Origin of the sequence: Nonomuraea sp. NPDC048826 (genome assembly GCF_043198225.1) — a bacterium.
Classification (GTDB): domain Bacteria; phylum Actinomycetota; class Actinomycetes; order Streptosporangiales; family Streptosporangiaceae; genus Nonomuraea.
Window position 1 is genome coordinate 974962 of sequence record NZ_JBICUQ010000001.1, and the last position, 113236, is coordinate 1088197.

The following is a 113236-nucleotide window of genomic DNA, read 5'->3' on the forward strand; positions in this document are numbered from 1 at the left end:
CGGATCGTGCTGTCGGGCACGGCGGCGCAGATCCAGGAGGACGAGCAGGTCGCCCAGTCCTATCTCGGATACCGGGTCTGACCATGACCGGATTCCTGCAACAGGTCGTCCAGGGGCTGAGCACCGGCGCCATCTACGCCAGCCTGGCCCTCGCGCTCGTGCTGATCTACCAGTTCACCGGGATCGTCAACTTCGCCCAGGGCGAGCTGGCCATGTTCTCCACCTACATCGCCTGGCAGTTCACCGCCGCCGGCCTGCCGTTCTGGCTGGCGCTGGTGCTCACGCTGATCGTGTCGTTCGCCGGCGGCATGCTCATCGAACGGGTGATCATCCGGCCGGTCGAGGGGGCGCCCGAGCTGACCCTGGTGATCGTCACCGTGGGGTTGTTCATCTTCGTCAACGCCGCCGCGGGCTGGATCTGGTCGTTCCTCATCAAGGACTTCCCCAACCCGTTCCCCGGCGGCGCGCTGGAGGTGGGCGGGCTGACCGTCGGCTTCCAGACGCTGGGCGTGTTCGCGGTCGTCGGGGCCGTCATGGGCCTGCTCTACCTGCTGTTCCAGCACACCAAGATCGGCCTCGGGATGCGCGCGGTGGCCACCAACCCGGTCTCCGCCCGGCTGGTCGGCATCCGGGTGGGGCTGACGCTGGCCCTCGGCTGGGGGCTGGCCGCCACCGTCGGCGCGGTGTCCGGCGTGCTCGTCGCGCCGCTGCTGTTCCTGGAGCCGAACATGATGGGCGGCGTCCTGATCTACGCCTTCGCCGCCGCCACGCTGGGCGGCTTCGACAGCCCGGCGGGCGCGGTCGCCGGCGGGCTGATCGTGGGCGTGGCCGAGACGCTGGCCGGCGCCTACGTCGGGGCCATCGGGTCCGACCTGAAGATCGGCGTGCCGCTGGTGATCATCCTCGGCGTGCTGTTGCTGCGGCCCCAGGGGCTGTTCGGGCGAGCGGTGGTGGAGCGGGCATGAGCGAGTCGACACAGGTCACCAGCAGAGCCGGCGCGCCTCCGCGGGGGCAGGCGCAGGAGCCGCGCCGGCGGGTGCGCAGGCAGTGGATCGTGGCCGGCGTGCTGCTGGCCGCCGCGCTCTACGCGCCGTTCCAGCTCGTGCCGTTCCACGTCTTCCAGCTCACCATGGTGCTGGTCTACGCGGTGGCGCTGCTCGGGCTGAACGTCCTGGTCGGGCACGCCGGGCAGATCTCGCTCGGGCACGGCGCCTTCTTCGCGGCGGGCGCGTACGGGGCCGCGATCATGATGTTCCACTGGGACGTGCCCTACCTGGCGACGCTGCCCGTGGCCGCCGCCGTGGCGTTCGCGCTGGGGCTGGTGCTGGGCGTGCCCGCGATGCGGCTGCGCGGCCTCTATCTGGCGCTGGTCACGCTCGCGATCGCGATCTTCCTGGTGCCGCTGCTCAAACGGTTCGAGGAGGTCACCGGCGGCTCCATGGGGCTGTCGCTGGCCAAGCCGGCGCCGCCCGCGTGGACCGGGCTGGCCGAGGACCAGTGGCTCTACTTCCTCGCCCTGGCCGTCGCGCTCGCGTCCTTCCTGCTGGCCGCCGGGCTGCTGCGGTCGCGGGTCGGGCGGGCGCTGCACGCGGTCCGGGACAACGAGATCGCGGCCGAGGTCATGGGCGTGCGGCTGTCGTTCTACAAGACGCTCGCCTTCGCCTGGAGCGCGATGTTCGCCGGGGCGGCGGGCTGCGTCTACACGTGGGTGATCGGGTTCGTCTCGCCGGACTCGTTCCCCGTCACGCTCTCGATCACGCTGCTGGCGGGCATCGTCGTCGGCGGGCTCGGCTCGCTGTCCGGACCGGTGCTCGGCGCACTGTTCGTGATGTTCGTGCCCAGCCTCTCGCAGGACATCAACGACGCCGCGCCCGGCGTGATCTTCGGCCTCCTGATCATCGCGGTGATGTACGTGGCCCCGACCGGCCTGGCCGGCCTGGCGGGACGCGCGGCCAACTCTCTCAAGAAGACCCTCCGGAAGGGGTAACAGGAATGCGTTTAACTGCGATCGGCCGTACGGCGGTGACGGCCACCCTGGTGATCGCCGCGGCGGCCTGCGGGGGTCGGGGGGAGACCGGCGGGCAGGCGACGTCCAGCGCCGCCCAGGGACAGTGCCAGGGACAGCAGACCACCGGCATGACGGACACCACGCTCAAGCTCGGCGGCATCTACCCGCTGTCGGGGCCGGCGTCCGCCTACGGTGACATCCCCAAGGGCATCAAGGCGTACTTCGACTACGTGAACGCGGAGAAGGGCGGCGTCGCCGGGCGCAAGGTCGAGTTCGTCGTGCGCGACGACGGCTACCAGCCGCCGAAGGCCGTCGAGGAGGCGCGCAGGCTGGTCGAGCAGGAGCAGGTGTTCGCGCTCTTCCAGACGCTGGGCACCCCCTCCACCACCGCCACCTGGGACTACACCAACCAGCGCAAGGTGCCGCAGGTGTTCGTCGCCACCGGCGCCTCCCAGTGGGGCACCGACACCGAGCACCCGTGGACCATCGGCTGGCAGCCCAACTACGTCTCCGAGGCGCGCGTCTACGCCCAGTACCTCAAGACGGAGAAGCCCGACGCCAAGGTCGCGGTGCTCTACCAGAACGACGACTTCGGCAAGGACCTGTTCGGCGGCTTCAAGCGCGCCATCGAAGGCTCGAAGGTCACCGTCGTGGCCGAGCAGAGCTACGAGGTCACCGACCCGAGCATCGATCCGCAGATGCGCAACCTCGCCGAGTCCGGCGCCGACGTGTTCCTGAACATCACCACCCCCAAGTTCGGCTCGCAGGCGCTGGCCGCCGACGCCAAGAACCCCAAGTGGAACCCGCTGCACATCGTCAACAACGTGGCCGCCTCCATCACCGTGCTCAAGCCCGTCGGCTTCGAGAACGTGCAGGGCGTCGTGTCCTCCTCGTACTACAAGGACCCGAACGACCCGCGGTGGGCCGACGACGCGGAGATGAAGCTCTACAAGGAGAAGATGGCCCAGTACGCGGCCGGCGCGGACCCCAACATCCCGTACCACACCTTCGGCTGGGCCGTGGCGAGCAGCTTCCACAAGGCGATGGAGGCCGCGCCCTGCAAGACCCGTGAGGGCCTGATGGAGTCGGTGCGCAACCTGCAGAACGTCCAGGTGGACATGCTCCTGCCCGGCGTGGTCCTGCAGACCTCGGCCGACGACGCCTTCCCGATCGAGTCGATGCAGCTCATGGAGTTCAAGGGCGAGCGCTGGGAGCTGTTCGGCGAGGTGATCGACACCCGTAAGGAGTTCGGTCCGCTGACCAACTGACGCGCCGTCAGGGGCCGTCCGCCTTCGTGGCGAGCACCAACAGGTACTCGTACGCGATGTCGACCGGCTCGCCGGCCGCCGCCCGGTTCTCGGTGGTGAAGAAGGCGAGCAGGTCCGCGTCGAAGGCGGCGGCCCCCTCGGCGTCCAGCGCGGCGCGGACGGCCACCACCGGGGGGAAGTGGTCCCGGTAGAGCGCGTGCAGGTCACGCGGCGAACCGCCGAACGCCACCGGGACCTCCTCGACGCGGGTCTCCACCGTCACGCCGGGGCGGGCGAGCAGGTCGCGCACGTGCTGAGGCACCCCCCAGTCCAGCGGGGAGTCGCCTGGCGGCGGGGGCGGCGCGTGCCGTCCCACCACCCGGAAGAAGTCGCCCGCCGAGCCGTCGGGGGTCCAGTTCGCCATCCCGACCACCCCGCCGGGCCGGCACACCCGCAGCAGCTCGTCCGCCACCGCCTCGTGGTCCGGCGCGAACATCGCGCCGACGCAGGAGAGCACGACGTCGAACTCCCCGTCGGCGAACGGCAGCCGCTGGGCGTCCGCCTCCCGCCACTCCAGCGCCACCCCGCGCTTTTCGGCCAGCCGCTGGCCGGTGTCCAGCAGCTCCGGCGTCACGTCGGTGGCCACCACCGAGGCGCCGCGCCCGGCCGCCGGGATCGCCGCGTTGCCGGCGCCCGCCGCGACGTCCAGCACCCGCTGCCCCGGACCGACCCGGCACGCCTCCACCAGGGTCCTGCCCTGGGCCGCAACCAGGTTCGCGATGACCGCGTAGTCGCCCAGTCGCCACAGTTCACGCCCGGTCTCCATCCCTGTCCTCCCTCGTCCCGTCGTCGTGGCTCTCTTTCAGCCTGGACCTCGGGGGACAGGGAGGAGAAGTTCGACATGCGAACCCACCGCGCGGTTCGGTTTTCGTCCTTATCGCGGAGCCCGCCGGCTGGGAGAGTGGAGGACGTGAAGGGCTACGGCCAGTACTGTCCGATCGCGCTCGGCGCGGAGGTCTTCGCCGAGCGCTGGACGCCGATCATCCTGCGCAATCTCATGGTGGGCTGCCACCGCTTCGGCGAGATCCTGGAGGGCGCGCCCGGACTGCCGCGCAGCGTGCTCACCCAGCGGCTGCGCCGGTTGGAGCGCGACGGCGTGGTGGAGCGCCGCGACGGCGGCGGCTACCACCTGACCGACGCCGGGGCCGAGCTGACGGAGGTGTGCCTGGCCCTCGGCGTCTGGGGCGCCCGCTGGCGCGAGGTGCTGCCCGAGAACCTCGACCCCTACCTCATGCTGTGGGCGCTGTCGCGGCTGATCCGGCCCGGCACCCTGCCCAAGGACCGGGTGGTGGTGCGGTTCGACGTCGAGGCGGCCCGCGGGCCCGGCCGCTACTGGCTGGTCGTGTCGGTGCGCGGCAACGAGGTGTGCGTGCGGGCGCCCGGCTTCGAGGAGGACGGCGTGGTCGTCACCGACGCCGAGTGGCTGGTGCGCTGGCACGGCGGCTCGGTCTCGCTGGGGAGCGCCCAGGCCGCCGGGGGCATCGCCGTCACGGGGCCGCCGTGGCTGGTCAGGACGCTGGCCGGCTGGGGCGAGCTGAGCCCGTTCGCCGGGATCCGCCCCGCCTCGGGACGCCGCTGACCGGTCACGGGCGTGCCTGCTCCGGCAGCGCCCGCCCGTCCTCGCCGAGGTGGTCGCGCCAGGAGCGCGACGGCCGCCAGCCGAGCATGCGCACGGCCTTCTCACAGGAGATCCCGGACGCGTCGGGCCTGGACAGCGGCCTGATCGGGATCGCCTCCCCGTAGACAGCGGTGATCAGGTCGGCCAGCCCGCGGCCGGCCGCGTTGTCGGGGGAGGCGATGCAGAACACCTCGTGACCCGTGAGCCCGGACTCGACGGCCAGCACGATCGCGTCGGCCAGGTCGTCCACGTCGATGTAGCTCCACAGCCCCGCGCTCGGCTGGTAAGGGTCGCGGAGCTGCGGGCCGAGGTTGCGCTCGTAGTTGCCGGCGTGCTGCACCCAGCTCGGCCGCAGCGAGACGCACCGGATGTCCGACCGGCGCACCGCGGCGTCCATGAGCTGCTCGCCGAAGTGCTTCGAGAGCGCGTACGGGTCTTGCGGCGCGATCGGGTGGTCCTCGTCGATCGGCGCGTACGACGGCAGGAACGGCCGATCGGGGAAGAAGAAGCCCGGCACGGTCTCGCTGGAGATGTTGACGAACCGGGGCACCCCGAGCGCCACCGCCGCCTCGATCATGTTGAACGTGGCCATCAGGTTGTTCTGGAACACCACGTGGGGCGGGTTGTGGGTGGGGTCGGGGATCGCCGCGGCGTGCACCACGGCCTCCGCCCCGCGCACCACCGCGAACGCCTGGCCCGCGTCGGTGAGGTCGGCCTGCCGGTAGCCGGGCTCGGCCGGGCCGGGCCGCTCCCAGACCGGGCGGGTGACGTCGACCGCCGTCACCTCGTGGCCCGCGGCCATCAGCGCCCGCACCGCCGCCCGGCCGACCTTGCCGTGCGCACCCGTCACCACGACTCGCATGGCACCTTCTTCCCGTGATGGCTCACGCCTCGGACTCCGGATAGGCGAAGAAGCGGGTGTGGACGAGCCGCGCGCCGGGGCCCGCCTCCTCCGCCGGTCTGTCGTACTTGTTGAGGAGCGCGATGTACTCCTCGAAGAACTCTCCGAGCTCCTCCAGCGTCACCCGGATCGTGCCCCGCGAATAGGGGAAGGCGTCACCCCACCCGCCGGGCTCGACGGCGGCCTGGGCGCGGCGGAACGCCTGCATGGCGTCGGAGATCGAGCGGACGTTCATCTCGTCGAGGATGGCCCGGGTCTCCTCGTCCTGCTCGCTGCGGAGCGGGAAGCGCAGGTCGGCGGGAACGAAGCGCCACCAGCGCTCGCGGCCGCGGGCCTTCTCTGGCAGCTCCTCGACGAAGCCGTGCTTGGCCAGCTCGCGCAGGTGGTAGCTCGTGGCGCCGGTGTTGAGGTCGAGGTCGCGGGCCAGGTCGGCGGAGGTCGCGGGGCCGCGCGCGCTGAGGTGGTTGAGGATGCGCTGGCGCCGTGGATGGGCGAGCGCGCGCAGCGCCTCAAGGTCGTCGAGCTTGCGCGGGACGTGCTCAGCCATGCGATCAACGTAGCCGTGGCGTGAGTTCTGTGCAACTTTCGCCGCTGTCACCTGGGCTTTGGTTTTTCGTTGTGCACAGAGCATCTTGCACAACTGGCTGTGCACAATCCATTATGCATCTCATGGACGCCTTTCCCCGCGGACGGCTGCCGGCCGCCGTCGCGCTCGTCGCCGTCACCCTGCTCGCGGTCGCCGCCTGGCTGGCCGAGCTGCCGCCCACGCCCGCCGGACGGGACGCGCCGCCCGGCTCCTTCAGCGCCGAACGGGCCTGGCCGGTACTCGAACGCCTGGCCGGCGAGCCCACGCCGATCGGGTCCGCAGCGGGCGACGCCGCCCGCGGCCACCTCGTGGCCGAGCTGACCCGGCTCGGGCTACGGCCCGAGGAGCAGACGGCGACCGGCGCGCACGCGTTCGGCGGCGGCGACGTGGTGGCCGGGGTCGCCGAGAACGTCATCGCCGTCATCCCCGGACGGGACTCCACCGGCCGCGTCGTGCTGGCCGCCCACTACGACTCCACCCCCACCACGCCCGGAGCCAGCGACGACAAGGCGTCCGTGGCCACCATCCTGGAGATCGCCCGCGCCCTGCGCACCGGGCCGCCGCTCCGCAACGACGTGGTGATCCTGCTCAGCGACGGCGAGGAACCCGGGCTCATCGGGGCCGAGGCGTTCGCCCGCCACCCGCTGGCCCGGGACGGCGGCGTCGTCGTCAACCTGGAAGGGCCCGGCAACGCCGCCCCGTCGGCCGTCTACAACGTGACCCCCGGCGGCGGCGCCCTGGTGGGGGCGTTCGCGCGGGCCATGCCGCACCCCGTGGGCGAGTCCGCGCTGGTGGACGCCTACCGGGAGACCGGCTTCCACTCCGACCTGTCCGCGCTGGAGGAGAAGGGCTGGATCGGGATCGACCTGGGGCTGGCCGGCGGGCGCGCCTACTACCACCACCCCAGGGACACCCCCGCCGCGCTGGACCGGGGCGCCCTGCAGATGCACGGGGACAACGCGCTCGCCATGGTCCGCGAGCTCGGCGGCGCGGACCTGCGGGAGCTGCGCGCGCCCCCGGACGAGGTGTTCTTCGCGCTCTTCGGCGTGGTCTTCCGGTACCCGGCGGGGCTGGCGACGCCGCTGGCGGTCCTCGCGGTCCTCACCGTCCTGGCGGTGGCCTGGTACGCCCGGTCGTCGTCCCGGCGGGCCGCGGACCGGGCGCCCGTGACGGTGCCCCGGCTGCTCGCGGGGGCGGGCGCCGTGCTCGTGATGCTGGTCGTCATGATCGCGCTGAGCATCGGGCTGTGGCCGGTGCTGGTGGCGCTGGATCCGGGGTACGGGGACCTGGTCAGCGACCCCTACCAGCCGGGACCGTACCGGCTGGCGTTGATCGCGACGGCGGTGGCCGTGGTGTGGGCCGGGTGCGTCACGCTGCGACGATGGCTGAACCCGGTGGTCCTGACCCTAGGGGTGCTGTTCTGGCTGGCGGCTCTGGGGATCGCCGGCGCACTGCTGATGCCGGGCGCGTCACACTACGGCTCCCTCCCGGCCCTGGCCGGCACCGCCGGCCTCGCCGCCGCACTGGCACGGAACCGCAGGCGGTCCACCCAGCAGGTCACCCCGGCGGCCACTCCGGCGGCCATCCCCCAGGCAACCCAGACGGCCGCCGCCCCGACGGCGACCTCCCAAGTCACCCGGCCTGCCCCTCCTGCGGACGCTTCGGGGGTGTGGGTGATGGTCGTCCTGGCGTTGGGAGTGGTGCCGGGGGTGGTGTTGTTCAGTGTGGGGGCGCGGTCGATCGGCACCGCGACCGGGCTGGCCATGGCGGCGCCCGCCGGGCTCTTCTACGGCTTCGCCGTGCTGGCCGCGCTCCCGCTGCTGACCGCCGTCACCCCGGAAGGCGGCGGGGTGCCGGCCGGAGCCGTCCGGCGGCGCATCGGCCGGTGGGGCGGTCCCGCCGGGGCGGGGGTGCTGGCCCTGGCGCTGGTCGCCGTGGGCCTGCAGGTCAACCGGTTCGGCGCCGAACAGCCCCGGCTGGCGCATCTGGCCTATGTGCTCGACGCCGACGCCCGGCAGGGCACCTGGGTGAGCATGACCGAGCCGCCGCACCCGTGGGCCGCCGAGCGGGCGCCGCACGTGCCCGCCTCGTGGGACCTGCCGCTCCCGTACCGTCAGCGGCCCGCGCGCGTCGGGCCGGCGCCCGCCGTCACGCTGCCCGCGCCCGAGCTGACCGTGCTGGAGGAGCGGCGGGACGGCGACGAGACGGTCCTGCGGGTACGGGTGCGCTCCCAGCGGGCGGCGTACCAGCTGAACCTGCACGTCGCCGCCCCGGTGGAGAGCGGGGAGTTCCGGGCGGCCGGTCACGCCGCGGTGCCGCTGCCGCCGACCGAGAAGGAGGCCGGGCCGTGGCCGTTCGAGGTGCAGTTCTTCGCCCCGCCGCCGGAGGGGGTGGAGTTCACGCTCCGGGTCGCCGGCGCCGCGCGGCCCCGGCTGGCGGTCGCCGACGTCACGCTCGGTTTCGACGGCGTCCCCGGCTCCCGGCCCCGGCCTCCGGGGGTGGACAAGACCCCGTCGGGCGGCGGCCTGCCCACCGACTCGGTGACCGTGGTCAGGACCCTGTGAGACGGGAGACGGCCCGCACCGGCAGGAGTGCGGGCCGTTCCCGTCGGGGAGTTCGCGCGGCCTACCGGCGCGGGATGGCGCGCAGGTCGAACGCGTACCGGGCCGTGGAGTCGGCGATCGCGTCGGCGTTCACGTCCAGCGCGAACGCGTTGACGTTGGCGAGGGTGTCACAGGCCGCGTGGTAGCACGGGTCGTAGGCCTGGCCCGCCGTGCCGCCCCACAGGGCCGCCTCCTCCGGCGTCTTGGTGCCCTCGGCGCCGGTGAAGATGCCGCCCGACGGGATGCCGACCGCGATGAACGGCCCGTAGTCGGAGCGGCCGTCGAAGTCGGTGCCGCGGGTGGGCAGGCGGCGGTGCTTGAAGAAGTCCTCCAGCTGGTCCTCGATCTGGGCCGATCCGGGCGGGCCGGCGGGCGCGCCGGTGCCGTCGGAGTCGTCGCCGTCATAGAGGAACAGGCCGTAGTTGGGCGAGGCGACCATGTCGAAGTTCAGGTAGACCCTGATCCGGTCGCGCTGCGCCTGGCTGAGGCTCTCCACGTACTGGTCCGACCCGAGCAGGCCGATCTCCTCGGCGGCCCAGAAGGCGAACCGGACCTTGTTCTTGACCGGGAAGTTCCGCATCTGCAGGGCGGTCTCCAGGATGGCGGCGCTGCCCGAGGCGTTGTCGTTGATGCCCGGCCCCTCGGGGACGCCGTCCAGGTGGGCGCCGACCATGACCACGTTGCGCGCGTCGCCCCAGCGGCTTTCGGCGATCACGTTGTCGTTGGTGCCGAGCGTGAGCGTCGCGTCGACCGCCAGGCGCACCGGTGTGGTCGTGGTCGACAGCGCCTGGCCGACGGCGAAGTCGGCGTAGACCATCGGGATGCCGGCCCGCCACTCGCCGATGTCCAGCGGGTTGGCCTCGGTCCGGCCGGGCTGGCCCTCGTTGAAGACGACGATGCCGGACGCGCCGGCGAACCCGGCGTTGCGCACCTTGGTGGCGAACGGGCAGGTGCCGCGCTGGATCAGCGCGATGTTGCCCGGCGTGAACCCCGCGAAGTCCGACATCTCGCAACCGCTGGTCGAGGTCGGCGTGGGGGTGGGCGGCAGGGTCAGGTCGACGCCCTGCACCGGCGCGGTCACGTCGCCGGCGGGTGAGGGCTGGAAGGTGTAGAAGTCCTCGTTCGGGGCGAAGCTGCCCAGCACGGGCGGGCTGTTCTCGACCCAGCCCTCGACGAAGTTGATCGGCTGCAGGGTGACCCGGTAGCCGGCCTTGCGAAGCTTGTCCGCGACGTAGTCACGGGAGGCGTCGTAGCCGGAGGTGCCGGCCGCCCGGTTGCCCCCGTTGGCGTCGGCGATGGCCTGGAACGCCTTGAGATGCTTCTGGACGTTGGCGCCCTTGACCTGCTTCACCAGCAGCTTGGCGAAGACGTCGTCGAGACCGCCGCCCGCCTGGGCCGGAGTCGTGAGGGAGAGCGGTAGGGCGAGGGCCGTGACCAGCGTGAGGGCACGGATGACGCCTTGACGAAGAGTCATGTCGCACTTCCATGTGACGGCTTGGGAGACATGCGCCCGTGGGCGCGGGGCCGTCCCGAAGGACGGCTTGTGAAGGGAGATCCGCACGACACCTCATGCCCCCGAAGGCGTGCTGAACGGAACGTATGCCCGAAGCCTGTCCCTGAGAAGGCCCAGTCAGCCCATCACGTGTGGCAGATTTGGGACAATCTCGCAGTTGACGACTCCCGTGCCCGGCGTCTATAGCGGCCCTCTGCGCCACGGCCCCCTGATCGCGTACGTGCGCCCCGGCGGCTCGGTGGAACTGGTCGAGCCGAGCTGGTTGACGAAGAGCACCGACCCGTCGGGGCTGAAGCACGCCCCGGCGAACTCGCTGTCGTCGGCGATGTTGACCGCGAACTCGAACGGCCGCCCGCGGCGCGGGTCCAGCCCGATCAGCCGGTTCACGTTCTCCAGCCCGGGGGCCAGCGGGTGCGGGTCGGCGTCGGCGTCGGAGGCGTCGTCCTCGCACAGCACGATGCCGCCGCGCGGGGTGAAGGTCAGGTTGTCGGGCGAGTCGAGTTCCTTGCGCCCCGGCGACTCGTACACCAGGACCAGCGTGCCGCCGTCACGACGGCCGGGGACGTACCGCCAGACCTGGCCGTACCCCTCCACGTAGCCGTCGGCGCCCGGCGCGTCGCCGTTCTTGGCGTCGCCGCCGCTGGTGGAGTTGAAGAACACCGAGCCGTCGCCCCACCAGCAGCCCTCCAGCCGGTTGAACTTGGCCCCGCCCTTGGCCAGCCCCTGCTGGGTGCAGGTGGGGGCGCCGCCCTCCAGGTCGGGGTCGGGGTCGTCGATCCGCACCCACTCGACCGGCAGCCGGGCGCCCATCCGCTGGCCCTCGCGGCAGTCGTAGCCGTCGACGCCCCGGATCTTGAGCATCTCCAGCACGCCGCCGCGGCTCAGGTCGTGCGGGTCGCGCGGGCGGAACCGGTAGAACCCGTCGGGCTTGCCCGAGTCGTCCTCGGTCTCGTACACGTACCCGGTGCGCGGGTCGACGGCGACGGCCTCGTGCGAGAAGCGGCCCATCGCGGTGAGCGGCATGGACGCGGCCGGGCTGCCGGGGGAGGGGCCGCGCAGCGGGACCTCGAAGATGTAGCCGTGCTTGCGCTGCCACCCGTCGGCCGGGCCGGCGATGGTCTCCTCGCAGGTCAGCCAGCCGCGGTCGCCCAGCATGCGGCCGCCGGCGCAGTTGATGATCGTGCCGTTGAGGCTGACGAAGTGGCGCACCACCTCGCCGCTGCGCAGGTCCACCTCCAGCGTGGTGGTGCCCCCGACGCCCAGCTCGTCGTACCGGGCGGAGCCGGGCACGTGCACGCGGCCGGCCGGGGTGCCGGGGGCGGTGCGCACCTCGTGGTTGCGGATCAGCCGGACGGTGTGCCGGCGGGTGCCGGGGAAGGCGGCCATCCCGTCGTGCGCGATGGGCGTGAGCACGCCGTCGGACATCGGGGTGCCGGTCTTGCCGAGCACCACGTACGAGAACCCGGCGGGGAGGGCGAGCAGCTCCTCGCCGGTGTTCCTGGTGGCGGCGCGGCGGAGCGGGCCGTAGCCCTCCCCGCCGGTGGCGGGCGCGCGGCCCGCCTCGGCCCAGGCGGCGTGGGCGGCCAGGGTCTCGACGGCGACGCCGGTGGCCAGAGCGCCTCCGGTCGCGAGGAAGGAACGTCGATCGAGCGCGGTCATGGGTGTTCACCTCGTTGACAGCTCGGGTCAACAAAGCGTAGACGCGAGAATCGTGGGCAAGGAGGCCCAACTTGATCGGGCTGTACGACGTAGCGTGTGAGTCGTACGCGGGCGCGAAGGGGCGGGTGTGCTGCAACGGGTCCTGCGGTGGGCGCTGGCCGTCACGGTGGTGGTGCTGGCCGTCATACCGGACAGCCTGGTCGGCGGGGTCACCTCGGGGCCGGTCGACGCGCAGGAGTGCGCGCCGCGCGACACCCGGGTCCTGGCCCGTTACCCGATCACCGGCTACTGGATGATCCCGCGCTCCGACCCGTGTGTGACGCGGCGGATGGTCGAGGCCATCCACGGGGTGGGCGCCGACACGCTGATCACGTTCGGCGCGCGGTTGCTGCCCGCCGCCGTCGGCCAGGACGGGCGGGTGGGCGGCGCGTTCGACGACTGCGTGGAAGACGGCAAGAGCTGCTACCAGGCCGCCCGCGACACCGGCCGGCACATCAGGCAGGTCTACACGTACACCGCGAGCGAGCACTTCGGGGCCGGTGTGCTGCGCTGCCCCGGCCTGGACCGGCGGGTGGAGAACGGCGACCGGGTCTACTACCGGCTGATGCTCGGCGACTCGTGCGAGGCGTCGTCGTACGACCTGCTGCTGATCGCCGCGGACGGCGACGGCGTGGGGCACATGATGACCGAGGCCGCCGCGCAGGGCATGCGGGTCTTCCCCGGCCTGCCGGTGCCGCCCAAGGACGAGGTCAAGCCGTGGCTGCCCGGCCTGGCCCACCTGCCGGCGCTCAACGCGTTCACCGAGCGGGTGGTGACCGACTACCGGCAGCGGTACGGGGGCTCGGCCGCGCTCGGCGGCCTCTACCAGTCGTTCGAGCTGGCCATGCGCGACCGGGCCGACGACGACCCGATCATCGCCCTGTACGCGGCGCAGCACGAGGCGGTCGCCCGCGCCTGGCCCGGGGTGAAGATCATGGTGAGCCCGTTCTGGGACGCCCGCCGGGGCCGCGGCTTCCCGCCGGAGCAGGTGGAGCGGGGGTTCGACGAGATCGCGGCCACCCGCGCCGGGGCGCCGATGGTCATCGCTATCCAGGACGGGCGCGGCGTCGGCAAGGTCCCGGTGTACGGGGCGGACGAGGTGGACGCGCCGGTCGACCCCCGCCTGGAGCCGATCACCGGCAAGGTCACCAACCGGCAGGCCTACTACGGCTCCACCCGCGACTACATCGAGGCCGCGGCCCGGCGGGTGACGCCCGGGGTGGAGCTGTGGGTGAACGTCGAGGTGTTCGAGCCGGCCCAGGCGGCGGGCGAGTGCGGCCGGGCCGACCCGTTCCCGCTGCGCGGCCGCACCACCAAGGCCCGGGTGGACGAGCAGGTCGCGGCGGCCGCCCCGCACAAGATCATCGCGTACGGCTGGGACCCGTTCCTGACCTGCCGCGACGACCCGTCCGCGCCGTCGCTGGCCGACGAGCTGGTGGCGGGCTGGCAGGAGCCGATCGTGGCCCGCGCCGCCCCGGCCACCCGCGACGGGGTGCCGGGCGTCACGGTCGAGGGCCACCACCTGCGGGGCGGCACCATCCGCTTCACCTACCACCGCGCCGGGGTGGGCGCGGTGACGGTGGAGGCGCCCCAGGAGTGGCACGATCCCGGTCGCGGCGGTCTGGAGTCCGCGTGGGCGCCGTTCACGCCGGCCGATCCGGACCCGGCGCGGCCGTGGATCGCGATCACCGTCGTCAACGGCGCGGGCCACACCTCCACGTCGGGCTACGCGATGCCCACCGGTCTTTGAACTCCTCCCCGGCCTGAAGGCCGGAGCACTGCCGACGAACCCGATAGATCCGGCCCCGGACGGGAGTCGGTCACGGGGCGTGCTGGCGATGTGACTTACTGTGCTTCCTGGGATTCGATCTATAGGGGGACCGATGTCACGCCGAAGCACCCTGCTCGCGCTGGTGACGGTGAGCACCGCGCTGGTCGCGCCGCCCGTGGAGGCCGCTGCCGCGCCGCCGCCCGTGCCGGGGGCCGAGGTCTCCCCGGTCATGGACCCGCAGCGGGCGATCGACTACTGGACGGCCAGGAAGCAGTCCAAGGCCGACGCCATCGACCTGCCGGAGAACGTGGTCATCCCGCGCTCGGCGGGGGAGTGGGCGAGCGTGCCGAGGAACAAGCGGCTGACGCCGGGCGCCGACGCCAACGGCTACGGCCGGATGGACCGGCCCTACCGGCGGGCGCACGACAGCCGGGCCACCGGCCGCCTGTTCTTCCTGGACGCGGCCGGAAGCCGCAGGTCGTGCACCGGCGCGGTGATCCGCTCGGCGCGCGGGCTGCTGCTGGTGACCGCCGCGCACTGCGTGTACGGGGTGCCCGGCCGGGGCGGGCAGGGCAGGTGGTCGCAGAACATCGCGTTCGTGCCCGCGTACGACGGCCGGGCCGAGAACCCGCGCGACCGCGCGCCCTACGGCGTGTGGGGCGCCCGGCGCGTGTGGAAGCCGCGGCCGTTCACCGGCGTGTCCCCCTTCGACTGGGACTCCATCTACGACCTGGCGCTGATCGAGGTCGGCCGGCGGGGCGACACGACGCTGCAGGACGCGGTGGGCGGGTTCACGCCGGTGCGCAACGAGGGCGGCGGCCACACCGTCACCAGCCTCGGCTACCCGAGCGACGCCCCGTACGACGGCACCCGCCAGCTCTGGTGCCTGGCCAGGACCCGGCTGTGGCCCGGCCACGCGCTGCGCGGGACCGGCGGGCGGATGCGCACCGACAACTGCCACCTGTACGGCGGCAACAGCGGCGGCCCGTGGCTCGACAGGGACGGCGGCCTGCTGCTGGGAGTGCTCACCTCGGGGGCGAACGACGAGGCCGGCCACGGCTACGCGGTGGCGAACCCGCTCGGCCGGGAGAGCTTCGGCGCGATGATCCGCAGGGCCGACCCCCGAGGCGTGTACGACGCGCTGTCGGTGGAGGGCTCCGGCACCGGCCGCCGGGTCACCGCGACCGTGACCATGCGCGGGCTGATGGCGGCGGCCCGGGTGCCGGTCACGTTCACGCTCCCGCCCGGCGCGCGGGTGGGGTCCGCGCCCGGCTGCGCCGCGGCGGGCCAGCGGGTGACGTGCGTGCTCCCGCTGGTCCGCCCGGGTCATCCGGTACGGGTGAGCGTCCCGATCCGGGTCCGCGACGCCGGCCGCGACAGCGTGACCGTGTCCGTGGGGTCGACCTTCCTCGACCGCGACCGGCGCGACGACAGGGACAGGTTCCGGCTCTCCTCAGGGTGAGGCGGTCCCGCCCAGGGAGCCGGACAGCAGGTCCAGCAGGGGTTCGCGGCGGTGGCAGTGCTCCAGCGCGAACGAGTCGGCCAGCGCGGCGAGCTCACTGTCGTCGAGGCCCCTGAACAGCTCGGCGTACTCGGGCAGCAGCGCCTGGGCGATGAGGATGTGCCGGATCAGGTCGTCGGTCTGGTAGCGGGCGCCCCACGGGTACGGGTCCCAGGTGGGGAACTCGGTCTCCACCAGGGCGTGCAGCGGGGCGAGCGCGTCGGCGCACTCCTCCATGGTGGAGCCCCACCGGTCCGCGCCGAGCCGCCGCTTCTTGTCGATGAACGGGCCGAACCTCTCCAGGTACGGCCCGCCCGCGCACACCAGCCCCTGCAGGCCCACGTCCTTGTAGGTCCACAGGGACCAGCCGGCCTCGTGCCGGTCGTAGATCTCCAGCTGGTCGCGGAGGATCTGGTAGCGCTCGGCGTCCCGCTCGGGGTTCCCGGTGTAGACGGGCCCGAACTCGCCGACCCAAAGCGGGGTCCCGGTCTCGCGCTGGAACCGCGACCGCTGCCGGAACGTGTGCTCCAGCTCGTCCTTGTCACACCACCGGCCGTGCGTGTAGCCGGGGTAGCCGCCGCCGTGGGCGAACCCGGCCATGGCGTAGTCGTGACAGACGAACACCGTGTTCTCGTACACCTCCCGGAAGATCGAGAAGTCGGTCGAGTACGTGTTGCCGTCCAGGAACAGCACGTGCCGGGGGTCGGCCGCGCGCACCGCCTTGACCAGCCGGTCGTAGAACGGGCCGATGACCTTGCCGCTCGGGTCCCCCGGTTCGTTGGCCGGGTTGTAGCCGGCCACCCACGGGTTGTCCCGGTAGTGGTCGGCGAGGGCCTCCCACAGGTGCACGGCCCGGTCCTGGAAGTGGCGGTGCTGCCAGAAGGCGGCCACGTGCGTCGGGTTGTCGGAGTGCCAGTGCTGGTTCTGCGAGCCTGGCAGCGCGTGCAGGTCGATCACGCTGTAGATGCCGTGCCGGCCGAGCAGGTCGACGACCCGGTCCAGGTGGCGGAAACCGTACTCGATGATCTCGAAGGGCCGGTCGTCCGACTCGAAGTGCCGATAGCTGATCGGGATGCGGACGCAGTTCATGCCCAGCCCGGCCAGTAACGCCGCGTCCTGCTCGGTGAAGAAGGAAGACAGCAGCCGGTCGAAGAAGAACGCGGCACGTTCCTCGCCCAGCACCTGACGCACCGCCGTGCGCATCGACGACTCGTTGGCCGGATAGCCGGTGATGAAGTTCTCCAGGTTCATCCAGCCGCCCAGCCCGACGCCGCGCAGGCGTACGGGCCGGTCGTCGGCCGTGCGGAGCTGAGCTCCGGAGACGTGCAGCATGGTCACCCTTTCGTCGCTCCCGCTGTGAGACCACCGATGAGGTGGCGTTCCGCTATGGCGTAGAACCCCAGTGCGGGCACCATGGCCAGCACGAGATAGGCGAGGACCCGGGCGGTGTCGGTGCTGTACTGGCCCTGGAACTGCTGGATGCCGAGCGGGAGCGTCCAGCTCAGCTCGTCGCTGAAGACCACCAGCGGGAGCATGAAGTTGTTCCAGCTGCCGACGATCGCCAGCACCGACACGGTGGCCAGCGCCGGGCGGGCCATCGGCAGCAGGATCCGCCAGAAGAAACCGAACGGTGAGCAGCCGTCGATCGTGGCCGCCTCCTCGATCTCGCCCGGGATGCTCCTGAAGAACTGGCGCAGGATGATGATGGTCAGCGGCAGGCCGAACGCGGCCTGCACGAGGATCACCCCCATCGGGTTGTCCAGCAGGTTCAGGGTGCGCAGCATCACGAAGATGGGCAGGATCGCGACCGCGAACGGGAACATCAGGCCCGCCGTGAACAGCGTGAACAACGCCTCCCTGCCCCGGAAGGCGAAGCGGGCGAAGACGTACGCGGCCAGCGCCGACAGCGCGACGACCAGCACGGTCGTGGCGACCGCGATGAACGTGCTGTTCCAGACCTGGCGCCAGAACGATCCCGTGGCCAGCACCTCGGTGTAGTTGCCGGTCTCCCACGGGCTGGGCGGGCCGAACGGGTTCACCGAGAGCTGCTGGGTGCTCTTGAAGCCGCCGAGCAGGGCGTACACCACCGGGATGAGGATGAACGCGCCGACGATCCAGGCGATCGCGTGCAGCGGCAGGGTCGGACGTCTCATCGCTTCCCTCCCATGGCGGTGGTCGCGCCCTCCAGGTCGCGCCGCATGACCAAGCGCTGGTAGCCGAGGGCGAAGATGAGGCTGAGCCCGAACATGACCACGCTGATGGCGCTGGCGTAGCCCACCTGCGCGCGTTCGAAGCCGAGCGTGAACATGGTGACGGCCAGCGTCTCCGACGCGTGCGCCGGGCCGCCCTCGGTGAGGATCCAGACCAGGTCGAACAGCTGGATGGTGTAGATGACGGAGAGGAACACGCTGATCCTGATCGTGGGTCCGAGCAGCGGCAGCGTGACGTACCGGAAGACCTTCCAGCCGGCCGCCCCGTCGATCTTGGCGGCCTCGATCAGCTCGTTGGGGATGTTCTGCCGCCCGGCCAGATAGATCATCATGTGGAAGCCGAAGTACTTCCAGGTCATCACCAGGAAGATCGACCAGAGGGCGCTGTCGGGGTGCGAGAGCCACTCCGACTCCAGCCCCAGCGGGCCCAGGATCCTGTTGGCGATGCCGTTCTCCGGTGACAGGATCAGCGAGAACAGCACGCCGGTGATGACTTCCGACAGCACGTACGGCGCGAAGAACACCAGCCGGTAGAACGCCCGCCCCCGGATGCGCTGGTGCAGCAGCATCGCGATGCCCAGCGCGAACGGAAGCTGGATCACCAGGGTCGCCACGATCACCAGCAGCAGGTTCCCCAGGTCGGTGTAGAAGATGCTGCTGCTGAAGAGCCTGGTGAAGTTGTCGAAGCCGATGAAGTCGGTGGGCAGCCCGCCGAAGCCGTTCCACTTGAACGCGCTGGCGTACATGGCCACCAGGATCGGGGCCACCACGAGCAGCAGGAACAGTGCCAGTGCCGGGAGGACGAACAGGGCTATCGTCAGCCGGTTCCTGGGCCTGCCGGGCCTGCGGTGGCGACGCGGGCCGGCCGCAAGCGTCTCCGCTTCCGGCCGGCGGGTGACGGTCGTCATTCGCTCTCGCTCTTGGCCACTTCGGTGATGTCCTGCGCCACCTGCTCCGGGGTCTTGGTGCCGGCGATCAGCTCGGCCACGCTGTCGTTCACCTCGGCGCCGACGGCCGGCGGGTACGCCTGGTCCAGGTAGAGCTGGAACCCGGTGGCGCTCGCCAGCGAATCGGCCACGACCTTGAGGTTCTCGTCCTTGACCGCGCTCTCCTCACCCTTGAGCACGGGGAGGACGCCACCGGACTCGACGGTGTTGGTGTGGTTCTCGGTGTTGGTCAGGAACTTGACCAGGTCGAGGGCCTCCTTCGGCGCGTCGGCGCCCACGGCCATGCCGCCGCCTCCGCCGAACGCCTCGGTGATGGCGCCCTTACCGCCCTCGACCTCGGGGAACGGGAAGAAGCCGAGGTCCTTGCCGAGGCCCTTGCCCGAGTCGTCCTGCACCGTCGGGGCCCACTGGCCCATCAGCTCCATCGACGCCTTGCCGTTGGCGACGCTGGCGGACTGGCCGTCAGGGGTCGAGTAGCCGGCCCCGAGGAAGCCCCGCTGGAACGGCTGCAGGTCGACCAGTGCCTTGAGCTGCTGGCCCGCCTGGACGAACTCGGGCTTGGTGAAGTCGTGGTCGACACCCGCCTGCTGGAGCGCCGGCAGCCCGGCGATGCGCATGGCGAGGTAGGCCCAGTAGTAGTGGCCCGGCCACTTCTCCTTGCCGGCCAGCGCGATCGGGGTGACCCCGGAGGCCTTCAGCTTCTGGACGGCGTCGAGGAAGCCCGTCCAGGTGGTCGGCGGCTCGGTGATGCCGGCCTTCTCGAAGTGCTTCTTGTTGTACCAGAAGCCCACCATGCCGATGTCCGTCGGCAGCGCGTAGGTCTTGCCGTCGAACTGGTAGGCGGCCAGTGCCGCCGTGGTGAACGTGCCCAGCTCCGACGCGACGTCGGCGCTGATGTCCTTGACCAGGCCCGCGTCGATCTGCTGCTTCAGCACGCCGCCGCCCCAGGTGGCGAAGACGTCGGGGGCCTTGCCCGACTGGGTCAGCGTGGTGAGCTTGGACTTGTACGCCTCGTTCTCCAGGACCGTCATCTTGACGGTGACGTTCGGGTTGGCGGCCTGGAACTCCTTGGCCCGCTTCTCCCAGATGCCCTTCAGCGGATCGGAAGTCGACAAGTGCCACCATTCGAGTGTGACCTTGCCGGGGGAGCCGCCCTCGGGCTCCGTGGTGGCGGTCTGTCCGCCTCCGCAACCGGCTAGCAAGACCGCTGCCGCGATGAATGCGCAGGTTCGCTTCACAGGGGTTCCCTCCTCGGCTGGCGAAAGTTTCGTGAACCCCCCGATAATTTCGCATTTCGGAGCATAGGTAACCGCTGTGCGGAGAGTCAATAGCCTTGTCAGTTGAGATCGGATCACCCCCCGTTATCCGGACTCCGAAAGTTTCGGATAAACTCCGGATCATGTCTGGGAAGAGGCGGGTGACGATCGCCCTCATAGCCGAAGAGGCCGGGGTGTCCATCCCCACGGTGTCCAAGGTGATCAACGGCCGGCCCGAGGTCGCCCCGGCGACCCGCCATCGCGTCGAGCGGCTGCTGCACAAGCACGGCTACCAACGGCGCATCAGCCAGGACGAGAGCCCCGCGGGGCTGGTCGACCTGGTCTTCACCGAGATGGAGTCGCCCTGGGCGATGGAGATCGTGCGCGGCGCCGAGAGCGCCGCCCACGAGGCCGGCGCCAGCGTCGTCATCACCGTCCTGCACACCCACGCGGGGCCGGGCCGCGACTGGCTGGAGCGGCTCGCCGGCCGCCGCACCGACGGCGTGGTGATCGTCGCCTCCAAGCTGTCGGTCGGCGTGCAGGATCAGCTGAGCGCCCGCTCGCTGCCGTTCGTCGTGGTGGACCCGGAGGGCGAGCCCGCTCCCGGCGTCGTCTCGGTCGGCGCGACCAACTGGAACGGCGGCCTGGCGGCCACCCGCCACCTGCTGGAGCTGGGCCACCGCCGGATCGGCATGATCAGCGGCCCCGCCGACATGCTGTGCAGCCAGGCCCGCATCGACGGCTACCGCGCCGCGCTGGAGACGGCGGGGGTGCCGCTCGCGCCCGAGCTGATCCGGCGCGGCACGTTCATGGTCGACTCCGGCCACGACCACGGCCACGCCCTGCTCTCCCTCGACGACCCGCCGACCGCGATCTTCGCGGGCAGCGACATGCAGGCGTTCGGCGTCTTCGAGGCGGCCCGCCAGCGCGGCCTGCGGGTTCCCGAGGACCTCAGCGTGGTCGGCTTCGACGACATCCCGCTGGCCAAGTCCGCCTGGCCGCCGCTGACCACCGTGCGCCAGCCGCTGCAGGAGATGGCCGCGCTCGCCACCCGCACCGTGCTGGCCATGCGGCGCGGCGAGGCGCCCGAGGCCCGTCGCGTCGAGCTGGCCACCGATCTGATCGTGCGCGAGAGCACCACCCCGCTGCCCGCCTGACCAAGCGTTTCGGCCCTGCCGGCGAGGGCAGCCGCAGGGCCATGATGCGCAGACTCGTGACCGGGGCCCTCAGCGGCGCCCTCGCCACCGTGACGATGAGCGCGGTCATGCTGGCCGGCGAGAAGGCCGGCCTCATGCCCGGCCAGCCTCCCAAGCACATCGTCCGCGGCCTGCTGCCCGGCAGCGATCGACGCCCCAAACCCGGCGAGCGTCCGCTGGGCGCGCTGGCCCACCTCGGCTTCGGCGTCACCTTCGGCGCGGCCTTCGCCCTGCTCTCCCGCGACCCCGCACGCCGGGTGCCGTTCGGCGTCGCCTACGCGCTGGCGATCTGGGCGGTCAGCTACCAGGGCTGGGTGCCGCGGCTGAGCCTCCTGCCGCCGATCGCGCGCGACCTCACCGGCCGTCCCGCCGTGATGGCCGCGGGACATGTCGTGTACGGGGCCACGCTCGCGGCCCTGCTCAACCGTTTCGAACCCGCCGGCGGCTCACCCGCGCGCGAGGAGCTCGCTCAGAAGGAGTCCCAGCCGGCGTTCTCGTAGCAGCCGGTCACCCTGGCCAGCAGCGCCTCGTCCACCTTGAGCCGCAGGTCGTCCACCCGGTCCACGGCCACCACGCCCCACGAGTTCGTCAGGAAGACGAGAGGGAAACCGGGCAGGTCGGCCACCCGCAGCACCCGGCGCCCGCACGGCACGCCCGCCCGCGCCAGCTCGGCCTCCAGCACCTGCATGGTGATGCCGCGCAGCATCGGCGCGTCCGGCCAGATCACCCGGTCGCCGTCGAAGCACCCCAGGTTCGTGATCCCGCCCTCCGAGATCACCCCGTCGTCCGAGGTCAGCAGCGCCTCGTCGTACCCTTCACGCTCGGCGAGCCGGCCCAGGTAGCCCTGCGGGAAGCCGCCGGTGTGCTTGATGTGCGGCAGGAAGCGCTGGTAGCGGACCGACTTCAGGCCCTTCGGGGTCGCGGCCGGCCACACCGGCGCATCGGAGACGGCGATCACCCGCACCCCGCCCGCGTCGCACACGAACACCCGCACGCTCGCGTCCACCGCCTCCAGCGCCCGGACGGAGGCCAGCACCCGATCCAGGTCGAGCTCCTGACCGAACAGCTCCCGGGTCGCCCCGGCCAGCCGGTCCAGGTGCCGCGCCAGCCCCCGCACCTTCCCGCCGCGCACCTGCATCGCCGTGAAATGCCCGTACCGCGCGGACATGGCGAGCGCCACGTCGCCCGCCTCCGCCGGCCGCCCGTCGATCACCGCACCCATCAGGCCCCCCACTCCGCCTTGTCACGCCGCTCGCAGGATTATCCACGCTGAAATATTCAGCGCGCTCTTTTTGAAAGTTTCGGTCTCCGGAACGGTGTCACCCGCTGCCGGACGGGCTCGTAAGGTCGTGGACCATGACGACGGAGTTGGACGGGCTCGCGGAGCGGCTGCGGGCCTTCGCACGGGCCCGTGACTGGGAGCAGTTCCACACGCCGAAGAACCTGGCCATGGCGCTGGCGGGCGAGGTCGGCGAGCTGGTGGCGGAGCTCCAATGGCTGACCCCCGACGAGTCCCGCGCCCCCGACCCGGAGGCCCTGTCCCGCATCACCTCCGAGCTGGGCGACGTCACCGTCTACCTGGTCCGCCTCGCCGACGCCCTGGGCGTCGACCTGGTCGCCGCGGCCCACGCCAAGCTGGACATCGGCGAACGCCGCTACGACCCCGCCCACTACCGCGGCTCCGCCCGCAAAGCCCCGCCCCTCCCACCCGAAGACCACCACCCCTGACCCTTCCTCCCCCGTACTGACCACGGACGGTGCCTGCCGTGAGGAAGGGCACACCCTCTCCCCACGCCGACCCGGGACCACGGTCACGCTCCTTGAGTGGCGCAGCCCGCAGGACTCCACCACCCCGCCTCGCACCGGCCGCGGAGCGATGGGCCTTCGGTGGTACGGGGCGCCACCCCTGCCCACCCCGGCCGGGGAGGGCAGGGGCTGGCGGGCGTATCCCTGGAAACCCTCCTCGCCCACCGCCCTCCCGTGCACGGGCACGAGGGCGCATAGGGTGGCGGGCATGCGTTTCGGGGTGCTGGGGCCGCTCGCCGTGTGGACGGATGCCGGTGAGCCGGTGACCGTGCCCGGGCTCAAGGTGCGCGCGCTCCTCGCCGACCTGCTGGTGCACGAGGGCCGCGCGGTCTCCGCCGACCGCCTGGTCGAAGACATGTGGGGCGACGACCACCCCGGCAACCCGGTGGGCGCGCTGCAGGTACGGGTCTCCCAGCTGCGCAAGGCGCTGGAGGACGCCGAGCCCGGCGGCAAGAACCTGGTCGTCTCCACGGCCCCCGGCTACCGGCTGGCCGCGGCCGACGTCGACGCCGCGCGCTTCGCCGGTCTGCTGGCGCGGGCCGAGGCGACGGACGACCCGCGCACCCGCGCCGCCCTGCTCGCCGAGGCGCTGGACCTGTGGCGGGGCCCGGCGTACGCGGACTTCGCGGACGAGGAGTTCACCAGGTCCGCCGTCGTACGGCTGGAAGAACAGCGGCTGACCGCGCTGGAGCTGCGCGCGGAGGCCCGGCTGGAGCTGGGCGAGCACGGGCTGCTGGTGGGCGAGCTGGGTGACCTGGTCGCCCGCCATCCGCTGCGCGAGCGGCTGCGGGCGGCCCACCTGCGCGCCCTCTACCGGGCGGGCCGACAGAGCGAGGCGCTGGCCGGCTACGCGGAGCTGCGCGAGCGGCTGGCCGAGGAGCTGGGGCTCGACCCGAGCCCCGACCTGGCGGCCCTGCACCAGGCGATCCTGAACCAGGACCCGGCACTGAACGGCCCCGCCGAACGCCCGGCGACCAACCTGCCCGCCTCCCTCAGCAAGCTCATCGGCCGGAGCGAGGCACTGGCCGAGGTACGGGCGCTGGTGGGGGAGGAGCGGCTGGTCACGCTCACCGGCACCGGCGGGGTCGGCAAGACGCGGCTGGCGCTGGAGGTGGCGACCGAGCTGACGGCCGACTTCCCCGACGGGGCGTGGCTGGTGGAGCTGGCCCCGCTCGACCGGCGGACGGTTGCGCTGCCCGAAGCGGTCATGGCGGCGCTCGGCATCCGGCAGGACGACGCGGCCTCGCCCGCCGACCGGCTGGCCGACGCGCTGCGGGGCCGCCGGATGCTGCTCGTGCTGGACAACTGCGAGCACGTCGTGGAGCAGGTCGCCGAGCTGACCGCGCGGCTGCTGCGCGCCGCGCCGGGGCTGCGCGTGCTCGCCACCAGCAGGGAGCCGCTCGCGGTGGACGGCGAGACGCTGTGGGCGGTGCCGCCGCTCGGTCTGCCGGACAGCACCGACCTGGAGGTCATGGCCGAGTCCGACGCGGTGCGGCTGTTCGTGGCGCGGGCGGCGGCGTCGGCACGCGGGTTCGTGCTGGACGCGGGCAACGCCCAGGCGGTGGCGCAGCTCTGCCGCCGCCTCGACGGCATCCCGCTCGCGCTGGAGCTGGCCGCCACCCGGGTGCGTGCACTCGGCGTGCAGGGGGTGGTGGAGCGGCTCGACGACCGGTTCCGGTTGCTGGCGTCCGGTCAGCGCGGCGCGCCCGCCCGCCAGCAGACGCTCATGGCGGTGATCGACTGGAGCTGGGCGCTGCTCAGCGAGCAGGAGCGGACGGTGCTGCGGCGGCTGGCCGTGCACGTCGACGGATGCACGCTGGAGGCCGCCGAGGCGGTCAGCCCGGATGAGGACGTGCTCGACATGCTGGCCCGGCTGGTGGACCGGTCGCTGGTGGTGGTCGTCGAGGGCGCCGCGGGCGTGCGCTACCGGCTGCTGGAGTCGGTGGCCGAATACTCCCTGGCCCGCCTCGCCGACGCGGGCGAGACCGAGTGGGTACGGGCGGCGCACGCACGCTGCTATCTGGCCCTCGCCGAGCAGGCCGAACCTCACCTGTACGGTCACGGTCAGCGGGCCTGGCTGCAGCGGCTGGACCAGGAGAGCGCCAACCTGCGGGCCGCCCTCGGCACGGCCGTCGAGCACGGGGCCACGGACGTGGCGCTGCGGCTGGTGAACGCCCTGGCGTGGTACTGGTTCCTGCGCGGCCGCCTGGCCGAGGCCCGGCGTTCCCTGGAGACGGCCCTGTCCGGCGCCTCGGACAGTGAGGCGGCGGCGCGGGCGGCCGGATGGTTGACCGGGTTCACGATGCTGCTCGGCGAGGAGGTCGACCACGAACCGGTGTTTGCCCGGATCCAGGACCCGGCCGCGCGGGCCAGGGCCATGCTCTTCGCCGGCCTGGTCGTCCTCGACCTGCCGACCAGCGAGGAACTCGTAAGCAGGGCGCTGGAGGCGTGCCGCGCCGCCGGCGACCGGTGGGGCGTCGCCGCCGCGCTCAGCAGGCAGGCCAGGTCCGCCTTCGCCAGGAGCGAGCAGGAGACGCTCAAGAAGGTGGGCGAGGAGAGCGCCCGGATCTTCCGCGAGCTCGGCGACAGGTGGGGCGTGCTCCAGGCCACCGAATGGCTCGCCGCGCTGGCCCAGAGCGTCGCCGACGACGCGCGCGCCAAGGAGCTGTTCGCCGAGGGCCTCGGCATGGCCGAGGAGCTGGGGCTCTGGCCCGAGGTCGCCCGCCGCACCGCGTGGCTCGGCTGGCTGGCCATGTACGAGGGCGACCACGTCCGGGCCATGGAGCTGTGCGGCAGGGCCATGCGGCTGGCGATCTCCCACGGCTACCGGGAGGGCCGGATGATGTCGGAGATGGGCTTCGCCTTCGCCGCCCACCGGGCCGGTGAGCTCGACCTGGCCGAGAAGCACCTGCTCAACCTGCTCGACGGCGTCCCGCGCGGCCCCGGCGCCGAACCCGCCCTGCACCTGCCGTCCACCCTGAGCACCCTCGGCCTGGTCACCGAGCAGCGTGGCGACTGGGCCACCGCGCTGGAGATGCACCGGGAGGCGTACGACGCGTGCCGCAAGCTGGGCGACCCGCGCACCACCGCGTTCACCGTGGAGGGCATGGCCGGCGCGCTGGCGGCGGGCGGCTCCCACGCGGCCGCCGCCCGCCTGCTCGGTCTCGCCGCGGCGGCCCGTGACCGCCATCAGACACCCCCGGTGCTCTCCGAACAGGAAGATCTCGCCCGGATCAGCGCCGCATGCCGGAAGGCGCTGGGCGAGCGGGAGTTCACGGCCGCGTACGAGGAAGGCACGAAGCTCGACCTGGGCGACGCGCCCGCGGCGCTCTGACCTCACCCCGGCCGGGCAACTCTCAATCACGATCTCGTACGAGCCGGTCCGCGCCGTCGGGGGCATGTGTCGCGCGCGGGGCTCACGATCCCCCGCACCGGGCCTTGCGGCTAGGCTGCGCGGGTGGACAGCGCAGAACTCAAGGAACGCGTACGCGAGCTGCGGGCCGAGGGCCGCTCCCCCAAGGAGATCGCCCGCGCGCTCAAGGTGCCCCCGTCGGCCGTCGCCCCGCTGGTGCGGGCCATCGCCGCCGAGGACGCCGCGGCGGGCGGCGACGAGCGGGAGCCCGAGCTGGCCGGTTGCTGGATGAGCGTCGGATGGAGCAACGGCCTCGGCGTCGACCCGGCCCGCGGCTGGGCCGACGAGGCGCCCGACGCCGACGGCGGCATGGTGTCGGTGCTGGTGGCCCGGCGTCACACGTGGGACAAGATGACGGTCGCCGGCTACCTGGCCGACGTCTACTGCACCGGCGTCAAGAACGTCATCGGCCCCGACGTGCTCGACGAGCGGGAGCTGGTGCGGTTCAGGGAATACTTCTTCAGCGACTACAAGGGCTTCCAGGAGGTGCCGGTCGAGCTGGCCCGCCACCTGGTCTTCGGCGCCGACGACTACGCCCGGTCGCTGGGCATCGGGTCGCACGAGGAGTTCGAGCGGGTGTCGGCGCTGCTGGGCGCCTGGGAGGGGCCGTCGGCGATCACCTTCGGCCGCGGCGGCAGGCCCTACTACGTGCCGGGCCCGCACGACGACGCCCCGAAGGTGATCAGGATCCTGCGCAGGAAGCTCTCGTACGACGAGTTCGACTACGACATCTAGCCGGGACGAGTCGCTCTTCCGTGGGCACGCCGTGCATCCCCGATCAGCACGGCGCCCCCGGTAGGCGTGCCCGCCTAGGCCTTCTCGCTGGAGAACCTCTCCCACGCCGACTGGCGGGCGGTGCCGAGGGCCTCGCCGATCCGCGCCCAGGAGACGCCCCGGTCGCGCAGCCGGTCGACCCAGACCTGCAGGTTGGCGTCGACCTGGGCGCTGACGGCCGCGACGCGCGGCAGCAGGTCGAGGATCTCCTCGTCGGACATGGTGTCCGGCCAGGGGATCTCGGCGGGCGCCGACGCCTGCGGCAACTGCAGGATCTCGTTGCACAGCCCGACGCATTCGTTGCAGATGTAGACACCGGCACCCGCGATCATCTTCTCCACCTCGTCCTTCGACTTGGCGCAGAACGAGCAGCGGATCTCCAGATCGCGTGCGGGGGATTCGGCCATGGGAACCTCCAAGGGTTGTCAGGTCTGGCCTGACGCTCAAGCTAGCCCGTCAGGATCGACCTGACAAGGCCCGGATTCCCGATACGGTGGCGTTACCTGCCTGGCACCGCGCCCCGCCGAGGGCGTACGCTCACCGCACTTCATGACGAAGGAGCACGACATGGCCGAGTCACGGGAGCACAGGTTCGTCGGCACGCGCGGCGAGAACGTCGTACGCGAGTGGCCAGACGAGCGCCCCCGCTACGCCGTCGTCCTCGTGCACGGCTACGGGGAGCACATCGGCCGGTACGAGCACGTCGCCGACGCCCTCGTGCGCCACGGCGCCGCCGTCTACGGCCTGGACCACATGGGACACGGCAAGTCGCAGGGCGAGCGGGTGCTGATCGACGACTTCGAGGACGTCGTGACCGACGTGCACTCGGTGGACGAGCGCGTCCGCGCCGACCACCCCGGCGTGCCCGTCGTGCTGATCGGCCACTCCATGGGCGGCCTGATCGCCGCCCGCTACGCGCAGCGATACGGCGGCAGCCTGGCCGCGCTGGTGCTGTCCGGGCCGGTCATCGGCTCCTGGGCGGTCATCCCGCAGTTGCTCGAGCTCGACCCCATCCCGGAGATCCCGATCGACCCGGCCACGCTCTCCCGCGACCCCGCCGTCGGCGCCGCCTACGCCGAGGATCCGCTGGTGTGGCACGGCGCGTTCAAGCGGCCCACGCTGGAGGCGCTCGCCACGACCTTGGAGGCGATCGCCAAGGGCGGCGCGTTCGGGCCGCTGCCCACGCTCTGGATCCACGGCTCCGACGACCAGCTCGTCCCGCTGTCGGGCACCCGCCCTGGCATCGAGGCCGTCAAGGGCGCCGACTTCGCCGAGATCATCTACCCGGAGGCCCGGCACGAGGTCTTCAACGAGACCAACAAGGACGAGGTGCTGGCCGACGTGACAACCTTCATCGACCGCGCCCTCGTTTCACGCGGCGCATAACGGCCCGCCCGCCGGGCAGGCCGCTTTGTCGGGCCACGCGTGCCCAGGCGTGGCCGTTCGCTCAGGCCACGCGCACCCAGGCGTGGCCCGACCCCCGGGTCCTGGAGAGCTCCACCTTCCAGCACCCGGGCGCGGGGAACACCCACCCGGTGCCCCACTCGTAGCCGGGCCGCTGCCAGTTGGACCCGCCATGGTCCTCAAGCCACACCAGCTTGGCCCGCTTCCCACCCGGACCCGTCGCCGAGACCTTGAGCGGGCCGTCCCCGGTCATCCGCCACACGATCTTCACCTCGGCCCCCGCCTTGAACGGCACCTCGGCGAAGAGCAGCCCCCACAGCTCGGCGTCCGCGGACGTGCCCCGCAACTCGGGGAAGCCGTTGGCCGACATGAGCAGCTCGGTCCCGTTGCACGTCTCCCCGGTCCGCGTCGGGGTGGGGGTGGCCGCTGTGGTGATGTCCGGTGTGGCCGCCGCTGCCGTACCCGGCGCGTCCGTCCCCGCTGCCGTGCCCGATGGGCTCGTCCCCGCGGTCTCGCCCGTACCCGCCCCGCACCCGCCGGCCAGTAACGCCACCACGGCCACCATCGCCCAAACCCGCACCGGCACTCTCCTCCGAACTCGCTCCACCCTCCTCCTACCGAAGTACGGCGGGAAAGGTTCCTCACGGGACCGACGTTCGTTTCCTCCTGCGCCATGGCGCCCGTCCGGGGTGAGCCGCGCATAGCGACGGCCACCACCGCGACCACCGTCGGCAGCCCCGCAGCCGTCACGCGGAGCCCCACCCCCGAACGCCGCCACCCCGATCACCAGCGGCCGGCCCCGCCCGATCCGGTCGCCCATCGTGACCAGAGATCCGGCGACCATGAACCCTGGGCCCCAGCCGCTCGCCCCAGAAGGTGGTCGCGGCCCCGATGAGTTCCGCCCGCGCGGCAGGTCTGTGTGGCGAACTGGCAGCCCTCCCCGACTCTGGAGACACCCATGACGAGCACACCAGGAACCGGCCGCCCGCCCGTCGTCGACCTCGCCACCTGGCAGGCCGCCCGCGACGAGCTCCTGCTGCGCGAGAAGGCCCACACCCGCGAGGGCGACGCCATCGCCGCGGCCCGGCGGCGGCTGCCGATGGTGGAGTTCGACGGCAAGACCGAGGTCGTCGGCCCCGGCGGTCCGATCCCGTTCCTCGACCTGTTCCAGGACCGCGACGAGCTCGTGGTCTACAAGCACATGTGGTACGACGGAGCGCCCCACCAAGGGCAGTGCGAGGGCTGCACCAGCGCGGCCTGGCACCTGAAGGACGCCGTCTACCTCAACGCCCGCGGCGTCTCGTTCGCCGTGGTCACCACGGGCCCGTGGGAGGAGGTGGCCCCGTACCTCTCCTTCATGGGCTACGAGCAGCCGTGGTACTCCGTACGCGGCATCGAGGAGCCGATCGGCGGCGCCATGGGCTACCTGACCTGCTACCTGCGCGACGGAGACCGGACGTTCCTCACCTACTCCACGACGGGCCGCGGCAACGAGCGTGCCATCCTCTCCACGGGCCTGCTCGACATGACCCCGTACGGCCGCGGCGAGACGTGGGAGGACAAGCCCGAGGGCTGGCCGGAGGGACGCGAGGCGAGCTGGTCATGGCGCTCCGACCCGGACGGCAGCCCGAGCTGGGGCCCCACCAGCCGCCCGGTCCCGCAGTGGAGCCGCCCCGGCGTGACCCCCGCCCAGACCCTGGGCCGTCGGGGCCACCACCACTGACCGCCGCCTGCGCGCCGATGGGCGGAGTTTCACCCGTGACCTCCGCCCATGCCCACGCACGCGGAGTCACCCCTGACTCCCGCCCATGCCCACACACGCGGAGTCACCCCCGACTCCCGCCCATGCTCAGGCACGCGGAGTCATCACCATCAACCCCGCCACGCCGAGGCACGCGGAGTCACCACCAGTGAGTCCCGCCCAAGGTCCCGCTTCCCCTTCCTCTACACGCGGGCGGGCGGAAAGGTTCTCACGACCTCGGGAAGACCGACGCCCCGAACACGGGCGGGCGGAAGGCCCTCACGACGCCGGGAGTGCCGCTTCCTCCGAGGACTCGGCGGGAGTTCCGGTACGGGGAACGTGTCGTAGCAGGACGACCGTCACCACGGTGACCACCGCCAGCATCACCGCCGCGATCGCCGCCGTCACGTGCAGCCCGCCGATGAAGGCCAGCCGGGCCTGGGCGAGGAACCCGGCCGCGAGTTCGCCCGCGCCCGCCGCCTGCACCGCACCGGCCAGGGTGTCGCGCGCCTCGGCCACCGGCAGGTCGGCCGCCCCGGCCCGGTAGACCGCGGTCCCGAGCGTGCCCAGGGTCGCGAGGCCGAGTGCGAACCCGAACTCGCCGCTGGTCTCGTTCAGCGCCGAGGCCGCCCCGGCCTTCTCCTTCGGCGCCAGCCCCACGATCAAGTCGGTGCCCAGCACCACCATCGGCCCGCTGCCCAGGTTGATCACCGCGAACCCGATGGCCACCATCAGCGGCCCCGACCCCGCCCCCACCTGCGTGAGCAGCACCAGCCCGGCGATGCTCACCACCAGCCCGCCGCCGATGACGTACGCGGGCCTGATCCGCTGCGCCATGGCCGGGGCCGCCAGCGTGCTCAGCACCGAGGCCGCGACGCCCGGCAGCATCCACAGCCCCGCCGTCAGCGGCCCCAGCCCGGCCACGAGCTGGAAGAACTGGGTGATGAAGAGCATCAGCGAGCCCATCAGCAGGGTGCCGGACAGCATCATGCCCAGCGCCGCCCCGAACGCCCGGTCCTGGAACAGCCGCAGATCCATCAGCGGATCGTCCAACCGGCGCTGCCTGCGCACGAACACCACCCCGACCGCCAGCCCGGCCGCCAAGGACAGCAGCGGCACCGGTTCCGGCCCGTGCTTGGCCGCCTCCTTCAGCCCGTACACGATCGGCAGGATCGCGCCCAGCGACAGCACCACGCTCACCAGGTCGAGCCGCCCCGGCCGCGGGTCGCGGTACTCCGGGAGCAGCACCGGCGCCGTCGCCATCAGCACCAGCATCACCGGCACGCCGAGCAGGAACACCGACCCCCACCAGAAGTGCTCCAGCAGCGCGCCGCCGACCAGCGGCCCGATCGCCGCCCCCGCCACGAAGCACACCATCCAGACGCTGATGGCCGTCGCCCGCTGCCGGGCGTCCTGGAACATGTTGCTGATCAGCGCCAGCGTCGACGGCATCAGCGTCGCTCCGGCCACCCCCATCACGGCCCGCGTCGCGATCAGCATCGCCGGCGACTCCGCGTACGCGGCCAGCACCGACGCCGCCCCGAACGCCGCCGCACCGATCATCAGCAGCCTGCGCCGCCCGATCCGGTCGCCCAGCGTCCCCATCGTGACGAGGAACCCGGCGATCATGAACCCGTAGATGTCGGTGATCCACAGCTGCTCGGTGCCGCTCGCCCCCAGCTCGGCGCTCAGCGACGGCAGCGCCAGCAGCAGTACGAACACGTCGATGGACAACAACAGCGTGGGGCAGGCCAGCACGGCCAGCCCCAGCCACTCCCTCCGGCCCGCCCGAGGCGTCCCACTCATCACAGATCCTCCAGATGTCTTTCGAACACCGGTGCAGACCCGCGACCGTCCGGAAACTCATCGCCCGAGCGCGCGCCGGTAGGCGTCGAGGACCAGACCGTGGAAGTGGTGGACCGCGTGCTCCGACAACCCCGACCCGGCGGGATCGTAGACGATCTTCCCCTGGGTGAACGCGGGGGTGCGCATGCCCCGCTGGACGCTCTCCACCAGGGCGATGTCCTCGACCTGGAGCACCTCGTCGATGTAGCGGATGCTGTCGAGCTCGGCCTGGTCGGGCTCGGCGGTCTCCAGGTAGAAGTCCCAGGTCTCGCGGGTGCGCTCCGGGCCGTCGGGGACGATCTGCAGCACCATGAAGTTGCCCCGCCCGGGATAGCGCAGCAGGCAGGTGTTGGGCCACAGCCACCAGACCGCGTGCTCGGTGACCGTCGCGCCCGACACGTCGTACGCCGAGTTCTCCGACGTGCCGGCCTGGGCCATGTGGCTGGACCAGATGCCGTGGGTGGTGACTTCGTAGGTGCTCATGTCGACCAGGGACACGAAGTCCTTGTGCGCCACGTGGCAGTGGTAGCACTCCAGGAAGTTGTCGACGACGTTCTTCCAGTTGGACGCGATGTCGTAGGTGAGCCGGCGGGCAAGGGTCAGCTTCGCCACGTCCGGCGCCCGCTCCCGGATCTCCGCCTCCAGGTCCCCGGCCTGCTCGCTCAGCGGCGCTGCCCCGGGGTCCAGGTTCACGTACACCATCCCGCCGAACTCCGTCACCTGGATCTGGTCCAGGCACACCGTGGACGGGTCGAACCCCGCCATCCCGTCGGTGTTGCGCGCCCGGCGCAGCCGTCCGCCCAGGTCGAAGTTCCAGGCGTGGTACGGGCACACGATGCTGCGCCGCACCCCCTCACCCGACAGCAGCTCGTGCGCCCGGTGCTTGCACACGTTGTAGAACGCCCGCAGCGTCCCCGCCTCGTCGCGCACGGCCACGATCGGCATTCCGGCCACCGTGCGCGTGACATAGCTTCCCGGCTCGCGCAGCTTCTCCACGTGACACAACCATTGCCACGTACGGGAGAAAACCGCCTTCTGATCGATCGCGAACCACTGGGGGTCGGTGTAGGCGTCGGCCTTCAGGGACATCGAACGCGCTGGGTCAGGATCGTAACCGGCAGAGATGTGATCGAACGCGGCGATCGGGTCGAGCGTCACCGTACCTCCAGGCCTCCGCGAGCCGGAACAAGCACTTCGAGGCTAGAGATCCCTTCAGCGCAGATTCAACCCTCCACCCCGCCACCTGGACCCGGCAGCCATGGCCCGCGCCATGGACGGGCATGGTCCTCACCTCCAGGCGCTCCGCGCCCAACAGCTCAGGCTGCGCTTCCTGGGGGGCGCGGCCCCCCAGACCCGCAGCTCAAACCCCAGCTTCGCCGCCCCGGAAAGGCGTCGGCGCTTCGCGCGCCGAAGCGGATCCACGTTGTGACGCCCGGAGGCGGGAGTGAACGCCGCCTTCCGCCGCCCCTGGTGCGCCAGATATGAACGGTTTTCTCCTGGACGAATCAGGAGTCACTTGAGCTGATATCAGTCACAGATATCGGGCTGAGCAGACCACACTGGAATCAGGCTGAGCAGATCCCGCTGGGGAACTGCATCAGGACATGGACCACCCCGCCCACACATCGATGACGCCACCCAAATGGCTGCCTCACCGCCGGTCCAGGAAACGCCTCACACTCGGGGGTGCAGGGAGCCGGGAGGCCCCCTGCCCAGGGTGCGGGGAGCTCGACTCCCCGCTGATAGGAGCCCGAGCCGATCCGCGCGAAGCGCGCCCACCGCAAGGACCACGCCTTTCACAGCGCGCTCCCAAGAACGCAGAGGCTCAAGAACCGGCCAGCGTGGCCAGGACCTGCTCGCCGTACTTGGCCAGTTTGTTCTCGCCCACGCCGCTGACCGAGCCCAGCTCCGCCAGCGAGGTGGGCCCGAGCGTCGCGATCTCCCGCAGCGTCGCGTCGTGGAAGATGACGTACGCAGGGACGCCCTGCTCCTTGGCCTGGGCGGCCCGCCACGCCCGCAGCCGCTCGAAGACCGGGGCCGCCTCCGCCGGCAGGTCGGCCGCCGCCGGGCGGGATTTCGCCGCGGCGGGCTTGGCGGCGCGGCGGGGGTCGCGGCGGAGGCGGACCTCGCGCCGGCCGCGCAGCACGTCGCCGCTGGCCTCGGTCAGCACGAGGGCGCCGTAGTTGGGCTCGACCGCGAGCAGCCCATGGGCCAGGAGCTGCCGTGCCACCCCGTGCCACTCGGTGTTGCCCAGCTCGGTGCCGACGCCGAACACGGTCAGCGAGTCGTGGCCGTGCTGCAGCACCTTGGCCGTGTTCTTGCCGAGCAGGATGTCGACGATCTGCCCCACGCCGAACTTCTGCCCCCGCTCGCGGGACAGCCGCAGCACCGTGGACAGCATCTTCTGCGCCGGGACGGTGCCGTCCCAGGACTCGGGCGGGGTCTGGCAGGTGTCGCAGTTGCCGCACGGATCGCTGCCCGGCTGGCCGAAGTAGTCGAGCAGCATGGCGCGCCGGCACGTGACGGTCTCGCAGAGGGCGAGCATGGCGTCGAGGTGGAGGGCCTGGCGGCGGCGGTGCTGCTCATCGCCCTCCAGGGCCATGCGCCGATGCTGCACGACGTCCTGCAGGCCGTAGGCCATCCACGCGGTGGCGGGCAGCCCGTCGCGCCCCGCCCGGCCGGTCTCCTGGTAGTAGCCCTCGACGGACTTGGGCAGGTCGAGGTGGGCCACGAAGCGTACGTCGGGCTTGTCGATGCCCATGCCGAAGGCGATCGTCGCCACCACGACCAACCCCTCCTCGCGCAGGAAGCGGGCCTGGTGGTGGGCGCGGGTGCGGGCGTCGAGACCGGCGTGGTAGGGGAGCGCGGGGATGCCGTTCTCGACCAGAAACGCGGCGATCTTCTCGGCGGAGGAGCGCGACAGGCAGTAGACGATGCCGGAGTCGCCAGGGTGCTCGGCGCGGAGGAAGTCGAGGAGCTGCCGCTTGGGCTCGCTCTTGGCGGTGATCCGGTAGTGGATGTTGGGACGGTCGAAGCCGGCCACGAAGTGGCGGGCCTCGACCAGGCCGAGCCGCTCGGCGATCTCGGTGTGGGTGGCCGGGGTGGCGGTGGCGGTCAGCGCGATGCGCGGCACCTCCGGCCAGTGGGTGCGCAGCTCCGACAGCGCGAGGTAGTCGGGCCGGAAGTCGTGGCCCCACTGGGAGACGCAGTGGGCCTCGTCGATGGCGAACAGCGCGATCCGGCCCTTTTGCAGCAGCCGCACCGTCGACTCCAGCCGCAGCCGCTCGGGCGCGAGGTAGAGCAGGTCGAGCTCGCCTGCCAGGAACTCGGCCTCCACCAGCTGCCGCTCGTCGAAGTCCTGCGTCGAGTTGAGGAAGCCGGCCCGCACCCCGAGCGCGGTGAGCGCGTCCACCTGGTCCTGCATGAGCGCGATCAGCGGCGAGATGACCACGCCCACGCCCTGCCGGACGAGGGCGGGGATCTGGTAGCACAGCGATTTGCCGCCGCCGGTCGGCATGAGCACGAGCGCGTCGCCGCCCCCCGCCACATGCTCGATGATCTCCTGCTGCCCCGGCCGGAACGTGTCGTAGCCGAAGACGCGGTGCAGGACCTCGGTGGCTGTATTCATGCGGCTACCTTACGTGTTCGGGATCGCTCGCGAGCCGGGTTCGCCCACGGCGATCGTAGTCGCTGCGAAGGGTCCGCTTATGACCCTTTCGTACGTCGTAACCGGTGGAGGCAGAGGCATCGGGCGGGCCGTCGTGGAGCGCCTGCTGGGGGAGAAGCACACGGTGGTGGCCGTCGAGCGCGACCCTGAGGCGCTCGGCTGGGCCGGCGGGCGGGTGGTCCCGGTGATCGGCGACGCGGCGGACGAGACCGTCGCGGGCCGCGCCGCCGACCTGGCCGAGCAGGCCGGCACGCTCTCCGGCTGGGTGAACAACGCCGCCGTCTTCCGCGACGCCTCGGTGCACACCGCGCCCGTCCACGAGGTACGCGGTCTCATCGCGGCCAACCTGGACCTGGCGGTCGTCGGCTGCGCGGTCGCCGTGCGCCGCTTCCTGGCCGCGGGCACCGGCGGGGCGGTCGTCAACATCACCTCGCACCAGGCCCGCCGCGCGGTGCCGGGCAGCCTGCCGTACGCCACGGCCAAGGCCGGCATCGAGGGCCTGACCAGGGCGCTCGCCGTCGAGTACGGCAAGTACGGGATCCGGGTCAACGCGGTGGCGCCGGGTTCGGTGGCGACCGAGCGGTACGAGAGCTTCCTGGCCGGCCAGGAAGCCGGGGCGGCGGCCGCGGTCGAGCGGGACATGGCCCGGCTGCACCCGCTCGGCCGGGTGGCCGCGACCACCGAGATCGCCGACGCGGTCGCGTACCTGCTCTCGCCCGAGGCGTCCTTCGTCAACGGGGTGACCCTGCCGGTGGACGGGGGCCGTTCGGTGCTCGGACTGGACCCGGAAGCGCGGGAATGAAAACCGTTCTCATTCGGTTGACGGGCACATGAAGAAGAACCTGCACCCCGCCTACCGCCCCGTCGTCTTCCGCGACCCGAGCGCCGGGGTCGCCTTCCTCACCCGGTCCACCGTTACCTCCGGCAGGACGGTGGAGTGGGAGGACGGCCGCACCTACCCGGTGATCGACGTCGACGTGTCGTCGGCGAGCCACCCCTTCTACACCGGCCGCGGGCGCATCCTCGACAGCGCCGGCCGGGTCGAGCGCTTCAACCAGCGTTACGGCCGGACGTGACCGCGAGCCGCCGTACTGAACGCCCCGTCCCTGGGTAGCAGGGGCGGGAGCGGCGGTGGAAGCGGTGGTGATGGACATGGCCCTGTCGGAGCAGGAGCGTCGCATCCTCGAGGAGATCGAGGAAGCGCTGAGACGCGATGACCCGGAACTTGCCAGACGGGTGTCCGGATACCGGGCGCGCCGCCGCCGGCCGCTCCTGCTGCGTGGCTGGTTCATCGCCGTGGTCGTCGTCCTGACCCTGGTCCTACTGGTGCTGGCGGTCGCGCTGGCGTGAGCGCCTGCTCCTGATGACGAGCAGGTCGACGGCGGCGATGATCGCCACGGCCGCTGCGATCGCCGCCTCCCAGGCCCACACCGCCTCTCCCGTGCTCGCCGCCCGGGTGGCGAAGAAGACCGCCGCCGCGGCGCCCAGCACCAGCGCCGCCAGCGACAGGATCCGCCGCAGGGTGTACGGGCTGCGCGCGGTCACCGGCTCGGTGCCCGCGCGGTTGCGCAGCCACATGGTCACACATCCTTTCTGGGGGTCGGGGTCAGGCGAGGCACCGCAGGGCCGACACGAGCCGCGGGCTGAGCCCGTAGTCCTCGGGCAGCCGGCCCACCGTGGCCTCGACGAACTCGGAGTAGGGCAGGGTGGCCTCGGCGTCGCCGGCGTGCACCCAGATCTGCTCGGCCGTCTGCTCGACCTGCACGCTCGTGTCCTGCTCGGCCAGCGCGAACCGGCCGACCGCGACGCGCCAGAACGTCCGGGCGTCCGACTCGTCCTCGGGGACGGGCGCGCCCACGTCGTCGGCGTGCGTGGCGTACTCGGAGTCGTAGTGGAAGACCTGCTTGCCCACCGGATAGGGGCCGGCCATGGTCTCCATCAGGGTGTCGCGGCCGAGCTCGCGCATCCGGCGCCGGGTGTCGCCGTTCTTGTCGCGCCACTCCTGCAGCACCTCGTCGACGGGCAGGCTGCGGCGCCGGCGCACGCACCACTCGTTGAACTCGTTGTAGTCGCCGATGCCCTCCGCCTCCATCAGCCGCCGGAGGTCGTCCAGGGCGCCGTCGAGACAGGCCTGGTTGTAGAGCTCCTCGCCGGCCAGGTGGCCGAGCACGTCACGCACGGTCCAGCCGGCGGCGCGCGACGGGCGCCGCCATCCTTCCTCGTCCAGGCCGGAGAAGAACCGGTCGAGCCTGGCCGCCTCGGCGTCGAAGATGTCGAACGGGTCGTACGCGCGCAGCAGATCCTCTGGCATAACGGGACGCTACCCCCAGGATCCCGGAACTCACCGCAGGTCGGGGGCATGACGAAGGCCCGGCAGGGAACCCGGCCGGGCCTTCGTTCACTGGAGCTCAGTGGTGCTTAGTGGCGCCAGCTGTAGACGCGCACGTAGTCGTTACGGCTCGTGGCGTCGTCGAGCTTGCGGTCGCCCTTGAAGACGGCCTTGTAGGTGCCGCTCCGGTAGGCGCGCTCCTTGGCGTAGAACTTGCCCCACCGGTCGGTGCGGTCGGAGTCGATCCACTTCCAGCCGCTGGAGCCGTTGGCGCGGAAGTAGATGTGGACCTTCTCGCCCCTGGCGCTGCGCCAGTCGTCGCCCCGCTCGTACTGCAGGCGGCCGGTGAAGTAGACGTTCTTGCCCTTGCGGATCTTCGACGGCGAGGCGTTGAAGCTCAGCCGGGTGTCGGCCTTCTTCCAGCCCTTGCGGACGTCGACGAAGAAGTAGGACGTGTCGCGGGCGACACTCTTGCCGTCCTTGTCGAAGGCGACGGCGATGGCGCGCCACTTGCCCTCGGGGTCGTGCGAGGTGAACGGAACCGAGAAGCGCCAGTTCTCCAGCGGCTTGACTTCCTTGGCCCGCAGGGTGCGGGCGTTGCTGCTGGCGGGCTCGACGCTGAGCTCGACCTTCTCCACGTCGGAGCTGGCCCCGACCTTGAAGCTGGCCACGGTCTCGGCGTTGCCCCTGACGACGACCGGGTTCGGCGAGACATCGAGGATCTCGACGGTAGGCGCCTTGGTGGCGGCGACGGCGCCGCCGCCAGTCATCAGCATGGTCCCGCCCGCGAGGGCGGAGACAAGGCCTACGGCGATTTTGCGCATGAGGGTGCTTCTCCCCGTAAATCTTGTGGCAACGACCCGGGATGGCCGCTGCCCTTTACTGCTTAGAGCCACTCTATGGGGCAAAGGTTCGAGAAAATTACGGGAAAAATTTGATCACGGGGATCACCTGCACTGATGGAGAAAAATCCGTTTTGAGGCGACCTGACCGGCTAGAGTCTGGCCCCATGACCGACGTCTACACCCTCGGCGAAGCGCTCGGCGTGGTCTCCAGCGGCCGCGTCCGGCACGAGACCGAGGCCCGGCTGGACGTGACGGGCCCCGAGTTCACCCTGGCCGTGGCGCTGGCGCGACTCGGCCACCGGTGCGCCTACCTGGGCAAGGTCGGCTCCGACGAGCTGGGCGCCCGGGTGCTGACGACGCTGCGCGGCGAGGGCGTGGACGTGGCCGACACGCGCGTCACCGAAGGGGTGCCCACCGGGCTGCTGCTGCGCGAGTCCCGGGTGGGCCGCGAGCCGCTGGTCACCCACTACCGCGCGGGCTCGGCCGGCTCGACGCTGTCCCCCGGCAACGTGCCGATCGACCGGATCGGCGCCGCGCGGATGCTGCACGTCACCGGCGTCACCGCCGCACTCGGCCGGGACCCGCACGACGCCGTGCTGGCGGCCGTGAGCGCGGCCAAGAGCGCCGAGGTGCCGATCTCGTTCGCCGTCGAGTACCGTCCCGAGCTCTGGGCCTCGGTGCGCGACGCCGAGGAGGTGCTCACCGAGCTGGCCTGCCAGTCGCACCTGCTCTTCGTCCGCCAGGACGAGCTGGACCTCATCAAGCCCGCGCTCACCCCCGAGCGCGAGGTCGTGGTCGCCCGCGGCGCCAAGGGCGCGAGCGTGCGGGCCGACCGGATGCGTTACGACGCCCCCGGCCCGCAGGCGCCGGTGGTCGACACCGGCGGGGCCGCGGACGCGTTCGTGGCCGGTTACATCAGCGCCGCCCTGGACGGCCTGACCCCGCCGGAGCGCCTGCACCGCGCCACCCAGCTGAGCGCCGCCGCGGCGTCCTGCGCCAGCGACTGGCAGGGCCTGCCGACCAGGGGCGACCTGTAGTCAACCGCCTGGCTGACCCCGTGGGGCCGCGGCGGGCTAGCATCGGTGCGGTGAAGCGCCTACGCCCGATGCCGCCCGCCCGGCTCGACCCGGCCGCCCGCGCCCTCTACGACAGCATCAACGCGGGCCCCAGGGGCGCCTCGATGCTCGACGAGCAGGGCGCGCTGATCGGCCCCTTCAACGCCATGCTCCTCAGCCCCGCCCTGGGCCACCCCCTTCAGGAGCTGGGCGCCGCCATCCGCTACCGCTCGTCGCTGACGGACCGGTGCCGCGAGCTCGCCATCCTGATCGTCGCCGCCCACTGGTCCAGCGCCTTCGAGCTCGACGTCCACACCAGGCTCGCCACCGGTCTGGGCTTCACCGAGCCGCAGCTCGCCGCCGTCCGTGCCGGGGAGCCCCTGACGCTGGACGACCCGGAGGAGGCCGCGGTCCTCCGCGTCACCCGCGCCCTGGTGAGCGAGGGCGACCTGGACGACGAGGAGTACGCCCTCCTGCCGGAGCCGGCGATCTTCGAGCTGACCACGCTCACCGGCTACTACGCCACCCTGGCGCTCCAGCTCCGCGTCTTCCGCGTCTGACTCAGCCGAGGCCCTCGTAGGCGGCGACCAGCATGCCGAAGGCCCGGTCGTCGCCGAGGCCGCCCCGGTCGAGCATCTGGTTCATCACGTAGGCCACGGTCATCCGGGCGTCGAGGTCGGCCAGCACCATCGAGCCGCCCATCCCGCCCCAGGAGCACGAGCGCTTTCCGGACAGGCCGTAGCCCAGGCCGTAGCGCATGCGCGCGCCGAACACCCGGTCCGCGCCCGCGTACTGCTCCTCCAGCGCACGCGCGCAGCCTTCCGGTGAGAGCAGCCGCACCCCGCCGACGGTGCCGCCGCAGGCCAGGACGGCCTGGACGAGGGCGACCGAGCGGGCGTTGCCGTGCCCGTTGGCGGCGGGGAGCTCGGCCCGCCGCCACGCGGCGGTGTTCGCCACCTCCGGCCGCACCGGCGGGTTGGCCGGAGGATGCGAGCGCAAGGACGGCGGCGGGAGGACCGGGGCGACCCGGTGGTCGTGCTCGGGCGGCAGGCCGATGTGGAAGTCGGCGCCGAGCGGGCCGGCGACCTCATCGGCGAAGAAGGCGCCCAGGCTGCGCCCGGTGACCCTTCGGACGAGCTCGCCGACCAGGAACCCCTGGGTGATCGCGTGGTAGCCGGCCTCGGCGCCGGGCTCCCAGTGCGTACGCTGCCGGGCCAGCCGGTCCGTGGCCGTCTCCCAGTCGTACAGATCTTCGACGGTCATCGGCTCGTCCCAGGTGGGCAGGCCGGCGGTGTGGGAGAGCACGTGCCGGACCAGCACGCGCTCCTTGCCCGCGGCGGCGAACTCCGGCCAGTAGCGGGCGACCGGCGCGTCCGGGTCGAGCACGCCCCGGTCGGCGAGGATCAGCGCGCAGAGCGCGGTCATCGTCTTGGTGGTCGACCAGACGTTGGTGATCGTGTCGCGCTCCCACGGCACGGTCCGGGCCGCGTCGGTGTGGCCGCCCCACAGGTCGGCCACCGGTTCGCCGTCCACGAACACGGCCACCGAGGCCCCCACGTCGTCGCCGTCCAGGGACGCCGCCAGCGCGTCCCGCACCCCGGCGAACCGGTCGTCACACGTCCCGCGGACCTCGGCCATGCGGGGAACCTAACCCGGCCCCGGCGCCCGGGCCACCGGTTATTTCCGCGCCCCGGCCTCGGTGAGCACGTAGAGCAGCGCGTTCATGCTCGTCCCGCAGACGAGGTCGCGTCCGTCGATCAGGCGTCTGACGTCGGCCAGCGGCACCCATTCGACGCGCTCGGCCTCCCACGGCTCGGTGGGCGGGCCGATGTGCCGGGCGGTGTCCGCCCGGAAGATGTGGTGCTCGGAGTCGGACAGGCCGCTGCTCGGCTGGGCGTAGATCAGCGGGCGCAGCGGGCCCGGCCGCCAGCCGGTCTCCTCCTCGACCTCGCGGGCGGCGGCCGCGACCGGCTCCTCGCCCTCCTCGATCTTGCCGATCGGGATCTCCCAGCCCCACGTGTCGGTGATGAACCGGTGCCGCCAGATCAGCAGCACCCGATCACGCTCGTCGGTGACGACCGCGCCGGCCCCGGGAGCCGTACGGATGAGCCGATGATCGAGATGCCGGCCGTCCGGCAGCTCCACGTCGGCCACCCGGACGTCGATCCAGGGGTCGGTGTAGAGCGGTTCTTCCGAGTGGACCTGCCAGCGCATGCGGACGCTCCCAGCGTGGACGGCTGCGTCGGCACCACGGTACAAGGCGACCCCGCCGATCCCCATGATCCCCGCCCGAAGCCGCCCGGGGGCGCCGTCAGGGTTGCCGGCGGCGGAGGGCCAGGCCGCCCGCTCCGGCCGCCAGGATGAGCGCGGACCCGGCCAGGACGAACATCCGCCCGTCCGGTCCCGCGTCGCCGCCGGCCCCGGTGGCGACGCCTTCCTTCGGGGTGACCGACTTCCGGGGCTCCTCCTCCTCGTCTTCCTCGTCGGGGGTCTCGGTGACGACCGCGGTCCTGGTGGGGGAGGCGGAGCCGGCGCCGATGGTCAGCGGGTACGTGGTGAGCGACGTGGAGTTGGCCGGCTCGCACTCGATGAGGGGCTCGGTGGGCCGCAGCCCGAAGTTGACCGAGGCCGGCTTCACGGTCGCGGTGCCCGCCCGCTGCGAAGTCGTCCTCATGTCCACGGACGCCGGCAGCGTGATCGGCTGACCGACGGCGACGTCGGTCAGGTCGCCGACGCCGGTGGCCGAGGTGAGCCCGGGCAAGCCGGAGATCGACGCGTACGCGTACATCTTGAGCCCGGTCGTCGGCAGGCCGTTGGGCGCTTCCAACTCGGCCCCGCTCTCGTACGCGCCCTTCCAGCCGATCGTGAACTGCTCGCCGACCTCGGGATTGCCGGTCGGCAACGTGAGCGTGGTCCGGATGCGCACGGACTGGACGGCGCCGGAGGCGGGACGGCAGATGTACTCCACCACGTCCCCGGTGCCGTCGCCGTTGTCGTTGTCGTCGCCGGTGCCGGTGCCGGTGCCGACCGTGACGGTCACGCTCTGGGTGCTGGTGGTGGTGCACGTCGTCACCTCGGTGGGGGTGACGGCGAGGGCGAGCTTGAGGCTGCCGGCCTCGGTGGCGGGCTTGATCGTCACCTGGCCGCCGGCGGTGGCGGTGACCTGCACGGTGCTCGTCACCTGGCTCGCGGGCGCGGTGGCCGAGCCCGCCGGGACGCTCGCGCCGGTCTTCGACAGATCGGTGTGGGTGCCGCCGGTGACCGTGAGCTTGCCGTTGACCTGGACCTGGGTGGCGGCGGTCGCGGCGGCGCCCAGGGTCAGCGCGGGGATGCTCCACTTGACCTCGAACGTGCCGGTCGCGGAGTCGGGCACGACGACGGGCACGCTCAACGTAGTGTTGCTGAAGGGGCCGCCCGAGCAGGTGTACGCGACGGTCAGCGTCTTGTCGGCCGCCTGCGCGGGAGCGGGGGCCAACAGGAGCACGAGGCCGACGGCCGAGGCGATCACGGCGAGCTTCGGCACGATCTGTCTCCCTATCGATGGGGATGAAAGGGACCGCACCACGATGGCACCCTTTGACCCCTTCTGTATCGAGATCCAGAATCCTAGGGTAAATAATCGCTTGCCTAGGGGTCCTAGGCTGGATGACATGAGACCTCTCACCGAACCCCAGATCCGCACCTCGTTCGTCAACTGCACCAAGGGTGAGGCGTCCCGTCTGCACGTGCCGCGTGACCTGCCCGGACAACCGTGGGACGACCTCGACTTCCTCGGCTGGCGCGACCCGAAGGCCCCCGACCGCGCCTACCTGGTGGCCGAGCGCGACGGCCGGCCGGTCGGAGTCGCGCTCCGCCTCGTCACCGCCCGCCACGGCCACCAGCGCCGCAGCATGTGCTCGCTCTGCCTCACCACCCACACCGGCAGCGGCGTGGCCCTCGTGTCCGCCCGGCGCCGCCGCGGCGAGGCCGACTCGGTCGGCGCCTACATCTGCGCCGACCTGGGCTGCTCCCTGTACGTACGGGGCAAGCGCAAGCCGGAGTTCGGCGAGCGGCTGGAGGAGTCGCTGACCGTCGACGAGCAGATCGACCGCATGACGGCCAACCTCGACGCCTTCCTGGACCGCGTCTCGACCTCGTGAGCCCGGGGCCCGCGACGGTCAGGTGCGGGCCCGGCAGGTGTCGCGGACCTTGTAGAAGTACGACAGGTACTGGGTGTGCACGTCACGCCCGGAGATCCTGATCTGGGCGTCGTCCGCGTTCTCCAGATGGGTGAAGTTGGCGCTGCCGGTGTAGACGCGGGGCGTGATGTCGTCGTCGTAGAAGCCGTCGGTCATCATCAGCTTCAGGTGCGGCACGACCGAGCGGCTGCCGACGGCGAAGCGGCACGGGGTCACCTGGACGCGGCGGCCGTTGACGGTCTTGGCCAGCTCGGCGCGGATGGTGGCGTCGGCGTTGCCGGTGCCGTCGGAGCTCTTGTAGTAGACCAGGTCCACCCAGCAGTTCTCGCCGCGTAGCCGGGTCAGCTCCTTGGCGATGGCCAGCCGGTGCCGGTTGAAGTGGGTCAGGACGAGCCGGATGTCGGTCTGGCGGTAGACGCCGTCCTCGTCCTGGTAGCGGCACTTGACCAGCTTGAGGATGTTGGCGATCGGGTCGCCGCTCGACTGGACGCGCGGGAAGAAGGTGGCCCGGTAGGCCGAGCCGGTCGGCGTGGTCCAGAAGTAGCCGGGGTTCACCGCGCGTTTGCGGCCTTCGCGCAGGTCGTCGAAGTACTTGCGGTAACCGGTGTAGACGGCGGCGTCGGTGAAGGTCATGGCGTCGTTGTAGGAGTTGTACAGGTACCAGTCCGACAGGTTGGACGAGGTCTGGAAGACGACGTTGCCGTGCGTGGTCCCGTTCACCTCGATGCCGGAGAACAGCGCGAACTTGCTGTGCAGATAGTTGCGGCCGATGCAGCCCCGGTTGACCGCCGACGGGCTGGGATACTCGCACCCGAGGACGTACGATCCGGCGCCCTCGTCGGTGCCGAGCGCGCCCCGGAGCCGGGCGGTGATCACGTCGTTGGACCCGTCCTCCTGGTCGTCGAGGATGACCTTGACCTGGACGCCGCGCTGGTGTGCCTGGACGAGCGCGTCGGCCACCTCGGTCGAGCGCTGCCCGGGGGAGAACTGGTGGTTGACGAACCGGATCTCACTGCCCGGCCTGGCGGCCCTGATCAGGCGGATGAGCTGGTCCATCACGGCCGACTGGGCGGCGCTGGGGGTGCCGGGGACGCCGGAGTCGGCGACCGGGTCGTTGAAGACCGGCGCGTTCAGCACCGGCGGGCCGGTCACGTCGGCCGCCGCGCCGCTTGCGGGGAGGAGGGTGGCGGCCAGACATAAGGCCGCGATCGTGGCGATTTTCTTCATGAAGGGCGCCTTCCTGCGTGACAGTTTTCGCGCTCGACTGTCATACGGGGGAAGATCGCCTGTCAAGGGCCCCTGTCAGGCGGACTCGCGGATCACCAGCTCCGTCGGCAGGACCACCGGCTCGGCCGGACCGCCCTCGAACAGGTCGAGCAGCAGCCTGACCATGGCCGCCGTCTGCTCGATGACCGGATGGCGGATCGTGGTCAGCGGCGGCTCGGTGTATTTCGCCGCCTCGATGTCGTCGAACCCCACCAGCGCCACGTCGTCGGGCACCCGGCGGCCGGCCTGCCGCAGCGACTGCAGGGCGCCGACCGCCATCAGGTCGTTAGCCACGAACACCGCGTCGAGCTGCGGGTCGTCGCCCAGGAGCTGCCGCATGGCGACCGCGCCGGACTCGCGGGTGAAGTCGCCCACCGCGACGATCGAGCGGCGGTCGGAGTCGCGCAGCACGTTGCGGTAGCCGGTGAGCCGGTCTTGACCGCCGATCATGTCTTGCGGCCCCGCGATCGTGGCGATGCGCCGTCGCCCCTGCTCCACCAGGTGACGCACCGCGGTCTCGGCCCCGCCCACGTTGTCGTTGTCGGCGTACGGGATGTCGACAGGGACGGCCGGGCGACCGTAGGAGACGACCGGCACGCGCAGCCGCGACAGCGCGTTCGGCAGTGGGTCGGCGCCGTGCATGGAGATGAGCATGACCCCGTCGACGTGCCCGCCCGCGATGTAACGCTCCACCCTGGCGTGGCTCTTGGCCGACGAGGCCAGCATGAGCACGACCTGCTTGTTGACCGACTCCAGCTCCAGGCTGGCCGAGCGGATCACCGTGGCGAACAGCGGATCTTCCGAGAACACCCTGGTCGGCGGCTCGGAGACGACCAGGGCGATCGAGCCGGTGCGCTGGGTGACCAGGCTGCGCGCCGCCGAGTTGGGCACGTAGCCCAGCTCGTCGATGGCGCGCAGCACGGCGTCGCGGATGTGCGGGGCCACCGTCGTCTGGCCGTTGACGACACGGGACGCGGTGGCACGCGAGACGCCCGCCCGGGCGGCGACCGCTTCCAGGGTGGGGCGCCTCATGACTGCGCCGAAGGGGAGGACACGGAGGAAAATCTACAGGCGGTTCGCCGCGATCACATCGCGGTACCAGAGCGCGCTGTCCTTGAGCACCCTGGCCTGCGTGGCGTAGTCGACGTGCACGATGCCGAACCTGCGCCGGTAGCCCTCCGCCCACTCGAAGTTGTCCAGCAGCGACCAGACGAGATAGCCGCGCAGATCGGCGCCCGCCTCGATGGCCCGGCCCACCTCCCGCAGGTGGCCGCGGAGGAAGGCGACCCGGTCGGCGTCGTGCACCCGGCCGTCCTCGACCACGTCGTCGAAGGCGGCGCCGTTCTCGGTGACCATGAGCCCCACGTCCGGGTAGTCCTCCGACAGCCGCACCAGCAGCCGCGACAGCCCGTCGGGCACGATCGGCCAGCCCATCGCGGTGACCGGCGCGTCGGCGGGGGCGAACCGGATGTCCTCCGAGCCCGGCCAGGCGGCGTCGGCCGGCAGGCCCGGCCCCGCCTCGACCACGCACGGGTTGTAGTAGTTGATCCCGATCAGATCGATCGGCGCGTTGATCAACTCCAGGTCGCCGTCCAGGATGTGCCCGGTGCCGCCGTTGCGCCCGGCGGCGGCCAGCACCTCCTCCGGGTAGCGGCCGTACACGGCGGGGTCGAGGAACTGCCGGGTCAGCAGCGCGTGGACGCGGTCCACGGCCGCCGCGTCCGCCTCGCCGGGCACCGCCGCCGGGTCGTTCACCTGGGCCGGGGTGAGCACCGGGGAGGAGTTGACCACCAGCATGATGCCGGCCGCCCCCGCCTCCCGCAGCCCGGCCGCGGCCAGGCCGTGGCCCAGGAGCAGGTGGTGGGCCGAGCGCAGGGCGTCGGCCGGGTTCCTGCGGCCGGGCGCGTGCACGCCGTTGCCGTAGCCGAGGAAGGCCGCCACCCACGGCTCGTTCAACGTCGCCCAGTCCCGCACGCGGTCGCCCAGCCGCTCGTGCACCACGGCCGCGTACTCGGCGAAGCGGTAGGCGGTGTCGCGGTCGGTCCAGCCGCCGCGGTCCTCCAGCGCCTGCGGGAGATCCCAGTGATAGAGGGTGAGGTACGGGGCGATCCCGGCTTCGAGCAACTCGTCGACGAGCCGGTCGTAGAAGGCCAGCCCGCGCGGGTTCGCCGGGCCGCGTCCGTCGGGCTGGACCCGCGGCCAGGCCACCGAGAACCGGTAGGCCGCCAGCCCCAGCTCCCGCATCAGGCCGACGTCGTCGCGGTAGCGGTGGTAGTGGTCGCAGGCCACGTCGCCGGTGTCGCCGTCGGCCACGTTGCCGGGGGCATGGGAGAAGGTGTCCCAGATCGACTGGCCCCGTCCGTCTTCCTTGACCGCCCCCTCGATCTGGTAGGAAGCCGTGGCGGCACCCCAGACGAAGTTTTCCGGGAAAATCATCCCTTGACCGCTCCTTGCATGATTCCGCCGATGATGTGCTTACCGAACAGGGCGAAGACGATCACGAGCGGCAGCGTCCCCACCGCCGTGCCCGCCAGCCCCAGGACGTAGTCGTTGACGTATCCGCTGGCCAGCGTCGACAGCGCCACCTGGACCGTCGGGTTGTCCGGGGTGAGCACGACGAGCGGCCAGAAGTAGTCGTTCCAGGCCGACATGAACGTCAGCATGCCGAGCACGGCCGCGGCGGGCCGGGCCGCGGGCAGCACGACGTGCCAGAACAGCCCCCAGGTCGTGCAGCCGTCGACCCGGCCCGCTTCCAGCAGCTCCGTCGGCAGTGCCCTGGACAGGTACTGCGTCATGAAGAACACGCCGAAGGCGCTGACCAGCGCCGGCACGATCAGCGCGTAGTTGGTGCCGGTCCACTCCAGCTTGATCATGAGCATGTAGAGCGGGATGATGCCGAGCTGCGCCGGCACCATCATGGTCGCGACCGTGATCACGAGCATGACGTTCCTGCCCCTGAAGCGCAGCTTGGCGAAGGCGAACCCGGCCAGCGTCGAGAAGAACATCACCGCGATCGCGATCGATCCGGCCACGATGACCGAGTTGAGCAGCGCCAGCCCGAACGGCACCGTGTCGAAGACCCGGGCCACGTTGGCGAGGAAGTTGCCCCCGGGCAGCAGCGGCGGCGGCACCTGGGCCAGCGCCGAGTTGTGCCGGGAGGCCACCACGACGCTGTAGTACAGCGGGAACGCGGAGAAGAACGCCACCGCCGTCAGGGTCAGATAGCGCAGCCTCATATCACACCGCCCTTCACCCGCCGGGTCACCAGGAAGTTGATGCCGGCCACGACCACCACGAACAGGAACATCACCCACGAGGCCGCCGAGGCGTAACCGAAGTCGAACTTGGTGAACCCCTGCTCGTAGACGTAGAGGGCCAGGGTCTGGAACTGCCGGTCGGGGCCGCCCGTGACGATGCCGCCCCCGCTGCCGCTGCTGGTGCCGAAGAGCAGCGGCTCGGCGATGACCTGCATGGCCCCGATGGTCGACACGATGACCACGAAGATGATCGTCGGCCGGATCATCGGCACGGTGATCCTGACGAGCTGCTTGAGGTTGCTCGCCCCGTCCAGGGTCGCGGCCTCGTACAGCTCTCGGGGGACGGCCTGCATGGCGGCGAGGAAGATGAGCGCGTTGTAGCCCGTCCACCGCCACATGATCATCACCGAGAGCGCGAGGTGCGAGGTGGCGGTGCCGGCGCCCCAGTCGATCTGGCCGACGCCGAACCACGACAGCACCCAGTTGATCAGGCCGAAGTCCCGCCCGAACAGCTGGCTGAAGATCACCACCACGGCGACCACGCTGGTGACGTTGGGCACCAGCAGAGAGATCCGGAAGAGGGTCTGGAAACGCAGCCTCTTGTTGAGCAGGTGCGCCAGCCAGATGGCCAGCACGAGCTGCGGCGCGGTCGACAGGATGCCGATCGACAGGGTGTTGAAGGTGGCGTTCCAGAAGTAGCCGTCGGCCAGCAGCGTCCCGTAGTTCTGCAGCCCGACGAAGGTCTGCTCCTCGTTCAGGAGCGTCCACTCGTGCAGGCTGACCCAGGCGGTGTAGGCGAGCGGGAAGAGGCCGAACGCGGCGAACAGCAGGAAGAAGGGCGCCACGTAGGCGTACGGCGACACCCTCGTGTCGAGGGTGTGCCGCACACTGGTCCTACGCCTCCGCCCGATGGCGAGAGGGAAGGTGCTCATTTGATCTTCTTGACGTCCTCGAGCACCTGCGCCCACGCCTCGTCCGGGGTCTGCTTGCCCTGCTCGACCCGGCCCAGGCCGTTGCCGATGGCGACCCGCACGTCGGCCTCCTTCGGGCCGAGGTGCTGCGGCTTGAGCGCCTTGGCGGCCTCGGAGTAGATCTTGCCGATCGGGGCGTCACCGAAGAACGGCTTGGTGAACGTCTGGATCGACTCGTCCTCGTACAGCGAGGGGATGGACGGGAACGTGCCGGTCTCCTTGAAGACCTTGGCCTGGTTGTCCTTGGAGGTCAGGAAGTCCACCAGCTCGGCGGCCTCCTTCGGGTGCTTGCTCTGCTTGGGCACCATCAGGTGGGAGCCGCCGCTGTTGCCGGAGCCGCCGGGCACGGTGGCGATGTCCCACTTGCCGGAGGCGTCCTTGGCCTGCTCCTGGATGAACCCGGTCATCCAGGCCGGGCAGATGATGGTCGCGAACGAGCCCTTGGCGAAGCCGGTGTTCCACGGCGGCGAGAAGGCCGCGAGCTTGGCGGTCAGCCCCTCGGAGGTGATCTGGTTGGACAGGTCCCAGGCCTTCTTCACGTCCGGGTTGGAGTCCACGATGATCGTGTCCTGGGCGTCGTAGAGCCCGATCGGCGCCTGGTTCACCATGGCGCGGAAGATCTCGCCGGGGGAGTCGACGAACTTGGCGCCGGGCACGTTCGCGGCGGCGAACTTCTTGCCGGTGGCGATGTAGTCCTCCCACGTCGGCCAGAGCTGCCCGACCTCCTCCCGGTCCTCGGGCAGCCCGGCCTTCTTGAACAGGTCCTTGCGGTAGCACATGGCCAGGCCGCCGACGTCGGTGCCGAGGCCGAGCACCTGCTGACCGTCCTTGCTCAGGCCCTGCAGCCACTTCCAGTCGAGGTACTCGCCCTGCCGCTTGTCGAGCCCGAACTCCTTGAGGTCGGCGAACTTCTGCGGCTGGGCGGTGAAGGTGCTGATGTAGCCCACCTCGACGGCCTCGATGTCGCCCGCGCCGGCGTTCGTGGCCAGGCGCTTGACCAGGTTGTTGTGGTGGTCGTTGAACTGGGTGACGTTCTCGACGATCTCGACGTTCGGGTGGGTCTTCTTGTACTCCTCGTACAGCGGCTTGAAGCCGAAGTCGCCGAAGAGGTTGATGGTCAGCTTGACCTTCTCCGCCGGCGCGGACGAGGTGCCCGCGGTGTCGCTGCCGCCGCCGCAGGCGGTGGCGAGGCCGAGCAGGGACGCGGTGATCAAGGGGACGGCGATCCGCCGGAAACGAGGAGTCATGTGATGCAGCCCTCCGGGATGGGAGCCTTGGGGGAGTGTGAGAGAGCGCTCTCCGAAAACTTTCGGACACATCACAGGGGGCTGTCAACGGGTGTTGGGTAACGATCCTTGTTATCGAGAGAGCGATCTCACGAACGTCCGAGTGGTCAGAGGGAGGGTGGGCGCCCGGCTCTCACGTACGTCTCCAGCTCGGTGACCAGGGACTCCAGGAAGCCGGCGAAGGTCCCCGCGACCGTCTCCGGCCCGGCGTGGCATCCCCCGGCGATCTCGCCCGGCGGGAGCCGGTAGACCGGCCGGCCGTCCGGGACCGGCACGGCGAACAGGGTCCCGCCGCCGTCCGAGCCGAACACCATGATCTCGGTCGTGCCGGAACCCCGGCGGATCGTGGCCGGCGCCCGGTCGCGGTGGACCGAGGCGATCCACTCCGGCGGGCCGATGAAGTAGCCGTTCCAGAAGTCGGGGAGGCTCACCTCGCCGACTGTCGCGAAGAAGTCCAGGACGTCGGCCGGGACCCTGCCGCCGAACGCGGTCACCAGCGCCTCCCCGCCGGTCGAGGGCGTCACCCGGTTGTCGCCGGGCGGGTAGCCGAACCTCTCCTCGAACCCGGCGAGGTGGTCACCGATCAGCCGGTCGAGCCTGCTGCGGAACTCCGGCGGGTTCAGGAGAGCACCCGGCCCACCATCCGGGCGTACATCCGCCCCGGACTGGGGGCCGAGGTGAGGAACCCGGGCAGCATCGGCAGCGTCACCGCGAACGGCTCCAGCAGCCGGTAGAGCTCGTCGGCGTCCGCGGGCCGGTCGTCGGGCGCCTTCTCCAGCAACCGCCCCAGCAGGGTGCCCAGCCCGTCGGGCAGGCCGGGGATGGCCGGCGGGCGCTCCTTGACCTGCTTCTCGAACACCACGTAGTCGGTCGGGCCGGTGAACAGCTGCCTGCCCGTCAGCATCTCGTGCAGGACGCAGCCCAGGGAGTAAAGATCGCTGCGCGGCTCGGCGACGCCGTGCTGGATCTGCTCAGGCGCCATGTAGGCGGGCGTGCCCAGGATCTGCCCGATCCGGGTGAAGGTCGTCACGTCGGCGTCGCGGAGCATCGCCAGGCCGAAGTCGAGCACCTTCACGCTGCCGTCGGGGCAGAGCATGAGGTTGGTCGGCTTGAGGTCGCGGTGACAGATCGACAGCGTGTGCGCGGCCGACAGGACGGCGCAGGACTGCGCGGCGATGGCGGCGGCCCACGCCACCGGCAGCGGCCCGTGCTCGCTCACCACGTCGGCCACGGTGACGCCCTCGATGAACTGCATCACCTGGTAGAGCCGCTGCTCGTGGGTGCCGAAGTCGTACAGGACCGGCGCGCCGGGGTGTTCGAGGCGGGCCAGGATGCGGGCCTCGCGGATGAAGCGGTGCTCCAGCTCCCGGTCGTGGCCGCCGGGCAGGCGCAGCAGCTTGACCGCGACCTTGCGGTCGAGATGGCGGTCGTGGCCCGCGTAGACGGCGCCCATGCCACCCTGGCCGAGAGGGAGATCGTCGAGCACATAGCGGTCGCCGATGACCATATGCCCCCCTCCCGCGCCCTTCCGGGGAAAAACTACACCGTCAGGACTGAGGGTGCAGATGACCGTCGGTGAGCCCGTCGAGGCCCAGCCGGATCAGCGTCTGACCCAGCTCGGAGGTCTCCCGCAGCGCGTCTTCCAGGACGGCCAGTTGCCGGAACGCCTCCCCGTACGCGCGCTGCTCCTTGAGCGATAGCCGCGGCAGGCGGGTGCGCCGCACGTCGAACCTGCTGGAGCCGGTGGTCGCGCGGCTGCCGGCGGCGCGCAGGAAGCCCGCCAGGAAGTCGGGGTCGAGCCTGCGGGCGTCGACCCGGTAGAGCGTGAGCTGCGGGCCCAGCACGCCGCCTCCGTCGGAGATCACCCGTACGGAGGAGTAGGAGGCCACCACGTCGCCCGGCTGGACCGTGACCAGGCCCTTCTGACCGGTGGTGCGGCCGGACGGGGGAGAGCCGACGGACACGTCGTCGGCGGTCAGCACCGGGAGGTCGCCGTCGCCGACGGCCATCCGGGGCGGGGCCTGCGAGACCGACACCAGGCCCTCCTTGATCAGGTCGCCGACCGTGGTGGCGGGCTGGTCGAGCGGCTGCTCCAGCACCTTGAGGTCGGGCGGGGCCGCCGCGGCCGCCAGGAACCGGTCACGGGTCTCGGCGAAGGCCCGGCCCAGGTCCTCGCGATGCTGGTGGCGGGCCGGGGTCATGTCGACCTCGTCGGCCAGCAGGTCGATGATCCGCACCGCCTGGCCGGAGCCGTCGCGCAGGTAGGCGCGCCAGGCCGGCTCCACGACGGACGGGTCGGCGGCGGCGTCCAGGATCAGCACGTCGGACGGCGGCCGCGCGCCCGCCGTCGGGCGGTGCAGCAGCCACAGGTCGGACCCGGGGAGCGCCACCACGGCCCGCAGCGCGCCCGCGCGCAGCAGGTTGGCGCGGATGCGCCGGCCGGCCTTGCGGCTCGCCGCGGCGGGCGGCATGAGGATCGCGACCAGGCCGCCCGGCCGCACGTGGGTCAGGCAGTGTTGCACCCAGGCCAGCTCGGGCTCGCCGCGCGGTGGCAGGCCGTAGACCCAGCGGGGGTCGCCGACCAGCTCCTCGTAGCCCCAGGCGCGCTCGTTGAACGGCGGGTCGCACACGACGGCGTCGGCCTGCTCCCCGGCGAACGCGTCGTGCCGGATGGCGTCGCCGGACGTGATCGTCGCGTCGGCGCCGCGCAGCCGCAGCCGCGCGGCCGCGATCGAGGAGGAGCTCGCGCTCAGCTCCTGCCCGAGCAGCCGGCGCCCGGCCCCGGTCGCGGCCTGCAGAAGGAGGGTGCCGACCCCGCACGCGGGGTCGAGGACGGTGCGGGCGTCGCCGACGAGGGTGACCATCAGCTCGGCGACGTCGTCGCGGGTGACCGAGAGCTGGCGGGAGTGGGCCTCCAGATAGCGCTCGACGAGGAACTCGTAGGCCGTCAGCGCGCCGTGGCGCTCGGCCAGCTCGGACACCAGCTTCGCCTGCTCGGGCTCCAGCTCGGTGTCTCGCGAGGTCAGCAGGGCGCCGGCCTGGGCCACCGCCTCGCCGAGGCGCAAATCGCCCGCGGTTTTCAGGCGCTGCCACGCCCGATCTCCCAGCGACAACTGGTAGGACTTCCCATAGCGGCGCAACCACGCCTCGACTTGCGGCAACGAGAAGAGCGGTTGATTGGCCGTGCCGCCTATGGGCAAAGGGAAGTCGTCATGCCGGCGGCGCCAGTTGCTGACGGCGGCACGCCCGACACCGGCGAGCCGGGCGATGTCCCCGGCGTTCAGGGTCGGGTCGTGGCTCATGAGGCCACCCTAGTTCAAGCGAGTCTTCAGCGCATCTGCTTGTGAAGTCTTTCAACCAGTGATTTACTGCGGTGTATGAAGCACAACATCCGCTATGCCGCCGGATCAGATGTGGGCCGCCGCCGGGAGCAGAATGAGGATTCCGGATACGCGAGCGGCCGGTTGCTCGTGGTGGCTGACGGGATGGGCGGGCATGCGGCCGGCGAGTTGGCCAGCGCGGCGGCGATCGCCGTGATGCGTGAGCTCGACGCCACGCTTCCCGAGACGGGTTCCGACCTGGAGGCGGCGCTCGACGGCGCGGTCCGTGAGGCCGGGCGCAGGCTTGTCGAGTTGGCCGAGATCGACCCGGCCCGCCGGGGGATGGGCACGACGGTGACCGCGATGCTCTTCGACGGCTACCGGTTCGCCCTGGCCCACCTGGGCGACTCGCGCGGATATCTGCTTCGCGACGGCGCGCTCTACCAGATGACCAAGGACCACACGCTCGTCCAGTCGATGGTGGACGAAGGGCGCATCACCGAGGACCAGGCCGCGGTCCATCCGCGCCGCTCGATGGTGCTGCGCGTGCTGGGCAGCGAGGGCAGGGCCGAGCCCGATCTGGCGCTGCGCGAGGCCGACCCGGATGATCGCTATCTCCTCTGTTCGGACGGGCTCACGACGGTGCTCGGGCCCGAGGTCCTGCACGAGGTGCTGACCACGGTGGCAGACCCGGCGGCGGCCGTCCAGCGGTTGATCGATCTGGCCAACGAGGGCGGCTCGCCCGACAACGTGACCGTCATCGTGGCCGACGTGGTCGCCCCCGGCGCGGGCGACGACCAGATCTACCGGGTCGGCGCGGGGGCCTAGCACCGCGGATCCCGCCTGTCCCACTGGTCCCCTCCTCCCCACAACCGAAATATCGGCTCATAGCTTGACACTTTCCGGGTGTCATGCGCACGTCCGCGATGCCGCGATTACAGTCCATCGTGATCTGCCACGTTCTCTGGGGGGAGTCGCGCTGGACCCGATCGCGGATAAGTTACTTAAAACGGTCCGAAAGGAACTCGGCTACCGGGAGAAGAACGGCCAGCACACCAAGTTCGGTCACTGGTACGCCGAGCGCGTCGACGATCCGCAGTACAAGGACGCGCCGTGGTGTGACATGTTCATCGCCTGGGCCGCCGACAAGGCCGACCTCGCCGAGTACGTCGGGCAGTTCGCCTGGACCCCGTCCCACGCCGTCTGGTTCATGCAGCAGGACGCCTGGACCCGCAAACCGGAGCCGGGGGCGCTGGTGTTCTTCGACTGGCGGGGCGGCGACGACTACAAGGGCGTCGACCACGTCGGCATCGTCGAGCGGGTCGAGGGCAAGAAGATCCACACCATCGAGGCGAACGTCGACCGCGTGTGGCTCAAGCGCAAGGTCCGCGACACCGACAAGGTCGTGGGCTACGGGCTGCCCCGGCTGGTCAAGGCCAACGCCGAGCGGGTCGAGATCCGGGAGACCGAGCGCCCGTTCCCGTTACGCGAGCGGGCCGACAAGCCCGGGAGCAACCCGCTCGACCTGATCGGCACCCCGGTGGCGCTGCTGCTGGTCATGGTGGTCACCATCGTGGTGGTCGCCTTCCGCGTCGCCGGCCGCCGCCACGGTCACCATCGGCGCCGGAAGTGGAACGCGCCATCGGCCCAGCCGGAGCTCGAACGCACCGGGCCGCAGTACGTCATGCGCGACCCGGTCCCGTCCCAGCCGGGCCCGCCGCAGCGTGAGTCGGTGTCCGTGGGCGCGCCCCGCCGGCGTCGCCCGTACGATCACAAGTCCTGATCCGGGGTCAGGAGTCCAGGGTGACGACGACCTTGACGTGGTCGCCCTTGTCGAAGGCCGCCTCGAAGTCCTCCATCGGCAGCCGCCGGGTGATGAGCGCGTCCAGCCAGGAGCGGTCCGCTTCCTGCAGCGCTTTCGCGGCGTCCCGGTAGTGGCGCAGGTTGGCGTTGACGGTGCCGAAGACGACGTCGTTCTCCAGCACGATGTCGCGGTTGATCTGCCCGATGTCCGCCCGCAGGTGCCGGCCGCCGCTGGAGACGCCGGTCAGGCAGACGATGCCGGCGGCGGCGGTGTTGAGCATGGACTCGAAGACGAGCGGTCCCGAGCCGGTCGCCTCGATGATGATGTCGGGCAGGTAGCCGCCGACCGCGTCCAGGCTGTCGCCCGCGTGGTAGGTGGCACCCAGCCCGGTGACCAGCTCGGGCTTGAGCCCGCTCTCCGCCCGGTCCAGCACGTGCACCTCCAGCCCGCGCTGGCGGCCCATCATCGCCGCCAGCAGGCCGATCGGCCCGGCCCCCGTGACGAGCACCTTCTCCGGCCCGAACCAGGCCCGCGAGCCGATCAGCTCGATGTGCTCCCACGCCTTGGCGAGCACCGAGGCGGGCTCGACCAGGACGCCGAGCACGCCGAGCGCGGGGTCGACCCGGACCGCGTAGCCGGCCTCGACCGTCCAGCGCTCGCTGCCGTACCCGTGGAGCTCCTTGATGCCGCGCTCGGTGTATCCGCCGTTGCGGCACATGTCGAATTCGCCCCTGGCGCAGGCTCCGCAGGACTCCGGGTCGGGCCGGCGCACCACGCCCACCACCAGGTCGCCGGGGGAGAACGCGGACCCCTCCGGCGCCTCCAGGACGCGGCCCAGCGACTCGTGACCGAGGATCATCGGCTCGTCACTCGGGAAGCCGTACTCGCCGGACACCAGCTCCCTGTCGGTTCCGCAGATGCCCAGCACGAGCCCCTGGACCAGGAGCTCGCCGGGGCCCGGCCGCGGATCGGGCACCTCTGTCAGGCCGAGCGTGCCTTTCTTGCCCGGCACCAATGTGATCGCACGCATGGGGCAGTCCTACCCAGGGAAGCCTGGGAAATAGTAGGACGTCCTAGTATCTTCGGTTGACAGGCCCACCGGCGAAGGAGTGAGCAGGCGTGCATGTACCGATCAACCCCGTACGTTTCGTGACGGCGGCGGCGCTGTTCGACGGTCACGACGCGGCGATCAACATCATGCGGCGGATCCTCCAGACGCAGGGGGCCGAGGTCATCCACCTGGGCCACAACCGGTCGGTGGAAGAGGTCGTCGACGCCGCCATCCAGGAGGACGCGCAGGGCGTGGCGATCAGCTCCTACCAGGGCGGCCACGTCGAGTTCTTCACCTATCTCGTCGATCTGCTGCGCGAGCGCGGCGCGGGGCACATCAGGGTGTACGGGGGCGGCGGCGGCGTGATCGTGCCCGAGGAGATCGAGCTACTCCACTCCCGGGGCGTCGCGCGGATCTTCTCGCCCGAGGACGGCCAGCGGCTGGGCCTGCCCGGGATGATCAACAAGTTGATCGAGGAGTGCGACGTCGCGCTGGGTGACGCCCCGTCGGTGGAGGCCGTGGTCTCCGGCGACCAGGCGGCGCTGGCCCGCGCGATCACCCTCATCGAGTCCGGCCGCGCCCCCGCCGAGCTGGCCGAGGGCCTGCGCAAGGCCGGGCGCCGGGCGCCGGTGCTGGGCATCACGGGCACCGGCGGGTCGGGCAAGTCCTCGCTCACCGACGAGCTGGTCCGCCGGTTCCGGCTGGACAACGACGACAAGCTGCGCATCGCGGTCATCGCCATCGACCCGACGCGCCGGCGGGGCGGCGGTGCGCTGCTCGGCGACCGGATCAGGATGAACAGCCTGAGCCCGCAGACCTACTTCCGCTCGCTCGCCACCAGGGGAGCGCCCAGCGAGGTGCCCGCCTGCCTGGACGACGTGATCACCGCCTGCCGGGCCGCCGGCTACGACCTGGTCGTGGTGGAGACGCCCGGCATCGGCCAGGGCGACGCCGGCATCGTCCCGCACGTGGACGTGCCTATCTACGTGATGACGCCGGAGTTCGGCGCGGCCTCCCAGCTGGAGAAGATCGACATGCTCGACTTCGCCGAGGCCGTGGTGATCAACAAGTTCGAGCGGCGCGGGGCCGAGGACGCGCTGCGCGACGTGCGCCGGCAGATGGTACGCAACCGTGCGGCGTTCGGCGTCAGCCCCGGCGACATGCCGGTGTTCGGCACGATCGCGGCCCGCTACAACGACGCCGGGGTCACCGCGCTCTACCACCACCTCAAGGGCCTGCTGGCGGAGAAGGGGCTCCAGGCGGGCCCCGGACTGCTGGCACCCGTCGAGGGCCGCACCTCGCGGGCGTCCGCGGCCATCGTGCCGCCTTCCCGGGTGCGCTACCTGGCCGAGATCGCCGAGACCGTGCGCGCGTACCACGAGGAGACCCGCGCCCAGGCCGAGGTGGCGCGCCGGCGGCAGCAACTGGAGGCCGTGCGTGCGCTGCTCGGCGAGGAGGACGAGCGGCTGGCCCGGCTGAGCGCCGACGCCGAGCGCGAGCTGACCGACGAGAGCCGGGCGCTGCTGGCCGACTGGCCCGAGACCCGGGCCCGCTACAGCGCGGACGAGCTGGTCGTACGGGTGCGCGACAGGGAGATCCACACCCCGCTCTGGCGCGAGACGCTGTCGGGCAACCGGATCCCCCGGGTGGCGCTGCCCCGCTTCGAGGACCACGGCGAGCTGCTGCGCTGGCTGCGTGCCGAGAACCTGCCCGGCCGGTTCCCGTTCACGGCGGGGGTGTTCCCGTTCAAGCGGGACGACGAGGACCCGACCCGGATGTTCGCCGGCGAGGGCGACCCGTTCCGCACCAACCGGCGCTTCAAGCTGCTGTCGGAGGGCCAGCCGGCGACCCGGCTGTCGACCGCGTTCGACTCGGTGACGCTGTACGGGAACGACCCGGACCTCCGGCCCGACATTTACGGAAAAGTCGGGACGTCGGGGGTGTCGATCGCCACGCTCGACGACATGAAGGCGCTGTACGACGGCTTCGACCTGTCGGCGCCCAACACGTCCGTGTCGATGACCATCAACGGCCCCGCGCCGACGATCCTGGCCTTCTTCCTCAACACCGCGATCGACCAGGCGCTCGACCGCTTCCGCGAGGAGCACGGCCGCGAGCCGTCGGAGCAGGAGGCCGCCGAGCTGCGCGCCCGCACGCTGTCGATCGTGCGCGGCACCGTGCAGGCCGACATCCTCAAGGAGGACCAGGGCCAGAACACCTGCATCTTCTCCACCGAGTTCAGCCTGCGGATGATGGCCGACATCCAGGAGTGGTTCATCCGCAACAAGGTCCGCAACTTCTACTCGGTGTCGATCTCCGGCTACCACATCGCCGAGGCCGGCGCGAACCCCATCAGCCAGCTCGCCTTCACCCTGGCCAACGGCTTCACCTACGTGGAGGCCTATCTGGCGCGCGGCATGAACGTGGACGACTTCGCGCCCAACCTGTCGTTCTTCTTCTCCAACGGCATGGACCCCGAATACAGCGTGCTCGGCCGGGTGGCCCGGCGCATCTGGGCGCTGGCCATGCGGGAGAAGTACGGCGCGGGGGAGCGGTCGCAGAAGCTCAAGTACCACATCCAGACCTCCGGCCGGTCGCTGCACGCGCAGGAGATGAACTTCAACGACATCCGCACCACCCTGCAGGCCCTGATCGCCGTCTACGACCACTGCAACAGCCTGCACACCAACGCCTTCGACGAGGCCGTCACCACCCCGTCGGCCGACTCGGTGCGCCGGGCGATGGCGATCCAGCTGATCATCAACCGCGAGTGGGGCCTGGCGCGCAACGAGAACCCGCTGCAGGGCTCGTTCATCATCGACGAGCTGACCGACCTGGTGGAGGAGGCGGTGCTCAGCGAGTTCGAGCGGCTGTCCGACCGGGGCGGCGTGCTCGGCGCGATGGAGACCGGCTACCAGCGGGGCAAGATCCAGGACGAGTCCATGCTGTACGAGACGCGCAAGCACGACGGCTCGCTGCCGATCATCGGGGTCAACACGTTCCGCAACGGCGACGACCACGTCCCGCACAAGCTGGAGCTGGCCCGGGGCACCGAGGAGGAGAAGCGCTCGCAGCTGGACCGGCTCGGCGCCTTCCAGGAACGTCACCGCGAGGAGGGGCCGGCGGCGCTGGCCCGGCTGCGCGAGGTGGCGATGTCCGACGGCAACGCCTTCGAGGTGCTGATGGACGCGGCCCGGGTGTGCTCACTGGGCCAGATCACCGCGGCGCTGTTCGAGGCGGGCGGTCAGTACCGCCGCAACGTCTAGTTCTTCCTGCCGACGCCGCACAGGCCCAGCGACGCGGACGGGTCGTCGATGAAGTCGATCGTGTCCCCGTCGCCGGGCCGCCACTCCGGCAGCCACACCAGCCCGGGTTCCAGCAGCTCGAAGCCCTCGAACAGGGCCTCGATCCCGGCGCGGTCGCGCAGCACGAGCGGCGAGGTGGCCTTGCTGTAGACCTCGGTGCCCTCGTCCACGGCGTCCGGCCGGGAGTCGCTGGCGCCGTGGCTCAGCACCAGGTGGCTGCCGGGGGCCATCGCCTCGCGCAGGATCCGGATGATCTCCCGCGGGTTCTCGGACTCCTGGACGAAGTGCAGGACCGCGACCAGCAAGACGGCGACGGGCTGCTCGAAGTCGATGATCTTCCGTACGTCGGGATGGTCGAGGATCTCCCGCGGCTTGCGCAGGTCACCCTGGACGGCGACCTTGTCCTCGCCGTCGAGCAGCGCCCTGGCGTGCACCAGGACCACCGGGTCCAGGTCGACGTAGACCACCCGGGCGCCGCCCGCGACGTTGTCGGTCACCTCGTGCACGGCGCCCTGACTGGGCAGGCCGGTGCCGATGTCGAGGAACTGCCGGATGCCCAGCCCGGCCAGGTGCCGTACGGCCCTGCCGAGGAACGCGCGGTTGGCCCGTGCGGCCAGCTTGGCCTCGGGCACGATGCGCAGGATCTGCTCGGCCGCCTCCCTGTCGGCGGGGAAGTGATCCTTCCCGCCTAGGTAGTAGTCGTACATCCGAGCGACGTTGGGCGTGTTCGGATCGAAACCCACAGAATCCGGCTCCAACCGTCGGCCCCCCAGATCCGGAACGAGAAATTCTTTCCAAGATTCTAAACACGAGTAACGGGAATTGTGGGGAGAATGCCCGGCTTTCTGCGCGATCCTGCTGCCATGCTCGACGACACCGGCGCGTCCGTCCGGATCCCGGCCGCCGTCTCCCGGATCGTCTCGCTCGTCCCGTCGCTGACCGAGTCGGTCGCCGCCACCCTGCCGGACGCCCTGGTCGGCGCCACCGACTGGTGCACGCATCCGCCGGACCTGGCCGTGACCCGCGTCAGGGGCACCAAGAACCCGGACCTGGAGGCCGTCCGGCGGCTCGCGCCTGACCTCGTGCTGGCCAACGCCGAGGAGAATCGCGCCCCCGACATCGAGGCGCTGCGCGCCGCCGGCCTGCCCGTCTGGGTCACCAGGATCGAGACACTCGACCAGGCCTTCGCCTCGCTGGCCCGGATGTTCGCCGAGGCCTGCCGCACCGGCGTGCCCGCGTGGCTGGACCGGGCCGCGGAGGTCTGGCGCGAGCCGTACGAGGGACCGAGGCGGACCGCGGTCATCCCGATCTGGCGCCGCCCGTGGATGGTGGTGGGCCGGGACACCTTCACCGGCGACGTGCTGGCCCGGCTCGGCGTGGACAACCTGTACGCCGGTCACCCCGAGCGCTATCCCCGGATCCCGCTCGCCGACCTGGCCGCCGCCCGGCCCGACCTGGTGGTCCTGCCGGACGAGCCGTACGCGTTCAGCGACACCGACGGCCCGGAGTCGTTCCCCGGCCTGCGCTGCGTGCCCGTCAGCGGGCGGCTGCTCACGTGGTACGGCCCCTCGCTCGTGGACGCCAGGGCGGAGCTGGAGCGGGCGCTCAGGTGACCGCGCCGGTGCGCGGCCGGGCCGCCAGCGCCGCGTCCACGGTCTCCGGCGACAGCACGTGCTCCATGACGATCACGGCCGTGCCCACGATGCCCGCCCGGTCGCCCAGCGAACTGGTGACGATCTCCAGGTTGCGGGTCGTGTACGGCAGGCTCCTGCGGTAGACGCTCTCCCTGATGCCGGTCAGGTAGTGCTCACCGGTCTCGGCCATGTCACCGGCCAGCACCAGCACGCCCGGGTTGAGCAGGCTGACCGCGGTGGCCAGCACGACGCCCAGCGTGCGCCCGCCCTCCTGGACCCGGGCGATGGCCGCCGGGTCGGCCGCGTGCACCAGCCGGACCACGTCGCGGCTGCTGTGCCGGCCCAGGTCGACGGCCATGGCGTGGCCGCTGGCCAGCGAGGCCACACAGCCGCGCGAGCCGCACGTGCAGACCCGGTCGTCGGTCTCGAACAGTCGGACGTGGCCCAGGTTGCCGGCCGCCTCCTCGACCCCGCGGTAGATCCGGCCGCCGAGCACGATGCCGGTGCCGATCCCGGTGGACACCTTGACCAGGACGAGCGACGCGCAGCCGCGCCAGGACGACCACCACTCGCCCAGCGCCATCGCGTTGGCGTCGTTCTCCACCAGGACCGGCACCCGGAACTCGTCCCGCAGCGTCTCGGTGATCGGGTGGTCGTCCCAGCCCGGCATCAGGAACGACCTGATCACCCTGCCGGAGGTCTGGTCGACCGAGCCCGGCAGGTTGAGCCCGATGCCGCAGATCTGCCCGGCCGGGCGGCCGGTGCGGTCGAGCAGCCGCTGGAACGCCTGCCGCACCCAGGTGAGCACGGCCTCGGGACCCAGCTCGATGCGCATCTCGGTGTGCTCCTCGGCCAGCGGCCGGGCCGCGAGATCGGTCAGCGCGACCCGGGCGTGGCTGGCCCCGAGATCGGCCACCAGCGCCAGGCGGCTGGTGGCGTCGATGTCGAGCACCGAGGGCGGCCGCCCGCCCCCGGAGGTCCCGACGCCGGACTCGTGGATGTAGCCGGCCTCGATCAGCCGGTCCACCCGGTCGGTGATGGTCGACCGGGACAGGCCGGTGTACTCGATCAGTTCCTTGCGGGTGCGGCAGGTGCGATCTCGGATGAGCTGGAGGATCCGCCCTGCCGTCAGCATGGTCTATCCCTTCTCCGCTCCCGCCGTGAGCCCTTCCGTCAGCAACCTCTCACTGGCGAAGAAAAGGATCACGATGGGCAGTGTCAGAACCACTGATCCTGCCATGAGCACCGTGGTCGGGATCTCGATACTGCCCGCCAGTTGCGAGAGCCCGAGGGAGACGGTCCAGCTGTCCCGCTTCTCCACCAGGAAGAGCAGGGCGAACAGGAACTCGTTCCAGGCGATCATGAACGCGTAGAGTCCGGTCGCCATGAGCGCGGGCTTGGACAACGGCAGCACCACCCGCCAGATGGTCGACAGGCGGCTGCAACCGTCGATCGCGGCCGCCTCCTCCACGCTCTGCGGCACGGTCTCGAAGTAGTTGCGCAGCATGTATACCGTGACGGGCACGGTCTGCGCGATGTAGACGAGGATCAGGCCGACCAGCGACCCCCGCAGCCCGAGCATGGTGAACAGCACGAACAGCGGGATGGCCAGCACGATCGCCGGGAACAGATAGACGGCCAGGAACAGGAAGTGCACCTGGCGGCGCCCGAAGAACCGCAGCCGGGCGACCGCGTACGCGCCGGGGATCGAGATCAGCAGGGTGACCGCCACCGACGCCACGGCCACGATCGCGCTGTTGCGCATGAAGGTCAGGAACCCCTGCCGGTCCAGGACGTTCGCGTACGTGTCGAACGTGAACGTCTCCGGCCAGAGCGAGCCCGGATGCAGGATCAGCTCCTGGATGTCCCGGAACGACAGCATGACCATGTAGTAGAAGGGGAACGCGGTGGCCAGGAAGAGCACCGCGATCACCACCGGCCGCAGCACCTTGATCAGCGCCCGCTCGAACCTATCCCTGCTCACGGTCACCTCCGCCGAAGAACCGCAGGTAGATGACGAGGAACACGACCAGCACGAGCGCGAGCACGATCGCCTGGGCGGCCGAGGCGCCGATGTCGTCGCGGGCGGTCAGGAAGTTGTAGACCCGCACGCTGACGACCTCGGTGCCGGCGCCGCCCCCGGTCAGCAGGTAGACGTCGTCGAACTTGGTGAAGGTGAACACGAACCGCAGCACCGAGAGCAGCGCGATGATCCGCCAGAGCTGCGGCAGGATCACGTAGCGGAACCGCTGGCTCGGCGTGGCCCCGTCGACCACCGCCGCCTCCTCCAGCTCCGCCGGCAGCGCCTGGATCCTGGCCAGGATGAACAGGAAGGCGAACGGGAAGTAGCGCCACGCCTCGAAGGCGATCACCGTGAGCAGCGCCACCGGCACCTCGATGCCCAGGAACGTGCCCTTGGCCTGGGTGAGGAAGGCGATCGGCTCGCTCAGCCAGGTGTTGACGATGCCGTACTGCGGGTTGAGCATCGTCTCCCACAGGAAAGCCACCGCCACGACCGGCGCCACGTACGGGATCAGGATCGAGGCCCGCACGATCGTGCGGCCCTTGAACCGGTCGCGCAGCGCGAGCGCGGCCACCAGCCCGATCACGATCGACAGGACCGTGCCCGCGACCGTGTAGACCAGGGTGTTGACCAGGGCCGTCCAGAACCCCGGCTCGGTGATCACATAGGTGAAGTTCTCCAGCGTGTAGTTGCCGAAGAGGCCCGCCTGGCGGATGTTGATCAGCCGGACGTCCTGGAACGCCAGCATGATCGCCCACAGCAGCGGCACGACCACCACGACCAGCGTGATGATCAGGGTGGGCGAGATGAGCGCCAGGCCCGCCCTGCCCTCCTGCTCCGGCAGGGTGCGCCCGCGCCTCACTCGCGGATCCCGCGTTTGATGGTCTCGACCTCCCGCTTGGCCTGGGCCGCGGCCTCCTGCGCGGTGGCCGAGCCGCCGGCGGCCGCGCTCAGCGCGGTGGGCACGGGCAGTTCGCCCATCACCGCGCCGGCCAGCTTGCCCTGCCCCTGCGGGATGCCCCAGCGGCCGAACGTCTCGGGGCTGGTGCGGAGCGCGTCGAGCACCTCGGCCGGGTAGATGTCGCCGAGCGGCTTCTTGGAGTCGACGCCGGCCTCGAGCTCGTTCCACTTCTCCGCGAAGCCTTCGCGGGTGGGGAACTTGCCCTCCGGCGCCATCCCGAGCCACCGCTCGTAGCCCTCGTTCATCATGTACGAGACGAACCGGCTCGCCGGGTCGGTCGCGGAGTCCCGCAAGATCGTCCAGGAGACGATCTCGCCGTACTGCGCGGGTTCGCTCCCGTCGGGCCCCTTCAGCGCGGTCACGACGCCGGTGTTCTCCGCCAGCCACTCGGGGTTCTCGCGGCACTGCTCGCAGCTCGGCAGGGCGTCCTTACGCAGCCCCGCCAGCTCGTCCAGGATGAACGAGGACCAGATGGTCATGGCCGCCTTGCCGGAGAAGTAGGTGGCCCGGGTGGAGTCGACGTCCTGGGTGCCCTTGACCGAGTGGTTCTTGGCCAGGTTGGAGTAGAACTCGAACGCCTTCACGCACTGCGGCGAGTCGAGCGTGACGTTGCCGGCGTCGTCGACCATCTGGCAGCCGTTGGCCAGCGCCACGTGCTCGAAGCTCTGGGCGGTGAAGGCGTCCTTGGGCGCGACGGCCAGCGTGATGCCCGCGACGCCGCCGGTGTTGAGCTCGGCCGCGGCCTTCTCCAGGGCCTCGTAGGTGTCGGGGGGCTGCAGGCCCGCCTTCTCGAACAGGTCCTTGCGGTAGAGGATGAGCTGGGCCCAGCCGTCACTCGGCACCGCGAGCAGCTTCCCGTCGCTGGTGTTGAGCTCCAGCGACCGGGCGGAGAACGTGTCGCGCCCGAGCTGGTCGACGATCTTGCCCGGGGTCTCGGTGTCGAGCAGTTCGTTGGCCTCCAGCTCGCGGACGGACGCCAGGGGCAGCGCCCCGATCACGTCCGGCAGGTCGCCGGCCGCCGCGGCCGAGGTGATGACCTGGCTGAACTGGTCCTCGGCGACGCCCACCAGCTCGACCTGGATCCCGGTCTGCTGGGTGAACTCCTTGATGATCTGCTGCTGCACGGCCATCCGGTCCTCGAGGTTCTCCTCGGTCCAGACCGTGATCTTGTTGCCGGCTTCCTGCTCGCTGCCGCCGCCGCAGGCTGTCAGGCAGGCCGCCGACAGCAGTGCGACGGAGAGGACGGCGGTTACCTTCTTCGGCATGACGCGCTCCTCTTGATGGGGATATGCCGCCACTTACCCATTGATCACGTCGCGCAACGTGAGGGAGTCGATTCCGAGACCGGTCTGTACCCTCACCGTGCTGCCTCGTTGTCACCGTCATCCCAGGTGCGGCTCGCGGCCGGCTCTCGGGATCCGGCCGGTGGCAAAGAGAGGGTCTGCTCACGGTCAAAACTTCGTCCGCGGCAGACGCGGCGGTGGGCGCCGAAAGGATCAATCTGATCGGATTTCGGTCATCGATGCGGAGCGGTTTCGGCTGGTACACGCGGTCGGAGCCCCCATGTGGAGCTGCGCGTCGGTAAATCCGGGTAAGGTCACTTTCCAGAATTCCATGTCTGAAACCCCTTTTTGCTGAAGCTTCTCGTACGGAAGTCGTAGACTTTAGAGTGATCCGACCACGACTATGGTGTGCGGGGCCGAACTAATTCCGTGACTTTTGTTTGATCAATAAGCGTAAGTGTTGGGGAATGCGCGTCATCACCTTCCAAGAACCGGGCCGGGTCTCCGTCGGCCTGGAGCCGGCCGCCGAACTCGTGCCGGGCAGCGTGCGGGTCCGCACGCTTTACTCGGGCGTCTCCGCGGGCACCGAGCTCACCGCCTATCGCGGTACCAACCCCTATCTCCATCGCAAGTGGGACACCGAGCGACGCCTCTTCCTCGACGGCCGGACGCACGCCTACCCGCTGACCGGCTGGGGCTACCAGGAAGTCGGCGAGGTGGTGGAGGCGGCGCCCGACGTCGCCGAACCCGCCGTCGGCAGCGTCGTCTGGGGCATCTGGGGCCATCGGGCCGAGGCCGTCGTCCCGGCCGCCCGGCTGGCCGGCCACGTGCTGCCGCCCGACGCGACGCCGCTGCACGCGGTCTTCGCCCGGGTCGGCGCCATCGCGCTCAACGCGGTGCACGCCGCAGACATCCATCTCGGCGACCAGATCGCCATTTTCGGACAGGGCGTCATCGGACTGCTCGCCACCCGGCTGGCCGTGCTCAGCGGCGCCCGCGTGGTGGCCGCCGACGCCATCCCCGCCCGGCTGGAGCTGGCCAGGAAGTACGGCGCGGCCGAGACGTTCGACGTGCAGGCCGGGTCCGTCGCCGAGTTCATGCGCAAGCGGGTCGAGGGCGCCGACACCGCGATCGAGCTCAGCGGCAGCCACCTCGGGCTGCAGGAGGCCATCCGCACCGTGCGCCGCGGCGGCCGGGTCGTCGCGGCCGGCTTCTACCAGGGCGACGGGCTCGGGCTCCGGCTGGGCGAGGAGTTCCACCACAACCAGGTCCAGCTCGTCTCCTCCCAGATCGGCGGCGTCGCCTCCTGGCTGTCCCACCGCTGGGACGTCGAGCGGCTCCAGCGCACGTTCATGGAGGTCGTGCACCGCGGCGAGCTCGACGTCAGCGACCTCGTCACCCACCTCGTGCCCGTCGACGACGCGCCGGCGGCGTTCGACCTGATCGACAAGCACCAGTCCGAGGTGCTCCAGCTCGTCTTCACCTTCGAGGAGTCACAGTGAAGCTCGCCGCCCAGGAGCAGCTCCTGCCGGGCCGGTCCCTGCAGGAGAAGTTCGCGTTCGCCGTCGAGGCCGGGTTCGACGCCATCGAGCTCCGGGGCAAGGGCGACTTCCACTTCGCGGGCCGCCTCACCGAGCTGAAGCGCGCGCTCGCCGACGGGGTGGTCATGCCGACCGTCTGCGTCGACATGCCGCACTTCATCGGCGACTTCGACCCGGCCAAGCGCAAGGACGCCATCCAGCAGCTCCGCTCCCAGCTGTCGGTCATCGGCGAGCTGGGCGGCATCGGCGTCATGACCCCCGCCTCCTGGGGCCAGTTCTCGCTCCGGCTGCCCCCGTTCACACCCCCGCGCAGCGCCGAGGAGGACCGCGAGGTGCTCACCGAGGCGCTGGGCGTCCTCGGCGAGCACGCCCAGCGCAACGGCGTGCTGATCATGCTGGAGCCGCTCAACCGGTACGAGAACCACATGGTCAACACCCTGGCCGAGGCGGTCTCGTACTGCGCCATGGACTCGATCAGGGTCGTCGGCGACACGTACCACATGAACATCGAGGAGGACGACCCCTGCCGTTCCCTGGTGGAGGCCGCCCCCTACCTCGCGCACATGCAGATCAGCGAGTCCAACCGCAACCAGCCGGGCACCGGTCACCTCGACTGGGGAGCCCAGCTGGCCGCACTCGACGCCGTCGGCTATGACGGCTATCTCGCGCTCGAATGCCGCCTGCGCGGCGAGCCCGAGATCGTCCTCCCCCAGACAGCGGCCTTCATCAGGAAATTCCTATGATCCTTCGCGAGGCGCTGCGCGTCCTGATCGACAACTGGGACGGCAGCCATACGGTCCCCTCCCGCACGCTCTACCCCCACCAATGGAGCTGGGACTCCGCCTTCATCGCCATCGGCCACGCCCGCTGGTCCCCCCGGCGGGCCCGGACGGAGCTGCTCAGCCTCTTCGGCGCCCAGTGGCGTGACGGCAGGGTGCCGCACATCGTCTTCAACCCCGCGGTCCCGGACGGCGCCTACTTCCCCGGGCCCGAGTTCTGGGCGGTGCGGTCGCCGTCCGGCTGGGCCACCTCCGGCATCGTGCAGCCGCCGGTGCACGCGCTGGCCGCCTGGCGGGTCCACCTGGCCGAGCCCGACCCGGCCTTCCTGGCCAGGATCTACCCGCGGCTGGTGGCCCAGCAGGAGTTCCTGCGCGCGCAGCGGCGCGGCCACGACGGGCTGATCTCGATCGTGCACCCCTGGGAATCCGGCATGGACAACAGCCCGAGCTGGGACCTGCCGCTGAACGCGGTGGAGCCGACGCCCGACGGCTTCCGCCGCCGCGACCTGCGCCACATCGACCCGGCCGAGCGGCCCACCGACCGCGACTACGAGCGCTACGTCGCGCTCGCCCGCGCCTACCGCGACACCGGCTACCGCCGGGCGTGCGCCTTTCAGGTCGAGGACCCGCTGTTCAACGCCGCGTACGGGAGCGCCGAGTGGGCCCTGGCCGACATCGCCGAGGCGCTCGGCCGCGACCCCGAGCCGCACCGCGCCGAGGCCGCGGCGATCACCGCCGCCATGGTCGAGCACCTCTACCAGGACGGCCTGTTCCACCCCCGCGACGCCATCACCGGCTGCCTGATCCGCTCCGGCAGCGCCGCCGGCCTGACCCCGCTCATCCTGCCCGGCCTGCCCCGCGACGTGGCCAACGCGCTGATCGGCACCGGGCTGGACCTGTTCGCGCTGAAGGACGGCGTGCTGCCGAGCTACGCGCTGGCCGCTGCCGAGTTCGACCCGGCCTGCTACTGGCGAGGGCCGAGCTGGATCAACCTGTCGTGGCTGGTCTGGCAGGGGCTCAAGGGGCGCAGGGACGACCTGGCCGCCGCGCTCGCCGACGGCATGGTCAACGCGGTGGGCCGGTCCGGGTTCCGCGAGTACTTCGACCCCTTCACGCTGGAAGGGCACGGCTCCGGCGACTTCAGCTGGTCAGCCGCGCTGCTCGTGGACGTCGTGGCTGAGCACGGCCTGAAGGGTGTGCCGTTCACGGCGCGCGAGCTCGGCCAGCAGGCGAGGGCCGTCGGCGAACCCGACCACGTCGGTGATCAGGTGCCGGCGTAGCCGCTCGCCGCGGCTGGTGAGCAGGGCGATGCTCTCGTGCGAGAGCCGCTCCCTGTCCCAGGCGTGCGCCAGGCCCCGCGGCACCCGCCCGATCTGCGCGCAGCGCAGCGACAGCCCGTTGTGGTGGAACTCCTCACCGAGCCGCACCTCATGGGCGCCGTCGGTGTAGAAGGCCAGGTCGACCGCCACGCCCTGGGGCCTGAGCAGCTTCAGCGCCAGGGCCAGCGCCCTGGCCTGGCCGCGGCACTGGAAGACCACGTCGGCGCCCCGGTCGTCGGGGCCGTGCCGCCAGCGCCGCTTGAGCTCGACCGCCGGGTCGTCGGCCGCGGCCAGCGTCTGCGCGCCCAGCTCGGCGGCGACCGCCAGCCTGGCCGGCGTCTCGTCCACGACGACGACCTCCGCGGCCCCGTACGCCATCGCGAACGACGCGGTCAGCAGGCCGACCACGCCCGCGCCCATCACGGCGACCCGCCGGCCGCGCACCCCGTCGCCGAGGTGGTGCACGTCGGGGCCGTACAGGTCGGCGGCGGCGTGCAGCAGCCCGTTGGCGCAGATGGGGCCCATGTGGGCGACGTAGATGCCCAGCATCGGGTCGAGCTCGCCGGGCAGCGGGACGAACCGGTCGCGCATCGGGTCGGCCACGTAGCCGCTGCGGTGCCCGTAGGCCATGGCCACCAGCGTGCCCTCGGTCACGGCTCTGGTGCGGGTCTCGACCACCCGGCCGACCTGCATGTAGCCGATGCCGCGCACCGGGTAGGCGATCGACGGGTTGCCTTCCAGGAACAGGCCGAGGCCGCGGTCCCAGGTCGAGGTCAGGTAGGGGTTGTCGCCCTTGACGTAGGTGAGCTCGGTGCCCGCCGACACGCCGCTGTGCACGGTCTCCACCAGGAACCCGCCGTCGGGGACCTCGCCGAGCTTCTCCTCGACCAGCGTCACCTCGCCGGGCGCCTCGATGCTCAGCACCGTCGCGACCTCACGCATCGATCATCACCGGCTTCCGTTCGCGTGCGGACCGGGCCAGCGCGAGCGCCAGCCGGTGGGTCTTGAGCGCCTCCCGGTACGGGGCTCGCACGTCGGCCTGTTTACCCTGGACGGCGTCTATGAACGCACGATCCACCGCCACCTTGGCGTCCCCGCTGTCTTGCACCCGCTCCTCGCCGTCGACGACCAGCTCGGTCTCGCTGAGTTCGAGCGCGATGCCCTCGGCGTGCACCTCCAGGCCCGCCCGGTGCTTGCGGTCCAGCAGGGAGCAGGTGGCCAGCAGGCCCGCGGCGCCCGCGGCGAAGCTCATGACGGCGGCGGTGGCCCGGTCGACCTCGCCGTCCGCCGTGTTCTCCGCCGGGACGGCGTGCACCATCGTCACCTCGCCCACCAGCAGCCGGGCCAGGTCCAGTACGTGAACCGCCTGCTCGACGGTCTGCCCGCCGGACATGTCAGCCTTCAGCCACCAGGCGACCGGCGGCACCTTGTCCAGCCAGTGGCCCAGCGCGAGCCGCACCGGCCGGTCGGCCAGCAGGTCGCGGGCCCGGTCGAGGATGTCCAGGTAGCGCCAGTGGTGGCCGACGGCCGAGGGCAGCCCGCGCCGGTCGATCTCGTCCGCGATCGACTCGGCGGTGGCCAGGTCGAGCGAAAGGGGCTTCTCCACAAATATCGGGAGATTGCACGACAAAATGTCACGTTCGGGGTTACCGTGCGCGAAGGGAGGCACGCACACGTACACGGCATCCAGGTCGCCGGCGCTCAGCAGGTCGGCATGGCTGCCATAGGCGGGGGAGCGGTGCTTCGAGGCCAGCGCCTCGGCTCGGTGGGGATCGGTGTCGGCGATCCCGGCGATCGTTACATCGGGGAAACCTGATAGGACGTCGGCATGACGGGCGGCGACATTGCCGGCCCCTACGATGCCCACACGGATGGCGGGAGACATAATCCGGCATATCCCACATCTCTCCGAAAACAAACAAACATGTTCGAAGAGTCATCAAGGGGGCAGTTGTCGCCGACCTGACCTCCAAAGATCGGGGCTTACTGCATGGAAAAAGATCTGGGAACCTTGGCAAGGGTCCAGGAATGGTACGGACCCCACTCCAGCACGGCGGCCGAATGGCCGGTCGACGCCCTCCAGCTTGCCAAGGGAACCACCACGGTCAGCGTGGTGCTGCCGGCCCGCAACGAAGAGTCGACAGTGGGCGACATCGTCACCGAGATCCGGCGTGACCTGGTGGAACGTGCGCCACTCGTGGACGAGATCGTCGTGGTCGACTCCCTGTCCACCGACGCGACCGCCGCCCGGGCCGCCGCGGCCGGCGCCCGCGTGGTCGCACAGGAAGCGGTGCTCTCCCAGCTCCCACCCCTCACCGGGAAGGGCGAGGCCCTGTGGAAGGGGCTGGCCGCCACCTCCGGCGACATCGTCGTCTTCATCGACGCCGACCTGCGCGACTTCAGCTCGCACTTCGTCTCCGGCCTGCTCGGCCCGCTGCTGGTGGATCGTGACATCCAGTTCGTCAAGGGCGCGTACGAACGTCCCTTCACGGGCGCCGACGGGGTGGCTCAACGCGGCGGCGGCGGGCGCGTGACCGAACTCGTGGCCCGCCCGCTCATCAATATGTTCTGGCCGGAACTATCCGGCTTCGCCCAGCCGCTCGGCGGCGAGTACGCGGCCCGCCGCGAGGTGCTGCAACAGGTCCCCTTCGTCACCGAGTACGGCGTCGAGTTCGGGCTGCTGGTGGACCTCCTGCAGCTCGTCGGCCTGGACGCGATGGCCCAGGTCGACCTGGGCGTGCGCGTCCACACCCACCAGTCTGTGCCCGCGCTCGGCCGGATGGCCGGGCAGATCATGCTCACCGCCTGGTCCCGTCTTGAGCGCCAGGGCCGCCTGGTCTCCTCGGAGTCGCCCGCCCACACCTTGTTGCAATTCGGCCTGGATGGGCAGGCAGACCTGGTGGACGTGGCCGTGGCCGAACGGCCCCCATTGGCCTCTCTCGTCTTAGAGGAGGACGTGGCATGAACATCCTGCTGAACGCCGGGCCCTGGCTCCCGGTCCCGCCGCCCGGCTACGGCGGCATCGAGAACGTCGTCGCCACCCTGATCCCCGAACTGCGCGCCCGCGGCGTGCGCGTCGTGCTGGCCTCGGTCGGGACGAGCGACATCGAGGTGGACGAGCTCGTCAGCGTCTACGCCGACGGCCAGTTCCCTCACCTGCAGAAGCCGTACAACCAGGTCATGGGCATCGCCCACGCCCACCAGGCGCGCGTGGCCGAGGAGCTGCGCGGCCGCGACGACATCGACCTCGTCCACGACCACCTCGAAGTGGTCGGCCCCGGCGTGCTGGCGGCCCTGGGCGGCCCGCCGGTGCTGCACACCCTGCACTGGGACCTGCACAAACACGCCGCCTTCTACGAGTCGTTCCCGCGCGAGATCGCCGTCAACGGCGTCTCCCACTCCCAGCTCGCCCGCGCCCCCGAGGCGCTGCGCCAGGCCGCGCTCGGCGCCGTCCACCTCGCCACTCCGCTCGCCGGCACCGACCTGCGGGTCGAACGCGGCGAGCACCTGGTGGTCATGGGCCGCGTCTGCGGGCTCAAGGGCCAGCACGTGGCGGCCCGCATCTGCCAGAAGCTTGACCTGCCCCTGACCCTCGCCGGCCCGGTCAGCGGCCTGAACACGCCCGCCGAACTGGACGCCGTCGCCCAGGACCCCTCCCACCCCCTGTACGGCCACCCCGACGTCCGCTACCACGTCGACCACGTCTCCACCTACCTCGACGGCGACCGCGCCAAGTGGATCGGCTCCATCGGCGGCGAGGACCGCGACCGGCTCTACGCCTCCGCCCGCGCGGCGTTGTTCCCCATCCAGTGGGACGAGCCCGGCGGCACCGCCGTCGTCGAGGCACTCGCCCTCGGCGTGCCGCCGATCGGCCTGCGCCGCGGCTGCCTGCCGGAGATCATCGACCACGGCCGCACCGGCTTCCTCGCCGACACCGAGGAGGAACTCGCGGAGTGGATCCTCCGGGCGGACGAGATCGACCCCGAGGAGTGCCGCCGCGAGGCCACGCGCCGCTTCTCACCCGGCGTCATGGCCGAGCGCTACCTGGAGCTGTACGAGCGCGCGATCAGGAGAAGCCCCGTGGCAGCACGGTGACCGGCACCGCCGCCGCGCGCAGCAGCTTCATCGACAGCTCGCCCAGGAACACCCGGTGCGGCTGGGCGTCCTCGCTGGCCGCGCAGACCAGCAGCTCGCCCGGCAGCCACGTGGCGGCCTCGAACGCGGCCGCCACGTCATGCCCCTCGGCGACGTCGGACTCCGCCTCGATCCCCGTGGTCTCCCACGCCAGCCGCACCGCCAGCGCCAGGTCGTCGCGGATGCGCTCCGGATCGTCGGTGCGCAGGTCGAAGGTGATCAGCCGGAGCGGCACGCCCAGGCGCAGCGCCGCCTGGGCCACCCGCCCCACCGCCTCGTCGCACTGCGGCCGGTGCACGTACGCCAGCGTGAGCCTGGCCAACGTGCCCACCGGCGCGTAGCCGGACGGCGCCACCATCACCGCCTCGGGCGACAGGTGGAGCAGGTGGTCGGCGGTGCTGCCCAGCGCGATGCGGCCGTGCTGCCCGCCGCCCGCCGACCCGACCACGATCAGGTCGGCCTTGATGCGGCTCGCCAGCACCCCCAGCCCGCGACCGGCGCCCCGGCTCTCGAACGCCATGAACTCGGACGGGACGTTCTCCAGCGCCACCCCCGCCTCCGCCAGGTAGGCCTGGGCCTGCACCGCCTCACCGGGGCTGCCGGGCGAGTAGATCGAGGCCACGGTGAGCTCACCGCCGGTGACCCGGGTGATGGCCGCGCCGAGGGCCAGCGCCTCCCGCCCACCCGCGTCGTGCGTATAGCCGACGATCACGTGCTCTCCGATCACGACTGCCTCTTTACCCGCTCCGACCAGGGAATACGCCGCCGTTGCCAAGCGTTGCACAGAAACGGAGGCGAAAGGAATTGAAGATCACTCTTGACACCAAGTTCATGGGCTCGTTCGGTATGGTCACCCTCCGGGACGCCGTCGAGCAACTCAAGGCCCAGGACCTGGCCTGTACGGTCGCCCGCGACAAGCTAGACCAGAAGGCGCGGATGTTCGCCGAATGCGTCGAGCGCGGATTCACGCCGCTCCGCAGCGAGATCATGGCCGCCTGCTATCTCGCCGAGCGCGACGCCGCGGCCGAGTCCTTCGACCGCGGCCTCATCACCGAAGGCGAACTGGAGCAGACCCGGCTCTCCCTGGCCAGGCGCTTCCTCGGCGCCACCTGAACTTCCCCCTTTCGACCGAGGTACCCACCGCCAGATCCTCGTAAAGTCGTGTCCATCGCCCGTTCTCGGATTGGACACGTGTGTACCGCGACATCGTCGACTTCGCACTCACCACGCCGGCCTGGCTGCACACCCTCGCCGAGGTGGGCACCGACGCCGGCCTGTTCATCTTCGCGGCACTGTTCGTCGTGTGCTGGTGGCGGGCGCGCCACGCGCCCCCGCGCGACCTGGCCATCGCCATCGCCGGCCCGGCCGGGATCGTCGGCGCGTACGTGATCAGCGAGGTGATCAAGCTGATCATCAGGGAGGACCGGCCGTGCCGGGGCGGAGTGCAGACGATCGCCGTCTGCCCCCCGGCGGCCGACTGGTCGTTCCCCAGCAACCACTCGGTGATCGCCGCCGGCGCGGCCGGCACGCTCATGCTGGCCTGGCGCGCGCTCGGCTGGGTCGTGGTGCCGCTGGCCGCCGTGATGGCGTCCTCCCGGGTCTTCGTCGGCGTCCACTACCCGCACGACGTGCTCGCCGGGTTCGTACTCGGCCTGACGCTCGCGCCGCTGCTGGCCCTGCTGATGGTCGGCGCCGTCACACCGGTCGTCCGGCTGGTCCGCGGCCGCCTCACCGCCATAGGTTGAGCGCATGCGCCTGGTGACGATCGACGACATCCGGACGGCGGCAGGGCGGATCGCCCCCGTCGCCGTCCACACCCCGCTGGCCCCGGTCGGCGACCTGCTGGTCAAGCCGGAAAGCCTGCAACGCGTCGGCTCGTTCAAGATCCGCGGCGCCTACAACGCGGTGGCCGCGCTGCGCCCCGCCGGAGTCGTCACCCACTCGTCCGGCAACCACGGCCAGGCGCTCGCCTACGCCGCGGCCCGCTTCGGCATCCCCTGCGTGGTCGTGGTGCCCGAGGGCACCCCCCAGGTCAAGGCCGACGCCATCCGCGGCCACGGCGCCAAGCTCGTCGTGGTGCCGCCCGACCGGCGCCATTCCGCCGCCGCCGAGCTGGCCGCCAAGCGCGACCTGACCCTGGTCCCGCCGTTCGACCACCCCGCCGTGATCGCCGGACAGGGCACGATCGGCCTGGAGATCCTGTCCGACCTGCCCGACGTCGAGGTGATCGCGGTGCCGGTCAGCGGGGGCGGGCTCATCTCCGGCGTCGCCGCCGCCGTCAAGGCGCTGCGCCCCCAGGCCACCGTGATCGGCGTCGAGCCCGAGCTGGCCGCCGACGCCGCCGAGAGCCTGGCCGCCGGGCGGCTCATCACCTGGGAGCCCGCCCGCACCTTCCGCACGGCCGCCGACGGGCTGCGCGCCGAGCTGTCCGAGCTGACGTTCGCGCACCTGCGCGCGCACGTCGACGCCGTCGTCACCGTCACCGAGGACGAGATCCGCGCCGCCATGCGCCACCTGGCGCTCGCCGGCCGCCTCGTGGCCGAGCCGAGCGGCGCCGTCGCCACCGCCGCCCACCTGGCGGGCAAGCTGCCCGGCGGGCGCACCGTCGCGCTGCTGTCAGGCGGCAACGTCGACCCCGCCCTGCTGCGCGACGTGCTTCAGGCGGCCGACCAGGTGTGACGGCCGAGGAAACCCCGCTCACCCGTCGCGTACTCCTGGAAGGCCCGCCGCACCTCCTCCAGCTCCGCCACCTCGGCGCGCGCCATCGCGCCCTCCTTGTACTCCAGCTCGTAGCCCGGGGAGACCTGGATGAAATGGCGGCCGAAGGTCACCAGCGCCACGAACGGGTTCTGCGGCGACATGGTGCCGAGCACGTCGTGCACCAGCCCCAGGTCGGGATCGTGCACGACGAGCCCGTCGCCGGTGTGGAGCTGCATCCCCCGGTAGACGCCGAGCGGCGCCACGTTGTGCACGAGATCGCGCTGCGGGTCGTAACACACCAGCCCGTACGCCCGCGCGACGTCGAACACCTGGGCCGACATCTCGTCCATGGTCTCGAGATCCATCGACACCAGGACGTGGTCGCCGAAGACGGCGACGGTGCCCGGCAGCTCCTTGGCGACCTCCGGCATCTCCCCCTGGACGGGCTCGCCCTTCCGGACCTCCAGATAGGTGGCCCGGGCCTGGTCTCTGGAGACGGGCACGGGCTCGTCCCACAGCATCAGCTCAACGCTCACCAGTCCATCTTGTCGGACCAAGGGCGCACATGAGGGGGTACGAGCTGGAACAACGCAGAAACCGCGCCCTGACCGCCGCTCACCCGCGTGGCGTCGCTAGCCGGTGGTGGCGGGCTTCTCCGACTCGGGCACCAGCTGGATCGTGCAGTGCATGCACCGGCGGGCGTCGATCGGGATCTCGCCCAGGCACTCCGGGCACTCCTTCGTGGTCGCCGCCTTGTCGCGGTCGAACAGGCCGATGAGCCGCGTCATCGGCAGCACGACCAGCCAGTAGACCACCGCCGCGATGATCAGAAAGGTGATCAGGTGGTTGAGGAAGTCGCCGTACTTGAACTCGCTGCCGTTGACCGTGAACGAGTAGTCGGCGAAGTCAGGCTGACGCCCTCCGGTGACAGCGCCGATCAGCGGCGTGACCAGGTCTCTGACCAGGGCCTCCACCAGCCCGCTGAAGGTGGCGCCGATGATGACCGCGACGGCCAGCTCGACGATGTTGCCGCGCAGCAAAAATTTCTTGAACCCGCCCATAGCGAGCAACGGTATGTAGTCGGCCGGGTACGGGTCAAACGGAGGTCGTCAACCGTCACACTCCGTCAAAACGGCCCTCCTTGATCGCGTCCCGGAAGCTCTCCCACTCCTTGCGATCGAACGAGAGTTTTGCGCCTTCAGCGTCCTTGCTGTCGCGGATGAGGACTCTGTCGCCATGTTGCGCCACTTCGACGCAATTGCCGTTGTTGCACGAGTACCAGGTCGGTGCGGGACCTTGGGGGGAACCCATGCGGTACCTCTCAGAAGGTTGCCTGCAGACGTCGCGCTGAGCCATACCCCGAAACAGGCTCACGTAAGACGAGAAGGGCAGGCCGCCATGGTGCGACCCGCCCTTCTGTGACGCCTGGTTCAGCTGTGCTTGATCTGCCCGATGAAGGCGCTCCACTCGTCCCCGGAGAAGTGAAGCATGGGCCCGTCGGCTTGCTTGGTGTCGCGGACGGCGATCCGGCCGTCGGGCAACGGCGCCACGGCGATGCAACTGCCGTTGTTGCAGCGGGAGGACACCGTCCAGGTGAGCTCCTGCCGGGGAAGCGAGGTCATGTGCCTCTCCAGGTCAATGTAAAGGAGCCGCCCGGCGCCGGGCGGCTGCCATGGTGCTTATGAGGGTAACGACATTAGCGCTCCCTGGTAATTGACACTGGCACGTTACTGAAAAGCGATAGTCAGCTTTCGGCTTGGAAGGCCGCGATCCGCTCCCGGATAAGAGCGATCGAGTCTCTCGGGCTCAGGGCCACAGCGCGCAGCTGATTGAGCACTTCACGGAACCGGGCGAGCTGGGCGGGCTTCTCCTGGAAGATCTGGCCGGCCAGCGTGTCCATGTAGACGGTGTCGGCCACGCCCGCGCTGGGATCGAACTCCAGCAACATGAACGCGCTGTCCAGCGCCATGTGCGCGCCCACCTTGAACGGCACCACCTGAACGGTGATGTGCGGCTCCCCGGCCATGTGGACGACCTTCTCCAGCTGCTCCGCCATCACCTGCAGGCCGCCGATGTGCCGGTGCAGCGCGGACTCGTCCAGCAGGACCCAGTAACGCGGCGGCTGCTTCTTGCGCAGCACGTCCTGGCGCTTCATCCGGTACGCGACGCGCTCCTGCAACACGATCGGGTCAATCTGAGGGAGGGATCCGTGGATCACGGCCTGGGCGTACTCCTCGGTCTGGAGGAGGCCCGGGATCGTGGTGGTCTCGTACTCGGAGATCCTGATCGCGTCGTTCTCCAGGCCGGGGACGGGCCGGAAGTCGACGTCCTCGCCGTCCTGCCACCAGCCCTGCTCGCGGGCGTCCTTGGCCAGGGCCATCAGCTCCGAGGAGTTCTCGACCCGGTACAGCCTGCACAGGTCGCGGACGTCGCGCAGGCTCACCCGGCGCTGCGCGGTCTCGATCCGGCTGATCTTGGCGGGGGAGCAGAGCAGGGCCCCGGCGACCTCGGCGATGCTCAAGCCGGAACCGTGGCGCAGTTCGCGCAGCCGGGTGGCGAGCTGACGTTGACGGAGTGTGGGGTTGGCGCTCGCCATCGTGCCACCTCTCGTGTCGGACGTGCGGCCGATCCTATCCCCATGGCTGGATGCTTCTGGCAATTGCCAGCGGAACATGACAGTGACGTTTGCCTTACTCAAGTGCCGCTGGCAAGTGGAAAACGGGTACAGCCATGACAGAAGCGCCCACTTCCCCAGGGAGACCCCCATGCGCGCACCTCCAGGCACCCGAAGGGACATACGCCGCACACGAGGCTGGGCCGATGACGCGGCCCCGGTTCAGCCGAACGACCCCCCGCCGCTGCCAGAGCAAGAGGACGACCACATGCAGTTCATCACCGTGACCCGGGAGCCGGCCGCCCCGATCCGGCGCCTGATCACCCGGGTGCTGGAGGTGCTCGACGGCTGGGCCTTCGACGACCTCGACGCCCGCGCCCGGGCCCAGGGCTGGGAGGTGCGCCGTCCCGCGCCGCTGACGCGGGTCTACCGCAACCCCGCCTTCGACGCGTACGTGCCCTGCCTCACCTGCCAGGGGGAAGGCGTCGCGGGGAGGGGCGCCTGCCGAGTCTGCCTCGGGTCGGGACGCGTGCGCCCATGTTAGAGCGCGAGCTCCTGGCCGAGCTGAACCACGCCACCACCCCGCTCGCCAGGCCGAACCCGCTGGTCGCGCTGTGGCGGTGGCGGTACGAGACCGCGGCTCTGGTCCTCGCCGGGGCGCTGGCGCGCGCGGTGGTGGTGGCCACCGGGCCGGCGCTGATCGCCATGGCGGCGGTGCTCGCCATGGTCGCCCTCTGGCCGCCCGCGCGGTCGGAGGTGTGGGGGCGGATCCGGTGCGTGGTGACCGCGCACCGGATCCGGGTCGGATTCGTCGAGGCGTACCTGGTCAACCGGCGAGGAAAGATCCCCGCCGTGTTGTGGTGCGCGCCGGCTCCGTTCGGGGAGCGTGTCTGGGTGTGGTGCCGGGCCGGGATCACAGCCGACGACCTGGAGCGGGGCCGGAGCGTGATCGCCGGAGCGTGCTGGGCCGCGGACGCGCTGGTGTGGCCGCATCCCCGCAAACCGCACTACGTGCTGGTGGAGGTGATCAGGACCGGCCGGGATCCGGCCGTCGGGCAGGCCGACCGGCTCCCCGTACGCGGCGTGCCGTGAGGCGGTGACGGGTCGTGACACGTCGATGATCGTGGGCCGTCTCCGATGCCGCGCCGTCGGAGGCGGCTCACCGCTTGCTCCCTGGAGGTGATCGGAGCGGAACGCGGGGAAGGTACTGATCGCGTCAGCGGGTAACGAGACCGGGCTTGTCCGGTAGGCGGGGGAAACAGAATATGGGAGGGACCGGGAGGAAGCCTCGATGATCGACATTTGGCCGGGAGATCCCTACCCGCTCGGGGCGACCTACGACGGCGCCGGGACCAACTTCTCGCTCTACACCGAGGTGGCCGATGCCGTCGAGCTCTGTCTGTTCGACGAGGACAACCATGAAGAGAGGGTGAGCCTCACCGAGGTCGACGGCTTCATCTGGCACGCCTACCTGCCGGGCATCGGCCCCGGTCAGCGCTACGGCTACCGGGTGCACGGGCCCTACGACCCGGCGCAGGGGCTGCGCTGCAATCCGAACAAGCTGTTGCTCGACCCGTACGCGATGGCCATCGAGGGCGAGGTGACCTGGCACGAGGCGGCGTACGGCTACCGGTTCGGGCAGCCCGACACCCGCAACGACCTCGACTCCGCCCCGTACGTGCCGCGTTCGATCGTCGTCAACCCGTTCTTCGGCTGGGGGCACGACCGGCCGCCGGCGACCCCGTACCACGACACCGTGATCTACGAGGCGCACGTGCGCGGGCTGACGATCAGCCATCCGAAGATCCCCGCGCGGATCCGGGGCACCTACGCCGCGCTCGGCCATCCGGTGATCACCGACCATCTGACCAAGCTCGGTGTGACGGCGCTGGAGCTGATGCCGGTGCACCAGTTCGTCACCGATCACGTCCTGGAAGAGCGCGGGCTGTCCAACTACTGGGGCTACAACTCGGTCGGCTTCTTCGCCCCGCACAACCGCTATTCCAGCACCGGGCAGCGCGGGCAGCAGGTGCTGGAGTTCAAGGCCATGGTGAAGGCGCTGCACGAGGCCAACATCGAGGTCATCCTCGACGTGGTCTACAACCACACGGCCGAGGGCAACCATCTGGGGCCGACGCTGGGGTTCCGGGGCATCGACAACCCTGACTACTACCGGCTGGTCGACAACGACAAGCGCTACTACATGGACACCACGGGCACCGGCAACAGCCTGCTCATGCGGTCGCCGCACGTGCTTCAGATGATCATGGATTCACTCCGCTACTGGGTCATCGAGATGCACGTCGACGGGTTCCGCTTCGACCTGGCCTCGACGCTGGCCAGGGAGCTGCACGAGGTCGACCGGCTGAGCGCGTTCTTCGACCTGGTGCAGCAGGACCCGGTGCTGTCGCAGGTCAAGCTGATCGCCGAGCCGTGGGACGTCGGGCCGGGCGGCTACCAGGTGGGCAACTTCCCGTCCCGGTGGACCGAGTGGAACGGCCGCTACCGCGACACCATCCGCGACCTGTGGCGGGGGCAGCCGGCCACGATGCCGGAGTTCGCCTCCCGCTTCACCGGGTCGAGCGATCTCTACCAGGCCGACAGCCGCCGGCCCGCGGCCTCGATCAACTTCGTCACCTGCCACGACGGCTTCACCCTCCAGGACCTCGTCTCGTACGACCACAAGCACAACGAGGCCAACAAGGAGGGCAACCGCGACGGCACCGACGACAACCGGTCCTGGAACTGCGGCGCGGAGGGCCCGGCCGGCTGGGCCATCGAGTCGCTGCGCGAGCAGCAGAAACGCAACTTCCTCACGACGTTGTTCCTGTCGCAGGGCGTGCCGATGCTGTCCCACGGCGACGAGCTGGGCCGGACCCAGAAGGGCAACAACAACGGCTACTGCCAGGACAACGAGCTGACCTGGGTCGACTGGTCGGACATAAGGGAGAACTGGCTGCTGCTGGAGTTCACCCAGAGCCTGGCGGCGCTGCGCAAGAAGCACCCGGTGTTCCGGCGCAGGCGTTTCTTCTACGGCAAGCCGGTACGGGGTCTCAGTGACATCGCCTGGCTCACCCCGTCGGGCGAGGAGATGACCGACAGCGACTGGAACGTCGGCTACGCCAAGTCGCTGGCCGTCTTCCTCAACGGCGACGCCATCACCGAGCCCGACCGGCGGGGCAGGCCGATCAGGGACGATTCGTTCCTGCTGCTGTTCAACGCGCACCACGACACGATCCGCTTCACGATCCCCAAGGATTACGGCGAGATGTGGCATACCGAGATAGACACCGCGATGCCGATCAAACTGGATGTGCGCATGTGCCGGGCGGGGGAGGGCGTGGCCGTGCCCGGACGCAGCGTGCGGGTGCTGCGCCGTGTCTAGGCCCGTCTCGACCTACCGGCTGCAGCTGACTCCCGACTTCGGGTTCGCGCAGGTGGCGGAGATCGCCGGCTACCTGCGCGACCTCGGCGTCAGCCACGTCTACCTGTCGCCGATCCTCCAGGCCACGCCCGGCTCCCTGCACGGCTACGACGTGATCGACCACTCCCGGATCCGCGAGGAGTTCGGCGGCGCCAAGGGCTTCCGCGAGATGGCCGAGCAACTCGCCGCGCACGACCTCGGGGTCGTGCTCGACCTCGTGCCCAACCACATGAACACCCGGAACGCCGCGTTCTGGTCGGTGCTCAAGGACGGGCCGGAGTCCCCGTACGCGCGCTGGTTCGACATCGAGTGGGAGGACGGCAAGGTCGCGCTGCCCGAGCTCGGCGACGACACCGAGCCGGTCGTCGACGGCGACGTGCTGCGCTACCACGAGCACGAGTTCCCCCACCCCGGCCACTACCGGCTGGTCGACTGGCGTCAGGGGCCCGGCTACCGGCGCTTCTTCGACGTGTCCAGCCTGATCGGGCTGCGGGTCGAGGACCCCGAGGTGTTCTTCGCCACCCACGAGGTGATCTTCTGGCTGCTCGACGAGGGGCTGGCCGACGGCCTCCGCGTCGACCACCCCGACGGCCTGGCCGACCCGCGCGGCTATCTCGACCGGCTGCGCGCCAGGTCCGGCGGCATCTGGACGATCGTGGAGAAGATCCTCATCGGCGAGGAGCGCCTGCCCGCCGACTGGGCGTGCGACGGCACCACCGGCTACGAGACGCTCAACCGGGTCACCGGCCTGTTCGTCGACCCGGAAGGAGAACGGCCGCTGGTCGAGCTGTTCACCCGGCTGACCGGCGAGCCCGCCGACTACCGGCAGGTCATGACCCTGGCCAAGCGGGAGGTCATCGACCTGTTCTTCGGCGCGGAGGTGAACCGGCTGGCCCGCGCCGCCTCCTGCGACCCCGCCGCGGTCGCCGAGCTGCTCGCCGCCATGCCGGTCTACCGCGCGTACGTGGTGCCCGGCGAGCCGCCGCCGCCGCTGTCGGTCGAGATCGTCGAGGGGGCGGCCGCGACCTGCTCCACCCCCGTCGGCCCGCTCGTCGACCAGGTCCTGCACGGGCCGGCCGAGGTGATCACCCGGTTCCAGCAGACCTGCGGCCCGGTCATGGCCAAGGGCGTCGAGGACACCGCGCTCTACCGGTGGTTCCCGCTGTCCAGCCTGAACGAGGTCGGCTGGGAGCCCGATCACTTCGGCGTCCCGGTCGAGGAGTTCCACGCCTACTGCGCGTCGATGCCGCCGCACACCATGACCACGCTGTCCACCCACGACACCAAGCGCTCCGAGGACGTGCGGGCCCGGCTCTCGGTGCTGTCGGAGCTGCCCGAGGAGTGGGAGAAGGCGGTGTCCGAGTGGTCGGCGCGGGTGTCGTTCGACCGCCGGCTCGACTATCTCGCCTGGCAGAACCTCATGGCCGCGTGGCCGATCTCCGCCGACCGGTTCACCGACTACCTGCTGAAGGCGGCCCGCGAGGCCAAGACGGCCATCTCGTGGGTACGCCCCGATCCCGACTACGAGCGGGGCCTGCGCGCGTTCGCCGAGGCGGCCGTGCGGCTGCCGATCGGCGCGTTCACCGAGCGGATCGACCGCTACGCGACGGCCAACTCGCTCGGGGCCAAGCTCGTCCAGCTCATGATGCCCGGCGTGCCCGACGTCTACCAGGGCAACGAGACCACCGACTTCTCCCTGGTCGACCCCGACAACCGGCGTCCTGTCAGCTATCCGCGCGCCGCCGCCTCCGCCTGGGACGCCGCCAAGCTCCGGGTCACCACCCAGGCGCTGCGGCTGCGGCGCCGCCTCGACCCCGCCGCACCGTACACGCCGCTGCGCGCCGACGGCGAGGCGGCGGAGCACGTGATCGCCTTCGCCCGTGGCGCCGCCGACCCCGCCGGAGCCGGCGTGGGCGCGCGGGCCGTCGCCGTCGCCACCCGCCTGCCCGTCCGCCTGGAGCGGCGCGGCGGCTGGGGCGGCACCACGCTGTCGCTGCCGCCGGGCACCTGGCGCGACCTGCTCGGCGGCGGCGTGCACACCGGGCGCATCCCCCTGGCCCACCTGCTCGGTTCCCTTCCCGTCGCACTGCTGGAGCGAAATGATCTTTGACGTGTGGGCACCCAACGCCACGGCCGTCGAGGTCGAGGTCCTCTCCGGGCGGCGCGCGCTGACCGCGCGACCCGGCGGCTGGTGGTCGCTCGACGTGCCGGACGCCGGTCACGGCACTCGATACGCGTACGTGCTCGACGGAGACGGCCCCTACCCCGACCCGCGCTCCCGCCGGCAGCCCGAAGGCGTCTTCGGGCCGAGCGCCGTGTACGAGCACGATCGCTACACCTGGTCCGACCACGACTGGAAGGGCCGCGACCTGCGCGGCGGCGTCATCTACGAGCTGCACATCGGCACCTTCACCCCCGAGGGCACTTTCGAGGCCGCGGCGGGAAGGCTGGACCACCTCGTCGAGCTGTGCGTCGACTTCGTGGAGATCATGCCGGTCGCGCCGGTGCCCGGCGTCCGCAACTGGGGCTACGACGGGGTCGACCTGTACGCGGTGAACGAGACGTACGGCGGGCCCGACGGGCTCAAGACCTTCGTCGACGCCTGCCACCGGGCCGGCATCGGCGTCATCCTGGACGTGGTCTACAACCACCTCGGTCCCTCGGGCAACTTCCTGCACCCGTTCGGCCCGTACTTCGGCGGGTTCGAGGGGAGCTACTGGGGCGAGGCGGTCAACCTGGACGGGCCGGGCTCGGACGTGGTGCGCCGCTACTTCATCGAGAACGCGCTGCAGTGGCTGCGCGACTACCACGTCGACGGGCTGCGCCTGGACGCCGTGCACGCGCTGCACGACAAACGCGCCACCCACCTGCTGGCCGAGCTGGCCGAGGAGGTGGACGCCCTGTCGTGCGCCGTCGGTCGGCCGCTGTCGTTGATCGCCGAGTCCGACCTGAACGACCCGCGCATGGTGCGCTCCCTGGACGCGGGCGGCCTGGGCATGACCGCCCAGTGGAACGACGACGTCCACCACGCCCTGCACACCGCGGTGAGCGGCGAGAGCCACGGCTACTACGCCGACTTCGCCGGCCTGTCCGCCCTGGCCAAGGTGCTCACCCACGGGGTCATGCACGACGGCGGCCACTCCAGCTTCCGGCAGCGCGCGCACGGCCGCCCCTACATCGGCGTCCCCGGTCACCGGCTCGTCGCCTGCCTGCAGAACCACGACCAGATCGGCAACCGGCCGATGGGCGACCGGCTGCCGATGGCCGCGCTCAAGCTCGGCGCCGGGCTGCTGCTGACCTCGCCGTTCACGCCGATGCTGTTCATGGGGGAGGAGTGGGGGGCGGGGACGCCGTTCCTGTTCTTCTCCGACCACGTGGAGCCTCACCTGCGCGAGAGCGAGGGAGGGCGCAGGGAGAAGGAGTTCGAAGGCTTCGGCTACACGTGGGAGGCGCCGGACCCGTCGGCGGAGGAGACGTTCCTGAGCTGCAAGCTCGACTGGCAGGAGCTGAAGGACGAGGGGCACTGGTCGCTGCTGTGCTGGTACCGCGACCTGATCGCGCTCCGCAAGGCGCTCCCTGAGCTGACGGACCCGCGCCTGGACCGGGTCCGGGTGGAGGCCGACCGCGGCGGGGAGTGGCTGGTCATGTGGCGGGGCGGGGTGTGCGTGAGCGTGAACTTCGGCACGGACACGGTGGTGGTGCCGGTGGCGCGGGGGAGGGTGCTGCTGGCGTCGGACGACCCGGTGACGGGCGACGCGGAGGAGACCCGGCTCCCGGGCCAGTCCCTGGTCATCCACCGCCCGGCGGGCTGACGTCTTACGGCGCAGTCGTACGAGGGGGTGGCCGTTCCGCCAGATGGTTCACGCAGTCGTCCACAGGGACAGGACCACCGGACTCGTCATCCCCAGAACCGGATTCGCCCCAGCGGGCCCGACCCGTTCTTGCCGATCCTGAGGGTCCCGACCACCGGAGGCCCTCATGAAGATCGTCCTACCGCTGCCCGTCACCCTCACCTCCCTCTTCATCGTCACGCTCACCGGCGAGTTCGACACGCCTTGGCACCTGGCAGGCCCTCACCGGAAGGCCGCCATGGCCGCGCTCGGCACACCCCGCCTACGGCTCACCTACCACCCCACCCCGTGGAGACCCACCGCCGTCACGCTCACTTACGAAGAGCGCCGCCTGATGCGCCGCTCCAGACAGCATCTCGCCGTCTCCTCGACCGCCCCGCCCCACGCCTCTCCCGGTTCCGTCCAGGCATCCAGAGCCGTCGCCCGCGCTCTCGCCCACACGCACAGAGGTCTCCTGATCGACCCGCTGACCCACGCCGCCCTGCCCGCCCACGATCCGGAGCCCGCCGCCTTCGACCTGACCGACGGCTGGCTCGGCTGGGACATCCAGGTCCACGACGACGCCACCTGCCCGCCGTGCAACCCCGCCGACACCGCCGCCTGCGACGGCCTCACGATCACCTCCCGGGGCCTGCGCCGCTTCGCCCTCCCGGAGATCACCCTCGACGGCGCGGCCTGCGCCCACACCCTGTGCGCCACCAACCTCCTGCGTACGGTCGCCACGCACCTGGTCACCGGCCACCTCGCGTTCGCCGTCGCCCACCCCGAGGCCCGCCGCCGCGCCATCGACGACCACCTCCCCCTCCCACCCGGCCCCCTGGGCGTCCGCCTCACCCCCTGCGAGCCCGCCTCCACCCCCGGCCGCGGCAGCATCAGACGCCTGCGAGTCGGCCCCGCCACCGGCACCGGCCCCGCCGCCTGCCTGAAGGTCGGTCCCCCCTCAGGCTTCACCGGCTCACTCAACGACTGGCTCTGCGCCACCCAATCCCCGGCCCGCGCCACCCTCACCTCCATCGCCGCCTAGTACGCCGGCCGCACTCGTCGATCTTCAGGGATGTCGTCGCTGGTAGCGGCTTCGGCGGGACATAGGCGTGCCTGGGCACGCCTGGGACGACCCAGGACAACCTGGGCATGCCTGGGTAGGCCCCGAGCGAAGAAGGAACGGCCACCGCGGTGATCATTCAGGTGCGAGGGATCTGAAGATCATGCGGTGGCCGCGTTGGCCAGAGCAGAACACCGGTCAGCCCATCGCGACCTCCGCGAACGAAATCCGCCGCCTGTTCGCCCTGCTGACCCGTCCATCCCTCAACGAAGGCCACACCCTGCACTGGTCACACTGGCGACGACGCCACCAAACCCACGCCCGTCAAGCCACTACCAGCGACGACAACTCAAAGATCGATAAGTGCGGCTGGACTATTAGGCCGCCCGTCAAGGCACGGGCGTTCGCCAGTCCGTCGCTGTTGTTGTCATTGTCATCTCGGTGTCCCATTCCCGGAGTTGCACTGATACAGTTCCCGCTCGCTGAGAAGCATCATCGAAGCAGTATTGAAGCCGGTGTTTGGCAAAGTGCGGTGCATGGCGGTGAGGGGACGCATCGGGCTCAGGATGTGTACCTTCCCCGCTGCATGTATCGGCGACCGGAAGGGCACGATGAGGTATCTGAAGAGCTTGGCGGCGCTGGCCCTGGCAGCGTTCGCCGTAATGTCTCTGGCCGCTCCCGCGAACGCTCAGCCGGCGAGGGACTTGGGCTTCAGCTACATTTACAACAAGCCCGAGAATGCCATCGGGATCGGGGTGATCTATAAGTGGGAGGGAAGCCCTAACTATCACGCCATCCTACCGGCCGGCAAACGCACGGATTCATATCTCGGCTGGCAGGTTGCCCAGGGCTTCTACATCGGTCCTGGATACTGCGCCGACCCCTACTACTATGCAAATGGCAGATGGCACTGGTATGGCGTGACAGTAAGCAACGGGAAATTCCGCCTGGCCACCGATATCCCCGGTGAAAGCTGGGCGCGAAACGAGGTCCGGGACCTGCGCCGCTGCTGAGTCCGACGCGGATCGGTTCGTTCGAAGGCATGGTGATGGCCTCCCCCGCTGCACCGGGGAGGCCATCGGTGCAGCGGGACTCACCAGAGCCACCCGTTCCCGGTTCATTGGCGAATGTGCCGGTCGGGCGACCGGGAGAGCAACCATTGGCTTGGGCGAGCAGTCGCGGCACTGGCGCGAGCGACGCCGGGTGTCGCTGCCGGGGCTCGCCGCACAGGCAACGCACTCCTCGAAGAACTGATCCCTACGATCCTGCGGACGGTCCGCGGACGCATCAGGCGCGGAGTGACCAGGCAGGCCGTTCCAGGGGCTGAACGCTCCGTCGAGATGGCGACCGCGTTCTGCTGCCCGAGGCATGTGCAGGGGAGGCGGTGACCGTGGTCCGCGCTGAAGGGGAGGTGGTGGAAGAGGTCTGCGTCCGAGGGGTCTGGAAGGGGAGGCGGTGACGTGGTCCGCTTCCGAGGGGCTGGGAAAGGAACGACGGGGGCCGGTCGTTCGTAGGACTTATGTGGACCCCTTCGAAGACCTTGATCACAGGCTGAGAGAGACACGCGAGCGCGTCCGCTGGTTCGACCATCTGGCGGCGCAGCGCACCACGCTGGGACGACAGATCCGCGAGGTCAGCGACCTCGTGACAGAGCTGGAGCGGCAACTGGACAAGGAACGGCGCGACGTCGAGCGCCTGGAGGGCGGGCTGGGCGGGTTCCTGGCCAAGCTCGCCGGATCCAGGGAGGAACGCCTCAGCAAGGAGCGCGCCGAGGCGGCCGTCGCAGGAGAGCGCCTCGACGGCCAGCGGGCGCGGCTGGAGAATCTCACCGCCGACCTCGCCAAGACGGAACGGGACCTCGCCGCCATGGCCGGCGCCCATGACGACTACCAGCGGTTGCTGTCGGAGAAGGAACAGTTGCTCGTCGAGCGGGGCGACCAGCGGGGGCGGCGGCTGATGGAGTTGTCCGGCCTGCTGGCCGACACGCGGGCTGACCTGCGCGAGCACGAGGAAGCCGTGCACGCGGGCAAGGAGGCCGCGCAGTGGGTCCGCCATGTCCTGGCCCTGCTCGAGAACGCCCGTGGCGCCTCGACCTGGGACATGCTGGGCGGCGGCGCGTTCGCCGACGCCGTCGAACGGCACCACCTCGTCAGCGCCGACCAGGCCACCTGGCAAGCTCAGCAGGCGTTGGACACGCTCTCCAGGGAACTGGCGGATCTCGGCTGGGTCGTGGCCCCGAGGATGCCCGAGGTGGACACCCGCTGGTTCGCCGACGTCTTCTTCGACAACATCCTCACCGACGCGCTCAAGCACCAGCGCATCAACCGGACCCGCACCGCCGTGGCCGAGATGTCCGGGTGGATCGACGACACACTCGGTACCCTGGCCAAGGCCCAGACCGACCTGACCCAGCGACTCGCCACCCTCACGGAAGAACGCGAACACCTCATCGCCACCTGACCAGCCACCATGTCGTCGGAATGTCGTACGAGTGGGGCGTCGTGCGGCCCAGTAGAGGCCGGTGACTCGTATGTGCGGTGATCGCAGGGCCAAGGGGCGGCCAGGCCTCGTACGGGTGGGTTCTCGTGTGGGCGGATCGTCGTACGAGGGGTTGTCGAGTGAACGGCGAACGCAGGGCCGACGCGCAGCCGGGGGCATCGGACCGGGTGAGTTGTCGTACGAGCGGGTGATCGTACGAGCGGGTGATCGTACGGTCGGGGGGCGGCGGGTTGTCGCGACTGGATGGGCCGGGAGGCCTGGCAAGAATGCGGCGATGGTTGGCAGGCGAGGCGCTGTCAGGGGTCCTGCCCGCGTTGTCATGCTGGTCGCAAACATCCGTCGATTGGGGAAATCTGATGAAACGAGGTCTTGCGGCCGTAGTGACCGTTCTGGCGCTTGGTGGTGGGTTCACGCTGGCGACGGCCGGCGTGGCCGCTGCTGACGAGGGCACGCGGGTCACGGTGGAGGAAGGCACGCGGGTCACCGGCGTTGGGCAGGAAGGCACGCGGGTCACGGGTACGCGGGTCACTAGCACACGGGTCACCGGCACGCGGGTCACTGGTACCGATGAGGAAGGCACCCGAGTGACCGGTACTGGGGAGGAGGGCACGCGGGTCACCGGTGCCGAGGAGGAAGGCACCCGAGTGACCGGTACCGATGAGGAAGGCACGCGGGTCACAGGCACGCGGGTCACCGGGGACCGAGACATGTAACAGGGGTTCGACCAGCGGGGGCGGCGAAGGTCGACAAAGGCCGCGGGGCAAGTCAGCGGCTGAGGATGCGGCGGAGGGCCGATTCCAGGGTCGCGGTCGGGTCGGTGGCGGGGCCGGGGGCACGCCAGGCCACGTAACCGTCCGGACGGACCAGGACCGCGCCGCCCACGCTCACCCCGTACCGCGCCCGCCACTCGCCCTTGACGTCCACGAGCTCGTCGTCGATCACGATCCGCGACAGCCCGACCCCGAGGCGCCGGGAGACCAGCCGTCCCGCGACCGACCAGGCGTGCCCACCGTCCTGGTCGGCCAGGAGCACGAACCCGGCGCCGAACAGGTCGACCGTGGACACCTGCCGGCCCTCCCAGTCCAGCGGCACGTGCGGGGCACGGCTGCCGGGACGGCCGGTGGGGTGGCGGGGGTCCTCCAGCAGGGTGCCGTCGTCCGCCGGGTCCTCGATGACTGCCGTGGAGTGGTAGCGGGCGCCGAGAATGGCGCCTTGCGGGTCGTCGAGGGGTTCGGGGTAGCCGATGCGGGCGGCCGGCGGCATCCGCAGGCCCAGGTTGGCGAGCTGGGCGTTCGCGGTCATGACTCCGATCGGGCGGCGTTCGGCGTCGTAGGTGTCGAGGAAGTCCGGCCCCGCCTGGCCGGTGATCACCAGCCAGAGCCGCCAGGCGAGGTCGGCTCCGTCCTGCAGGGCGAGGCTGCCCCCTTGACCGCCGGTGGGCGGCATGGTGTGGGCGGCGTCGCCCGCCAGGAACACCCTGCCCTCGCGGTAGCGCTCGGCGAGCACGTGCGCCATGGGGAAGCTGGTCCGGTCGAGCACCTCCACCGCGAGGTCCGGCCGGCCGGTGGCGACACGGACCAGCTCGACGCAGCGTTCGGGGGTGAAGTCGGCCTCGCTCTGGCCCGCCTCGGTGTCGTAGTTGACCGCGAGGACGTGGGCGCCGACTCCGGTGCCGGTCAGGATCAGGCCGGTCATCTCGTCGTTCCGCAGGTACCAGAGCGTCACCTCGCGCTCCCGTACGAGCCCGGACAGGTCGGCGTCGAACATGATCGAGCACGTCCGCCCGAGCTCGCCCTTGCCGGTCACGGGGATGCCGAGGCTGCGGCGCAGCGGGCTGCGGTAGCCGTCGGCGGCCACGACGTAGTCGGCGCGTACCGTGATCGGCATGCCGTCGGCGCGGAGGGTGGCGGTGACGCCGTCGTTGTCCTGGTGCAGGGCGACCAGCTCGGTGGAGAACAGCAGGTCGGCGCCGAGCTCCTCGGCCCGCGCCCGCAGGATGCGTTCCACCTCGGCCTGCGGGGCGCCCACGGTCGCGGCGGGGGTGGCGTCGGCCACGAAGGCGAACTCCTCCCGCTCGTCCGCGACGATCATCCGCGGGTCGGGGTCCTGCAGGGACGAGGCGATCGCGATGCGCATGGTGTCGCCGATGCCCGCCCAGATGTCGGTCAGTTCCTGTTCGACGCCCTCCACGGGGCGGAGCAGCTCGACGGCCCGGTGGTTCACGCCGAACGCCTTGGGCTGGACGGACGTGCCGGACCGCCGCTCGACGAGCATGACCGGGATGTCGCGCCAGGCCAGGAGCATGGCGGCGCTCAGCCCGGCGTAGCCGCCCCCGACGATCAGGACCGGGACACGGTGGTACGACATGACGACCTCCCCAGAGACAAGTAATATCGCGTCCGCCACGATATGTCGCGTCTTGGGGTCGGTCAAGACATATCTCGAATTGTCAGCCCAGGTGCTGTTCCAGCGACTCGATCTTGCTGGTCATGCCGTCCGTCACGCCGGGGCGCAGGTCGGCCTTGAGAACGAGACCGACCCGCGGGGCGACCTCCGCCACCGCGTCCACGGCCCGCTTGACCACGTCCATCACCTCGTCCCACTCACCCTCGATCGTGGTGAACATGGCGTCGGTGCGGTTCGGCAGCCCGCTCTCGCGCACCACCTTGACGGCGCGGGCGACGGGCTCGGCGACTCCCTCGCCGACGCCGAGCGGGGTGATGGAGAATGCGACGATCACGGCGTGTCCTCCTGAGGCTCCTGGCGCGGCACAGACGGCGGCGCCGACCTGGTACGGGAGAGCCTCGATCTTAGCGAGCACCCGCCTGCCGATCCCGGCCGGCTCCATCCGAGCGGGCCGGGAGAGCGTACGTGACCTTTGCCTGATCCGGCCGAGCGGGCCGGGAAAGCGCACGTGGCCTGGCCGCACGGTCACATGTGGAGGTGCTCGTCCTCCGCTTCCTCTTCGTCCTCGGCCGGGCCGTCGGACGGCTCGACGCCGAGCATCGCCTCGCGCGGCTCGATCTCGTCGATGTGGTCGACGAGCTGCAGCACGTGCTCGGGCTCGATCAGCCACTGCAGGGCGGAGGCGCCGGTCTCGTCGGACTTGACCAGCTCGGCCTGCTCGGTGCGCTCTTCGTCGGTGAGCTCGGCCTCAGGGTGGCGGATCTCCGCCAGGGCCGCCGCCTGCAGGGCGTCCACGTCGAGCACTTCGACCGTCAGCTCGACCGTGAGTCGTAGGAACTTCTGTGCGTCACTCATGCGACGAGCCTAGGGCAGCTTCCACTCCACGGGGGCCGCGCCTTGCTGGACGAGCAGCTCATTCGCCCGGCTGAACGGCCGGGAGCCGAAGAACCCGCTGCGCGCCGACAGCGGCGAGGGGTGGGCCGACTCGACGCGCGGCACCGAGCCGAGCATCGGCGCGAGGTTGCGCGCGTCGCGCCCCCACAGGATGGCGACCATCGGCTTGCCGCGCCCGACGAGGGCGCGGATGGCCTGCTCGGTGACCTCTTCCCAGCCCTTGCCGCGGTGCGAGGCGGGCTTGCCCGGCATCACGGTCAGCACCCTGTTGAGCAGCAGCACGCCCTGGTCGGCCCAGGGGGTGAGGTCGCCGTTGGCCGGCCGGGGCAGGCCGAGGTCGGACTCCATCTCCTTGTAGATGTTGACCAGGCTGCCGGGCAGCGGCCGCACGTCGGGGGCGACGGAGAACGACAGTCCGACGGGGTGACCCGGCGTCGGGTAGGGGTCCTGCCCCACGATCAGCACCCTGACGTCGTCGAAGGGCTGGTTGAAGGCGCGCAGCACGTTGGCTCCCGAGGGGAGGTACTGCCTGCCTTCGGCGATCTCCTTGCGGAGGAACTCGCCCATGTGGGCGATGCGCTCGGCCACGGGCTCCAACGCGCGGGCCCATCCGGCTTCGACGATTTCGTTCAGTGGACGTCCGGCCATGGGCGTTGAGCTTAGCCAGGTCCGGCCGCCGATGCGTACGGAAACCGGAGAAATGATCACGAAGGGCGGGCGCCCACGCCCCCGCGGGAAGCGGGCGCCCGCCGGAGGTCTACTTCACCGAGCCGGCCATCATGCCCTGGACGAAGTAGCGCTGGAAGGCGAAGAACAGCACCAGCGGGATGATCAGCGACAGGAAGGCGCCGGACGAGAGGATGTCCATGTTGGTGCCGAACTGCCGCATCTGAGACTGGAGGTACTTGGTCATCGGCTGGTTCGCCGAGTTGGCGAAGACCAGGGCGATGAGCATGTCGTTCCACACCCAGAGGAACTGGAAGATGCCCAGCGAGGCGATGGCGGGCTTGCCCAGCGGGAACACCACCGACACGAAGATCCGCCACTCCGGCGCCCCGTCCATCCGCGCCGCCTCCAGCAGCGAGGCGGGGATGCCGATGAAGAAGTTGCGGAGCAGGAAGATCGCGAAGGGCAGTCCGAACGCCACGTGGAACAGCACCACGCCGGGGATCGAGCCGAAGATCCCGGCCTGGCCGTAGAGCGCGGCCACGGGGATCAGCGCGATCTGGATCGGCACGATGAGCAGCGCGACCACGATCAGGAACAGCAGGTCCCGGCCGGGGAACTCCATCCAGGCGAACGCGTACGCAGCCATGGCCGCGATGCCGATCACCAGGATCGTGGTCGGCACGGTGATGGCCACGGTGTTCCAGAAGGACGCGCCGAAGCCGCCGGCCAGCAGGTCGCGGTAGTTGGCGATGGTGAGCTCGGCGGGCTTGGTGAAGATGGTCCACCAGCCCTCGGCGTTGTTGACCTCGGTGGTGCGCAGCGAGACCACCATCAGGCCCAGGGTGGGCACCAGCCAGAACAGGCCGAGCAGGATCATCACCAGCTGGACGACACCGCTGCCGAGGCGGTCCACGATGCGCCCGATCACGTTGCGTCGCGGCGCGCCGGCGTGGCTGCGCGCCGGTGCCGTCGCCGTCGCCGTCGTCATGAGTCGCCCCTCTTGAACCTGCGGATGTTCATGATCATGAAGGGCAGGACCAGGATGAGCAGGAAGACGGCCAGCGCGCTGCCGAGTCCCTGGTTGTTCCCGCCGCCGAACGAGACGCGCCACATCTCCAGCGCGATCACGTTCGCCTCCGGTTGGACCGAGGGTGGCGCGATGATGAACACCAGGTCGAACACCTTCAAGGTATTGATGATCATCGTCACGAAGACGACGAGCAGGACGGGCGACAGCAGCGGCACCGTGATCCTGCGGAACACCTGCCACTCGGTGGCGCCGTCGATGCGGGCCGCCTCCAGCGCGTCACGCGGGATGGCCGACAGGCCGGCCGCGATCAGCACCATGGCGAACCCGGCCCACACCCAGACGAACGCCCCGATGATCGCCGGTGTGATCAGGGTCGGGCCGAGCCAGGTCAGCCCGTTGTAGGCGGCCTCGAAGTTCGACGCCGGCAGCCGCACCACGTAGGAGCCGGCGGGCAGGCCGTCGAACCGGAAAGAGCCGTCCTCGGCCGTGGTGGTCGTCGCCGCCACCTCGCCCCCGTTGACCGCCTCCACGGTCATCCCGGGCAGGCCCTTCTCGGTCGCGTCCGGCTGGCCGTTCACTCCGCCCCCGCCGGGCGTGAAGTCGAACCACACCGTGCCCGCCAGCCCGTCACCGCCTGTCGCGGCGGCGGCCGGCTGGGCGTCCGCGGGCATCACGTCAGGCTTGACGCCCACGATCGGGATCAGCACGGGCTGCCCGGCCTGCGCCGGTTGCTTGGTGACGACCGTGCCGTCCTCCTCGGCCGTCACCGGGGACTCGTCGCCTCCGCGCCCGCGCGCCTCCGGGTAGCCCTGCGAGGAGGAGAACGTGTCGCCCACCACGGTCATGACGGCGTTGGCCAGGCCCTTGTCGGGGTCCTCGTCGTACACGAGCCGGAAGATGACGCCGGCGGCCATCAGCGAGACGGCCATCGGCATGAAGACGATCAGCTTGAACGCGGTCGCCCACTTGATCCGCTCGGTCAGCACCGCGAAGATCAGGCCGAGCGTGGTGACCACGATCGGCGCGACGACCACCCAGATCAGGTTGTTGCGGATGGTCCGCAGCGTGCCGCCGTCACTGAAGATGGTGCCGTAGTTCTCCACACCGACGAACACCTCGCCGGAGGCGTCGTACAGGCTGCGGAAGATCGAGTAGCCGATCGGGTAGACCACCCAGATGCCCAGCAGCAGGGCCGCGGGCAGCAGGAAGATGATCGCGATCGTCGGTGACGGGCCTAGGCGTCGTCTTTTTGGGGGGGTATCAGCCGGTCCCGAGGTAGGCCCGCCCGTGGTGGCCACGGGCGGGTCCTGGGGGCCGTCCAACCTTTCGGTCACGGCCTTACCTCTTTACTTCCAGGCCTTCTTGGCCTCGGCCTCGAGCGCCTCCTGGGCGCCCTTGACGTCGCTCGGGTCGCGCAGGAAGTCCTGCAGGACCTTCCACTCGCCCTTGCCGTCGGTGCCGCCGAAGGCGCTCGGCGCCAGGTCGGACATGTCGTAGCGGACCGACTCGCCGGCCGAGATGATCGTCTGGCCGAGCTGCTTGGTCAGCTCGTTCGGGTAGTTGTCGGGGGAGACGTTCTTGTTGGGCGACAGGTAGCCGGGCAGCTTGGCCCAGATCTCGCCACCCTCCTTGGAGGCCAGGAACTGCAGCAGCGCCATGGCGCCGGGCGAGTCCTTCATGGCCACCGCGACGTCACCGCCGAGCACGACCGGCGCGGTGTCGCCGACCTTCGGGAACGGGAAGTACTTGGCCTCCTCGCCGACCTTGGCGCCGGACTCCTCGGCCGTGACCGCGACGAAGTCGGCCTCGATCACCATCGCGGCCTCGTCCTCGCCGTAGACCTTGGTGACGCAGGTCGGGAAGTCGGTCTGCAGCGCGCCGGAGGTGCCGCCCGCGACGAACTCCTTCTTACTGGCGATCTGCGCGATCTTCTCCAGCGCGGTGGCGACGCTCGGGTCGGTCCACGGGATCTCGTGCTTGGAGAGCTGGTCGTACTTCTCCGGCCCGGCCGAGGACAGGTAGACGTTCTCGAACAGGTCGGTCAGGGTCCAGCCGGAGGCGCCGCAGAACGAGAACGGCGGGGTGCCGGAGTCGGCGATCGTCTGCCCGGCCTTCACCAGCTCGTCCCAGGTGGTCGGCGGCTGCACGCCGGCCTCCTCGAAGGCGTTCGAGCGGTACCAGACCAGCGACTTGTGCGCGGCCTTGATCAGCACGCCGTACACCTGGCCGTCGGCGGAGCCGAGCTCCTTCCAGTACTCGGTGTAGTTGGCGTCGATCTCCTTGGTCACGTCCTCGGTGAGCGGCTTGAGCGCGTCCTGGTCGGCGTACTGCTGGACCAGGCCCGGCTGCGGCAGGATCGCCACGTCCGGCGGGCTGCCGCCCTGGATGCGCGGGCCGAGGTAGGCGCCGGTGTCCTCACCGGTGGAGGCGTAGGTGACCTTGGCACCGGTCTTGTCGGAGAAGGCCTTGAGCACCTGCTCGAAGTTCTTCTGCTCCTCGCCGGTCCACTTGGCGGCCACCTCGAGCGTGACGCCCTCGAGCGTCTTGCCGCCGGCGCTCTCGCTGGCGGCGGGGGCGGACTCCGTGGGCTGGGAGGTGGTCGGCGCGTTGCCGCAGGCGGACACCGCCACCGCCAGTCCCGCCAGAATCGCTACTGCTCTGCCTGTTCGCATGGCTGCCTCACTGGGTTCTGATGATTTCTTCAAGTTCGGCTTTCAACGAGGCCGCCACATCGTCGGCGGGCTCGTTGACCGGGGGGTTGAGCGCTTTGGCGACCGTGCTCGCGATCACCAGGCTGAGCTGGTTGTAGTGCGGGCTCGCCGCGCGCGGCTCGGCGGCGAGGATGCTCTGCTTGAGCACGGGCAGGTAGGGGAAGCGCTCGATCAGCTCGGGGTCGTCGTAGAGCTCGGTCCACACCGGAGGGAAGGAACCCTCGGTGAGCACGCGGCGCTCGTTCTCCAGGCTCGTGAAGTAGCGGATGAACTCCGTCGCGGTCTGCTGGTGTCGTGAGTGGGCGCTGATCGCCAGGTTGATGCCGCCCAGCGAGCTGGTGCCCGGCCCGTCGAGGCCAGGCAGCATGGTCACCGCCACCTTGTCACCGAGTCTGTTCCTGGCCGGCCCGTAGGCGTGCGGCCAGTTGCGCGCGAAGGCGAGCCTGCCCTCCTGGAAGGCCAGGCGGGACTCCTCCTCCTTGTAGTTCAGCGACTCCTCGGGGATCCAGCCTTCACGCAGGCCCTGCTGGAGGAACTCCAGCGCGGTCGTCGCGGAGGCGGGGTCGAGGGTCACCCGAGTGCCGTCGGCACTGAGGATCTCGCCTCCCGCCGACTGCACGGCCTCGGAGAAGTTGACGGTCAGCCCCTCGTACGCGAGGAACTGCCCGGCATAACCCTCGATATCGTGCTTTTTCGTGATCTTTTGGGCTTGTTCGCGAAGCTCCGCCCACGTCCGGGGCGGTTTCTTCACCAGGTCGGTGCGGTAGTAGAGCAGCCCCGCGTTGCTCGTGTACGGGACCGCCCACAGCTTGTCCTTGTAGATCGCGGTCTTCACGACGGGCGGCAGGAACTTGTCGAGCGGGAAGGACCCGCGCTCCAAGGGGATGATCCAGCCGTTCTCCGCGAATTCCGCGGTCAGCACCACGTCCAGTCCGAGCACGTCGTAACGGGTGCTGCGGGCCTGCAGGTTGGCCACCATCTGGGCGCGCTGCTCGTCGGCCGCCTCGGGCAGCTCGATGAGCGTCACCTTCTCGGCCGGGTGGGCCTGATTCCAGCGATCCAGCAAGGGTTGAAGGTACGCCGTGGTGTCGCGCCCGGTGGCGAACGTGATCGGGCCGGTGCCTCCGGCCCGCGACGTGCCGCCACCCTCATCGCCAGCCGCCGCGCATCCGGACGCCGCGAGGACGGCCAGGACGAGCGCCAGACGACGGAGCACCGCTATTTCCTCCTTGTGCGAAGAGGTTACATACGTGTTAGGTAGATGCATTCATGTTATGCACACCGGTAATCTGGTGGTCAACGGCAATGCATGTAACGCATCCGTAACACACGGGGAGGTGAGGCGGTGAGGCTTCACCTGCTGGCGCTTCTGGCCAAGGAGCCTGCCCACGGCTACGAGCTCAAACAGGCACTTGAACAGACCTTCGGCAGCGCATACCCGTCGCCCAACATCGGCCAGATCTACGTGACCCTGGGCCGGCTGGAGAAGGACGGCCTGGTGCGCGCCGTGGACGTCGAGCAGTCCAACCGGCCGAACAAGAAGGTCTACTACCTCACCGCCAAGGGCCGCGACGTGCTCCACCTGTGGGTGGACGAACCGACCGAGGGCCCGCGGGTGCGCGACGAGTTCTTCATGAAGCTCGTGCTGGCCCCGATGACCGGCATCGCCGACCGGATGGTGCTGATCAACCGGCAGCGCCGCCACTACCTGTCGCTGATGAAGGACCTCAACGAGCTGCTCGACCGCACCTCGCCCGAAGACAAATTCGCGACACTGCTCATCGAAGGTGCCATGCTGCATCTCCAGGCCGATCTCGACTGGCTCGAACGGTGTCAGGAGGACCTCGCATGAGTGACCAGCCCGTGCTCAAGGCGGTCAACCTGGTGAAGATCTACTCCGACGGCGCGGTGCCGGTGCCCGCGGTGCGCGGGGTGGACCTCCAGGTGGAGGCGGGCGAGTTCGTGGCCATCATGGGCCCGTCCGGGTCCGGCAAGTCGACGCTCGTCCACATGCTCGGCGGCCTCGACGCCCGCACCAGCGGCGAGATCTGGCTCGACGGCAAGCGGGCCGACACCCTCTCCGAGAGCGCCTGGGCCCTGCTGCGCCGCAAGAAGGTCGGCTTCGTCTTCCAGTTCTTCAACCTGGTCGCCAACATGACCGTGGCCGACAACGTCGAGCTGCCCGCCCTGCTGGCCGGCGCCTCGCCCAGGGAGGCCCGCGAGCGCCGCGAGAGCCTCCTCGGCGCGCTCAACCTCACCGACCGCGCCGACGCCGCGCCCGCCCAGCTCTCCGGCGGCGAGCAGCAGCGCGTCGCGCTCGCCCGCGCGCTCGCCAACCAGCCCGCCGTGCTGCTGGCCGACGAGCCCACCGGCAACCTCGACAGCCGCAACACCCGCGACGTGCTCCGCCTGCTCGGTCAGGTCCACAAGGACGGCCAGACGATCGTCATGGTCACCCACGACGCCCGCGTGGCCGCGCTCGCCGACCGGGTGGTCAGCCTGCTCGACGGCGAGATCGTGGACGACGGCCGGATCGCCAGGCCCCGCCGGCGCACCGTCGGAGAAGTGATCGACCTGCGATGAGCACGGCACTGGCGGGCAGCCGCTGGATCAGGGCGGACCTGCGGGCGCGGAAGGGCCAGGCGACGCTGACCGTGCTCGCCGTGGCCGGCATCGTGGCCGCCCTGATCACCGCGGTGACGCTCCTGGAAGACTCCACCAACCCGTGGCGCGGCCTGTTCGCCCAGACCGAGGGCGCCCACGTCTGGCTCTACACCCGCGACAACACCGCCCAGCTGGCCGGCGTCCAGGCGCTCGACGGGGTGACCGCCACGGCGGGCCCGTACCGGTCGGCCCCCGTCACGGCCCTGCAGGAGGGCAGACGGGAGCCCGCCTCGCTGCGCGCGATGCCCGCCACGCCGCCCCGCGTGGCGCACCCCGCGATCGTGGAGGGCGGCTGGCTCGACCCGGCCCACCCCGACGGCGTGGTCGTCGAGCGCTCCTTCGCCCGCGACCTGCGGCTGCGCATCGGCGCCCCGTTCACCGTGATCGCGCTCAGCGGCCAGCGTCACACCCTGTACGTACGCGGCATCGCCGACTCAGCCGACCAGGGCTTCTACCCCGAGTGGACGCCCGGCCTGGCCTGGGTGCTGCCCCAGGCGCTCGACCGGATCGAGCCGATGCTCGGCCGCAGCGAGTGGGTGACCGGGCTGCGGCTGGCCGACGCCGACGCCGCCCAGGTGGTCTCCCAGCGGGTCGTCGTCATGCTGGACGACCAGCTCCAGCGGCTCTACACCTGGCGCGAGATCAGGGCCGCGATGGAGCTCGACAACCGGCTGCTCGGCACCATGCTGGCGCTGTTCGGCGTGGTCGGCCTGGTGGCGGCGGCGCTCGCGCTGGCCAACGCGGCCGGCGGCCGGGTGCTGGCCCAGCTCCGCGACCTGGCCACGCTCAAGTCCATGGGCTTCACCCGCGGCCAGGTCGCGATGCTGCTGCTGGTCGAGCATGGCGCGCTCGGCCTGCTCGGCGTCGCGCTCGGCGCGGTCGCCGGCTGGACCGCCACCGTGATCGCGCTCGGCGCCACCTCCGTGGCGCCGATGCCCGTGCTCACCATCATCGCCGGCACCGCGCTGGTGGTGCTGGCCGCGGTGGGCGTGCCGGCCTGGCGCGGCGGGCGCACCCCGCCCATCCCGGCCGCGCCCGCCCTGCCGCCGGGCGGCCACCTGTCCCGGCTGGCCAGGCTCGCCCTGCTGGTACGGCTCCCGCCCGCGCTCGTGCTGGGCACCAGAGACGCCTTCACCCGCCGGGTGCCCGCGTTCCTGACCGTGTTCGGGCTGGCCGTGCCGATGATGATGGTCACCATCGGGCTGGGCGTGTGGGCCACCCTCGACAACTTCGCCCGCAACCCCGACCAGGTCGGCCAGCACGCCTCGCTGTACGTGCGGCCCGGTAAGACGGACCCGGCCGACGCCGCCCGGCTGGTGGGCGCCGACCGTGACGTGGCCGCTGTCTACCCCGGCACCGACGTCAACGCGCTGGCCCCGGGTGAGGGCCGCTCGGTGCGGGTCCGGGCCATCGGCGGCTCGGCCTCCGACCGCTACCCGTTCCCCGTCGTCGAGGGCCGCATGTACGCCGAGCCCGGCGAGGCCGTGGCCGGGCAGGGGCTGCTCGACCTGCTCGGGGTGAAGATCGGCGACCGGGTCCGGCTGACCGTGGGCGGCTCGCCGCTGATCGTGCGCGTCGTCGGCCGTACCGTCGAGCCCGACCAGGACGGCGAGGTGCTGTCGGTGGGGCTCGACAGCCTGGCGGCCAAGGACTCCGTGCCGCCTGAGTACTACGCGCTGGCCCTGCACGCGGGCGCCAACCGCGACGAGGTGGCGGCGCGGCTGCTGGCCGAGTCGGGAGAGAACCTGGAGATGCAGGCGGCGGTCAACCCCGCCGACCGGCTGGCGATGATCCGGGTGGTGATCGTGGCGCTGATCGCCGTGCTCACCCTGATCGGCCTGGCCAACCTGCTGACGGCCAGCGCGCTCGGGCTGCGTGACCACGCGGCCGACCTGGCCGTGCTGAAGGCGATGGGGCTGACGCCGCGCCAGGTGATGGCCACGCTGGTGACCGGCACCGGCCTGCTGGTGGTGCTCGGCGTCGTGGCGGGCGCGGTGGCCGGGGTGTCGGTGGTGACCGGGCTGATCGACCTGCAGGGCCACACCAGCGGGGTGGGCGCTGGGATCGGCCGCCCGCCCTCGCCGGTGACGCTGGCGCTCGCGGTGCTGCTGGCCGTGGGCACGGCCCTCGCGGTGGCGTTGATCCCCGCCCGCCGCGCGGCCCGTGCCCAGGTGCCCGTCACCGCGAGGTGACGGCCTCCCGCCGGAGCGCGAACCAGTAGAAACCGTGCCCCGGCAGCGTCAGCAGATAGGGCCGGTCGCCGATCTCCGGGAAGTGCACGCCGCCGCGCGCCTCCACCGGCGTCATGCCCTCGAACCGGCGCAGGTCCAGCTCCACCGGCTGCGGGAACTTCGACAGGTTGTTCACGCACAGCATCACGTCGTCACGCTCCTCGCGCACGTACGTGAGCACCGACGGGTTGGACGACCACATCTCGGTGTACGAGCCGGTCCCGAAGACCGGGTGGTTGCGCCGGATCTGCAGCATCTTGCGGGTGAAGTTGAGCAGAGACCCCTCGTTGCGCTGCTGGGACTCCACGTTGATCGCCTGGTAGCCGTAGATCGGGTCCATGACCACCGGGAGGTAGAGCCGGCCCGGGTCGCCGTGCGAGAAGCCCGCGTTGCGGTCGGGGCTCCACTGCATCGGCGTGCGCACCGAGTCGCGGTCCTCCAGCCAGATGTTGTCGCCCATGCCGATCTCGTCGCCGTAGTACATGACCGGCGAGCCGGGCAGCGACAGCAGCAGGGCGGTGAACAGCTCGATCCGGTCGCGGTCGTTGTCGAGCAACGGCGCCAGCCGGCGGCGGATGCCGAGGTAGGCCCGCATCCGCGGGTCCTTGGCGTACTCGCTGTGCATGTAGTCGCGCTCTTCCTCGGTCACCGTCTCGAGCGTCAGCTCGTCGTGGTTACGCAGGAAGATGCCCCACTGCGCGGTGTCCGGCAGCTTGGGCGTGCGGGACATGATCTCGGAGATCGGCTCGCGCGTCTCCTTCTTCACCGCCATGTAGATGCGCGGCATCAGCGGGAAGTGGAAGGCCATGTGGCACTCGTCGCCGCCCACCGTCGGGTCGCCGAAGTACTCGACCACGTCCTCCGGCCAGCCGTTGGCCTCGGCCAGCAGCACCCGGTCGGGGTAGAGACGGTCGACCTCGGCGCGGATCTTCTTCAGGTAGGCGTGCGTCTCCGGCAGGCCGGCGCACGCGGTGCCCTCCCGTTCGAAGAGGTACGGCACCGCGTCCAGCCGGAACCCGTCGATGCCCAGGTCGAGCCAGAAGCGCAGCACCTCCAGCATGGCCTCCTGCACCGCGGGGTTGTCGTAGTTGAGGTCCGGCTGGTGGTGGAAGAAACGGTGCCAGTAGTACTGCTTGCGCACCGGGTCCCAGGTCCAGTTGGACTCCTCCGCCCCGATGAAGATGATCGGCGCGTCCGGGTAGCCCGTCGGCTCGTCCGACCAGACGTAGAAGTCGCCGTACGGCCCCTCGGGATCGTGGCGGGACGCCTGGAACCAGGGGTGCCGGTCGGAGGTGTGGTTCATCACCAGGTCGGTGATGATCCGCAGGCCGCGCTCGTGAGCGGCCTCGACCAGCTGGATGAAGTCGGCGAGATCTCCGAAATCCGGCAGGATCTTCATGTAGTCGGAGATGTCGTAGCCGCCGTCGCGCAGCGGCGACTCGTAGAGCGGCAACAACCACAGACAGTCGACGCCCAACCACTCGAGATAGTCGAGCTTCTCGACGAGGCCGCGAAGGTCTCCTGTGCCGTCCCCGTTGGAGTCCTTGAACCCCCGCACGAGGACCTCGTAGAACACCGCCCGCTTGTACCAGGCCGGATCTTCCGAGATGAAGTTCTCGGCCACCGGCTCCGGTGATGGGGATGCGTTGATCATGTGTCGCTCACAGTAAGAGATGTGGGCAGGACGAAGTCACCGGTTACCCCGGCGTTCATATCTGGTGACCGCGCCGCGTGGAGTCGTCATCCCTGCGAATCCATGCCCTCGACAGGCCCGGATTTGTGATCCGGCACCCGCTTGTGCGGCGCTTACGGGCCGAACACTACCAGCCCGTTGGCTTTCCGGAACCCGCTTGTGCTGTGCGGGCAGTAATACCCCCGAGATCGCCCCGTAACCGTGATGTTACTGTGCGTTCTTCTCGGTGTAACTAGAACGGGGCAGACAGGTCACCCAGATCGTTCTCGAAGTCGCTCAGCCAGAGTCCGAAAAGCACCAGCCCGCGCACCCAGAACCGGTCGTTCCACCCGTTGAACCGGGTCAGCGCGTCGGGGCCGTCCGCGACCACCGCGTGCAGCTCGTCCGACAGCAGGCCGGGCACCCGCGTGGCCACCACCCGCAGCATCCGGTGGGAGTAGTCGCGGGCCGGGGCGGCCGTGGAGCGCAACGGCACCCGCCGCAGCGGCTGCTTGACCACGTTGGTGGAGGGCAGCGCCGCCACCCGCGGATCGGCGGCGTGCAGCACCTCGCGGTAGAAGCGGCCCTTGTCCTTGCGGGCCACGCCCACCGACAGGGCCGCGTCGAAGAAGTCGGGGTGGATGAACGGCGCCGCGAACGACGCCTCCGGCCCCACCAGGTTGACCGCCGAGCGGGCGATGCCGCGCACCGTGCGGGTGTGGAGCACCGACAGGGGCAGCTCGGCCCGGTGGCCGTGGAGCATCGAGGTGGCCGCGCCGAACTGCTCGCGCACCGCCTCGGCGGTCCACTCCTCGGCCGCCTCCGACAGGAACGGCTTCGAGGGCGCCCCGAGGCTCAGCGAGCCCAGCACGGCCGCCGACCGCTCGGCCTGGCTGGTGGCCTCCAGCGCGGCGCCGCTGACCATGAAGTTCTTCAGCAGCGGCCCGCCCGCCAGGCCGTCGACGAGGACCCGGCCCGACTCGTGGACCTCCTGGGCGAACGGGGCGTACCACGCGTGGTGCGGCGTCAGGTATTCGAGCCTGCGCGCCACCTCGGCGGCGTCGCCGGGGTAGGCGGCAGGGTCCTGGGTGATCACCCGGTGCGGGATGCCCAGCTCGCGGGTGATCGCTCGGGCGAAGGCGATGTCGGTGTCGGTGCCGTCGTCGGGGCTCGTGGTCCACGACTCCACGTCGAACCCGCGGGCCTTGGCCACGCTGCCCAGCAGCCGCGAGTCGTAGCCGCCACTGATCGGCACCAGCAGCTTGCGCCCGTCGTAGTCCTTGTAGACCTCGTGCAGCAGCTCGACGATCTCGCCGGCGCTGACCCACGTCTCGTACGGCTCCTCGCGCAGCCAGCGCGGCAGCCTGCGCTCGGTCGACAGGCGCTCGCCGTCCCACACCAGCGCGCCGGAGCCGGGCAGCCGCTTGATCTCCCGGTAAGGAGTGGCCTCGCCCAGCGGGAACGTCACCCGCAGGATCGACGCCCAGGCCGACCAGTCGATCTCCAGCGGCACCAGCGCCATCAGCGGCTGGATCAGGGACGAGAAGTAGACCGCCTCGCCGATCCGCACGTAATAGACGTCGACCAGCCCGAGCGCGCCCGCGTGCAGCGTGGTGCGCGGGCCGTCGCCGATCAGGCCGGGAGTCTCGTACGTCTCCGCGACCGCCATCCAGTCGGAGACCGGGGCGGACCGGTCGGCGGCCGGCTTGCGCTCTCCCCAGGAGAACGCGAACGCCTCGCCGGAACGCTGGTAGGGAGGCAGCGGGGCGGAGCTGAACAGCGCCGCCTCGGCCGTCTGAAGGGCCGGGCGCACGCGCGGGCCGGCGGAAGACAGCTTGCCGATGATGGCGCCGTCGATCCGGCCGAGACCGCCGCAGACATAGGGCCGCACGATGAACTGCACCGGATCTCTTCCCTTCGAGCCGCTTCCCGCAAAGAGTATCCTTTGCCGGGCTGAGAGACGGAGGTCCAGTTGTCCACGGAGCTGGAGAGCACGCGCAAGGCGCTGCGTGAGGCGGTCGCGCAGGCCGAGCACGCGGCCGAGCTGGCCAGGTTGCTGGACGCGGCACAGAGCAGGCTGGCCGAGGCCGAGAGGCACGCCGACGAGGCCAAGGCGCTCGCCGAGCGGCTGGCCGCGGCCGAGGAGGCGCTGGAGGGCGAGCGCGCCGCCGCCGACAAGCTCCGCAAGGAGCTGGCCGAGCAGCGCTACCAGGCCGAGGTGGCCAACTGGAAGCTGAAGTCGATCAAGGTCGCCCGGTGGAGCCGGCTCGGCGACGCGATCAAGACAGGCAAGAGCAACCCCGTACGGCTGGCCAAGGAGCTCAAGGGCGCCACCAAGCCCGTCAAGCGGCCCATCGCCCCCAAGCGCAAGCCCGTCGCCGCCGACCGGCAGAAGGACGACCGGCCGGGCGCCGCCTTCCAGGCCACCGCCTCGACCCGCACGCTCGCGGGCGAGTCGTTCAAGCTCAAGCCGTTCCGGGTGCCGACCGGCCCCAACACCCGGCCCCACATCACCGCCGCGGTGATCGCCGAGCCGCACGCCGAGGCGCTGCTGCGCTACGAGTGGCGGCAGACCACCGGGTTCACGCCCCGCGACTTCGCCCGCGTGCTGCCGCTGGAGGTGCCCCACCTGCTCGTGGTCGAGTCCGTCGCCACCGGGCCGTGGGCCGAGGAGCTGCGCGGCGAGCCGGGCGATGGGCTCAAGGCGCTGCTGGCCTGGTGCGCCGAACGGGGCATCCGCACCGTCTTCTGGCACACCCGCGGCGACGTGTCGGCCTACGCCGCGGCCGCCGAGCTGTTCGAGCACCGCTTCACCACCGACCTGACCGTCGGCTGGCCGCGCCTGCAGTTCGGCGTCCAGCCCCGGGTCCACAACCCGCTCCCGCTGACGGGCGGCCGCATCGACCGGGTGCTCACCCTCGACCAGCTGCTCCCCGGCCACCTGGCCTACCCCGACGTGCTCACCTCCTACCGCTGGCCGGCCGGGGTCGACTGCCCGCCCGGCACGCCGATGTGGCGCCTGGCCGAGATCGCCGCCTGCGGCACCCCGATCGGCCAGGATCCCGACACCCGCCGCGCGCACGTCGCGCTGCGCCGCGCCTACGACAGCGGCACCATGAGCGAGCGGATCGACGAGCTGCTCGACAAGGTGGGGCTGCCCAGCGCCCGCGCCACCCTCGACACCTCCGTCCTGCTGGTCATCCCCGAGCCCCAGCGGATGGAGCACGCGCTGGCCCAGGTCGGCCGGCAGAACGGGGTGTCCCAGCTGGTCGTCGTCGGCCCGCTGGAGGCCGAGCGCCGGGCCCGCGAGATCATGCCCGACGTCGACGTGATCCACCGGCCGCTCCGCTCCGACCTGACCGTCGGCGCCATGCTCGGGCGCGGGCTCGACCTGTGCGAGGCCGACCTGGTCGCGGTCATGGACCCGCGCGACGTCTACGGCTCCCACTACCTGTCCGACCTGCGGCGCGCCTTCCTGTTCACGACCGCCGACATCGTCGGCAAGAGCGCCTTCTACGCCCACCTGCGCAAGCCGCAGGCCACGCTGCTCAAGCAGCCCGACGCCGAATACTCCTACCTCCCGGAGATCGCCGGCGCCACCTTGCTCGCCCGCCGCAACCCGCTGCGCGAGCTGGGCTTCGCCGACCTCACCGAGGGCTGGGACGAGGTGCTCATGCGCCAGTGCAGGCAGGACGGGGTCAAGGTGTTCTCCGCCGACCGGTTCGGCTACGTGCGGGTGCGCGACGAGGACCGGTGGCTGCTCGGCGCGGCCCACCTGGTGGAGTACGGCTCGGCCGAGCCGCACGCGCTCATCTGACGGGGCCGGATCCGTGACGCCCGCGCGGCTGGCCGCGGTGCTCGGCGAGCCGCCCGTGCCCGACGGCACGTGGGCGGGGGAGGCCGCCTACGTCTCGCCCGCCGCGCTGCGGCGCGGGGTGCCGGCCGCGGACCTGGCCGGACGCCTGCGCGGGCTCGCGGGGGTGACGCGGGCCGAGGCGCTGCCCAACGGGTTCGTGCGGGTCGTGGTCGAGGTTCCGGGCGCGCTCCTGGACGACCTCGACCCGCCCGCCCTGGCCGATCCCGGCTGGCCGGACCTCCCTCGTACGTGGGAGAACCCCGGGTTCGTGGTCCGCTACGGGCACGCGCGGGCGGTGGCGGTGCGGCGCTGGGCCCGCGAGCTGGGGGTGCCGGCGAGCGGGTTCCGGCCCGAGCTGCTGACCTCCCCGTACGACAGGGCGGTGCTGCGGGTGCTGGCCGAGCTGCCCGGACGGGCGGCGAGCCGCGATCCGGGCTGGGAGGCGTGGCTGGTGCGGCTCGCGCTGGCCTACCACGACGCGCACGAACACGCCCCGGCCGTGCCGATGGGCGACGCGTCGCCCGAGCCGGTGCACACCGCACGGGTGCGGCTGGCGGGGGCGGTGGAGAGCGTGCTGACAGGGCCGGATCGGATATAAGAAAAACCTGCCTTCCGGGCGAAAATGCGTAAAATCTTCGCGGCGCGGCCGGTGATAGCGTCTCGATAGGTGAGCACCGGGCACGGGCAGAGGGGCCGTTCCGATAGCCTCGATCGGGTGAGTCGATTCGCCCACCCCGCCGGGGACCGGCACGCCGAGACGCCGCCCCACGAGCGCCCCCCGCTGGCGCCCGACGACCTCAACCGGATCAACCCCGCGATCTGGCCGCGAACGTCCGGCAGGGCCGATGGCGCGCTCACGATCGGCGGGCTCGACGTCCGCGACCTGGCTCGTGAGCACGGCACCCCGCTCTACGTGATCGACGAGGACGACGTGCGCTCGCGCATGCGCGACTACGTCACCGCCTTCGCCGGATCCGACGTCCACTACGCCGGCAAGGCCTTCCTGTGCAAGGAGATGGTCCGCTGGCTCCAGGACGAGGGTCTCGGCCTCGACGTGGCCAGCGGCGGTGAGCTGGCCGTCGCGCTCAGCGTCGGCTTCCCCGCCGAGCGCATCACCCTCCACGGCAACAACAAGTCCGCGGCCGAGCTGACCCGGGCCCTGGAGGCGGGGGTCGGCCACATCGTCGTCGACTCCTACGAGGAGATCGCCCGGCTCGGCTATCTCGCCGCGCAGCTCGGCAAGCGGCCCAGGGTCATGGTCCGGGTGACCACCGGCGTCGAGGCGCACACCCACGAGTTCATCGCCACCGCCCACGACGACCAGAAGTTCGGCCTGTCGCTGAGCTCCGGCGCCGCCGCCGAGGCCGTGCGGCGCATCCTGGAGCTGCCGTCCCTGGAGCTGGTCGGCCTCCACTCCCACATCGGCTCCCAGATCGTCGACACCGCGGGCTTCGAGGTGGCCGCCCGCCGCCTCACCACGCTGCTGGTGCGCATCAAGGACGAGTACGGCGTCGTGCTGCCCGAGCTCGACCTCGGCGGCGGCTACGGCATCGCCTACGTCGACGGCGACGAGGCGCTCGACGTCAAGACCATCGCCGACGGCCTGCGCGAGATCGTGCGCAAGGTCTGCACCGACGCCGGGCTGCCGGTGCCCCGCCTCACCGTCGAGCCGGGCCGCGCCATCGTCGGCCCGGGCGGCATCACTCTCTACGAGGTCGGCACCGTCAAGGACGTCGAGGGGCTGCGCACGTACGTGAGCATCGACGGCGGCATGAGCGACAACGTCCGCACCTCTCTGTACGGCGCCGAATACACCGTCGTGCTGGCCAGCCGCGAGAGCGACGCCGGCCCCATGCTCAGCCGCGTCGTCGGCAAGCACTGCGAGAGCGGCGACATGGTCGTGCGCGACTGCTACCTGCCCGCCGACCTGGCGCCCGGCGACCTCGTCGCGGTGGCCGCCACCGGCGCCTACTGCCGCTCCCTGGCCAGCAACTACAACTACCTGCCCAAGCCCGCCGTGGTCGCCGTCTCCGACGGCCGTTCCCGGGTGATCGTGCGGGGCGAGACCGAGGACGACCTGTTGAGGGGGCAGCTGTGAAACCGTTGAAGGTGGCCCTGCTGGGCTGTGGCGTGGTCGGCTCCCAGGTCATCCGGCTCCTGCACGAGCAGCACGACGACCTGGCCGCCCGGGTCGGAGCCCCGCTGGAGCTGGCCGGCGTCGCCGTGCGCAGGCTCGGCCGCAAGCGCGACGTCGAGGTCGACCCCGGCCTGCTCACCACCGACGCCGAGTCGCTGGTCACCCGCGACGACGTCGACATCGTCGTCGAGGTCATCGGCGGCATCGAGCCCGCCCGCTCGCTCATCACCGCCGCGCTCAACCGCGGCAAGTCGGTGGTCACCGCCAACAAGGCGCTGCTGGCCGAGGACGGCGCGAGCCTGTACGAGGCCGCCAGGTCCGGCAGCGGCGACCTCTACTTCGAGGCGAGCGTGGCCGGTGCGATCCCGCTGCTGCGCCCGCTGCGCGAGTCGCTCGCCGGCGACCGCGTCAACCGCGTGCTCGGCATCGTCAACGGCACCACCAACTACATCCTCGACAAGATGGACTCGACCGGCGCGTCGTTCACCGACGCGCTGGAAGAGGCCCAGACCCTCGGCTACGCGGAGGCCGACCCGACCGCCGACGTCGAGGGCTTCGACGCCGCGGCCAAGGCCGCCATCCTGGCGGGGCTGGCCTTCCACAGCAGGGTCACCGCCGACCAGGTCCACCGCGAGGGCATCACCGAGATCACCGCCACCGACGTGGCCTCGGCCAAGGCCATGGGCTACGTCATCAAGCTGCTGGCCATCTGCGCCCGCTCCGACGACGGCCGGTCCGTCGGCGTCCGGGTCCACCCGGCCATGATCCCGAGGTCCCACCCGCTGGCGGGGGTGCGCGAGGCCTACAACGCGGTCTTCGTCGAGGCCGAGTCGGCCGGGCAGCTCATGTTCTACGGCAAGGGGGCGGGCGGCGCGCCCACGGCCTCGGCCGTGCTCGGCGACCTGGTGGCCGTCGCGCGCAACCGCCTGGCCGGCGCCCGCGGGCCGGAGGAGTCGACCTACGCGTCGCTGCGCGTGCACCCCATGGGCGAGACCGTCACCCGCTGCCACGTCGCCCTGGACGTCGCCGACAAGCCGGGTGTCCTGGCCCGGGTCGCCGACCTGTTCGCCAAGCACGACGTGTCCATCCAGACCGTGCGTCAGGAGGGGCACGGCGACGACGCCCAGCTCGTCATCGTCACACACCGCGCCACCGACGCGGCCCTCACGGCGACGATGGAGGGCCTGCGTGAGCTCGACATCGTCCGGGCCGTGGCCAGCGTGATGCGCGTCGAGGGCGACGAGTAGCCGCCATTCGTCGTTTCCGTCCCGTGATCGGCCCTCGCTGATCACGGGACGATTTCGTCCGCCACCATGCGTGCCCTCGGGCAGGACCGATGTCACTACGCGTAAGAAATGCTGAATGCGTGCTGTGACCTGCCTGAGGGGTTTCCGGGAAAAGCGCACCGCATGCGTACGCATGTGTAAAAAGCGGCGTAAGGTAGGCGACCGGTTCGAGTTTCCGGTCCTCAGGAGCAGTGGCGATGTCCCTCACCCCATGCGGCTACGCGCGCACGCCGGAGAAGGGGCTCGCCCGCCTCGTCTGGCGCGCCGGCGCGTGGGTCGTGGACGGGCCGGACGACTCGGACGAGGCGGCGCTGCGGGCGCTGCGCGGGCTGGAGATCGCGTGGCCGCGGCAGGAGGTGCCGCTCGACGGCATCATGCGGCTGGCCGCGGCCGGGGTGCCGCTGACAGCGGCCGACGCGCCCGCGTGGGTGCCGGCCGGGCCGGCCGCGCTGCTGACCGACCGCGCCTGGCTCGCGCACGAGCCCGACGGCACCGCGCGGTGCCTGGCCGACCTGCGGCGCGAGGAGCACAGCATCCGGCTGCGCCGGCTGGCTGCGCCGCGGCACCCGGCGGAGCCGCTGGTCAGCGTGGTGATGGCGACCAAACGGCCGGAGTTCGTGGCGTCCGCGCTGAGCCAGATGGCGCGCCAGCGCGGGGTGCGGGCCGAGGTGCTGCTGGGGCTGCACGGGATCGCGTTCGAGCAGGTACGGGAGGCCGTCGAGGGCTGCCCGCTGCCGGTGCGCTGGGTGGAGGCGGACGCCGGGGTCCCGTTCGGCGAGGTGCTGAACCGGGCCGCCGCGTCGGCCGGCGGCGACTACCTCACCAAGTGGGACGACGACGATTGGTACGGTCCCGACCACCTGTCCGACCTGCTGTTGGCGGCCGCCTACTCGGGGGCGGACGTGGTGGGCGTCGCGGGCGAGTTCTTCTATTTGGAGCCGCTCAATCTGACGATCAGGCGGACGACCTTCGCGAGCGGGGCTTCGTACCCGAGCGAGGTGTGGGCGGATCACGTGGCAGGTGGGACGATTGTGCTGTCCCGGGAGAAATTTCGGGAAATAGGAGGGTTTCCTGCTTTGCGTGAAGCAGTGGATCGCGAGTTTCTCAAGGCGGCCGCCGCGGCCGGGGCGCGGATCTACCGCACCCACGGGCTGGGCTACGTGCTGCGCCGCGGGCTGAGCGCCCAGCACACGTGGCGGCTGCCGCTGGCCCACTTCGTCAAGGTCGCCGCCAACCAGTGGCACGGCTTCCGCCCCAGCCTGCTGATGGAAGCGGCATGAGAGTACGCGGCAACGACCACCGCGCCATCCGGCCGGCCGAGAACTTCACGCCGGAGCTGCGGGTGAGCGTGATCATCCCGGCCTACGGCGGTCAGGACAAGCTCGACCTGGTGCTCGCCGGGCTCGCCAGGCAGACCTACCCGGCCGACCTCACCGAGGTCATCG

At 71.0% G+C, this 113236-nt stretch carries 104 protein-coding genes and 1 pseudogene (2 of these 105 running past the window's edge); 51 read left to right on the forward strand and 54 right to left on the reverse strand.

Annotated elements, in window-relative coordinates:
* The 4 genes in view from ACGFI7_RS04800 to ACGFI7_RS04815 are tightly spaced (at most 5 nt apart) and all read left to right on the forward strand, a layout consistent with a single transcriptional unit that may run on beyond the window.
* On the forward strand, window positions 1–81 hold the final stretch of the coding sequence (locus ACGFI7_RS04800; RefSeq protein ID WP_393399108.1) for an ABC transporter ATP-binding protein. The gene continues 630 nt to the left of window position 1, outside the view; only the last 81 of its 711 coding nucleotides appear in the window; the start codon falls outside the window, past its left edge; the stop codon is at window positions 79–81.
* A gap of 2 nt (window positions 82–83) precedes the next feature.
* Window positions 84–965 (forward strand): branched-chain amino acid ABC transporter permease, encoded by an 882-nt coding sequence (locus ACGFI7_RS04805; protein WP_393399111.1) that lies wholly within the window; start codon window positions 84–86, stop codon window positions 963–965.
* Window positions 962–1987: a branched-chain amino acid ABC transporter permease gene (locus ACGFI7_RS04810; protein ID WP_393399113.1), complete on the forward strand. Its 1026-nt coding sequence runs from the start codon at window positions 962–964 to the stop codon at window positions 1985–1987. Before ACGFI7_RS04805 ends, ACGFI7_RS04810 begins: the two co-directional genes overlap by 4 nt.
* A 5-nt stretch (window positions 1988–1992) precedes the next feature.
* A complete protein-coding gene (locus tag ACGFI7_RS04815) occupies window positions 1993–3276 on the forward strand; it encodes an ABC transporter substrate-binding protein (RefSeq protein WP_393399115.1) in 1284 nt (427 codons plus the stop codon).
* Window positions 3277–3283: 7 nt separating this feature from the next.
* On the opposite strand, the gene ACGFI7_RS04820 is transcribed toward ACGFI7_RS04815, so the two are convergent.
* Window positions 3284–4081: a class I SAM-dependent methyltransferase gene (locus ACGFI7_RS04820; protein WP_393399117.1), complete on the reverse strand. Its 798-nt coding sequence runs from the start codon at window positions 4079–4081 to the stop codon at window positions 3284–3286.
* Between the two features lie 135 nt (window positions 4082–4216).
* Here ACGFI7_RS04820 and ACGFI7_RS04825 point away from each other — a divergent pair, with 135 nt between their 5' ends.
* Entirely contained in the window at window positions 4217–4894 is a 678-nt protein-coding gene (locus tag ACGFI7_RS04825; protein WP_393399120.1) for a winged helix-turn-helix transcriptional regulator, read from the forward strand.
* Between the two features lie 4 nt (window positions 4895–4898).
* Here the strand turns inward: ACGFI7_RS04825 and ACGFI7_RS04830 are convergent, their stop codons facing one another.
* Window positions 4899–5795 carry an NAD-dependent epimerase/dehydratase family protein gene (locus ACGFI7_RS04830; protein WP_393399122.1) on the reverse strand — a complete coding sequence of 299 codons (897 nt, stop codon included), beginning with the start codon at window positions 5793–5795 and terminating at the stop codon, window positions 4899–4901.
* 22 nt (window positions 5796–5817) lie between these two features.
* Complete coding sequence (locus tag ACGFI7_RS04835; protein ID WP_393399124.1) at window positions 5818–6381, reverse strand: ArsR/SmtB family transcription factor; 564 nt, start codon at window positions 6379–6381, stop codon at window positions 5818–5820.
* Between the two features lie 122 nt (window positions 6382–6503).
* On the opposite strand from ACGFI7_RS04835, the gene ACGFI7_RS04840 reads away from it, so the two are divergent.
* Window positions 6504–8984, forward strand: a complete 2481-nt coding sequence (locus ACGFI7_RS04840) for a M28 family peptidase (RefSeq protein WP_393399126.1) — start codon at window positions 6504–6506, stop codon at window positions 8982–8984.
* A 61-nt stretch (window positions 8985–9045) separates the two neighbouring features.
* On the opposite strand, the gene ACGFI7_RS04845 is transcribed toward ACGFI7_RS04840, so the two are convergent.
* Complete coding sequence (locus tag ACGFI7_RS04845) at window positions 9046–10497, reverse strand: M28 family metallopeptidase (RefSeq protein ID WP_393399129.1); 1452 nt, start codon at window positions 10495–10497, stop codon at window positions 9046–9048.
* A 219-nt stretch (window positions 10498–10716) separates the two neighbouring features.
* Complete coding sequence (locus tag ACGFI7_RS04850) at window positions 10717–12195, reverse strand: alkaline phosphatase PhoX (protein ID WP_393399131.1); 1479 nt, start codon at window positions 12193–12195, stop codon at window positions 10717–10719.
* Between the two features lie 127 nt (window positions 12196–12322).
* On the opposite strand from ACGFI7_RS04850, the gene ACGFI7_RS04855 reads away from it, so the two are divergent.
* Entirely contained in the window at window positions 12323–13984 is a 1662-nt protein-coding gene (locus tag ACGFI7_RS04855) for a DUF4434 domain-containing protein (protein ID WP_393399134.1), read from the forward strand.
* A gap of 133 nt (window positions 13985–14117) precedes the next feature.
* A complete protein-coding gene (locus tag ACGFI7_RS04860) occupies window positions 14118–15467 on the forward strand; it encodes a trypsin-like serine peptidase (RefSeq protein ID WP_393399136.1) in 1350 nt (449 codons plus the stop codon).
* Here the strand turns inward: ACGFI7_RS04860 and ACGFI7_RS04865 are convergent.
* From ACGFI7_RS04865 to ACGFI7_RS04880, 4 genes are read right to left on the reverse strand one after another with little or no spacing between them, the layout of a single operon-like run.
* Window positions 15459–16838, reverse strand: coding sequence for a glycoside hydrolase family 5 protein (locus ACGFI7_RS04865; protein ID WP_393399610.1), 1380 nt, complete (start codon window positions 16836–16838; stop codon window positions 15459–15461). The genes ACGFI7_RS04860 and ACGFI7_RS04865 overlap by 9 nt on opposite strands.
* A gap of 2 nt (window positions 16839–16840) precedes the next feature.
* Window positions 16841–17659 (reverse strand): carbohydrate ABC transporter permease, encoded by an 819-nt coding sequence (locus ACGFI7_RS04870; protein ID WP_393399138.1) that lies wholly within the window; start codon window positions 17657–17659, stop codon window positions 16841–16843.
* A complete protein-coding gene (locus ACGFI7_RS04875) occupies window positions 17656–18624 on the reverse strand; it encodes a carbohydrate ABC transporter permease (protein ID WP_393399140.1) in 969 nt (322 codons plus the stop codon). Before ACGFI7_RS04875 ends, ACGFI7_RS04870 begins: the two co-directional genes overlap by 4 nt.
* On the reverse strand, window positions 18621–19778 hold the full coding sequence (locus tag ACGFI7_RS04880) for an extracellular solute-binding protein (RefSeq protein WP_393399142.1): 1158 nt from the start codon (window positions 19776–19778) through the stop codon (window positions 18621–18623). Before ACGFI7_RS04880 ends, ACGFI7_RS04875 begins: the two co-directional genes overlap by 4 nt.
* A gap of 284 nt (window positions 19779–20062) precedes the next feature.
* Here ACGFI7_RS04880 and ACGFI7_RS04885 point away from each other — a divergent pair, with 284 nt between their 5' ends.
* Window positions 20063–21076 carry a LacI family DNA-binding transcriptional regulator gene (locus ACGFI7_RS04885; RefSeq protein ID WP_393399144.1) on the forward strand — a complete coding sequence of 338 codons (1014 nt, stop codon included), beginning with the start codon at window positions 20063–20065 and terminating at the stop codon, window positions 21074–21076.
* A gap of 56 nt (window positions 21077–21132) precedes the next feature.
* Window positions 21133–21615, forward strand: coding sequence for a DUF6789 family protein (locus tag ACGFI7_RS04890; protein WP_393399146.1), 483 nt, complete (start codon window positions 21133–21135; stop codon window positions 21613–21615).
* On the opposite strand, the gene ACGFI7_RS04895 is transcribed toward ACGFI7_RS04890, so the two are convergent.
* Entirely contained in the window at window positions 21585–22337 is a 753-nt protein-coding gene (locus ACGFI7_RS04895; protein WP_393399149.1) for an aminotransferase class IV, read from the reverse strand. The genes ACGFI7_RS04890 and ACGFI7_RS04895 overlap by 31 nt on opposite strands.
* A 134-nt stretch (window positions 22338–22471) precedes the next feature.
* Between ACGFI7_RS04895 and ACGFI7_RS04900 the strand changes: the two genes are divergently transcribed.
* The 3 genes from ACGFI7_RS04900 (at window position 22472) to ACGFI7_RS04910 (ending at window position 27068) form a co-directional block, all read left to right on the forward strand.
* Complete coding sequence (locus tag ACGFI7_RS04900) at window positions 22472–22843, forward strand: nucleotide pyrophosphohydrolase (protein WP_393399152.1); 372 nt, start codon at window positions 22472–22474, stop codon at window positions 22841–22843.
* Between the two features lie 286 nt (window positions 22844–23129).
* Entirely contained in the window at window positions 23130–26255 is a 3126-nt protein-coding gene (locus ACGFI7_RS04905) for a BTAD domain-containing putative transcriptional regulator (protein ID WP_393399154.1), read from the forward strand.
* A gap of 123 nt (window positions 26256–26378) precedes the next feature.
* Window positions 26379–27068: a helix-turn-helix domain-containing protein gene (locus tag ACGFI7_RS04910; RefSeq protein WP_393399157.1), complete on the forward strand. Its 690-nt coding sequence runs from the start codon at window positions 26379–26381 to the stop codon at window positions 27066–27068.
* Window positions 27069–27142: 74 nt separating this feature from the next.
* On the opposite strand, the gene ACGFI7_RS04915 is transcribed toward ACGFI7_RS04910, so the two are convergent.
* Window positions 27143–27514 carry a ClpX C4-type zinc finger protein gene (locus ACGFI7_RS04915; protein WP_393399159.1) on the reverse strand — a complete coding sequence of 124 codons (372 nt, stop codon included), beginning with the start codon at window positions 27512–27514 and terminating at the stop codon, window positions 27143–27145.
* A 160-nt stretch (window positions 27515–27674) separates the two neighbouring features.
* Between ACGFI7_RS04915 and ACGFI7_RS04920 the strand changes: the two genes are divergently transcribed.
* A complete protein-coding gene (locus ACGFI7_RS04920; protein ID WP_393399161.1) occupies window positions 27675–28493 on the forward strand; it encodes an alpha/beta hydrolase in 819 nt (272 codons plus the stop codon).
* Window positions 28494–28554: 61 nt separating this feature from the next.
* Here ACGFI7_RS04920 and ACGFI7_RS04925 read toward each other — a convergent pair whose 3' ends face one another.
* Window positions 28555–29091 carry a hypothetical protein gene (locus ACGFI7_RS04925; RefSeq protein WP_393399163.1) on the reverse strand — a complete coding sequence of 179 codons (537 nt, stop codon included), beginning with the start codon at window positions 29089–29091 and terminating at the stop codon, window positions 28555–28557.
* A 378-nt stretch (window positions 29092–29469) separates the two neighbouring features.
* On the opposite strand from ACGFI7_RS04925, the gene ACGFI7_RS04930 reads away from it, so the two are divergent.
* Window positions 29470–30234, forward strand: a complete 765-nt coding sequence (locus ACGFI7_RS04930; protein WP_393399166.1) for a DUF899 family protein — start codon at window positions 29470–29472, stop codon at window positions 30232–30234.
* Window positions 30235–30531: 297 nt separating this feature from the next.
* On the opposite strand, the gene ACGFI7_RS04935 is transcribed toward ACGFI7_RS04930, so the two are convergent.
* The 3 genes from ACGFI7_RS04935 to recQ all read right to left on the reverse strand — a co-directional run bounded on the left by ACGFI7_RS04935 (window position 30532) and on the right by recQ (window position 35725).
* Window positions 30532–32058 carry an MFS transporter gene (locus ACGFI7_RS04935; protein ID WP_393399168.1) on the reverse strand — a complete coding sequence of 509 codons (1527 nt, stop codon included), beginning with the start codon at window positions 32056–32058 and terminating at the stop codon, window positions 30532–30534.
* Between the two features lie 57 nt (window positions 32059–32115).
* Window positions 32116–33255, reverse strand: coding sequence for an SRPBCC family protein (locus ACGFI7_RS04940; protein WP_393399170.1), 1140 nt, complete (start codon window positions 33253–33255; stop codon window positions 32116–32118).
* Window positions 33256–33922: 667 nt separating this feature from the next.
* Entirely contained in the window at window positions 33923–35725 is a 1803-nt protein-coding gene (recQ, locus tag ACGFI7_RS04945) for a DNA helicase RecQ (RefSeq protein ID WP_393399172.1), read from the reverse strand.
* Between the two features lie 79 nt (window positions 35726–35804).
* Here recQ and ACGFI7_RS04950 point away from each other — a divergent pair, with 79 nt between their 5' ends.
* The 3 genes from ACGFI7_RS04950 to ACGFI7_RS04960 are packed head-to-tail and all read left to right on the forward strand — an operon-like array spanning window position 35805 to window position 37114.
* Window positions 35805–36566, forward strand: a complete 762-nt coding sequence (locus tag ACGFI7_RS04950) for an SDR family NAD(P)-dependent oxidoreductase (RefSeq protein ID WP_393399174.1) — start codon at window positions 35805–35807, stop codon at window positions 36564–36566.
* Between the two features lie 28 nt (window positions 36567–36594).
* Entirely contained in the window at window positions 36595–36840 is a 246-nt protein-coding gene (locus ACGFI7_RS04955; protein WP_393399177.1) for a type B 50S ribosomal protein L31, read from the forward strand.
* Window positions 36841–36895: 55 nt separating this feature from the next.
* Window positions 36896–37114 carry a DUF3040 domain-containing protein gene (locus ACGFI7_RS04960; protein ID WP_393399179.1) on the forward strand — a complete coding sequence of 73 codons (219 nt, stop codon included), beginning with the start codon at window positions 36896–36898 and terminating at the stop codon, window positions 37112–37114.
* On the opposite strand, the gene ACGFI7_RS04965 is transcribed toward ACGFI7_RS04960, so the two are convergent.
* The 3 genes from ACGFI7_RS04965 to ACGFI7_RS04975 form a co-directional block, all read right to left on the reverse strand.
* A complete protein-coding gene (locus ACGFI7_RS04965) occupies window positions 37085–37342 on the reverse strand; it encodes a DUF6343 family protein (protein ID WP_393399613.1) in 258 nt (85 codons plus the stop codon). The two genes, ACGFI7_RS04960 and ACGFI7_RS04965, sit on opposite strands and share 30 nt — an antisense overlap.
* A gap of 28 nt (window positions 37343–37370) precedes the next feature.
* Window positions 37371–38075 (reverse strand): maleylpyruvate isomerase family mycothiol-dependent enzyme, encoded by a 705-nt coding sequence (locus ACGFI7_RS04970; protein ID WP_393399181.1) that lies wholly within the window; start codon window positions 38073–38075, stop codon window positions 37371–37373.
* Window positions 38076–38182: 107 nt separating this feature from the next.
* Complete coding sequence (locus ACGFI7_RS04975) at window positions 38183–38869, reverse strand: hypothetical protein (RefSeq protein ID WP_393399183.1); 687 nt, start codon at window positions 38867–38869, stop codon at window positions 38183–38185.
* A gap of 233 nt (window positions 38870–39102) precedes the next feature.
* On the opposite strand from ACGFI7_RS04975, the gene ACGFI7_RS04980 reads away from it, so the two are divergent.
* Both ACGFI7_RS04980 and ACGFI7_RS04985 read left to right on the forward strand, forming a co-directional pair.
* Window positions 39103–39975, forward strand: a complete 873-nt coding sequence (locus tag ACGFI7_RS04980; protein ID WP_393399185.1) for a sugar kinase — start codon at window positions 39103–39105, stop codon at window positions 39973–39975.
* 50 nt (window positions 39976–40025) lie between these two features.
* Window positions 40026–40553, forward strand: a complete 528-nt coding sequence (locus ACGFI7_RS04985; RefSeq protein ID WP_393399188.1) for a carboxymuconolactone decarboxylase family protein — start codon at window positions 40026–40028, stop codon at window positions 40551–40553.
* A gap of 1 nt (window position 40554) precedes the next feature.
* Here ACGFI7_RS04985 and ACGFI7_RS04990 read toward each other — a convergent pair whose 3' ends face one another.
* The 3 genes from ACGFI7_RS04990 to ACGFI7_RS05000 all read right to left on the reverse strand — a co-directional run bounded on the left by ACGFI7_RS04990 (window position 40555) and on the right by ACGFI7_RS05000 (window position 43516).
* Window positions 40555–41631, reverse strand: coding sequence for a serine hydrolase domain-containing protein (locus ACGFI7_RS04990; RefSeq protein WP_393399190.1), 1077 nt, complete (start codon window positions 41629–41631; stop codon window positions 40555–40557).
* Window positions 41632–41670: 39 nt separating this feature from the next.
* Window positions 41671–42207: an NUDIX domain-containing protein gene (locus tag ACGFI7_RS04995; protein WP_393399193.1), complete on the reverse strand. Its 537-nt coding sequence runs from the start codon at window positions 42205–42207 to the stop codon at window positions 41671–41673.
* 97 nt (window positions 42208–42304) lie between these two features.
* Entirely contained in the window at window positions 42305–43516 is a 1212-nt protein-coding gene (locus ACGFI7_RS05000; RefSeq protein ID WP_393399195.1) for a hypothetical protein, read from the reverse strand.
* A 127-nt stretch (window positions 43517–43643) separates the two neighbouring features.
* Between ACGFI7_RS05000 and ACGFI7_RS05005 the strand changes: the two genes are divergently transcribed.
* Window positions 43644–44132, forward strand: coding sequence for an FBP domain-containing protein (locus ACGFI7_RS05005; RefSeq protein WP_393399198.1), 489 nt, complete (start codon window positions 43644–43646; stop codon window positions 44130–44132).
* 18 nt (window positions 44133–44150) lie between these two features.
* Here the strand turns inward: ACGFI7_RS05005 and ACGFI7_RS05010 are convergent, their stop codons facing one another.
* From ACGFI7_RS05010 to ACGFI7_RS05050, 9 genes are all read right to left on the reverse strand, one after another.
* The gene (locus tag ACGFI7_RS05010) at window positions 44151–45398 is read right to left on the reverse strand and encodes a phospholipase D-like domain-containing protein (RefSeq protein WP_393399201.1); all 1248 of its coding nucleotides are present in this window, start codon (window positions 45396–45398) and stop codon (window positions 44151–44153) included.
* 75 nt (window positions 45399–45473) lie between these two features.
* The gene (locus ACGFI7_RS05015) at window positions 45474–46469 is read right to left on the reverse strand and encodes a LacI family DNA-binding transcriptional regulator (RefSeq protein WP_393399203.1); all 996 of its coding nucleotides are present in this window, start codon (window positions 46467–46469) and stop codon (window positions 45474–45476) included.
* Between the two features lie 33 nt (window positions 46470–46502).
* The gene (locus ACGFI7_RS05020; protein WP_393399206.1) at window positions 46503–47873 is read right to left on the reverse strand and encodes a GH1 family beta-glucosidase; all 1371 of its coding nucleotides are present in this window, start codon (window positions 47871–47873) and stop codon (window positions 46503–46505) included.
* Window positions 47870–48673 (reverse strand): carbohydrate ABC transporter permease, encoded by an 804-nt coding sequence (locus ACGFI7_RS05025; protein ID WP_393399208.1) that lies wholly within the window; start codon window positions 48671–48673, stop codon window positions 47870–47872. Before ACGFI7_RS05025 ends, ACGFI7_RS05020 begins: the two co-directional genes overlap by 4 nt.
* Window positions 48670–49626, reverse strand: coding sequence for a carbohydrate ABC transporter permease (locus tag ACGFI7_RS05030; RefSeq protein WP_393399210.1), 957 nt, complete (start codon window positions 49624–49626; stop codon window positions 48670–48672). The genes ACGFI7_RS05025 and ACGFI7_RS05030 overlap by 4 nt, the downstream gene beginning before the upstream one ends.
* Window positions 49623–50912, reverse strand: coding sequence for an extracellular solute-binding protein (locus ACGFI7_RS05035; protein WP_393399212.1), 1290 nt, complete (start codon window positions 50910–50912; stop codon window positions 49623–49625). Before ACGFI7_RS05035 ends, ACGFI7_RS05030 begins: the two co-directional genes overlap by 4 nt.
* A gap of 146 nt (window positions 50913–51058) precedes the next feature.
* Window positions 51059–51475 carry a hypothetical protein gene (locus ACGFI7_RS05040; protein WP_393399215.1) on the reverse strand — a complete coding sequence of 139 codons (417 nt, stop codon included), beginning with the start codon at window positions 51473–51475 and terminating at the stop codon, window positions 51059–51061.
* Between the two features lie 95 nt (window positions 51476–51570).
* Window positions 51571–52458, reverse strand: coding sequence for a serine/threonine-protein kinase (locus ACGFI7_RS05045; protein ID WP_393399218.1), 888 nt, complete (start codon window positions 52456–52458; stop codon window positions 51571–51573).
* A 40-nt stretch (window positions 52459–52498) separates the two neighbouring features.
* Window positions 52499–54253 (reverse strand): class I SAM-dependent DNA methyltransferase, encoded by a 1755-nt coding sequence (locus ACGFI7_RS05050; RefSeq protein WP_393399221.1) that lies wholly within the window; start codon window positions 54251–54253, stop codon window positions 52499–52501.
* 75 nt (window positions 54254–54328) lie between these two features.
* Between ACGFI7_RS05050 and ACGFI7_RS05055 the strand changes: the two genes are divergently transcribed.
* Together ACGFI7_RS05055 and ACGFI7_RS05060 are read left to right on the forward strand one after the other, a co-directional pair.
* Complete coding sequence (locus ACGFI7_RS05055; protein WP_393399223.1) at window positions 54329–55099, forward strand: PP2C family protein-serine/threonine phosphatase; 771 nt, start codon at window positions 54329–54331, stop codon at window positions 55097–55099.
* 64 nt (window positions 55100–55163) lie between these two features.
* A complete protein-coding gene (locus ACGFI7_RS05060; RefSeq protein ID WP_393399226.1) occupies window positions 55164–56054 on the forward strand; it encodes a CHAP domain-containing protein in 891 nt (296 codons plus the stop codon).
* 7 nt (window positions 56055–56061) lie between these two features.
* On the opposite strand, the gene ACGFI7_RS05065 is transcribed toward ACGFI7_RS05060, so the two are convergent.
* On the reverse strand, window positions 56062–57105 hold the full coding sequence (locus tag ACGFI7_RS05065) for a glucose 1-dehydrogenase (protein WP_393399228.1): 1044 nt from the start codon (window positions 57103–57105) through the stop codon (window positions 56062–56064).
* Between the two features lie 89 nt (window positions 57106–57194).
* Here ACGFI7_RS05065 and icmF point away from each other — a divergent pair, with 89 nt between their 5' ends.
* Window positions 57195–60392: a fused isobutyryl-CoA mutase/GTPase IcmF gene (gene icmF / locus ACGFI7_RS05070; protein WP_393399231.1), complete on the forward strand. Its 3198-nt coding sequence runs from the start codon at window positions 57195–57197 to the stop codon at window positions 60390–60392.
* Here icmF and ACGFI7_RS05075 read toward each other — a convergent pair.
* A complete protein-coding gene (locus ACGFI7_RS05075; RefSeq protein WP_393399234.1) occupies window positions 60389–61174 on the reverse strand; it encodes an SAM-dependent methyltransferase in 786 nt (261 codons plus the stop codon). The genes icmF and ACGFI7_RS05075 overlap by 4 nt on opposite strands.
* Window positions 61175–61294: 120 nt before the next feature.
* Here ACGFI7_RS05075 and ACGFI7_RS05080 point away from each other — a divergent pair, with 120 nt between their 5' ends.
* Entirely contained in the window at window positions 61295–62044 is a 750-nt protein-coding gene (locus ACGFI7_RS05080) for a helical backbone metal receptor (RefSeq protein ID WP_393399236.1), read from the forward strand.
* Here the strand turns inward: ACGFI7_RS05080 and ACGFI7_RS05085 are convergent.
* Genes ACGFI7_RS05085 through ACGFI7_RS05100 form a run of 4 tightly spaced genes read right to left on the reverse strand, consistent with a single transcriptional unit; the run spans window position 62037 to window position 66314 of the window.
* The gene (locus ACGFI7_RS05085) at window positions 62037–63200 is read right to left on the reverse strand and encodes an ROK family transcriptional regulator (RefSeq protein ID WP_393399238.1); all 1164 of its coding nucleotides are present in this window, start codon (window positions 63198–63200) and stop codon (window positions 62037–62039) included. The two genes, ACGFI7_RS05080 and ACGFI7_RS05085, sit on opposite strands and share 8 nt — an antisense overlap.
* A 3-nt stretch (window positions 63201–63203) precedes the next feature.
* Window positions 63204–64049, reverse strand: a complete 846-nt coding sequence (locus ACGFI7_RS05090) for a carbohydrate ABC transporter permease (RefSeq protein WP_393399240.1) — start codon at window positions 64047–64049, stop codon at window positions 63204–63206.
* Window positions 64036–64950: a carbohydrate ABC transporter permease gene (locus ACGFI7_RS05095; RefSeq protein ID WP_393399243.1), complete on the reverse strand. Its 915-nt coding sequence runs from the start codon at window positions 64948–64950 to the stop codon at window positions 64036–64038. The genes ACGFI7_RS05090 and ACGFI7_RS05095 overlap by 14 nt, the downstream gene beginning before the upstream one ends.
* A complete protein-coding gene (locus ACGFI7_RS05100; RefSeq protein WP_393399246.1) occupies window positions 64947–66314 on the reverse strand; it encodes an ABC transporter substrate-binding protein in 1368 nt (455 codons plus the stop codon). Before ACGFI7_RS05100 ends, ACGFI7_RS05095 begins: the two co-directional genes overlap by 4 nt.
* 485 nt (window positions 66315–66799) lie before the next feature.
* Here ACGFI7_RS05100 and ACGFI7_RS05105 point away from each other — a divergent pair, with 485 nt between their 5' ends.
* The 3 genes and pseudogenes from ACGFI7_RS05105 to ACGFI7_RS05115 form a co-directional block, all read left to right on the forward strand.
* On the forward strand, window positions 66800–67834 hold the full coding sequence (locus ACGFI7_RS05105) for a zinc-binding dehydrogenase (RefSeq protein ID WP_393399249.1): 1035 nt from the start codon (window positions 66800–66802) through the stop codon (window positions 67832–67834).
* Window positions 67831–68616, forward strand: a complete 786-nt coding sequence (locus ACGFI7_RS05110) for a sugar phosphate isomerase/epimerase family protein (RefSeq protein WP_393399251.1) — start codon at window positions 67831–67833, stop codon at window positions 68614–68616. The genes ACGFI7_RS05105 and ACGFI7_RS05110 overlap by 4 nt, the downstream gene beginning before the upstream one ends.
* Window positions 68613–69791 (forward strand): annotated as a pseudogene (locus ACGFI7_RS05115) (hypothetical protein); the annotation flags it as partial. The gene ACGFI7_RS05110 and the pseudogene ACGFI7_RS05115, both read left to right, overlap by 4 nt.
* 9 nt (window positions 69792–69800) lie before the next feature.
* On the opposite strand, the gene ACGFI7_RS05120 reads toward ACGFI7_RS05115, so the two are convergent.
* Window positions 69801–70913 carry a zinc-binding dehydrogenase gene (locus tag ACGFI7_RS05120; protein ID WP_393399254.1) on the reverse strand — a complete coding sequence of 371 codons (1113 nt, stop codon included), beginning with the start codon at window positions 70911–70913 and terminating at the stop codon, window positions 69801–69803.
* Window positions 70906–71838 (reverse strand): Gfo/Idh/MocA family protein, encoded by a 933-nt coding sequence (locus ACGFI7_RS05125; RefSeq protein WP_393399256.1) that lies wholly within the window; start codon window positions 71836–71838, stop codon window positions 70906–70908. Before ACGFI7_RS05125 ends, ACGFI7_RS05120 begins: the two co-directional genes overlap by 8 nt.
* A 123-nt stretch (window positions 71839–71961) precedes the next feature.
* Here ACGFI7_RS05125 and ACGFI7_RS05130 point away from each other — a divergent pair, with 123 nt between their 5' ends.
* Both ACGFI7_RS05130 and ACGFI7_RS05135 read left to right on the forward strand, forming a co-directional pair.
* Window positions 71962–72936 (forward strand): glucosyl-3-phosphoglycerate synthase, encoded by a 975-nt coding sequence (locus ACGFI7_RS05130; protein WP_393399259.1) that lies wholly within the window; start codon window positions 71962–71964, stop codon window positions 72934–72936.
* Window positions 72933–74066 (forward strand): glycosyltransferase, encoded by a 1134-nt coding sequence (locus ACGFI7_RS05135; protein ID WP_393399262.1) that lies wholly within the window; start codon window positions 72933–72935, stop codon window positions 74064–74066. Before ACGFI7_RS05130 ends, ACGFI7_RS05135 begins: the two co-directional genes overlap by 4 nt.
* Here the strand turns inward: ACGFI7_RS05135 and ACGFI7_RS05140 are convergent.
* A complete protein-coding gene (locus tag ACGFI7_RS05140) occupies window positions 74038–74832 on the reverse strand; it encodes a universal stress protein (protein ID WP_393399265.1) in 795 nt (264 codons plus the stop codon). The genes ACGFI7_RS05135 and ACGFI7_RS05140 overlap by 29 nt on opposite strands.
* A 77-nt stretch (window positions 74833–74909) precedes the next feature.
* Between ACGFI7_RS05140 and ACGFI7_RS05145 the strand changes: the two genes are divergently transcribed.
* The 3 genes from ACGFI7_RS05145 to ACGFI7_RS05155 all read left to right on the forward strand — a co-directional run bounded on the left by ACGFI7_RS05145 (window position 74910) and on the right by ACGFI7_RS05155 (window position 76784).
* On the forward strand, window positions 74910–75218 hold the full coding sequence (locus ACGFI7_RS05145; RefSeq protein WP_393399268.1) for a hypothetical protein: 309 nt from the start codon (window positions 74910–74912) through the stop codon (window positions 75216–75218).
* 80 nt (window positions 75219–75298) lie between these two features.
* Entirely contained in the window at window positions 75299–75850 is a 552-nt protein-coding gene (locus ACGFI7_RS05150; RefSeq protein ID WP_393399271.1) for a phosphatase PAP2 family protein, read from the forward strand.
* A 4-nt stretch (window positions 75851–75854) separates the two neighbouring features.
* Entirely contained in the window at window positions 75855–76784 is a 930-nt protein-coding gene (locus ACGFI7_RS05155; protein WP_393399274.1) for a threonine/serine dehydratase, read from the forward strand.
* Here the strand turns inward: ACGFI7_RS05155 and ACGFI7_RS05160 are convergent.
* The 5 genes from ACGFI7_RS05160 to ACGFI7_RS05180 all read right to left on the reverse strand — a co-directional run bounded on the left by ACGFI7_RS05160 (window position 76763) and on the right by ACGFI7_RS05180 (window position 79401).
* On the reverse strand, window positions 76763–77341 hold the full coding sequence (locus tag ACGFI7_RS05160; RefSeq protein WP_393399277.1) for a hypothetical protein: 579 nt from the start codon (window positions 77339–77341) through the stop codon (window positions 76763–76765). The two genes, ACGFI7_RS05155 and ACGFI7_RS05160, sit on opposite strands and share 22 nt — an antisense overlap.
* A gap of 96 nt (window positions 77342–77437) precedes the next feature.
* Window positions 77438–77866, reverse strand: coding sequence for a large conductance mechanosensitive channel protein MscL (gene mscL, locus ACGFI7_RS05165; RefSeq protein ID WP_393399280.1), 429 nt, complete (start codon window positions 77864–77866; stop codon window positions 77438–77440).
* 55 nt (window positions 77867–77921) lie between these two features.
* Window positions 77922–78161, reverse strand: a complete 240-nt coding sequence (locus tag ACGFI7_RS05170; protein WP_393399283.1) for a DUF397 domain-containing protein — start codon at window positions 78159–78161, stop codon at window positions 77922–77924.
* A 74-nt stretch (window positions 78162–78235) separates the two neighbouring features.
* Window positions 78236–78427: a DUF397 domain-containing protein gene (locus ACGFI7_RS05175; protein WP_393399286.1), complete on the reverse strand. Its 192-nt coding sequence runs from the start codon at window positions 78425–78427 to the stop codon at window positions 78236–78238.
* A 122-nt stretch (window positions 78428–78549) separates the two neighbouring features.
* Window positions 78550–79401 carry a helix-turn-helix domain-containing protein gene (locus tag ACGFI7_RS05180; protein WP_393399289.1) on the reverse strand — a complete coding sequence of 284 codons (852 nt, stop codon included), beginning with the start codon at window positions 79399–79401 and terminating at the stop codon, window positions 78550–78552.
* 286 nt (window positions 79402–79687) lie between these two features.
* On the opposite strand from ACGFI7_RS05180, the gene ACGFI7_RS05185 reads away from it, so the two are divergent.
* The 9 genes from ACGFI7_RS05185 to ACGFI7_RS05225 all read left to right on the forward strand — a co-directional run bounded on the left by ACGFI7_RS05185 (window position 79688) and on the right by ACGFI7_RS05225 (window position 90948).
* Window positions 79688–79963: a hypothetical protein gene (locus ACGFI7_RS05185; RefSeq protein WP_393399292.1), complete on the forward strand. Its 276-nt coding sequence runs from the start codon at window positions 79688–79690 to the stop codon at window positions 79961–79963.
* Window positions 79957–80511, forward strand: coding sequence for a hypothetical protein (locus ACGFI7_RS05190; protein ID WP_393399295.1), 555 nt, complete (start codon window positions 79957–79959; stop codon window positions 80509–80511). The genes ACGFI7_RS05185 and ACGFI7_RS05190 overlap by 7 nt, the downstream gene beginning before the upstream one ends.
* A gap of 199 nt (window positions 80512–80710) precedes the next feature.
* A complete protein-coding gene (glgX, locus tag ACGFI7_RS05195; protein WP_393399297.1) occupies window positions 80711–82804 on the forward strand; it encodes a glycogen debranching protein GlgX in 2094 nt (697 codons plus the stop codon).
* Window positions 82797–84953, forward strand: a complete 2157-nt coding sequence (gene treY / locus ACGFI7_RS05200) for a malto-oligosyltrehalose synthase (RefSeq protein ID WP_393399299.1) — start codon at window positions 82797–82799, stop codon at window positions 84951–84953. The genes glgX and treY overlap by 8 nt, the downstream gene beginning before the upstream one ends.
* Window position 84954: 1 nt before the next feature.
* Entirely contained in the window at window positions 84955–86655 is a 1701-nt protein-coding gene (gene treZ, locus ACGFI7_RS05205) for a malto-oligosyltrehalose trehalohydrolase (RefSeq protein ID WP_393399301.1), read from the forward strand.
* Window positions 86656–86821: 166 nt separating this feature from the next.
* Entirely contained in the window at window positions 86822–87718 is an 897-nt protein-coding gene (locus tag ACGFI7_RS05210) for a hypothetical protein (RefSeq protein ID WP_393399303.1), read from the forward strand.
* Between the two features lie 554 nt (window positions 87719–88272).
* On the forward strand, window positions 88273–88749 hold the full coding sequence (locus ACGFI7_RS05215; RefSeq protein ID WP_393399305.1) for a hypothetical protein: 477 nt from the start codon (window positions 88273–88275) through the stop codon (window positions 88747–88749).
* Window positions 88750–89257: 508 nt separating this feature from the next.
* On the forward strand, window positions 89258–90196 hold the full coding sequence (locus ACGFI7_RS05220) for a hypothetical protein (RefSeq protein ID WP_393399308.1): 939 nt from the start codon (window positions 89258–89260) through the stop codon (window positions 90194–90196).
* Window positions 90197–90501: 305 nt separating this feature from the next.
* Window positions 90502–90948, forward strand: a complete 447-nt coding sequence (locus tag ACGFI7_RS05225) for a hypothetical protein (RefSeq protein WP_393399310.1) — start codon at window positions 90502–90504, stop codon at window positions 90946–90948.
* 52 nt (window positions 90949–91000) lie between these two features.
* Here the strand turns inward: ACGFI7_RS05225 and ACGFI7_RS05230 are convergent, their stop codons facing one another.
* The 8 genes from ACGFI7_RS05230 to ACGFI7_RS05265 form a co-directional block, all read right to left on the reverse strand.
* Window positions 91001–92602, reverse strand: coding sequence for an FAD-dependent monooxygenase (locus ACGFI7_RS05230; protein ID WP_393399312.1), 1602 nt, complete (start codon window positions 92600–92602; stop codon window positions 91001–91003).
* An 82-nt stretch (window positions 92603–92684) separates the two neighbouring features.
* Window positions 92685–92975, reverse strand: coding sequence for an MTH1187 family thiamine-binding protein (locus tag ACGFI7_RS05235; RefSeq protein ID WP_393399315.1), 291 nt, complete (start codon window positions 92973–92975; stop codon window positions 92685–92687).
* 191 nt (window positions 92976–93166) lie between these two features.
* Window positions 93167–93496 (reverse strand): hypothetical protein, encoded by a 330-nt coding sequence (locus tag ACGFI7_RS05240; RefSeq protein ID WP_393399317.1) that lies wholly within the window; start codon window positions 93494–93496, stop codon window positions 93167–93169.
* A gap of 9 nt (window positions 93497–93505) precedes the next feature.
* On the reverse strand, window positions 93506–94183 hold the full coding sequence (locus tag ACGFI7_RS05245; RefSeq protein WP_393399319.1) for a uracil-DNA glycosylase: 678 nt from the start codon (window positions 94181–94183) through the stop codon (window positions 93506–93508).
* A gap of 109 nt (window positions 94184–94292) precedes the next feature.
* Window positions 94293–95192: a carbohydrate ABC transporter permease gene (locus tag ACGFI7_RS05250; RefSeq protein ID WP_393399322.1), complete on the reverse strand. Its 900-nt coding sequence runs from the start codon at window positions 95190–95192 to the stop codon at window positions 94293–94295.
* Window positions 95189–96568: an ABC transporter permease subunit gene (locus ACGFI7_RS05255; protein ID WP_393399325.1), complete on the reverse strand. Its 1380-nt coding sequence runs from the start codon at window positions 96566–96568 to the stop codon at window positions 95189–95191. Before ACGFI7_RS05255 ends, ACGFI7_RS05250 begins: the two co-directional genes overlap by 4 nt.
* Window positions 96569–96580: 12 nt before the next feature.
* Window positions 96581–97906 (reverse strand): ABC transporter substrate-binding protein, encoded by a 1326-nt coding sequence (locus ACGFI7_RS05260; protein WP_393399328.1) that lies wholly within the window; start codon window positions 97904–97906, stop codon window positions 96581–96583.
* A gap of 7 nt (window positions 97907–97913) precedes the next feature.
* Window positions 97914–99161, reverse strand: coding sequence for an ABC transporter substrate-binding protein (locus ACGFI7_RS05265; RefSeq protein WP_393399331.1), 1248 nt, complete (start codon window positions 99159–99161; stop codon window positions 97914–97916).
* Window positions 99162–99290: 129 nt separating this feature from the next.
* On the opposite strand from ACGFI7_RS05265, the gene ACGFI7_RS05270 reads away from it, so the two are divergent.
* From ACGFI7_RS05270 to ACGFI7_RS05280, 3 genes are read left to right on the forward strand one after another with little or no spacing between them, the layout of a single operon-like run.
* On the forward strand, window positions 99291–99797 hold the full coding sequence (locus tag ACGFI7_RS05270; RefSeq protein ID WP_393399333.1) for a PadR family transcriptional regulator: 507 nt from the start codon (window positions 99291–99293) through the stop codon (window positions 99795–99797).
* Window positions 99794–100528: an ABC transporter ATP-binding protein gene (locus ACGFI7_RS05275; protein ID WP_393399336.1), complete on the forward strand. Its 735-nt coding sequence runs from the start codon at window positions 99794–99796 to the stop codon at window positions 100526–100528. The genes ACGFI7_RS05270 and ACGFI7_RS05275 overlap by 4 nt, the downstream gene beginning before the upstream one ends.
* Window positions 100525–102801 carry an FtsX-like permease family protein gene (locus tag ACGFI7_RS05280; protein ID WP_393399338.1) on the forward strand — a complete coding sequence of 759 codons (2277 nt, stop codon included), beginning with the start codon at window positions 100525–100527 and terminating at the stop codon, window positions 102799–102801. The genes ACGFI7_RS05275 and ACGFI7_RS05280 overlap by 4 nt, the downstream gene beginning before the upstream one ends.
* Here ACGFI7_RS05280 and treS read toward each other — a convergent pair.
* Both treS and ACGFI7_RS05290 read right to left on the reverse strand, forming a co-directional pair.
* A complete protein-coding gene (treS, locus tag ACGFI7_RS05285) occupies window positions 102788–104494 on the reverse strand; it encodes a maltose alpha-D-glucosyltransferase (protein ID WP_393399340.1) in 1707 nt (568 codons plus the stop codon). The two genes, ACGFI7_RS05280 and treS, sit on opposite strands and share 14 nt — an antisense overlap.
* Before the next feature lie 271 nt (window positions 104495–104765).
* Complete coding sequence (locus ACGFI7_RS05290) at window positions 104766–106415, reverse strand: asparagine synthetase B family protein (protein ID WP_393399342.1); 1650 nt, start codon at window positions 106413–106415, stop codon at window positions 104766–104768.
* A 69-nt stretch (window positions 106416–106484) separates the two neighbouring features.
* On the opposite strand from ACGFI7_RS05290, the gene ACGFI7_RS05295 reads away from it, so the two are divergent.
* The 6 genes from ACGFI7_RS05295 to ACGFI7_RS05320 all read left to right on the forward strand — a co-directional run.
* Window positions 106485–108329, forward strand: coding sequence for a hypothetical protein (locus tag ACGFI7_RS05295; protein WP_393399345.1), 1845 nt, complete (start codon window positions 106485–106487; stop codon window positions 108327–108329).
* 13 nt (window positions 108330–108342) lie between these two features.
* Entirely contained in the window at window positions 108343–108966 is a 624-nt protein-coding gene (locus ACGFI7_RS05300; RefSeq protein ID WP_393399347.1) for an anticodon-binding protein, read from the forward strand.
* Between the two features lie 117 nt (window positions 108967–109083).
* On the forward strand, window positions 109084–110466 hold the full coding sequence (gene lysA / locus ACGFI7_RS05305) for a diaminopimelate decarboxylase (RefSeq protein WP_393399350.1): 1383 nt from the start codon (window positions 109084–109086) through the stop codon (window positions 110464–110466).
* A complete protein-coding gene (locus tag ACGFI7_RS05310; RefSeq protein WP_393399352.1) occupies window positions 110463–111752 on the forward strand; it encodes a homoserine dehydrogenase in 1290 nt (429 codons plus the stop codon). Before lysA ends, ACGFI7_RS05310 begins: the two co-directional genes overlap by 4 nt.
* Before the next feature lie 236 nt (window positions 111753–111988).
* On the forward strand, window positions 111989–113071 hold the full coding sequence (locus tag ACGFI7_RS05315; RefSeq protein ID WP_393399355.1) for a glycosyltransferase family 2 protein: 1083 nt from the start codon (window positions 111989–111991) through the stop codon (window positions 113069–113071).
* Window positions 113068–113236: the start of a glycosyltransferase gene (locus ACGFI7_RS05320; RefSeq protein ID WP_393399357.1), read on the forward strand. It continues 1460 nt past the right edge of the window; the window shows 169 of its 1629 coding nt (coding positions 1–169); the start codon lies at window positions 113068–113070; the stop codon falls past the right edge of the window. Before ACGFI7_RS05315 ends, ACGFI7_RS05320 begins: the two co-directional genes overlap by 4 nt.

Excerpts from the sequence above, each read along its gene's own strand:
- ACGFI7_RS04805 (WP_393399111.1), top strand. The coding sequence starts at position 84 with ATGACCGGATTCCTGCAACAGGTCGTCCAGGGGCTGAGCACCGGCGCC.
- ACGFI7_RS04810 (WP_393399113.1), top strand. The coding sequence starts at position 962 with ATGAGCGAGTCGACACAGGTCACCAGCAGAGCCGGCGCGCCTCCGCGG.
- ACGFI7_RS04815 (WP_393399115.1), top strand. The coding sequence starts at position 1,993 with ATGCGTTTAACTGCGATCGGCCGTACGGCGGTGACGGCCACCCTGGTG.
- ACGFI7_RS04820 (WP_393399117.1), bottom strand. The coding sequence starts at position 4,081 with ATGGAGACCGGGCGTGAACTGTGGCGACTGGGCGACTACGCGGTCATC.
- ACGFI7_RS04830 (WP_393399122.1), bottom strand. The coding sequence starts at position 5,795 with ATGCGAGTCGTGGTGACGGGTGCGCACGGCAAGGTCGGCCGGGCGGCG.
- ACGFI7_RS04835 (WP_393399124.1), bottom strand. The coding sequence starts at position 6,381 with ATGGCTGAGCACGTCCCGCGCAAGCTCGACGACCTTGAGGCGCTGCGC.
- ACGFI7_RS04840 (WP_393399126.1), top strand. The coding sequence starts at position 6,504 with ATGGACGCCTTTCCCCGCGGACGGCTGCCGGCCGCCGTCGCGCTCGTC.
- ACGFI7_RS04845 (WP_393399129.1), bottom strand. The coding sequence starts at position 10,497 with ATGACTCTTCGTCAAGGCGTCATCCGTGCCCTCACGCTGGTCACGGCC.
- ACGFI7_RS04850 (WP_393399131.1), bottom strand. The coding sequence starts at position 12,195 with ATGACCGCGCTCGATCGACGTTCCTTCCTCGCGACCGGAGGCGCTCTG.
- ACGFI7_RS04860 (WP_393399136.1), top strand. The coding sequence starts at position 14,118 with ATGTCACGCCGAAGCACCCTGCTCGCGCTGGTGACGGTGAGCACCGCG.
- ACGFI7_RS04865 (WP_393399610.1), bottom strand. The coding sequence starts at position 16,838 with ATGCTGCACGTCTCCGGAGCTCAGCTCCGCACGGCCGACGACCGGCCC.
- ACGFI7_RS04870 (WP_393399138.1), bottom strand. The coding sequence starts at position 17,659 with ATGAGACGTCCGACCCTGCCGCTGCACGCGATCGCCTGGATCGTCGGC.
- ACGFI7_RS04875 (WP_393399140.1), bottom strand. The coding sequence starts at position 18,624 with ATGACGACCGTCACCCGCCGGCCGGAAGCGGAGACGCTTGCGGCCGGC.
- ACGFI7_RS04885 (WP_393399144.1), top strand. The coding sequence starts at position 20,063 with ATGTCTGGGAAGAGGCGGGTGACGATCGCCCTCATAGCCGAAGAGGCC.
- ACGFI7_RS04895 (WP_393399149.1), bottom strand. The coding sequence starts at position 22,337 with ATGGGTGCGGTGATCGACGGGCGGCCGGCGGAGGCGGGCGACGTGGCG.
- ACGFI7_RS04900 (WP_393399152.1), top strand. The coding sequence starts at position 22,472 with ATGACGACGGAGTTGGACGGGCTCGCGGAGCGGCTGCGGGCCTTCGCA.
- ACGFI7_RS04905 (WP_393399154.1), top strand. The coding sequence starts at position 23,130 with ATGCGTTTCGGGGTGCTGGGGCCGCTCGCCGTGTGGACGGATGCCGGT.
- ACGFI7_RS04915 (WP_393399159.1), bottom strand. The coding sequence starts at position 27,514 with ATGGCCGAATCCCCCGCACGCGATCTGGAGATCCGCTGCTCGTTCTGC.
- ACGFI7_RS04920 (WP_393399161.1), top strand. The coding sequence starts at position 27,675 with ATGGCCGAGTCACGGGAGCACAGGTTCGTCGGCACGCGCGGCGAGAAC.
- ACGFI7_RS04930 (WP_393399166.1), top strand. The coding sequence starts at position 29,470 with ATGACGAGCACACCAGGAACCGGCCGCCCGCCCGTCGTCGACCTCGCC.
- ACGFI7_RS04935 (WP_393399168.1), bottom strand. The coding sequence starts at position 32,058 with ATGAGTGGGACGCCTCGGGCGGGCCGGAGGGAGTGGCTGGGGCTGGCC.
- recQ (WP_393399172.1), bottom strand. The coding sequence starts at position 35,725 with ATGAATACAGCCACCGAGGTCCTGCACCGCGTCTTCGGCTACGACACG.
- ACGFI7_RS04950 (WP_393399174.1), top strand. The coding sequence starts at position 35,805 with ATGACCCTTTCGTACGTCGTAACCGGTGGAGGCAGAGGCATCGGGCGG.
- ACGFI7_RS04955 (WP_393399177.1), top strand. The coding sequence starts at position 36,595 with ATGAAGAAGAACCTGCACCCCGCCTACCGCCCCGTCGTCTTCCGCGAC.
- ACGFI7_RS04965 (WP_393399613.1), bottom strand. The coding sequence starts at position 37,342 with ATGTGGCTGCGCAACCGCGCGGGCACCGAGCCGGTGACCGCGCGCAGC.
- ACGFI7_RS04970 (WP_393399181.1), bottom strand. The coding sequence starts at position 38,075 with ATGCCAGAGGATCTGCTGCGCGCGTACGACCCGTTCGACATCTTCGAC.
- ACGFI7_RS04975 (WP_393399183.1), bottom strand. The coding sequence starts at position 38,869 with ATGCTGATGACTGGCGGCGGCGCCGTCGCCGCCACCAAGGCGCCTACC.
- ACGFI7_RS04980 (WP_393399185.1), top strand. The coding sequence starts at position 39,103 with ATGACCGACGTCTACACCCTCGGCGAAGCGCTCGGCGTGGTCTCCAGC.
- ACGFI7_RS04990 (WP_393399190.1), bottom strand. The coding sequence starts at position 41,631 with ATGGCCGAGGTCCGCGGGACGTGTGACGACCGGTTCGCCGGGGTGCGG.
- ACGFI7_RS04995 (WP_393399193.1), bottom strand. The coding sequence starts at position 42,207 with ATGCGCTGGCAGGTCCACTCGGAAGAACCGCTCTACACCGACCCCTGG.
- ACGFI7_RS05005 (WP_393399198.1), top strand. The coding sequence starts at position 43,644 with ATGAGACCTCTCACCGAACCCCAGATCCGCACCTCGTTCGTCAACTGC.
- ACGFI7_RS05010 (WP_393399201.1), bottom strand. The coding sequence starts at position 45,398 with ATGAAGAAAATCGCCACGATCGCGGCCTTATGTCTGGCCGCCACCCTC.
- ACGFI7_RS05015 (WP_393399203.1), bottom strand. The coding sequence starts at position 46,469 with ATGAGGCGCCCCACCCTGGAAGCGGTCGCCGCCCGGGCGGGCGTCTCG.
- ACGFI7_RS05020 (WP_393399206.1), bottom strand. The coding sequence starts at position 47,873 with ATGATTTTCCCGGAAAACTTCGTCTGGGGTGCCGCCACGGCTTCCTAC.
- ACGFI7_RS05025 (WP_393399208.1), bottom strand. The coding sequence starts at position 48,673 with ATGAGGCTGCGCTATCTGACCCTGACGGCGGTGGCGTTCTTCTCCGCG.
- ACGFI7_RS05030 (WP_393399210.1), bottom strand. The coding sequence starts at position 49,626 with ATGAGCACCTTCCCTCTCGCCATCGGGCGGAGGCGTAGGACCAGTGTG.
- ACGFI7_RS05035 (WP_393399212.1), bottom strand. The coding sequence starts at position 50,912 with ATGACTCCTCGTTTCCGGCGGATCGCCGTCCCCTTGATCACCGCGTCC.
- ACGFI7_RS05045 (WP_393399218.1), bottom strand. The coding sequence starts at position 52,458 with ATGGTCATCGGCGACCGCTATGTGCTCGACGATCTCCCTCTCGGCCAG.
- ACGFI7_RS05050 (WP_393399221.1), bottom strand. The coding sequence starts at position 54,253 with ATGAGCCACGACCCGACCCTGAACGCCGGGGACATCGCCCGGCTCGCC.
- ACGFI7_RS05055 (WP_393399223.1), top strand. The coding sequence starts at position 54,329 with ATGAAGCACAACATCCGCTATGCCGCCGGATCAGATGTGGGCCGCCGC.
- ACGFI7_RS05065 (WP_393399228.1), bottom strand. The coding sequence starts at position 57,105 with ATGCGTGCGATCACATTGGTGCCGGGCAAGAAAGGCACGCTCGGCCTG.
- ACGFI7_RS05080 (WP_393399236.1), top strand. The coding sequence starts at position 61,295 with ATGCTCGACGACACCGGCGCGTCCGTCCGGATCCCGGCCGCCGTCTCC.
- ACGFI7_RS05085 (WP_393399238.1), bottom strand. The coding sequence starts at position 63,200 with ATGCTGACGGCAGGGCGGATCCTCCAGCTCATCCGAGATCGCACCTGC.
- ACGFI7_RS05100 (WP_393399246.1), bottom strand. The coding sequence starts at position 66,314 with ATGCCGAAGAAGGTAACCGCCGTCCTCTCCGTCGCACTGCTGTCGGCG.
- ACGFI7_RS05105 (WP_393399249.1), top strand. The coding sequence starts at position 66,800 with ATGCGCGTCATCACCTTCCAAGAACCGGGCCGGGTCTCCGTCGGCCTG.
- ACGFI7_RS05120 (WP_393399254.1), bottom strand. The coding sequence starts at position 70,913 with ATGCGTGAGGTCGCGACGGTGCTGAGCATCGAGGCGCCCGGCGAGGTG.
- ACGFI7_RS05130 (WP_393399259.1), top strand. The coding sequence starts at position 71,962 with ATGGAAAAAGATCTGGGAACCTTGGCAAGGGTCCAGGAATGGTACGGA.
- ACGFI7_RS05135 (WP_393399262.1), top strand. The coding sequence starts at position 72,933 with ATGAACATCCTGCTGAACGCCGGGCCCTGGCTCCCGGTCCCGCCGCCC.
- ACGFI7_RS05155 (WP_393399274.1), top strand. The coding sequence starts at position 75,855 with ATGCGCCTGGTGACGATCGACGACATCCGGACGGCGGCAGGGCGGATC.
- mscL (WP_393399280.1), bottom strand. The coding sequence starts at position 77,866 with ATGGGCGGGTTCAAGAAATTTTTGCTGCGCGGCAACATCGTCGAGCTG.
- ACGFI7_RS05170 (WP_393399283.1), bottom strand. The coding sequence starts at position 78,161 with ATGGCTCAGCGCGACGTCTGCAGGCAACCTTCTGAGAGGTACCGCATG.
- ACGFI7_RS05175 (WP_393399286.1), bottom strand. The coding sequence starts at position 78,427 with ATGACCTCGCTTCCCCGGCAGGAGCTCACCTGGACGGTGTCCTCCCGC.
- ACGFI7_RS05180 (WP_393399289.1), bottom strand. The coding sequence starts at position 79,401 with ATGGCGAGCGCCAACCCCACACTCCGTCAACGTCAGCTCGCCACCCGG.
- ACGFI7_RS05185 (WP_393399292.1), top strand. The coding sequence starts at position 79,688 with ATGCAGTTCATCACCGTGACCCGGGAGCCGGCCGCCCCGATCCGGCGC.
- ACGFI7_RS05190 (WP_393399295.1), top strand. The coding sequence starts at position 79,957 with ATGTTAGAGCGCGAGCTCCTGGCCGAGCTGAACCACGCCACCACCCCG.
- glgX (WP_393399297.1), top strand. The coding sequence starts at position 80,711 with ATGATCGACATTTGGCCGGGAGATCCCTACCCGCTCGGGGCGACCTAC.
- ACGFI7_RS05210 (WP_393399303.1), top strand. The coding sequence starts at position 86,822 with ATGAAGATCGTCCTACCGCTGCCCGTCACCCTCACCTCCCTCTTCATC.
- ACGFI7_RS05215 (WP_393399305.1), top strand. The coding sequence starts at position 88,273 with ATGGCGGTGAGGGGACGCATCGGGCTCAGGATGTGTACCTTCCCCGCT.
- ACGFI7_RS05225 (WP_393399310.1), top strand. The coding sequence starts at position 90,502 with ATGCGGCGATGGTTGGCAGGCGAGGCGCTGTCAGGGGTCCTGCCCGCG.
- ACGFI7_RS05230 (WP_393399312.1), bottom strand. The coding sequence starts at position 92,602 with ATGTCGTACCACCGTGTCCCGGTCCTGATCGTCGGGGGCGGCTACGCC.
- ACGFI7_RS05240 (WP_393399317.1), bottom strand. The coding sequence starts at position 93,496 with ATGAGTGACGCACAGAAGTTCCTACGACTCACGGTCGAGCTGACGGTC.
- ACGFI7_RS05245 (WP_393399319.1), bottom strand. The coding sequence starts at position 94,183 with ATGGCCGGACGTCCACTGAACGAAATCGTCGAAGCCGGATGGGCCCGC.
- ACGFI7_RS05250 (WP_393399322.1), bottom strand. The coding sequence starts at position 95,192 with ATGACGACGGCGACGGCGACGGCACCGGCGCGCAGCCACGCCGGCGCG.
- ACGFI7_RS05260 (WP_393399328.1), bottom strand. The coding sequence starts at position 97,906 with ATGCGAACAGGCAGAGCAGTAGCGATTCTGGCGGGACTGGCGGTGGCG.
- ACGFI7_RS05275 (WP_393399336.1), top strand. The coding sequence starts at position 99,794 with ATGAGTGACCAGCCCGTGCTCAAGGCGGTCAACCTGGTGAAGATCTAC.
- ACGFI7_RS05280 (WP_393399338.1), top strand. The coding sequence starts at position 100,525 with ATGAGCACGGCACTGGCGGGCAGCCGCTGGATCAGGGCGGACCTGCGG.
- treS (WP_393399340.1), bottom strand. The coding sequence starts at position 104,494 with ATGATCAACGCATCCCCATCACCGGAGCCGGTGGCCGAGAACTTCATC.
- ACGFI7_RS05315 (WP_393399355.1), top strand. The coding sequence starts at position 111,989 with ATGTCCCTCACCCCATGCGGCTACGCGCGCACGCCGGAGAAGGGGCTC.